Genomic DNA, 112226 nt, shown 5'->3' with positions numbered 1-112226 from the left:
CGGACCAGGACACGCGGGTCGGGAAGGTGCTGATCTGGACGCCCGACAAGGACCTGGCGCAGTGCGTGCGCGGCGACCGCGTGCTGCAGGTGGACCGCCGGGGCAAGAAGATCCGTGACGCCGAGGCCATCCGCCAGAAGTTCGGCGTGGTTCCCGCCCTGATTCCCGACTATCTGGCGCTCGTCGGCGATGCCGCCGATGGCTACCCCGGCATCGAAGGCATCGGCCCCGTCGGCGCCGCCCGGCTGCTGAACGAGTACGGTCCGATCGAGACCTTTCCCAAGAAGGTGCTGGGCGCGCATCTCGCCAATGCGAAATTGTTCAAGCGCCTGGCGACACTGCGGACCGATGCCAAACTGTTCAAGGATGTCGAAGCGTTGCGGTGGCGTGGCCCCACCCCGGCCTTCGCGGCATGGACGGAACGCATGGAATCGCCCAAGCTGCTCGAACGCAGCCTGAAGGCCCAGGCGCTGGCCGCGCAACGCTGAGCAGCGCGGCTGCTACGCTGCCCCCATGCAGACGCGGCATTTCGCCCAGTTGATCCTCCTGTCCGCCCTGTGGGGCGCGTCCTTCCCGTTCCTGCGCGTGGCCAGCCCGGCCTTCGGCCCCTGGGGCCTCGCCGGCATCCGCTGCGCGCTGGCGGCGCTGGTGCTGGCGGTGATCATGCGGATCGTGCGCCAGCGCTGGCCGGACCGCGCCGCCTGGCCGCGGCTGGCCGTCCTGAGCCTGCTCACCATCGCCCTGCCCTTCGTGCTGTTCAACTGGGCCGCGCTGGTGCTGCCCGCCGGTTATTCCGCCATCCTCAATGCGACGGTACCGCTGTTCAGCATGCTGGGCGCCGCGGCGATGGGTGACGAACGCCTGACCTGGCGCCGGCTGGCCGGCTGCGCACTGGGCTTTGCTGGCGTGGCGCTGCTGGTGCGGCTGGGGCCGGTGGCGGTGGACCGGCAGGTCGTGCTCGCGGCCCTCGCCTGCACCGCGGCGGCCGCGAGCTACGGCATCGGCGCGGTGCTGATGAAGCGCGCGACACTGACGCAGCAGCCGCTGGCCGCTTCCGGCGCGGCGCATCTCGCCGCCGCCATCGCGCTCGCGGTGCCCACGGCCGCGACAGTGGAGACGATGCGGCCGACCAGCGCGGCGGTGGCCGCGATCCTCATCCTCGGGATGGTCACGTCCGGCCTGATGTACTGGGTGAGCATGCGCCTGATGCGCGAGATTCCCGCGACAGCCGCGACGTCCTCGGCGCTGATGATCCCGCTGTTCGGGGTGACCTGGGGCCGCCTGTTCCTCGGGGAGCCGGTCACCTCGGGCATGGTTCCGGGCGCACTGCTGGTGCTCGCCGCCACCGCATTGATCACGGGCTTCAACCCGCTGCGCGTCTTCAGACGCGGAGGGTGATCTGCATTTCGTGGAAGACGGGGTTGCGCACCGGTCCCTTGTCCTGCTCGGCGATATCGATCGCCAGCAACTTGGCCTGCACCGAATGGTTGAGATAGGGCACCACGGAACGCGCGCCGCAGCCCCAGCGCCGGCCGGGCGGCTGCCAGAGGCCGGGGGCCTTGTCGGACTGGCGGCTCATGCTGCTCATGGGAACGAGTGTCGCAGAAGACCGCTACTTGTAGAAGACCTCGACCTGCCCCTTGAGCTTGATGAGGAGCGGCTTTCCCTTGCGGTCCAGCGTCTTCCCGGCGGGCACCTTGACCCAGCCCTCGCTGATGCAATATTCCTCGACGTCGGTGCGTTCCTTGCCGTTCAGGCGGATGCCGACCTCGTGTTCGAAGATGGCCGCCACGTAGTGCGGGCTGCGCTCGTCGGCGGACAGGTGGTCGGGCAATTCGGGGCGGGCGGGGCGCGGGGTGGCTTCATCCATGGGGCTGCATTCTGCCTCGGCGGCGGCTCCTAGACGAAAGCGATGGCCAACGCGGCGAAGACAGCCACTCCGAAAGCCACAGGCCAGGCCCAGCGCGGCGCCCCTGCGACCGTCCGCACCGGCAGGGCCTGCGGCGGTGGCTCGGCGGACGCCGCGCCGGTGGCAAGCCGCTGCAGCGCGGCGATCGAATCGAACTCGACGGCCAACGGGAAACTGGCGCGGCGCGGCTTGCCATCCCCGGCTTCCGATGCGGTCCGTCCGAGCGTGGCCTCCTGCTCAGGCGGGGCGCTTTCGGGAGGCGCGACGGAGTCCGGCGCCGCGCTGATCTGCTGGGTGGATTCGTAGGCATCGGGCGCGCGCTTTCGCACCTGGGCCACGGTGGCCTCCGGATCGTCGCCAGCCGCCGGCACCGGCACGGGCTGCGCCGGCGCTTCCGTGAAAGGCAGGCGGCGGCTGATGGTGGCCGCCGGAGAGAACGAGCCGGCGCGCACGGCGCCCGACATGAGATGCGCGGCGCACTGCGCCAGCTCGTGCGCCAGCAGGTCGGCGTCCTGGTACCGGGCACCGGGGTCCTTGCGCAGCGCCCGGGCCACGATGCGGTCCAGCTCCTCCGGCACAGCCGGGTTGCGCTTGCTGGGGGGCACCGGCTGACCGTGGACGATGTCGAACAGCAGCGTGCCCAGGTCGGTGCCGGAGAACGGCGCGCTGCCCGCGACGCATTCGTACAGCACCGAGCCCAGCGAGAAGATGTCGCTGCGCGAGTCGACACCCCGGCCTTCCACCTGCTCCGGCGCCATGTACTTGGGCGATCCCAGCATCACGCCGGTCTGCGTCTTCACTTCCGAAATCTGCATGCGGGCCACGCCGAAATCCATGATCTTGGCGTGCCGCCCGTCCATCACCATGATGTTGGAGGGCTTGATGTCGCGGTGCACGATGCCACGCATGTGCGCCGCGGCAAGCCCCGAGGCCACCTGCGAGATCAGGTCGACGATCACCGGCAGCTGCAAGGTGCCGCTGTTCATCAGTTCACGCAGCTCCTGGCCGCGCAGCATCTCCATGGCAATGTAGAGCCAGTCGCCCTCGCGCCCCATGTCGTAGACCGTGATGACGTTCGGGTGGTTGAGGCCCGCGGCCGCCTTGGCTTCCTGCCGGAAGCGCGCCTCGTGCCCGGCGCGCTCCTCGGCGTCGTCCGACAGCAGCATGGTCTTGACCGCCACCTGCCGCTGCAGCGTCTCGTCCTCGGCTTCGTAGACCACACCCATGGCGCCGCGCCCGATTTCGCCCACCACGCGGTAGCGCCCGAAGTGGCTGAAAGCCGCGCTCAATTGCTTCCCCAGAACTTGAATCGCTCCAGCAGGCTGGGCACCCGGCGCGGCGGCTGGCGCGCGATGAAGATGTGCTTGACGTCGATCTCCTCACCCGGCTTCAGTTGCACGTCCATGCGCAGGGGAGTCATCTTGCCGAGACGCACCTCGATCACGTGTGGGCCGGGTGGAACCGCCAATCGCGTGAGCGGCGGAACCTGGCCTTTCAATTCGCCGTCGACCCAGATCTCGCCGCCAGGCCGGATGTCCAGCCGCAGCACGGCCGGCCGGCGAGCCGCCTCGTCGCGCAGGCGCACCGCCCGCGCCACGGCACCCGCGCACAAAATGGCCACGATGGCGGCGCTGCCCAGGAGCAGCTGCCGGCGATCGGCCGGCGGTTCGGGTTCGGCCGCCTCGGGCGCGTGCAGCCGCTGTTCGCGCTCCTGCGCATCCATGAACTTGCCCGCTGTCCGCAAGGCGCGCCCCAGGTGCGGCGCCGCGGCATGCAACGCCCGGCGGAATTCGCTGGTGGCCAGCAGCGGGTGCTCCGGGGAGAGCCCCGTGATCGCCTGTGCGGTTTCCAGCCCTTCGCCCGTGAGTTGCGCAGCGTCGCGCTTGCGCGTGCGCACCAGCCCATGGTGCAGCCCGATGTCGAGTTCGGGCTCCAGCGCCGCCAGCCGCGCCGCTTCCAGCGCCTGCACCGGGTCGTCCAGGCCGACGATGGCGGCGCCGTCCGGAGCCTGCACCACCACCCGGGCGTCCTCGGGGTAAAGAGGCACCAGCCCGGCCAGCGTCCGCGTCAGCCTGGCGCGCCGGGCGGCTTGCTGTGTCGCGTCGAGCGCGGCGAACCCGCGCATTCGCAGGAACAGCACATTGGCCGGAAACGGGTTGGGACGCACCATCGGCGCATATTCTGCATCGGGCCATCGCCCCCGCCCCGGCTTTCTTCTTAGGGTTGCATCAGCAACCGCATGGTTCGCTGGCCCGCGCGCCGCCCCGGCGGCAAGCCCTTGCGGGTACGTTCCGCCTCGATGGCATCCCGCGTGTTCCGGCCGGCCACGCCGTCCGGCGTCACCAGGGTGTGCCCTCGCTGCAACAGCCAGGCCTGCAGTTCGCGCACTTGCGCGCGGCTGAGGCCGGGGTCGTCGGTGGGCCAGGCGGTGACGATGCCGGGGCCGCCCGCCAGCCGGTTGGCGAGCACCGCCACCTCCATCACGTAGCGGTCCGAGTTGTTGTAGCGCCAGATGGTGTCGAAGTTGCGCGTCACCAGGAAAGCCGGTCCCGGCAAACCCACCGGCAGGAACGGCGTCGCCATGGGATCGCCAGTCGCCTGCAAGGGAACGGCCTCACCGCCCGCGCCGACCGCTTGCCAGCCCTGCGCGGCCCATTCCGACACCTTGCGGTCCCGCCCCTTGACCTTGCCCGTGGCCGCGGCGTATTCGCGCTGTTGCTCCTGCGGGATGCGCACCTCGACGTAGGCCGGCGCACCGGCGATCCAGCCCCCGCGCTTTTGCAGGTGGTTGGCGGTCGAGGCGAAGGCGTCGCGCTCCGAGCCGACGATGTCGGCCACGCCATCGCCATCGAAATCCACGGCGATCTGCTCGAAGGTGTCCGGCACGAATTGCGTCCGCCCGAAGGCGGCGGCCCAGGAGCCCTGGTAGTTGTCGCCGCGCACCTTGCCGTCGCGCAGCAGCCGCACGGCGGCGTAGGCGCGTTCGCGGGAGGCGCAGTTGCCGGTGGTGCAGGGGCGCAGGCAGGCCAGGCTGAGAGCGGCGTCCAGCACGGGGATGCGGCCGGACGACGGACCGTAATTGGTCTCGATGCCATAGATCGCGACCACGACCTCCTTGGGCACGCCCCAGCGCGCCTCGATGCGCTGCAGGGCGTCGGCCTCGCGCACCAGCACTTCGCGGCCCTGGGCCACGCGTTCATCGTCGGTGGTGGCGGCGATGTCGTCCCACCAGAACGTGGGCTCGCCCCTTTGCACCAGCAGCGCCTGGCGCACGCGATCGTCGTACCGGGCCTGGCTGGCGATGCGCGTGAAATCGTCGGCCTTGATGGGCCGCCCGGCTCCGGCGGTCTGCCCGGCCAGGCCCTGCACGCAAGCGGCGAATTGCGCATCGCTCATCGGCTGGTCGAGCGGCCCGGCCTGGCTGATGGACACCTGCAGCGCGATGAGCGCGGCCGCCGCGCACCGCGCGATCACTGTCGGGTTGAACTGCATCGGACGATGCTAAGCGGCCGCACCCCGGGCAGTTGTAGGCGCATCGCCACGAAGGCTGACCGCGTGCCGTTCGGCCAGCGCCCGGAAGTCGCCGGAAACCATGGGCTCGCCCGCAACGCGCTCCCAGTAGCGGGCGGCAAGCGCACGCGCCCTTGGCCACTCCCTCAGCGTCTCCGCCGAGGGCGCCAGCCGGCCGGGCTCAAAGTCGCGCGGCACGATCTCGCCGGCGATGGGAGCGTAGATCATCGGCAGCACGTCATAAGCCGGCGCCAGCCGCCAGCTGCCATTGGGGCCGATCACCAGCGAGATGTTGCCGTAGTGGCGATCCGTGTTGCCGATCTGGACGCCGAACGCCTCCAGGAAGCGCAGGTGCGCCACGTCTTCCTCGATGAGCAACCCGCGCAGCCGGATCCGCTCCGCCGTGGCGGCCCAATTGTCGATCTGGCCGATGTATTCGTTGTCGAAGGACATGAGCGACACCATGCCGATGCGGCCCCGGGGCGTGCGATCGAAGCGTTCCACCTCCAGCAGGGTGCGGCCGCCGTCGCGGAACACGCGTGAGGGCGCGGCGGGAATCCCGCCTTCATTCAGCACCGTGAGCGCCAGGTGCTCGCACACCAGCAGGTCGTCCCAGCGGCGGTCGAACGGCGAGTCGCCGGCCGGCGAGAACTTCACGATCACCGGCTGGCCGTCTTCGCGCACCGCGCAGAACTTGGGCTGCTCGCCGCCCGCCGAAGAGCCGGGCAAGGCGCCCCGCATGGATGCGTCCGCCAGCTTCACGTAGGCGTCCGGCGCGACGCGCGGCTGGGGCGCGGCCCGGTTGAAGCGCTCGAACGCCTGCGCCCCCACGATCAGGTTGCCGGGCAGGTCGTCGCCGACCTGGCACAGCGCCTTCAGCGTGTCGTCGTCGGACCAATGGTCCGGGTTGTCCGCGAGCCGCAAGTCCTGGTGCAGGTGCGCGAACGAGCGCCCCAGAAAACCCTGGGGCCGCATGTCGGCCAGGAACCACGGGAGGCCGTCGTGCAACTGCGTGAGCGGCTCCACGTATTCCTCGATCCAGCAGCGCCCGCCGGCCGTGGGGATCAGCGTGGCGAATTCGCTGACGCCGCCGTCTTCATCGACCCGGATGACGGGAATGGACCCGGTGGTGCCCACGCCGGCCACTGGCCGGGGCATGACGTAGGCCCGGCTGGGCCCGCGCCCGACAGCCAGCACCTCCCCGGCGGCCAGCAGCGGCGCCAGTGCCCGCGAGATCGAAGCCTGGCTGACGCCGCAGGCGCGTTGCAGCTCAGCGCTGGTGGCCGCGCCGGCGGCGCGCAAGCTGGCGCGCAGGGTGTCGTTGAGCGCTGCAGTGACGGCCATGATGAATAGATTTTATCATGGCATCTTCAACTAAAAGAATAGATGATTGAATAGTTTTTCAGGCGCGCGCCCGATGCCCCGGCATCACATGCCGCAACTCCGGGCCGAAGCGGCCGGGCCGTCGCGGCCCCAGCCGCGCGTGTTCGACCGGGACGGTCTCGCCCGTCGCCGGGTCGCGCACGGCGGCCCGCGATGCCATCGCGCGCGCCGCCTCCGCCAGCCGCTGCGCCTCGTGCAGCACGTCGTCCGCCGCCGCCGTCTCACGGTCAAGATGCACGACGCCGATGCCGACGTCGAGCCGCACCTGCACGTTCCGGCCGTCCGCCGCCGTCACCTGCATCGGGCGGCGCAAGCTGGAGGCCACGCGCAGCCCCAGTGTGCGCAATGCCGCCGGTGCATGGATGGTTTCGACCAGCGCCACGAAGCAGCGGTCCCAGTAGCGCCCCACCGGGTTGACCACGCCCACCTGCTTTTGCAGCCGCTGGGCCAGGTGGAGGTAGACCTCGTTCAGGCCGGCCGCGCCGGTCTGCGCCACGATCTTCTCCGGCGCGAAGAGAATGACTGCCAGCACCGCACCGTCGCGCCGCGTGAGCCGCCGCCGCTCCAGCGCGCGCAACAGCTGCTGCACGAATGGCAGGCCGCCGGGCAGCTTGGTCACCGGATCGAACTGCGACTGCACCTGCTCGAAGCCGCGCGTGCGGCGCGCGTGCTGGTTGCGCTTCCAGAGCATGAAACCGATCACGCTGATGCACAGCACGCTGGTCAGGGCGATCAGCGCCTGCCAGGCCGGGCCCAGCCCGGGCAGGCCGAGCGCGACGGCATACAGGCCGCCGACGGCGGGCAGCATGAAGACGCCGCCGATGGCGATGCCCAGGGCCAGCGCGTCGCCGAGCAACCAGGCCCGCACGGCCATCCAGAGCACCATGCCCGAATTCAGCAGCACGAGCGCCGCCGAAGCGGGCAGTTGCTGCTGCAGCGGCAACAGCAGGCACACCAGCGCCGCGACGGGCGCCAGCGCGCCACCACCCAGCAGGCAGATGTCCATCAGGCGGTCGCGGTGGCGGGCCGACAGCCACGCCCGCACCCAGTAGTTGCCGAGGCCCACGCACAACGGGCCGATCAACACCTTGGCGATGTGGGCCGCCTCGGGGTCCATGGCCGGGAAGATCGCTTGTGCCACGCCGCTCAGCAGCAGCACGAAGGCCAGGGTCGCCAGGTTGTAGGCCGTGCCCTGGGCGGTCGCCATGGTGCGCAGGAGGATCCAGTCCGACAGGCAGATCAGCACGACCAGCGTGATGGCGCCGGCGGCACCGCTCCAGATCGCGACTTCCAGCACGCTCATACCGAGTGCTCCCGTGACGTTGAGCCAGCCTACACCATTGCCCCGCATCGCGCGCACCGCAAAACCCCCGGATGCGGCCAGAATCGCGGCACCGCCCGAATTTGATTGCCGCCCCGACTCCATGCACTTCCCCCGCCGCCTCGTGACCCGCGCCGCGCTCGCGGCCTGTGCTGTCGGCAGTCAGGGGGCCTCGGCCCAATGCGCCGGGACGGCTTTGGCGCCAGGCGCCACCGCGGCCGAAATCGTCAGCCTCACCGGCCGCGGCGAGACGCGCCCGCTGGAGGCGCAGCCCTGGTCGGCCGCCTTCCTGGCGCAACGCCTCGCGCCTGGTGCCGACATGCGCACGCTGGCGCTGTCCTCGGCCGCACTGTTGCTGTCCGACCGCACCCAGCTGCGGCTCTCGGCCGGCGCGCAATTGCGGCTGTGCGAGGCGACGCCGGAGCGCACCCTGCTCGAACTCGCGGCGGGCCGCCTCTGGGCACGAACCAAGAAGGCGCCGGCCACGCTGCAGTTGCAGACGCCGGCCGCGCTGGCGGTGGTGCGGGGAACGGACTGGGATGTCGAGGTGGGCCCGCAGGGGCACACGTTGCTCACCGTGCTGTCCGGCAAGGTGGAATTGAGCAACGCCTACGGCAGCGTCGACCTGGGCCCGGCGGAGCAAGGCTTCGTCGAACCCGGCAAGCCGCCCGTGAAGCGCTTGCTGGTCCGCCCCAGGGACCGCGTGCAGTGGGTGATGGCGCACACGGTCGACCCGATGCGGTGGGCCGAATTCCAGCAACCGGCCGTCGACCCGCAACTGGCCGCCGTGCGTGCCGACTTCGCCGCCGGCAACCTGGGCGGGGCGCGCGAGCGCCTGCTGGCGCTGCGCGCCGCCAATGCCGGCGGTGCGGTTGTCGAACTGTTGCTGGCCGACCTGGAGGTGGCCGATTCCCAACTCGACGCCGCGCAGTCCCGCCTGGCCCAAGCCTGGCAACGCCACCGAGACCCGCGCGCCGCCGCAAGGCGCGCCGATCTGCTGATGGCGATGGACCGTGGCGCCCTCGCCCGTGCCTGGCTCGACGAGACCCTGGCCGTCGCACCCACGGCCCCGGAACTGCTGCTGGCCGACGCCGACTGGTACCGGCTCGAAGGGGCCGGCCCGCGGGCGCTGATGCGCTATCGCGAGACGCTCACGCACGCAGCCAGCGACATGCAGAAGGCCGCGGCCCACTGGGGCCTCGGCCGCGCGCTGCAGGAGCGCGGCGATTGGCGGGCGGCGAACGCGTCGCTGGCGCAGGCCGTCTCGCTGGCACCTGGCAACCCCACCTATCGCGGTGAACTGGCCACGGCTGCTTCCGAAAATCTGCGCCTGGCCGAAGCGCGCACGGGCTTCGACGCCGCGCTCGCCATCGCCGGTGACGACTACGTGAGCCTGGCCGGCTCCGGCCTGCTCACCTTGCAGGAAGGCCAGGCCGAGGCCGCGCGCACGCAGTTGCTGAAAGCGCTGGTGATCGAGCCGCGCTACGCCCGCGCGCAGGTGTGGCTGGCCGAAGCGGAGTACACGCTGGGCGAGCGCCCCGCCGCGCTCGATTCGCTGGCCCGCGCGCAACTGGCAGACCCCAACGACCCGGTGCCCTGGCAGGTGCAGGCCATCGTGCTCAACGACAGCGGCGAGCCCACGGAGGCCATCGCCGCGTCGCGCGAGGCGCTGGCGCGCCTGCCCTTCCTCAAGTCGCTCAACCCGTTGACCTCGGACAGCCAGGGCTCGGCCAACCTCGGCAAGGCGCTCGGCGATTTCGGCCTGGAGCACTGGGCCCGCGCCTATGCCAACGCTTCGTACTACCCCTTGTGGGCAGGCAGCCATTTCTTCCTGGCGGACCGCTACGAGAGCGACTTCAACCGCAAGTCGGAACTGTTCCAGGGCTACCTGGCGGATCCCACCGTGTTCGGTGCGAGCGAGAAACGCGCGCCGTTGCTGCTGATGGAAGGCAGCGAATGGGCCGTGGGCGCCAGCGCTGAACGCAATCCATTGCGGCACAACGCCACGGTGGATGCGGGGCACCGGGGCTTCAATGCATCAGCGATCCCCTTCGCCTGGTTGGTGCGCGGCAACAGCGTGCAGATGTGGCCGCGCGAGGGGCCCCCGACATCGCAGTACCGCCTGTCCTCGCCGGCGATCGATCTCGCCATCGGCGCGCGGCCGGTGGAGAGCCTGGGCGTTTTCCTGTTGCACTCCGATTCGGAACTGCGCTCGCGCTTTCCCGCCGCGCTCGATCTCGGGAACGGCATCACCGTCAGCGACACGCTGCGCACCCGGCCCAGGCGCACCGACGCCGGCGCGTCCTGGCGCTGGTCCGCCGACAACCAGACGTGGCTGAAGCTGCACCACGGCGTGACGCGCTCATCGCTCGTGTTGGACGACGCGGCCTTCGGACCGCAGGATTACGACTACGAGAGCAAGGAGCGCGGCGTCTTCCTGCGCCACACGCTGGTGACCGGCCCATGGCGTCTCAGCGGCGGCTGGGAGCAGGTGCGGCGCGACACCGGCTCGGCGATCTCGGACCCGCAAGTCGTCTCACCACGCACGAACACCGAACGCTACGCCATGCCGTGGGTCGCGGCCGAATGGCGCGGCGGCGCCTGGAGCGCGCAGGCGGAGCTGTATCGCCCGGTGTTCACCGCGACCCAGCTCGATCGCTTCACCGACCCCGCCGGCCAGGACTTGTTGGATCCGACCACCGCCAGCGGGGGCCAGCGCCGTCGCACCTTGCCGCGCTTCGGCGTCAGCCACAGCTTCGGCCCGGGCCGCGCGATCCACGCGGCCTACCAGGAGAGCGTGCGCGCGCCCGGCACGCACACCCTGGCGCCGGTGGCCACCGGCGCCATCCCCATCGACAACCAGTACCAGCTGGCCGGCAGCTTCGCGCGCAAGAAGGCGGTGCAGCTGGATTGGGAAGCCACGCCCTCCACCTTCCTCGGCGCGGCCCTGTCGCAGCAAAGCATCTCCAACCCGGTCGACGGCAACACCGGCCGCCTGTTCGCGCAGAACACGGGCGTGCTGTTCGACAACATCGCCACCATTGCACCGGTGGTGCTGAACGCGCAGACCTCGCTGAACACGTACAAGGAGACGCCGATCTTTTCGCAGGGGCGCATCAGGCAGGCGAGTGCCTCGATCAACCAGCTGCTGGGCCCGCGCTGGAGCGTGCTGGGCAGCTACATCCATGCCCGCTCGCGCAACACCGGCGAGACCTTCGCCGGCAATGCACTGCCCGGTTTCCCGCGCAGCACCGTGCTGGCCCAGACCACCTGGCGCCACGCCAACCGCAGTTTCTCGCTGGCCGGCGTCACCTGGCGCGGCACGCACTTCGGCGACGAGGCCAACAGCGTCGTGCGGCCTGCCGGCTGGACGTTGGGCCTCGCCCACGGCTGGGAATCGGACGACCGGCACTGGCGGCTGACAGCCAGCGTGCAGTCCGGGCTACGGGACGGCGAGAAGCCGACGTTGTTCCTGCTGCTGCGCTACCGCCAATGAAGGACGCCTGGCGCGCCTGGTCCTGGCGGCTGGGGCTCACGGTGCTGCTGTGGGCGCTGGTGCAATGGCTGCCGGGATGGGAGGCCTTGCAGCGCCTCGAATACGACACGCTCGCGAGCTTCACCGCGCCGCCGCCGCCGGCCGCGCCCGTGGTGGTGATCGGCATCGACGAGCCCAGCCTCGCGGCGCTGGGCATGGCACCGCCGTTGCCGCGCCAACTGCATGCGCAGGTGGTGGATTCCGTTGCCGCAGCGGGCGCGCGCGCCATCGCGATCGACCTGCTGTTCAGCGCGGCGCAGGACGCGGAGAACGACGCCACGTTGGCGCGCGCGCTGCGAGGCCGGCTGCCGGTGGTGGTGGCCAGCGCGGAAACCGCCGTGCAGAGTTCGCAGGTCGCGCGCTACTCGCAGAAGGTCGAATCGATCTACCCGCAGGCGCGGCACGGCAGCGCCGCCATGCCGCGCGACGAGGACGGCGTGGTCCGCCGCGCGCCGGCCGAAGCCGACGCGTTGTGGCGGGTGCTCGCGGACAGCGCGAGCCAGGCCGTGCGGCCGCCTCCGCCGGGCGCGCTGCTGCGCTACTACGCGCCCGAAGTCCCGATCACCTACGTCCACTATTCACAGGCGCTGGATGCCAGGCGCAGCCTGCGGCCGGACGCCCTGCGCGGTGCTTTGGTCCTGCTGGGGCAGAACACGCCCGTGGGCGGCATCGACCAGATCCAGGTGCCGCTGCGCATCCTCGGGACCGGTGCGATGTCGGGCGTGTTCGTGCATGCGACGGCGTTGATCAACGGCTTGCGCGGCGACTGGATCGTTCCGGCGCATTCGGCTGGGCCCTTGTTGCAGGCCTTGCTGGCCATGGCCGCTGCCGCAGCCCTCACGAGGCGCTGGCGCGGCGGCCGCGCGATGGCACTCACCGTCGCGCTCGCCGCGTTGTCGGTGCTCGCCACCGTCGTGCTTTTCATCGATGGCACCTGGTGGAGCGCACTGCCGGTGCTCGCCGGCCTGGCGATCCACTTCAATGTGGGAGCAGCCGACAGCTACCTGCGCGAACGCCGGCGGCGCGAGCGGCTGCGCCTGGACTTCGCGAGCTACGTGCCCTCCACCGTCGTCGATGCACTGGCCGGCGAGCTGGTGCCGCTGAGGACCACGGGCGAGCGCCGCGTGCTGACCCTGCTGTTCTCGGACCTCGCCGGCTTCACCACCGCCAGCGAACAACTGCCGCCGGAACAGGTCGCCACCGTGCTCAACGCCTACTTCACGCGCATGACCGCCGCCGTGCACCAGCATGGCGGCACGCTGGACAAGTTCATCGGCGACGCGGTCATGGCGTTCTGGAATGCACCGCTGCCGGAACCCGCGCATGCCGAACGGGCGCTGGCTTGCGCGCGCGAGATGCAACGCGAAATGGAAACACTGCGCGCCAGCTGGCAGGGCACGCCATTCGCCGGCATCCGTTTGCGCATCGGGCTGCACACCGGCGAAGCGGCCGTCGGCAACCTCGGCTCGGCGGCGCGCTTCACCTACACCGCGGTGGGCGACACGGTGAACACCGCGGCGCGGCTGGAAGCGGCGAACAAGCAGCTCGGGACGGACATCCTGTTGTCCAAGGCCACGCACGACGCGTTGCCGGAAGCGATGCGCAGGGAACTGCGCCCACTCGGCCCGGCGGAGCTCCCTGGGCGGGCCGCCACCATCGAGGTGTACACGGAGGGCGCTTAGGTCTTCAATCCGCGTCGAACTGGTCCTCGTTGCGGCCGCGGACTCCCGCGTAGAAGCGCTTGATCGCCAGCATGTCCTGCTCGACGTCGCCCGAAGGCACGAAGACCGGCCCCAGGCCGCCGACCTTGCGTGCGTAGTCCAGGTACGCCAGCATGATCGGTACCTGGGCCTGCAGCGCGATGAAATAGAAGCCCGTCCTCCAGTGCCGCGTCTTGCCGCGCGTGCCTTCGGGCGGCACCACGAGTTGCAGCGGGCCTTCCGCCGCGATCAGGGCGGCCGCCGCCGTGGCGACCACGTTGTTGTTCCTGCTGCGGTCCACCGGGATGCCGCCCAGCCAGCGCATCACCGGGCCGAACGGGCCGCGGAACAGGCTCGACTTGCCCATCCAGCGAACGCGCAGCCGCAGGCAGAGGCATACCATCAGCGTGTAGGGCAGGTCCCAGTTGCTGGTGTGCGGCGCGGCGATCAGCACGGACTTCGCGGCCTCGGGTGGCAGATGGCCCAGCACCTGCCAGCCCAGGAGGCGGAGCACCGCGCGGGAGCAGGCGTGCAGCAGGGTGCTGACCAGGGGCGTGTCGAAGAGAGTTCGTTGCATGGGTACTGCTGTTTTGACAGGCCGGGATGGCGCGACGCGGCGGGTCAGCGCCGTTCGCTCCAGCCGCGCAGCGCCGCGAGCCCCGCGCGGTAACCGCGTTCGATCAGCTCGTCGATCTTGTGGAACTGGAGCATCCCGAAGCTTGCGACGTCCGGTTCGATCAGGAGGTCCGCCTCCCGGGTGACCTGGGCCATCCGGCTCGCGCTGCTCACCGTCAGCGTCCGCAGGATCAAGTCTGCCAGCCGCGGCGAGCGCAAGGGCTTCATCCCCGGCACCAGGCGCCGCAAGACGAACTTCCAGGCCGGTGCGAAGCCACCTTCCGGCGCGACCAGTTCATCGTCCGGGGCCACCTTCACCGCGATGACGCGGCCGCCCGCACGGTGTTTCACGAGGTCGGACGGGAGGTTGTTGAGGATCCCGCCATCCACGAGGATGCGCTCGCCGTCGAGGACCGGCACGAGCACCCCGGGGATGGATGAACTGGCGCTGACAGCCAGGCCCAGCGAGCCAGACTCATGGACCACGGCCTGCGCGCTGCACAGGTCGGTGGAGACCGCGAGGTACGGGATCCAGAGATCCTCGATCTGCGTCTCCCCGAAGGAGTGGTGGATCGAGGCGTCGCGCCGCCGGGAAGCCACCATGGCGACGATCGGCAGCGTGTACTCCTGGAACGGGCGCTGCGCGATCACCTCCAGGTTCAACGTGCGCATTTCGTCCGTGGACAATCCCATCGCGAACATGCCCGCCTGGATGGCCCCGAAGCTCGTGCCGCCGATCCAATCGATCGCAATGCCCAGCTCCGCGCAGGCCTTCAGCACGCCGACGTGCGCCAGGCCACGCGCTCCACCGCCCGAAAGCGCCAGGCCGGTCCCTCGGCCCGCCAGCAGGCGGGCGGCGCGGTCCGAGGTCGTGACGTCATGCACGCGCAAGTGGAAATGGCGGTCGAACTCGGCGCCCCTCAGCCACGCGCGGGTGTTCCGCGGCGCCTTCGTTGCGGCCGGATGCGCGATCACGAGGCTCCATGGAAGCCGCTGCGTGTCGTCCTTGGCCCACCGCCGCGCCGCATCCAGGGCGGCCATCGCCTCCGGGGGCGGGTCGGCCAGCCCCTGGGCCACGGGTTCCACGAGCCACACGCAATGGTCGGCCTGCAGCAGGCACTCACGGCGCCAGGCATCGTCCGCGTTCCCGCCGTCGACAACCACCAGCGAATGCGCAGACTGCGCCTCTTCCAGCCACACATCGAAAGGCATCCACACGGGATGCGACTCGGCCGCCTGCGGGTCGATGCGATAGCCGACGGCGCTTTCAAAGTCCGTCCGCGTACGGATGGCGGCGCCGCCGGCGCCTTGCAGCGAAGCGCAAAGCTGGCGGAATGCCTCGTCGAGCATCGGATGGCCGGAGATGCGCAGGACGACCAGCACCCGTGCGGCCACCCGCAAGGAGGGTGCCTTGCCCGCCAGGCGCCGGACCACCGCGGACATGACGTTGCGCGCGAAGCGCGGGTGCTGGTCCGCGAATCGGTCGAACATGGCCCGTGAGATGCGCATCAGGGTCGCCTTGCGCTCGGCCTTGACCGTCGCGGTGCGCGCCTCGCCGGCGATGATGGCCATTTCGCCGACGCTGGCCCCGGGCATCAGCTCCGCGATCTTCCGGGACCCATCGTCCGTCGAGGTGACGACGGCCAGCCGCCCACTGGTCAGGATGTACCAGGCATCCGCCTCTTCCCCCTGGGCAAAAAGTTCTTCGCCACGCTCCAGCACGACCTCGGCCGCGCCGGCGCCGAGCTCCTCGACGAGGAGCGGGTCGCAACCGCGCAGCAGGTCGCGGACGGCCCCCTGGAAAACGGTCGTGCGCAGGTTGCGGGTGGCCAGCCAGACGAGCCTCTCGTCGAACGCCGGGAAGCCGAGTGCGATGTCACGTCGCAGCGCCAGGTCGATCTCCAGCAGCGCGCCGGCCGTCACCGCCACCACATCCGCCGTCGCGACGTGCCCGGTGACGGCCTGGATCTCGCCCAGGACCTTGCCTTCGCCCAGTTGCGCGATGGCTGCATCGGCCGCGGCGCTGCCCGGGAGCCGGACCTCCACGGTGCCGGCGAGGACGAAGCAGATCGAGGCCGTTCGCGTGCCGGCGCGGATGAGGACGTCGCCGGCCGCGAACTCCCGGCGCCCTGCCCGCGCGGCACAATCCGCGATGACTGCTTCCGGGGCGCCCTGCAGGAGCGCCGTGCCTGCGATCCAGTCAGCCGGCGGCGGCAGCTGCACCGGGCTCCTTCACCGTGGCCGCCGCGGCACGCTCCGCCAGAACCCGTGCGAGGTTGAAGAGGATCGCACGCGCCCCTTCGGGGTCGCTGCGGCCGAGATCGTCCATCCAGCGGCGGCGCAGCGCGGCGATGCGGCTCGGGCGCGTCGCCCGCACCGACGCCCAGCGCCGGCCCTCCGTGCGGAAGAAGGCCATCTCGCCGAAGACCTCGCCTTTGCCCAGGGTGGAAACGATCTGGTTGCCGCGGAACACCTCGACCTCGCCATCGAGAACGATGTACAGCTCGCGCTCGGCGTTGCCCTCGCGGGTGATGAGCCGTCCCTCGGGAACATCCATGACGAAGCCGTTGCGCATCAACAGGCGCAGCGTGCCTTCCGGCAGGCCCTCGAGGAAGCCCTGGCCGTCGGGAAATTCGTTCAGGGCGGCGCTGAACTGGTCCCAGACGTCGCGCCCGTCGGTGACGACCTGCTGCACGTCGTCCTGGAACAGGTGCGCGAAGTCGCTCATGTCCACCGGGTCGCGCTTGCCGCGCCCGAAATGCTTCCTCGCCCAGGGCGCCATCGGGGAGCCGACGCGCTTGTAGTGGCTGTCGTCGGACAGCACCGACAGCAGCGGCAGCTCGACGCCTTCCGGCCCCTCGAACGAGCCCGCGCCGTAGGTGCGCGCGCCCAACCGGCGGTAATAGTCCAGGAGGCCGGGGCGGCAGTAGCAGAACGAGATGTCCACGTTGGCCTCGCCGGCGAGGAATTCATAGGTGACACGTGCCATCGACGGCAGCACCAGCGAGCCGCGGCGCTTCGGGTCGATCATGTAGCGCCCGACTTCGGCGGTGCGCAGCCGGCCTTCGGCCGGACCCAGCAGGTGCGGCGAATACTTCTTCGCCTCGGCCTCCGGCATCTGCTTCGGCTCCCAGACGCGCACCCGGACCACCCCCTCGAGGTCGGCGGGCGAGCCCACGTAGAAGTGGTGGCTGTACGGCTTCTCGTCCTCGATGTCCGTCACCATGCGCCGCTCCGAGTCGACGCCGCCCAGCTGGCGATTCAACTCTTCCACGTAGACGCGGTAGCGGAACCGGTAGATCGCGTCGAGTTCCTCCCGGGTGGACGCCCGATGCACCTTCTTCAGGTGCGTGAAAAGCTGGGCGAGCATGACTTCTTCCGGAGTGGACGGCGGACTATACCCCCCGGATGCGGACGCGCTGCTTACACCGCGTCCGCGGCGTCCTCGCCTTCCAGTTGCTGCAGCAGGTACAGGCGCTGGTACAACCCCGCCTCGATCGCCATCAGCTCCGAATGCGTTCCCAGCTCCGCGATGCGCCCATGATTCAGCACCACGATGCGGTCCGCGTCGCGCACCGTGGACAAGCGATGCGCGATCGCGACGATGGTCACCTTGCCGCGCAGGTCGGCCAGCGCGCGCTGCACCACCTGCTCGGTCTCCGAATCGATGTGCGCGGTGGCCTCGTCCAGCAGCAGGATCCGCGGCTCGCCCGCCAGCGCCCGCGCGATCGCCAGCAACTGCTTCTGGCCGACTGACAGGCGCGCCCCGCCCTCACCCAGCGGCGTGCCGTAGCCACGCTCCAGGCGCACGATGAAGTCGTGCGCCTGCGCGGCACGCGCGGCCGCCTCGACCTGCGCATCGGTCAACGGGCGCCCCATGGCGATGTTCTCGCGCGCGCTGGCCGCGAGCAGGAAAGGATCCTGCGGCACCAGCCCCACGCTGGCGCGGAAGTGGTCTTCGCCGATCGCCTCCAGCGGCACGTTGTCGATGCAGATGCTGCCGGGCGGCGCCGGGTAGAAGCGCAGCAGCAGCGACAGCAGCGTCGTCTTGCCGGACCCGGTGTGGCCGACGATGCCGTGGAAGCTGCCCGCCGGGATGCGCAAGGCCAGCCCGTGCAGCACGTCGTGGCCAGGCTGGTAGGCGAACGTCAGGTCCTCGATCTCGATCTCCCCCTGGCGCACCCGGCCGGTCTCGCCGGCCACCGGGGTCTCCGTCTCCTTCAGGAGCGCATGCACACGGGCCGCCCCCACCATCGCCTGCTGCAGTTGCGAGAACTGCATGGTGATCTGGATCAGCGGCTCCACCACACGGGCCATGTAGCTCATGAACGCATACAGGATGCCGACCTCCACGGCGCCCAGCGCGGCGCCATTCCCGCGCGCGCCGAACGCCCAGATGACGGCGGCCAGCAGCAGCACGTTCAGCAAATCCAGCACGGGACGCAGCAGCCAGGCGTTGGCGCGCAGTTCGACCTGGCGCGACGCGAAGTGCGCCTCGTTGAGCGCGGCGAAGCGCTGCTCGAACCGCTCCGCCGCGTTGCTGGCTTGCAGCACCGGCATGCCGGCAATGGATTCCGCCATCTGCGCGTTGAGGTCGCTGCGCAGCTCGCGCGTGCGCGCCACGGCCGGCGCGGAGAGCCGCTGGTACACGTAGACGATCAGGCCGACTGCCGGCGCCAGCGTCGCCACGATCAGCATCAGCCGCCAGTCCAGCCACAACATCGCGACCATGGCGCCGGCCAGCACGATCAGGCTGTCCAGCATCACGAACAGCACCTGCACGTAGAGCGCCTTCACGGCCTCCGTGTCATTCGTCACGCGGCTGACCAGCTGGCCGGTGATGGCATGGTCGAAGAAGCGCATCGGCAGGCGCAGCACGTGCGCGTAGACCTCCTCGCGAACGCGCTGCACCGAGCGCATGGCCAGGCCCGCCAGGCGAACCAGTTGCAGGTAGCGCAACCAGCTTGCCACGTTGCCCGCCACCAGCGCCCCGGCCAGCAAACCGAACATCGCCGGAAGGTCGGCGTTGCGCGGCACCAGGTAGGTGTCGATCAACGCCTTGCCCGCCAGCGGCCCCAGCGCTTCCAGCCCGGCGGCGAGCATCAGGAACGCGATGCCACGCCAAAGGTGGCCGCGCTCCGGCGCGGCCGCGCGCACCAGCAGCGCGGCGGCATCGCCCATTCGACTGCCCTCCGTCCTGCGGACTGCGGGGCTGAGCGCCTTCGGAGCGGCCGGGCGGCGCTCGTTGGCCTGCTTCACCGGATCAGCTCGCATCGAGGCTCGCCTGCAATTGCTGGTAGCGCCATTGGCGCGCGTACCAGCCGTGTCCCGCCGCCAGGTCGGCAGGCCGGCCCTGCTCGACGACATGGCCGTCACGCAGCACGATGGTTTCGTCCGCATCCGCCACCGCGCTCAGGCGGTGGCTGACGATCACGACCGTGCGCCCTCTCCGCGTCTCCCGCAGGTGCGCCAGGATGCGCGCTTCGGTTTCGGTGTCCACCGCCGACAAGGCGTCGTCCAGCAGCAGCAGCGGGGCATCCGCCAGCAAGGCACGCGCGATGGCGACGCGTTGCCGCTGCCCGCCCGAGAGCGTGACGCCGCGTTCACCCACCGGCGTGTCGTAGCCCTGGGGCAGCCGCGCGATGTCGTCGTGCACCGCAGCGAGCCGCGCCACGTGTTCGACTTCCGCGCGGCTGGCCCCGGTCCGGGCCAGCGCGATGTTGTCGGCGACGGAGGCCGAGAACAGGAAGGCCTCCTGCGGCACCCAGGCGATGGCGCCGCGCAGGGCGCCCAGCGTGTAGTCCTGCAGGTCGACATCGTTCCAATGCAGTTCCCCGGATTGCGGCGCGTGGTGCCGAAGCAGCAGACGCAGCAACGTGGACTTGCCCGCGCCCGTGGGTCCGACCAGGCCCAGCGTGCGTCCGGATTCGAGACGCAGCGACACGCCGTCCAGCGCCGGCCGCGGCTGGCCGGGGTAGGCGAAGCGCACGCCCTGCAGCTCGAGCGAGCCCGGCGTGACCGTTTCCACCGTGCCGTGGTCGTTCACGCTCAACGGCATGTCCAGGACCGGCGCCAGCCGGCTCCACGCTGCCTTGCCGCGTTCCAGCAGCGAGAGCACCCAGCCGGCCGCGAACATCGGCCAGATCAACTGGCCCAGGTACAGGCTGAAACTGGTCAGCTGGCCCACGGTGAGTTCGCCCTGCCACACCAGCCAGCTGCCCGCGCCGAGCGCCAGCGCCGTGGCGGCCGACAGCGTGAAGCCCACCGCCGGCTCGTACGCCGCCTCCCAGCGTTGCGCATTCAGGCTCGCCTGCGCCGTCCCGGCGGCCAACTGCCCGAACTGCGCCTCGCTGCGCGCCTGCAGGCCGAGCGCGCGCAGCGTGCGCACGCCGGAGAGCGTCTCCTGCACCTGGTCGTTGAGCGTGCCGAAGCGCTCCAGCGACAGCCGCGATGCTTCGTGCACGTGCCGCGCCACCCACCAGAAAGCCAGCGCCATGAAGGGGAACGGCAGCAGCACCCAGAGGGCGACCCGCCAGTCGACGCCGATGGACATCATGCCCATGACGACGATGAGCGTCAGCGTCCCGTCGAAGCCGGCCAGCACCGCCTCGCCCGCCGCCATCTCCACCGCGTCGATGTCGTTGGTGGCCAGCGCCATCAGGTTGCCGGTGCGCTGGGACTGGTAGAACGCGGGCCCCTGGCGCGCCAGCCGTTGATAGAGCTGCGCGCGCAGTTCCACGCCGAGCCGGTAGGCCGCGGCATAAAGCTGCAGCCGCCACGCGACGCGCAGGAAATAGACGACCACGCCGGCGGCGGCGACCCAGGCGAGCTCCTGCAGGAGCGCAGCACCACTCAACCGGTTCGCCACCAGGCCATCGACCACCCGGCCGATCTGCAACGGGATCCAGGTGATGAGCAGCGCGATGACGGCCAGCATCACGCCGGACGAGGCATAGGCGATCCAGTGGCGCCGCATGAAGCGGCCGATCAGGAGGTAGAGGGACATCGGCAGGGATGAGCTACCGCCGCGGGCGGAAAGATCCTGGTGCGGATGGCATGGGGCGGGACTTTATCCGAGGCCGCCTGGACGGGCAGGTGCCCGGTGCTTTCACACTTCGCGCAGAATGGGTCCGCCGCGATGCGACCGGCGGCACGACGGCACCTCAACCCCATCCGCGACCAAGCCCATGAACATCCTCCTGGCCATCGACGGCTCCGACGCCGCGCTGCATGCCTGCCGGCTGGCGGCGGCATTTGCCGGCCGCTGCAAGACGCCGGCCGTCACGCTGCTGAACGTGCAGCGCCCCCCGCTGCGGCTGTCGCTGCAAGGCGGCGTGCCCTACCAGGTGCTGGAGGATGCATTGCGCGAGGAAGGCACGCGCCAGTTGCAGCCGGCGGTGCGGCTGCTCACGGAGGCCGGGCATGCCGCGACGCAGATCGTGCGGCTCGGTCCGCCCGCCGACACGGTACTCGACACCGCGCGTGAATGCGCCGCGGATGTGCTGGTGCTGGGCAACGGCCGGCACGGGCCGGTGGGTGGCTATGCGCTGGGCTCGGTCGCGCTGCGTGTCGCCCCGGCCGCGCATTGCCCGGCCATCGTCGTCCGGCCCGGCGCACCGGTGCTCTCGGGCGCCGGCGCGACGCTGCGCGTGACAGCGCCGGTGGATGGATCACAGGAAGGATTGCGGGGCCTGGAGCGCCTGGCCGCCTGGTCGGTCGCCGTCGGGCCGATGCTGGTGGACCTGGTGCATTTCGGCCCCGGTCTCAGCCTGGCCGCCGCCGTGCTGCCCCCACATGACGACGTGCTGCGCGAATGGGGCGGGCTTGACACGGACGCTGCGCTGGGCGCCGCGGAGAAGGTGCTGGCCACCGCCGGCATCGCGCACACCACGCACCGATTGCATGGCGCGCCGGAAACCGGCATCGCCGCGTTCGCGCGCGAGCAACGCGCCGACTTCATCTCCATGGCGACGCGGGGCAGGGGCGCGATGCACCACCTCCTGCTGGGTTCGGTCGCGCTCAGGACGGCGCAGGCCAGCGAAGTGCCGGTTGCATTCATGCGGTAGCTGCCGCGCCATCCGTGAAGTCCTCCACACCCGGCGAAAACACGCAGATGCGGGAGTCCACCACTAGTTCACGCTCAGGGCGGATTCATCGCTGGCGCGCCCTGCCGCCCTGTGTCCAGGTCCCCTAGCATTCATGCACCCCACACGGGAAACCATGATGCAAACGCTGAAGATCACCGCCGCCCTCTCCATCGCCCTGCTGCTCGCGGCACCGGTGCATGCGCGCGGCGGCTGGGACGGCAACGGTGTCGCCACCAGCGGTGTCGCGCAAAGCGTGCCCTCGGTCGTGGTTTCCATCGAGCAGCCCGCCAAGCCACAGGCCGGCCAGTAAGCCGGGCGGGCAGGATGCGCGGCGTTCTCGTCGCCCTGGCCTTCTCCTTTCTTGCTCTCCCCACTCTCTCGCAGCCGTTGCCCGGGCTCACGGTCAGTGGCACGTCGTTCCGCCTGATCACGCGCAACCAGCAGCTGTACTCGCCCGATCTCGCCGGCACCATCCTGACCACTGCCTTCGAAGGCCGCTCGGCACGGGTGCGCATCGACGCCGTCGAACGCGACCCCAGCCAGGCCCATGGCGTGGTGTGGCTCCACACCTTCGCGCTGCAGCAGCCGGACGGCACCTGGGCCAACCTTTGCCACGCCGGGCCGGACGGCCGGGCGCAAGGCTTTCCCCTGCCGGGCGCCAGCCGCGCCAACGGCACCTTCTCGTACCAGGAAGGCACCCGCTTCGAGTGGATCTGCACGTCGGGCGCGCAAGGCAAGTGCGTGCGCCATGGCTACTTCCCCTGGGCGCCCGCGCCGGACGGCACGCCGCTGCAGCGGGCGCATGACGCGTGCGTGTTGATGCTGCGGGCGGACTACGGGGCGGTCAACTCGCCGGCGACGCGCGATGGCGTGGCGGTGGGCAGCACGGACCGCTGGGGCTTGCGGGCTGTCGATGTGCCTGCGGGGGAAGATTGGTTCGAGGCTGGCTGGGATGCGGAAGGTGCGGTCTGCGTGCGGCGGCCTCGGCTGCGGGACGGCGTGACGCTGAGCGAACTGGAAGCGAAGGTGCCCCGGTTGAAGGGGCGCACCGGTGCGGTTTGCACGCCGGAGTTCGCGCGAGGATTGGGGGCGCTGGTGTTCAACTGGTCGCAACCGTAGCAAACGCTGGCGGGCGGTCCCGCGTGCCCTCACCCCGGCCCTCTCCCAGAGGGAGAGGGAGGAAGTCAGGAGCCGCGGCGCGAAGCCAGGCCCGCCGCCGCCCGCCGCAACGCTTCGCTCACCGCCTGCGCGCGGATCGGCTTGCTCAGGTAGTCGTCCATCCCCGCCGCCAGGCATTGCTCGCGGTCGCCCTGCATGGCGTTGGCGGTCATGGCGACGATCCAGGGGCGGTCCACCGGCGACGGGTACAGCGCGCAAAGCTGACGCGCCGCGGCCAGGCCGTCGAGCACCGGCATCTGCACGTCCAGGAAGAGCACGTCCAGCGGTTCACCTCGCGCGTTGGCCGCGGCCACCGCATCCAGCGCGGCTTGGCCGTCACCCACCGTCTGCAATTCGTAGCCGAGTCCGTTCAGCAGCAACGCGGCCACGCGCTGGTTCATCACGTTGTCTTCGGCCAGCAGCAGGTGCAGCGGGATCTCGTGGGCCAGCCGCGGCCGCGTGTCGGCCGCCGGCGCGGCGGTCGGCGCCACCGGCGGCGGCGTCGTGGCGAACAGGCCTGACAAGGCTTCGAACAGCGTCTGCGACTTGATCGGCTTGCTGAGGGTCTGCGCCAGCTGCAGCCCCGGTTGCGCCGGCACGGCGCCGACCGAGGTGAGCACCAGCAGTGGCAGCCGCGCCGTTGCCGGCCGCTGCCGCAGTTCGGCGGCCAGTGTGTAGCCGTCCATGTCCGGCATCTGCACGTCGAGGATGGCCGCGTCGAAGGGTTGGCCAGCGTCGATCCACTCCAGCGCCTGGGCGCCGCTCGCGGCCGCCTGCGACTGCATGCCCCAGCGCCGCGTCTGCAGCGTGAGGATGTGGCGGTTCGCCGCGTTGTCGTCGACGATCAGCAGGCGGCGCGCGGCCAGGTTGGCGGGGCGCCGGCTGACGTAACGGTTCGGGCGGCCAGGTGCGGTGATGCACGGCAGTTCGAACTGGAAGTCCGCGCCCTCGCCCGCACGCGACTCGACCCAGATGCGGCCGCCCATCAGCGTCACCAGGCGGCGGCAGATGGCAAGGCCGAGCCCCGTGCCGCCGAACTTGCGCGTGGTGGACGCGTCCACCTGGCTGAACACCTGGAACAGCCGGTTCATCCGGTCGGCCGGAATGCCGATGCCGGTGTCGCGCACCGACGTGTGCAGCAGCGGCTGCCCTTCCGGCCCCTCGCGGCGCGACAGCGTCACCACCACCTCGCCCTGCTGCGTGAACTTGACGGCATTGCTGATCAGGTTGACGAACACCTGGCGCAAGCGGGCGGCGTCGCCCACGATCGCGCGGGGCACTTCGTCGTCGATCCAGTACAGCAGGTCCAGCCCCTTGGCTGCCGCGGCGCCGCTGCTCAGGTCGAGCGCACCTTCGACGCAGTCTGCGAGCTCGAACGGCACGTGCTCCAGCGCGAGATGCCCGGACTCGATCTTCGAGAAGTCGAGGATGTCGTTGATGAGGGTGAGCAACGCGTCGCCGCTGGTGCGGATGGTCTCCGCGAACTCGCGCTGCTGCGGCGTCATCGGGCTGTCGAGCAGCAGGTCGCTCATGCCGATGACCGCGTTCATCGGCGTGCGGATCTCATGGCTCATGTTCGCCAGGAACTCCGCCTTGGCGCGCTCGCCGGCTTCGGCGGCATCCCTGGCGGCGATCAGGGCGGCCTCCGCCGCCTTGCGCGACGTGATGTCGCGCGCGATGCCCAGCATGCCGATGGCGCGGCCCTTTTCGTCGCGCATGCCGACCTTGACCAGCTCGAAGTACTGCATCTCGCCAGTCGCGGCGTCACGCCGCGCGTCCTCGTAGACCAGCGGCTCGGTCGCCTGCATCGCCTGTTCGTCCGATGCGCGGTACCTGGCGCCAACCTCCGGCCCGAAGAGCAGCTCCGGCGTCTTGCCACGGACTTCGTCGCCGGTGAAGCCGTGGTGGCGCTGGTAAGCCGGGTTCGACAGGAGGTACACACCCTTGGCGTCCTGCAGCCAGACCCAGTCCGGGATGTTGTCGATGAGGGTGCTGAGCTGCGCCTCCTTCTCGGCCAGCGTCTCCTGCGCCCGCACGTAGGCCGTCATGTCGGTGAAGGTGCGAACCACGCCGCCATCGGGCAGCGGCCGCGTCAGCACCTCCAGCGTGCGGCCGTCGGTGGTCTTGCGCATGTAGACCTCGGGCCCCTGGATCGCCGGCACCTTGTCGCCCTCGGCCACGTAGCCCCGCGCCACGGCGTCGACGAACTTGAAGTCCTCGCCGAAGTCGCCCCGGTCGATCTGCAGGCGCACCAGCTGCTCCATGGTCGGCTGGCTGGCCATCAGCTCCTCGGAGAAGCCGAGCAGCTCGCCGTAGCGGCGGTTCGACATGATGGCGCGCCCTGCCGCGTTCATCGTGCAGATGCCCTGCGCCATGCTGTCCAGGGTGATCTGCAGGTCCTGCGACTTGCGCGCCAGGGCTTCCTGCACGTTCACGTATTCGGTGACGTCGGAATAGGTGCGCACGACTCCACCATCGGGCAGCGGCTGCGTCGTCACCTCGATGGCCTTGCCGGTCAGCGTGCGGCGCAGGTAGGTGCGCGCGCCGTCCAGCATGTGCCGGATCGAGCCGGCCGTCTCCACCGAAAACCCCTTGTCGTACAGCAACTGGTTGTCCGGGCCGAAATCCCCGCGCTGCTTCTGCTTTCGGATGATGTCGACCATGGCGGGTTCGCCGGCGAGCCAGTCTTCCGGGATGTCCAGCAGTTCCTGGAAGTGCCGGTTGTACAGCACGATGCGGCCGGCAGCGTCCAGCCGCACGATGCCGCGGCCGGCGTTGTCCAGCGTGAGCTGCAGCGACTCCGCGGCGCGCTTGCGCTCGGTGATGTCCTCCACCGTGCCCTCGTGATAGAGCACGCGGCCCTCCGCGTCGCGCACCAGGTGCGCGTTCTCGCTGATCCAGAACGCTTCGCCGGTGTCGTGACGGCGCATCTCCGAGACGAAGTCGCGCACGGAGCCTTGCGCTTCCAGCAAATCGCGGAAGGCCTGCCGGCGATTGGGGTCGGCGTACCAGCCCTGCATCCGCGATCGGGGATGCGCCAGCATCTCGGCCTCGCTCTCGAAGCCGAAGATGCGCACCATCGCCCGGTTCGCCCGGAACTGGCGGCTCTGCGCATCGGTGCGGTAGGCGCCGATGGTCAGCAGTTCGAAGAGCGAGGAGAAGTCGTCGCCGGCGGGCATGGTTGGCGCATCGTAGTACAGCACTGGGGCGCGTGCCGGTACGATGCCGTCATGCTGATCATCCACAATCCCCTGCACAGCCTGCACCGCGGCCGCCAGGAGATGTTCCGCGGCCGGCTCGTCCCCTGCCACGAGCAGCCGGACCGGCTGGAGTTCATCCTGGAGGAACTCCGGGCGCGCCGCCAGCACGAACTGCAGGCCCCGGGCGAAGCGGACATGGCGGTGGTGCGGCGCATCCATACGACGCCTTACCTCGACTTCCTGACGAATGCCTGGAGCGAATGGGTGGCGTTGGACCCGGCGAACGCCGAACTCGACGTGCTGCCATCGATCGCGCCGGTGCGCAGTTTTCGCACGGACGTCCTGCCCACCAATTTTGCCGCGAGAGTGGGACGTTATTCGTTCGACACGGGGTCACCCTTGATGGCCGGGACCTGGGCTGCCGCCCAGTCAGGAGCCGCCTGTGCGATCGACGCAGCGCGCGCTGTCGCCCGTTCCTCCAGCGGCGGGCGCCGCGCCGCGATGGCTCTGACACGCCCGCCGGGGCACCATGCGGGTGCGGATTTCTACGGCGGCTACTGCTTCCTGAACAACTCGGCGATCGCGGCGCAGGCGTTGCTGGACGCGGGGGCGAAGCGCGTCGCCGTGCTGGATGTGGACTACCACCACGGGAACGGGACGCAGAGCATCTTCTATGAGCGGGCCGACGTGCTGACGGTGTCGCTGCACGGGGATCCGATGACGGAGTACCCGTTCTACCTGGGGTATGCGGATGAGACCGGGGCGGGCGCTGGGGCCGGGTGGAACTTGAACCTGCCCATGCCGGGGGGAACGGCCTTTGCCGTGTGGAAGGAAGCGCTGGACGCGGCGTTGCGGCGGATTTCGGAGGGCGGCGCCGAGGCACTGGTGGTGGCACTCGGCCTGGATACGTTCGAGGGCGATCCGATTTCCAGTTTCAAGTTGACGAGTGCGGACTACCTGCGGATGGGCGAGGCGCTGGCAGCTGCAGGGCTGCCCACGGTGTTCGTCACGGAAGGCGGCTATGCTGCACGGGAACTGGGAGTGAATGTGGCGAATGTGCTGGAAGGATTTGAAGCATGCTGAAGCATCTCGTCGTGGCTTCGGCGCTTGCGTTGGCCTGTGGCGTATCCGTCGGTCAACCGGCCGACCCGTCGGCGCTCCTGGCGGAGTTGGCCAAGACCTTGTCCGATGTCCGTGCCAATCCGGCGGCGGCGAGCCGCGCGCGCTGTCCGGCGAACCTGAGCACCTTGGCCGGGCTCCCCGTGGGCCGCGTGATCATCGAGCTCGGCCAACCGCCGCAAAGCTCGAGCGACAACGCCCTGCGCTACCCGATCGCCGGCGGCCAGGCCACTGGAGCACGAGCCGGTGAACTGGCTTTCAAGTTCGACGGCAAAGGCAACGTGAGCGCCGTGGAGTGCCGCCAGGCGAAGTGAACGGCCAGCCAGGTCAGCGCGCCTTCCTCCCCACCTTCGCCTTCGCCGGCGCCGCCAGCGGCAACCGCGTCTCCGCCTTCACCTCCTTCAGCACGACGCTCGACCGCACGTGCGTCACGCCCGGCAACTTGAACGCGGTCTCGTGCAGGAAGGTCTCGTAGGCCTTGATGTCCGGCACCAGCACCTTGATCACGTAATCGGCCTGGCCCGTGGTGGAGTAGCAGCTGACGATCTGCGGGCAGGCAGCCACCTCGCGCTCGAAGCGGCGCACCTCGTCCTCGTTGTGGCGGGTGAGGTTCACCTCGGCGAGGACGCACAGCGTCAGTCCCACCTGCTCGCGGTCGACCAGGGCCGTGTAGCCGCGGATGACACCGCGCGCTTCCAGTTCCTTCACCCGCTTCCAGCAGGGCGTACTGGACAGGCCGGCGGCGGTGGCGAGCTGCTGCACGGTCTGGCGGGAGTCGCGCTGCAGCTCGGTGAGGAGGAGGACGTCGTGGCGGTCGAGGTCGTTCATTCCTGATTTCTACCAGAATCGAGAACATTGTTCTCCCAGAATCGGCTCATCGAGGAGAAAGAGAAACAAATTTCCTCCGGCGGCACCTATCCTTGCCGGCATCTCCTGGATTCCTGCCTCCGCAGGAATCACAGCCCGACAAGGACCCGCTGTGACCGTTGCCGACACCCTCGCCCGCCCCGACTACAAGCTCGCCGACAACCTCTGGGCCCCCGCCGGCGCCGTGTTCCTCACCGGCACGCAGGCCCTCATCCGGCTGATGCTGATGCAGCGCCAGCGCGATGCCGCGGCCGGGCTCGACACGCGCGGTTTCATCAGCGGCTACCGCGGCTCGCCGCTGGGCATGGTGGACCAGCAGGTGTGGAAGGCCGGCAAGAAGTTCGACGAGGCGGGGCTGCGCTTCCTGCCCGCCATCAATGAGGAGCTGGGCGCGACGGCGGTCCTGGGCACGCAGCGCGTGGAAGCCGATCCCGAGAAGACCTGCAAGGGCGTCTTCGCCATGTGGTACGGCAAGGGCCCCGGCGTGGACCGCGCGGGCGACGCGCTCAAGCACGGCAACGCCTACGGCGCGTCGCCGCACGGCGGCGTGCTGATGGTGGCGGGCGACGACCACGGCTGCGTCTCCTCCTCGATGCCGCACCAGAGCGACCAGGCCTTCCAGTCGTGGCATGCACCCATCGTCTCGCCGGCCAGCGTCGCCGAGTACCTGGAGTTCGGCTTGTATGGCTGGGCACTGTCGCGCTTCTCCGGCAACTGGGTGGGCTTCACCGCGCTGTCGGAGATCGTGGAGAGCGGATCGACCGTCGATCTCGACCTGGTGAACGCGCGCGTCGCGGCCTGGCAGGACGCGGCGACCGTGCGCGCGGTCACCGGCTACGAGCCGCCAGCCGGCGGCCTGCACTACCGCTGGCCCGACCTGCCGTCGCTTTCCATCGAGCAGCGCCTGCATGCCAAGCTGGACGCGGTCCGTGCCTTCGCTCGCGTGAACAGCATCGACCGCCACATCGTGACCAGCGACAGTGCCACGGTGGGGATCGTCACCGCCGGCAAGGCGCATTACGACTTCATGGAGGTGCTGCGGCGCCTGAACATCTCGCCCGATTCGCTGGCGGCGCATGGCGTACGCATCTACAAGCTGGGGCTGACCTTCCCGATCGAGCCGACGCGCATGCAGGAATTCGCACGCGGGCTCAAGGAGATCCTGGTCATCGAGGAGAAGGGCCCGGTGGTCGAGGAGCAACTGCGCTCCATGTTCTACAACGCCCCGGTGCGGCCGGCCGTCGTCGGCAAGCGCGACGTGAAGGGAGCGCCCCTGGTGTCCGAACTCGGGGAGCTGCGGCCTTCGCGCCTGATCTCCATCGTCGCCAACTGGCTGGTCGGCCACTTCGCCGACCTGGACCGCCGCAGTTTCGTGCGCGACTTCACGCCGCCCGAGCTGCTGGCCAACGAAAGTGACAGCGTCAAGCGCGTGCCCTACTTCTGCGCCGGCTGCCCGCACAACACCTCGACCAAGGTGCCGGAAGGCTCGCACGCGCAGGCCGGCATCGGCTGCCACTTCATGGCGAGCTGGATGGACCGCGACACCGAAGGCCTGATCCAGATGGGTGGCGAAGGCGTCGACTGGGTGTCGCACGCGATGTTCACCAAGATCCCGCACGTGTTCCAGAACCTGGGGGACGGCACCTATTACCACTCGGGCTACCTCGCGATCCGCCAGGCCGTGGCGGCCAAGGCCACGCTCACCTACAAGATCCTCTTCAACGACGCCGTGGCCATGACCGGCGGCCAGCCGGTCGACGGAATCATCAGCGTGGACGGCATCGCGCGCCAGGTCGAAGCCGAAGGCGTGAAGCAGGTCGTGGTGCTGTCCGACGACATCCGCAAGTACGACGCGATCCACGATCGCTTCCCAGCGGGCACCGAATTCCATGACCGCGCCGAGCTCGACGCGGTACAACGGCGACTCCGCGAGATGCCGGGCGTGACAGTGCTGATCTACGAACAGACCTGCGCCGCCGAGAAGCGCCGCCGGCGCAAGAAGGGCGAGCTGATCGACCCGGACAAGCGCCTCTTCATCAACGACCGGGTGTGCGAAGGCTGCGGCGACTGCAGCGTGCAGAGCAACTGCGTGGCCGTGCTGCCCACCGAAACGCCGCTGGGCCGCAAGCGCAAGATCGACCAGAGCAGCTGCAACAAGGACTATTCCTGCGCGAAGGGCTTCTGCCCCAGCTTCGTGGGCGTTTCCGGCGGCAAGCTGCGCAAGAAGACGGGGGCCCTCACTCCCTCTCCCCTCCGGGGAGAGGGCAGGGGTGAGGGGCGCTCGCGCGGCGACGACTTCGCCGACCGCGTCAACGCCCTCCCCCGCCCCACCCCCCACACCTGGACCGCCCCCTATGACCTGCTCGTCACCGGCGTCGGCGGCACCGGCGTCGTGACCGTGGGCGCCCTGATCGCCATGGCCGCGCACCTGGAAGGCAAGAGTGCCAGCGTGCTCGACTTCATGGGCTTCGCGCAGAAGGGCGGCTCGGTGCTCAGTTTCGTGCGGCTGGCCGACGTGCCCGCCCGCCTGAACCAGGTGCGCATCGACACCCAGCAGGCCGATGCCATCCTGGCCTGCGACCTCGTGGTGGGCGCTTCGGCCGACGCCCTGGTGACGGTGCGCCATGGCCGCACGCGCATCCTGGCCAACACGCACGAAGTGCCGGTGGCCGAGAGCCTGCGCAATCCGGATGCGTCGCTCAAGGTGCCGCAGCTGCTGGAGAAGCTGCGCTTCGCCGCGGGCGCCGAGCGCGTCGAGACGCTGGACGCGCAGGCCCTGGCCGAGAGCTTCCTGGGTGACTCGATCTTCTCCAACATCGTCGCGCTGGGCTCGGCCTGGCAGCGCGGCCTGGTGCCGCTCAGCCTGGAGGCCCTGCTGCGCGCCATCGAGCTGAACGGCGTTGTGGTGGAGACCAACAAGCTCGCCTTCTCGCTGGGGCGCTTGTCGGCGGCGCTTCCGGAGGCGATTGCGGAGTTCCTGGCGGAGACTCCCGCGAAGACCACCGCAACCGAGTCCCTGGATGGGCTCGTCGCGCGCGGGGTCGCGCATCTCACCGGCTACCAGGACGCCGGCTACGCGCAGCAATTCGCCCGCTTCATCGCGCAGGTGCGGGAACGTGAAGCCGCATTGGGCGCGGACGCCACCCTGCCCTTCACCCGCGCGGTCGCGCAGAGCCTGCTGAAGCTCATGGCTTACAAGGACGAGTACGAAGTCGCGCGCCTGTACACCGACGGCGAGTTCCAGCGCACGTTGAAGCAGCAGTTCGAAGGCGACATCGCGCTGGAGTTCTACATGGCGCCGCCGGTGCTGAGCCGCGCGAAGCATGGCGAGGCGCCGCGCAAGGTGCGCCTGGGCGGCTGGATGCTGCCGGCGATGAAGCTGCTGGCGCAAGGCCGCCGGCTGCGCGGCACGGCGCTGGACTTCTTCGGGCGCACGGCGGAGCGGCGGATGGAACGCGAACTGGTCGCGCAGTACCGCCAGCGCATCGAGTTGCTGCTGCCTTCACTCACCGCGGAACGCCTGAAAGCCGCGACGGACATCGCCGCGCTGCCGCTGTCGATGCGCGGCTTCGGCCATGTGAAGCTCGCGAACGTGGCGGTCGCGCGGGCACGGGAGGCGGAGCTGCTGCACCGCTTCGATCCGGCGACGTATCCGCGGCCGGCGGTGACTCGCGAGGCGGGGCAGATTCGCGGGATCCGTGTGACCACGGCCGCTTAACCCCTCCCCGGACCTCCTCCCTCTCCCTCCGGGAGAGGGCCGGGGTGAGGGCGCAGCCGTTCGCGGAGACAATGGCGAGTCAAGGAGACCCGCTCATGCTCGAACTGCGCCCCATCTGCGAACACTGCGCCCGCGACCTGCCGCCGGCGTCGCCCGACGCCCGCATCTGCAGCTTCGAATGCACCTTCTGCGCTTCGTGCGTCGAAAGCGTGTTGGGCAACGTGTGCCCCAACTGCGGTGGCGGATTCGTGCCTCGGCCCATCCGGCCGGCACGGGATTGGACCGGGGCATTCCTCGGCAAGTATCCGGCCACCGACACTCGCAAGCACAAGCCGGTGCAGGCTGAGAAGTTCGGAGAGCTGGTGGCACGCGTCGGCGGCGTCCCGCCCGCCGAACGATGACCGTCAAAGCTGGACCATGAACATGCAACAACCCATCGACCTGCACGAGAAACTCGCCTCCTTCGGCGCTGTGTGCGTCTCGGCCCCGGCCAGATGCATGTGGTGCCGCGCGGCATGCAGCACCGGCCGCGCGCTGTGGAGGAAGCGCACCTGCTGCTGATCGAGCCGACCGGGACGCCGAACAGCGGTGATGTGGCGACGGCGGCGCCGCGGCGCGTGATCTGAGGCGCTGCGCCTAGGCCAGCTGCTTCATCCAGCGGGCCGCCGTCTCCAGCAGCTCCTCACGCACCTGCGCGTCGTTGCGGCCGGAACGCACCAGCACGTGAAACGAGTGATCCGCGGCATCCACGACGTGCAGGGTGGGCCAGGCGCCGAGCGTCGCCACCGTGTCGCGCACCAACCCCAGGTCGGCGAGTTCATCGCGCGTGCCCTGCAGGAACAGCATGGGCAGTTCCACATTCGCGAGATGCTTCGCCCGCTCGACACCGGGCTTCCCCGCCGGGTGCAGCGGGAAGCCGACGAACACCAGGCCGCGCACGCCTGCGAGCGCATCGGCGGCCTGTGCCTGAGACGTCATTCGCGCGCCGAAGGACTTGCCGCCGGCGAAGAGCGGCACTCCCGGCAGCCGGCGCGCCGCTTCCGCGGCCGCGGCACGCACGGCGGCCTGCGCAACGACAGGCGGATCGGTGCGCTTGGAGCCCTGCTCCATGAAGGGAAACTGGAAGCGCAGGCAGGCAATGCCTCGCTCGGCAAAGCCCTCGGCCATGGACTGCATGAAGGTGTGGCGCATGCCCGCGCCCGCTCCGTGCGCGAACACATAGCAGGCCCAAGGGGATGCGGGCGCATCGAGCACGCCCGAGACTTCAACGCCATCTGAAACGGCGATCTTCATTTCGCCCGCCCCGCTCATGCGACGCGCCCCAGCCAGACGAGAAAATCGGCCGTCACTTCGTCGCGGTTGATTTCGTTGAGCACCTCATGGCGCGCGCCCGGATACATGCGCGTCGTCACGTCACGCAAGCCCGCCGCGCGCAGGCGCTCCACCAGCGGGTGGAACCACTCCAGCTTGTTGTTGACGGGGTCCTGGTCTCCCGTGAACAGGTACACCGGCAGTTCGGGACGCAGCGCGCCGAAGGCGCCAGGCAATGCCGTGCGCGCGCACGCCTCGACCATCGACGCGCGCGACGCCTTCGTCAGCGAGAAGCCGCACAGCGGATCGGCGATGTACTTGTCCACCTCGGCGTCGTCCCGGCTCAACCAGTCGAAGGGCGTGCGCGCCGGCGCGGTGCCCGCATAGTCCTCCAGCTTGCGTTGCGGGCCGCGCACGGCCATCAACAAGTCGGTCGCGGCTGTGCCGGACAAGGCCAGCGCGGCGATGCGGGCGGAGTGGTCCAGTGCGTACACCTGCGCCGCGAAGGAACCCATGCTGTGGCCGAACAGGGTGATGGCCAAGCCCGGGTGCTGCACGCTCGCGAACTCGGTCACGCTGAGCATGTCGCGCACGATGTCGGGGAAACCGGCCGCGCCGAAGTTGCCGCGCTGGCTCTCGACCCGCGCCGCTTCGCCATGGCCCCGATGGTTGTTCGCATAGACGGCGAAGCCGGCGGCAGTGAGTGCTTCCGCCAGGCGCCCGTAGCGTGCCGCATGCTCGCCCATGCCGTGCGCGACCTGCACCACGCCGCGCACGGAGGCCTCCGGCAACCAGCTCAACACCGGGATGGGCTGGCCGTCTGCGGCCGGGATTTCGACCTGACGGAAGCCCTTGCTCATTCCGCCGTGATGCCCGCGGCCTTGATCGTCTTCGCCCAGAACTCGGTCTCCTGCTTCACCTGCGCATCGAGGTCGGAAGCACCGCGGTAGCGGATGTCGATGCCCGCCGTGGTGGCACGCGTGCGGGTTTCCGGCTGCTCCATCGCCTGCTTGATGGCCGCCGACAGCCTGGCCACCACGTCGGGCGGCGTGCCCGCGGGCGCGAAGATGCTCACCCAGGCTTCGAGCTCGAAGCCGGGCAGTCCGGCCTCGGCGGTGGTCGGCACGTCGGGCATCGCCGGATGGCGCGTCTTCGCGGCGACCGCCAGGCCTTTCAGCTTGCCGGCCTGCACGTGGCCCATCACCGAAGGCGGCGTGGTGATGAACAGCTGCACCTGGCCGGTGAGCACGTCCTGGATGGCCGGGCCGGAGCCGCGATAGGGGATGTGGACGATGCGCGTGCCGGTCTGCATCTTGAACATCTCGGTGCCGATGTGCGAGAGCGAACCGCTGCCCTGCGAGGCATAGCTCAGCTTGCCGGGATTGGTCTTGGTGTACGCGATGAAATCCTTCAGGTTCTGCGCCGGCACGGAAGGGTGCACCGCGATCACGTTGGTGGCGACGGTGATCATGGCCACCGGCACGAAATCCTTCTGCGCCCACGGCAGCTTCGGCGAAAGCGAGGGGTTGCCCACGTGGTACGCCGAATACGAAACCAGCAGCGTGTAGCCGTCCGCCGGAGCCCGCGCGACATGGCTGTACGCCACGTTGCCGCTGCCGCCGGCGCGGTTGTCGATGACGACGCTGCCGTTCAGCGCGCGGCCGAGCGGGTCGCTCAGCAGTCGCGCCGAGCCATCGACCAGGCCGCCCGGCGGATTCGGCACCACCAGCGTGATGGGGCGCGCAGGAAAGCCCTGCGCCGCGGCGGTGCCGCAGCTTGCGGCGAGTGCCAGGGCCAGCCAGGCGCGGCGGGATGTCGTGTGGGTCATGGGGCGTCTCCTTTGGCGATTGTCGCGCGTGTCAGTCGACCTGGGCACCCGAACGCTTGACCAGCTCCGCCCACTTGTCGATTTCGGCCTTGTTGAACGGTGCCAGTTCTTCGCTGCGCAACGCACGCTGCTCGATGCCCTGCTCACGCAGCTTGGCCATCACGTCGGGCTGTACCAGCGCCGCTGCGGACGCGGTGCGCAGTCGCGCCAGCGCCGCCGGAGGTGTGGCCGCCGGCGCATAGAGCATGAACCAGGCGACCAGGTCGAAGTCCTTCACGCCTTGCTCCAGCAGCGTCGGTACGTCGGACGCGGCGGCGCTGCGCTGCGCGCTGCTGGCACCCAGCGCGCGCAGCTTGCCCGCCTTGATCTGCGGCACGGTCGCGGCCGGGTGATAGAACATGAAGTCCACCTGCTTGCCCATCACGGCGGTCAGGGCCATCGCGCCCTCCTTGAACGGCGCGTGGACCATCTTGCCGCCGAGGCGCTGCGCCAGCATCTCACCGGCCAGATGACCCGAGGTGCCGTTGCCGGCGGAAGCGAAGGAGATCCCTTCGGGCCGCGCCGCCAGCGCGGCCAGGTCCTTGAGCGTCTTCGCCGGCGAGTCCGCGGCGACCACCAGCAAGGTCGGCGTGAACCCCACCAGCGCCAGCGGCGCGAAATCCTTCATCGGGTCATAGGGCAGCTTGCGAAACAACGAGGCGTTGATCGCATGCGTGCCCACGGTGCCCATGACGATGGTGCGGCCGTCGGGTGCCGACTTGGCCACTAGGTCGGATCCGGTGGAGCCGCCGGCACCGGCGCGGTTTTCGACGACGACGGTCTGCGCCAGCTGCTTCGCCAATGCTTCCGCGAACACGCGGCTCACGATGTCGGTGGTGGTGCCGGCGCCGAAGGGGACGACGAGCCTGACGGTGCCGTCCTGGGCCGGCGCGAGCGCCGGCCAGGCCAACGCGGCCAGCAGCAAGGTGCGACGGAGCAGGTGCGTCATTGGTATTCGCCTCGCAGCATCTGTGCGGCCTTGACCATGGACGCCAACTTCCCCTGCGCCACTTCACGCGGCAGGTACTTCATGCCGCAGTCCGGCGCCAGGATCACCTGCTCCGGCTTCACGTGCTTCAGCGCCTTGCGGATGCGTCCGGCCACCACCTCGGGCGTCTCGATGTTCATGTCCGAAAGATCCAGGCAGCCCACCATGATCTGCTTGCCGCCCAGCTCCTCCAGCACCTTCGTGTCCAGGTTCGACTGCGCCGTCTCGATGGAGACCTGCCCGCACTTGCAACCCGCCAGCTCCGGCAGGAAGGAATAGCCGCTGGGCCGCGCGTGGATGACGGCGGCGTAGCCGAAGCAGATGTGCACGGCGGTCGTGCCTTGCACGCCTTCGAGCGCGCGGTTCAGCGCGGCCAGGCCGTACTGGCGCGCCTTCTCGGGACGCGCCTGCATGTAGGGCTCGTCGATCTGCACCACGTCGGCACCGGCCGCGAACAAGTCCTTGATCTCGGCATTGACGGCCTCCGCGTAGTCCATCGCGGCTTCTTCTTCGCTCTTGTAGAAGTCGTTCTGCGCCTGCTGCAGCATGGTGAACGGGCCGGGCACCGTGATCTTGGTCATGCGCTTCGTATGCCGCTTGAGGAACAGCAGGTCTTCCACTTCCACAGCATGCTTGCGGCGGATCTTCCCACTGATGCGCGGCACCGGGTTCGGGTGACCCGAGCGGTCGAGCGCGGTGCCGGGGTTGTCCAGGTCCACGCCTTCGAGCGCGGTGGCGAAGCGGTTTGAATAGCTCTCGCGGCGGATCTCGCCGTCGGACACGATGTCGAGGCCGGCTTCCTCCTGCGCGCGGATGGCCAGCAGGGTCGCGTCGTCCTGCGCCTGCGCGAGGTAAGGCTCCTGCAGGCGCCAGAGCTCCTTCGCGCGCACGCGCGGCGGGAAACGCCCGGCCAGCTTGGCGCGGTCGATCAGCCATTCGGGCTGCGGGAAGCTGCCGACGATGGTGGTGGGGAACAGCATGTTGTCGATCCTTCTTGAATTGGCGTCATCCCGCGGACGCGGGGATCCAGAGCTTCCGTCGTGGAAGCCCTGGATTCCCGCCTTCGCGGGAATGACGGGGATGCGGTTTTCAGGTGCCAAGGTAGGCTTTGCGAATTTCAGGGCGCTGCATCAGTTCATCCGGCGCGCCTTCGGCGACGATGCGGCCCAGCTCCAGCACGAGCGCGCGATGCGACACGCGCATCGCCATCGCCACGTTCTGCTCGACGAGCACGATGGTCATGCCCGCCGCGCTGATCTTGCGGATGGCATCGAACATGTCCGCCGTGACCAGCGGCGACAGGCCGAGCGAGGGCTCGTCCAGCAGCAGCAGGCGCGGCCGCGCCATCAGCGCGCGGCCGATCGCCACCATCTGCTGCTGCCCCCCGGAGAGTTCGCCGGCCGGTTCCGGCAATTTGGCTTTCAATGCGGGGAACAGCGTCAGCACTTCCTCCAGCGTCTCGCGGCGTTTCGCCTTGGCTGCGGGGAGGTAGCTGCCGACATCGAGGTTGTCGGCCACGGTCATGCCCGTGAACAGCCGCCGGCCTTCGGGCACCAGCGCGATCCCAGCTTCGCAGAAGCGGTGCGGCGCGAGCCGGGTGATCTCCTGGCCGTTCATGGCGATGCGGCCCGACTTCGGCGGCAGGATGCCGGCGATCGTGTTGACGAGCGTGGTCTTGCCAGCCCCGTTGGGACCGACGACGCAGAGCAGTTCGCCGGTGGCGACGCGCAGCGACACGTCCCAGATCGCGCCGGCTTCGCCATACGCCACGGCCAGTTGGTCGACCTCAAGCATGTGCCAACCCCAGATAGGCCTCGACCACGGCCGGCCGCTGCATCACTTCCTGGGGGGCGCCTTCGGCCAGCAGCAGGCCCTGGTCGAAGACGACGATGCGGTCGGTCAGCGCCATCACGGCGTCCATCACGTGTTCCACGAAGACGATGGTGGTGCCCTGGTCGCGGATGCGCTTGATCAGCTGCACGGCGGACTGGATCTCGGTGGGTGTCAGGCCGCACAGCACTTCGTCGAGCAGCACCAGGCGCGGCCGCGAGGCCAGCGCGCGCGCCAGCTCCAGGAACTTGCGCTGGTGCAGATTGAGATCGCCGGGCAGGCTGTCGGCCTTGCTTTCCAGGTGCGCGAACGCCAGCCACTGGCGCGCTTCGTTGCGGCCGGCCTCCATCGTCGGCAGGCCCTTTCCCGCATACATCGCGGCAATGGCGACGTTGTCCAGCACGCTCATCTGCGTGAATGGCCTGGGGATCTGATACGTGCGCGCGATGCCCGCCTGGGCGATGCGGTGGGCCGGCAAGCCGGCGATGTTCTTGCCATCCAGCCACACCTCGCCGCCGTCCGGCAGGAAGTGCCCGCTCACCACGTTGATGAAGGTGGACTTGCCGGAGCCGTTGGGTCCGAGCAGCCCGAGGATCTCGCCCTGGCGGACTTCGAGGGTGACGTTGTTGAGGGCTTTCAATCCCCTGAAGGATTTCGACAGGCCTTTGACAGTCAGCAGAATGGGGGCCTCGGGCGAGCCACCACCCCCGCCCTCCCCCAAAGGGGGAGGGAGTTCTTTGACTTCCTCCTCCCCCCTCTGGGGGGAGGCCGGGAGGGGGGCGCGCACGGCACGTCGCCGCCACAACTTCCCCATCACCCCCTGCGGCATGAACAAAATCCCCGCTACCAGGATCGCCCCGATCAACCCCTTTCCCATCACCGCGTACTGGCTCCCCGTGAACGCGAACAGCAGACACGTGATCGCCACCGCCCCCGCCGCCGGCCCGGCCCAGTGCCGCGACCCCCCCAGGATGCTCATGAGCACCACCGTCAGCGGCACGGTGATGTTGAAGATCTCCGGCGTGGTGATGTACGACACGAACAGCGCATGAATGCCGCCCGCCCAACCCGCCAGTGCGCACGACAGCGCGAGCGCGCCGAGCTTCCAGCGGAAGGTCGGCACGCCCATCACCTCGGCCGCATCCTCGTCGTCATGGATGGCGAAGAGGCCAGCGCCGAAGCGCGAATGCCACACGGCCCACGACACCAGCATCGTCACCACGGCAGCCACCACCATCATCAGGAACAGGCTCGACGTCGCGCTCGGGCCGAGCGAGGGCACTGGCACCGCATTCAGGTACACGCCCTGCCCGCCATCCAGCGGCGAGTTGCCGATGATCGTGGCCAGCACGAAGGTGACCGCCAGCGTGAGCAGGGCAAACAACTCGCCGCGGACGCCACGGACCCGAAAGGCGACCGAGCCCACGGCGACCCCGATCACCGCTGCAACCAGCGCAGCAACGGGAAGCGTCCACAGGAAAGGCCAGTTGAACTTGGCCGCCAGCGTCGCCGACGTGTACACGCCCGCGCCGAAGAACGCGCCATGCCCGAACGAGAAGTAGCCCGCGTAACCCGAGAGCAGGTTCCACGAGGTCGCCAGCACGATCCAGAACAGCGCCAGGTACAGGAACGACTCGTAGAACGCCGGCGGTTTCAGGAACGGCAGCATGCACAGCAGCACACCGGCGCCGAGGACAGCCAGGGGGGCGGCGCGCAGCTTCACCGCACGCGTCCCGGCCTGAGCAGCAAGATGAGGATCAGCAGCGCGAACGACACCAGCGGCGCCCACGACGGCGAGGTCACGGCCATCGTCACCGCCTCGCTGACACCGATGATCACGCCGGCCACAAGAGGACCGAGCGCGCTGCCCAAGCCACCGAGCATCACGGCCGCGAACACCACACCGACCCAGGCGTACATCTGCGAAGGACTGATGCTGCTCGAAAGGGCGATGCAGACACCGGCGATGCCGGCCAGCGCCGAGCAGGTGCCCGCCAGGAGGAAGCTGTTGCGCCGCTGGTTGATGCCGAAGGCGGCGGCGATGGGCGCGTCTTCCGCCGACGCGCGCAGCGCCTTGCCCAGGTCGGTGTGCCGCAGCACCCACCAGGCTGCGCCCGTCACCAGCAGTGCCACCACCAGCGTCATCAACTCGGGGATGGGGACGTAGAGCGGCCCGAGCTTGAACTTCATGGTGGCGTAGGCCGACTCCAGCTTGCGCGGATCGGCCGTCCAGATCGTCTGCATGACGGATTCGGCGATGCCCATGCAGCCGAAGGTGAGCAGCAGCGAGCTGAAGGGCGTGAGCTTGAACCGCTCGGTCAACCAGTGCAATCCTGCTCCCAACGCGAACATCAAGGGGACGATCACCGCCAACGTGAGCAGCGGATCCCAATGCGCCACCACCGCCAATTGCAGGCAAAGGTAGGCCGAGAGGAACGCGAAGGCGAAGTGCGTGAGGTTGATGGTACGCAGCAGTCCCCAGCTGAGGCCCAGCCCGAGCCCCAGCAGGCCGTACAGCGCGCCGACAAAAAACCCGGACAGCACTGACTGCCCGAGCAAGGTCCAGCTCGGAAAACTCATCGCGAGTGGGGCCTAGTTCGCCGCCATGCGGACGCCGGGCGTCGCGATCTCGCGCGGCCACACCACGACCCACTTGCCGTTCTGGATCTGCTTGATGCGCATCAGGTCGTCGCCGTAGTTCGACGGCCCGTCGAAGCGCAGCGCGCCCTGGATCGTGTTCACCTTGTTCTTCTTCAGGTAATCGGCGATCTTCTTGTCGTCCAGGCTCTTGGTGGCGGTGACCCCCGCCTCCAGGATCTGCCAGGCGGTCCAGGAGGCCCCGGCCTGCACCTCCACCGAGGTATCGGGGAAGTTCGCCCTGGCGGCGCGGGCGCGGTAGGTGGTGATGAACTTCTCCGCGCCGGGCCGGGTGTTGAAGGGCGGCTGGTCCTCGAAGATGGTGACGGACAGCGCGTTCTTCGCATCCGGCGAGGCCACCAGCGGCCCCGGCGCCGGATACATGTAGAAGTGCTGCGGCGGCACATAGTCGATCTTCTTCATGGCGTCGAGCAGCAGGTTGCCGTCCAGGCCGATCGCGCCGACGAACACGAAGTCCGGCTTGGCATCCTTGACGCGCGCGGCGATGGGCCCGAACTCGCGGTTGCCGAATTCCCATTCGAGGAACAGCACCTCCGTCAGGCCCTTCTTCTTGATGGTCTCGCGCGCGCCCATCGACATGAAGTGGATCGAGGGGAACTTGCTGGTGACCACCGCCACGGTTTTCGGCGGCTTGGGCCCGGCAGCCAGTGCCTCGAACAGGGTGTTGTTGACCGTGACACCGGGGTCGGAGCCCAACGACCAGGCGGGGAACTGCATGTCGTACTTGGCCAGCGAGGGCACGCCCAGCGTGTGGTGCACCAGCACCTTGTTGTAGCGCTGGGCCACGCCCATGGCCGAGAGGATGGCGCCGGTGGCATAGGGGCCCATCAGGAGGTCGACCTTGTCCGCGGTGATCAGTTGCTCGTACAGCGTGCGCGCCAGGTCGGGCTTGGACTGGTCGTCCTTCACGATCCATTCCACCTTGCGTCCCAGCAAGCCGCCGCGCTCGTTGAGCTGCTCGACGTAGATTTCGCCCACGAGCTTGTGCACCTGCGCGGTGGCCGAGAGGGGGCCGGTGAGCGCCAGCGTGCTGCCGATGCGGATGGGTGCGCCCTGGGCAAAAGCTGCGAGAGGCGAAGCGCCCAACGCCGCGGAGGCCGCGCCGGCCAGCAGGGTGCGGCGGGGGATGGATGGGATCGTGCTCATGGCGTTGTCTCCTTCTCTTGGTTTAAGTCTTCGCGTCGGCAAGCATCGCATCGATGTCGCCGTTGTGCTCACCCAGGACCGGCGGCGGCCGCACCTGCAGCGAACGCTCGCCGTCGAACGTGACCGGCGGGCGCACCGTGCGGAACTCGCCCATGGTCGGGTGCTGTGCCGACACCAGCAGTTGCAGATGCTTCGCCTGCGGGTCTTCCAGCGCTTCGCTGGTGTCGTACATGGGCGCGTGCGGCACGTCCTCGGCCAGCAGCCGGTTGCACCATTGCTCGCGCGTGCGCGTGCGGAAGATGCCGCCCAGCAGCTCGATCAGGCCGTCCTGGTTCTGGATGCGCACCTCGCGGGTGGCGAAGCGCGGGTCCTGGAAGATCTCGGGCCGCTCGATGGCGTTGGCCAGGCCTTGCCAGAACTTCTCGGGCGAGGACATGTGCAGCGCGACCCATTTGCCGTCGGAACACTCGAGCACATAGGACTGCGACACGCTGGGCCGGCTGTAGGGGCCCATCACTTCACCGGCCGAGTAGTAGTGCGTGAAGGCGTCCAGGTTCCAGTGCGACATGGCTTCCAGCATCGACACTTCGACCTTGCGGCCGGTGCCGGTGCGGGCCCTCTCGTGCAACGCGCCCAGCACACCGTAGGCCGCGTAGAAGCCGGTGACCGCATCGGCGATGGCGGGCCCCACGACGCGCGGGTTCGCCGGATTCACCAGCAGCTTGAGGTAACCGCTGGCCGCCTGCGCCACCGTGTCGTAGCTGGGGCGCGCCGCCGAGGGACCGTCGGGGCCGAAGCCGCTGATCGAGCAGTAGATGAGGCGCGGGTTGAGCTCGCGCAAATCCTTCTCGCCCACACCGAGTTGCTCCGCCACGCCGGGGCGGAAGTTCTGGATGTACACGTCCGCCGTCTTCACCAGCTCGTACAGACGTTCGCGGTCGGCGGGCTGCTTGGTGTTGAGCGTGATGCTGCGCTTGTTGCGGTTGTAGGTCTGGAAGTGCGGGCTGTAGAGGCCGCCCTTGAACGCGCGAAACGGGTCGCCGGTTCCTGGCTGCTCGATCTTGATGACGTCCGCGCCCAGGTCGCCCAGCAGCATGCCGCAGGCGGGGCCGGTGATGAACGTGCCCTGTTCCAGCACGCGCACGTCTTGCAGGACCGAACTCATCGCGCCGAGGCTTTCGGCGCCGGGCCTTCGTAGACCAGCTCGCGCGTGGCCTGGTACGACAGGGCGAAGCCGCTGGGATTCACAGCTTCCTCGCACAGGTGCGCGATCAGGCCCGCGGTGCGCGCCAGGATCGGCACGCCGCGCAAACCGCGCAAGGGGAAGTTGGTGCCCAGGAGCACCGCGGGAATCGCCGCCGAGACATTGAGCTTCAGTTCCTTGCCCACGACTTCCGGGATGACGGCCTCGACCGCCTCCGCGATCTCCACGAAGCGCTGGCCGGCACCCGCTTCCTTGGAGACGGCGAACAAGCGCACTACGCGCGGGTCGCGGTCCTTGTGCAGCGGGTGTCCGTAGCCGGGCACCGGCTGGCCAGCCGCACGCCAGCGCCCGATCACTTCCTTGGCCGCGGCCCGCAAGTCGCCCGTCGGACCCGCCTGCTGGTCAACCTCGCTGAACATCCGCCCAGCCGTCTCCGAAGCACCCAGGATCACGCTGCCGCAACCCAGGATGCCCGCCGCCACCGCGCCTTGCAGCGCATCTGGTGCCGCCGCGTAGGTCATGCGGCTGGCCTGCACGCTCGGCACCATGCCGTGTTCGGCGATGGCGACGAGCGTCGCGTCCAGCACCATCCGGTCGGCGTTCGAAGGCCGCTGGCCGGTGACCAGCAGGCTGAAGTAGTCCGTGAAGGAGATCTTGCCGATCAGGTCATGGCACAAGTCTTCACCGCGCACGGTGATGCTGTGCTCGTCGGACGTGCAGATCGCGGTGCGTGGCACCGTCGATTTGCCGATCTTGTTGATGGAGCCGGTGGAGGCGGAGCTCATTCAGGCACCCTGGGGGATCAGCCGGAAGTCATAGTGCGCGGCGTGGTACGGCTTGTCCATCTGCTTGCCATCCGGCGCCTTGCCGGGCGGGCACTTCTCGAACTCCACGATCAGGCTCTCGCGCACACCGAACACCGCATCGGAATCCAGGTACGGGCTGTCCTTGACGAACAGGTGCGTCGTAACCGGGGTGTGCCCGGGCGCCGACACCATCATGTGGATGTGGCCGGGGCGATTCGGGTGGCGGCCCATCTTGCCCAGCATCACGCCCACCGGGCCGTCGGTGGGCACGGGGTAGTAGGTCGGCCGGATCGACCAGAACCAGTAGCGGCCCTCTTTGTCGGTGCGGATGCGAGCGCGCGCCCGCATGCCGGCGTCGGCCATCTGCATGTCGTAGATGCCGTCGCCGTCGCCCGACCAGACGTCGAGCAACGCGTTCTCCAGGGGCTTGCCCTCCAGGTCGGTCACCCGGCCGCTGTAGAAAGCGGGCTCGCCGGGGATGCCCTGCGCGATGTCGCTGCCGAGCGCGACGTCCGGCGCGCCTTCCCAGTAGAAGGGGCCTTGCACGGTGGCATCGGTCGGGGGCGTGGCGCCGGTCCGGTTGCCGAGGGCACGCGCATGTTCCAGCGCCACCACCAGCATCGACAGGCCCAGCGTGTCGGAGAGCAGGATGAATTCCTGCCGCTTCTCGTCGCAGGCCTTGCCGCAGGCGGTGAGGAATTCGATGGCCTGGAACCACTCGGGCCCCTTCAGGTCGACGTCGCGCGCGAAGTCATGCAGGTGGCGCACCAGCGAGGTCATGACCTGCTTGAAGCGCGGGTCCTGGCAGTCGGCCAGGCGGGCGATGACGGCGTCGGTGAGGCTTTTGGTGTCGTATTCGAGTTGGGCCATGGCGGGGGTCCTGATGCAACTGGCGGGACTCTATCGATTGACAGGAGCCCGCAGAAGTGAAGAATTTCGATGGTTCGCATCGATACCATCGATCATTCACACTGGTTAACCCTAGACTGGGCCCCCATGGAACTGCGCCACCTGCGCTACTTCGTCGCGCTGGCCGACACGCTCAACTTCACGCGCGCGGCCGAGCGGGTGCACGTGACGCAGTCGACGCTCTCGCACCAGATCCGCCAGCTCGAAGACGAGATCGGCCGCGCCCTGTTCGACCGCATCGGCAAGCGCGTGCTGCTCACCGACGCCGGCGAGACCTTCCTGGGCTACGCGGCCAAGGCGCTGCGCGAGGTCGACCAGGGCCTGGGCGACCTGCTGCGCGCGCCCGACGAACTGTCGGGCCAGGTGCGCATCGGCTCCACCGGCACCTTCAACATCGGCTTCGTGCCGGAGTGCATGGCGACGTTCCTGCACAAGCACCCGACGGTGAAGGTCACGGTCGACGAACTGGCGGCCGATACCATCGCGCAGCGCCTCCTCGACGGTACGCTGGACATCGGCATCTCGTACGCGCCGCCCGATGCCAGCCACCTGTGGTTCGAGCCGCTCTACACCGAGGAGATGGTGCTGGTGGTGGGCCTGCAGCACCCGCTGGCGCAGCGCAAGCGCGTGCGCATGGTGGAGTTGCATCGCCAGCGCATGGTGCTGCTGCCCGAGAGCTTTGCCACGCGCGGCATGCTGGACGAGTGCTTTCGCGCCTGCGGCGCCGAGCCCATGCTGGCGGCGGAGATGAACACCATCGCGCCGATGATCGCGCTGGTGGCGCGTACTGCATTGGCCACCGTCGTTTCCGCCCAGGCAGTGCCGCCGCGCGAAGACATCCGCGTGATCCCGCTGGAGAGCCCGACACCGGTGCGCACGCCGGGGATCCTGTGGAAGCGCGGGGGCAAGCAGACGGCGGCGGTACGCTCGTTCGCGAACGGGATCCGGAAGCTGGCGCTGGGGATCAGTTTGCGGCCGGAGGGGTGAGTGGCGGAGAATGGTGGCGACATGACGGCCACCGCCCCCATCACCGACGACAATCCATCGGTCGAAGAGATGGAAGGTCGCGTCGCGCGCTTCCTGAACTTGAAGCCGACCGACGACTACATCGACTCCGCGATCCCGGGCTGTGAGCGAACCACGCTTCGCGTCCTGGGCCAGCAACCCGGCGCGCCACTGGCGGCGGAGGGTTTCCACATGAGCCTCGTGCACTGCGAGCCAGGAAAAGCCGCGCCGCTGCACAACCACCTGACGCAGGAAGTCTTCGTCGCGCTCACGGGGCGGTGGGAAGTGTTCTGGGGACCTGAAGGAAGCCGGAGCATCGTTCTGGAGCAGTGGGACACGATCAGCATCCAGCCCGGTGTGTCGAGGGGGTTCCGGAATGTCAGTGCCGAACCCGCCTACCTGATGGGCATGGCCAGCGGCAAAGACCCGGGCATGATCAACTGGCCGGAGCCGGTACGCGCCGCGGCACGCGCCGTGGGCGTCGAACTTCCGTAGTCTCTAACGCCGCGCCCGGCGGAAGGCGCAGTCCGCCGCATGGTCATCCACGATCCCCACCGCCTGCAGCCAGGCATAGACGATCGTCGGCCCGACGAACTTGAAGCCGCGGCGCTTCAGCTCGTTGGAGATGGTGGCGGACAGCTCGGTCTGCGCGGGCAACGTCTTGCCGTCGCCGCGAATCACCTTCCCCTGGGTGAACGACCAGCAGAACGCCCCGAAGTCCTCGCCGTTCTTCATCATGTCGCAGTAGATTCTGGCGCCCGCGATGGTCGCCTCGATCTTCGCGCGCGAGCGGATGATGCCTTCGTTCGCCAGCAGGCGCTCGATGTCGCGCTCCCCGAATTTCGCCACCTTCGCCGGCTCGAAGCCGGCGAAGGCCTTTCGAAAGGCATCGCGCTTGCGCAGCACCACCAGCCACGACAGCCCGGCCTGGAAGCCTTCCAGCATCAGCGTTTCCCACAACTCACGAGCATCGCGCACAGGCACGCCCCACTCGGTGTCGTGGTACGCCTGCATCAATGGATCGCTTTGCGCCCAGGCGCAGCGCCGGACTTCCTTCGGCATCGACAAGCTAGGCCTGGATGTACTTCGCGAACACGTCGCTGAAATCGCGCTTCATGTAGCTCACCAGCATCGCCTGGTTCACGCCTTTCAGCAGCTCGTTGTACTGCGCGGTCACCGCCTCGCCCGAGCTGGCCGAGGTGATCTTGTACATGGAGGCCGTGGCATCGAGCGCGCGGATGGCGTTCTCGCGGCACACCGCGTCGGTGTATTGCCGCTTGCTGATGGTGATGAGCGCCTTGTAGATGTCCTTCAGCTGTTCGATGAAGTTCTTGCGCACGTCGATGCTGAAGACCACGCCGCCGATGCTGAACTTCAGCTCGATGTCCATGTCGATCGTGCCGGCCGTCTCGATCTGCACGCCGGCGATCTGCTGGCTGGCGTATTCGTAGCGCTTGATCGACCGCTTCGACGACACGGCGGAGTCGCCGTCGACGTGGATCAGCGCGAGGTTGGTGAAGCAGTATTCGTCCTTCTTCGACTTGATCAGGAAGAAGATCTTCTCCCCGTCCTCATGGAACAGGTAGTCGTCGGCATCGACCTTGCCGAAGTCCTTGGGCTCGATGATGGAACCGATGTCGCTCAGGCCGAGCGCTTCGGAGGCGAGTTTCTTGAACATGTTGGCTCCTGGAAATGGGTCGAAAGCGGTGGAGCCTATCAATATTCCGTGACGGTGCTTGAGAAGAACTTCGCGAAAAAGGCGTGACGTCTGCACCAGCCGGCACCGGACATGTAACCGGATGCGTCCCTGCTACACCGGGCGAGCGGCAGCCAGGCCTCGCAACACCGCTTCCGTCTGCTCCCACCCGATGCATCCATCGGTGATCGACACGCCGCGTTGCAGCGGCACGCCCGGCTGCAGGTCCTGCCGGCCCGGGTTCAGGTGGCTCTCCACCATCAACCCCAGGATGCGCTGCTCGCCCGCGGCGATCTGGCGGGCCAGGTCCTGCGCCACCTCCACCTGCCGCTCGTACTTCTTCGCCGAATTCGCATGCGAGCAATCGACCATCACGCGCTCCGACACGCCGGACTTGCGCAGGATGGCGCATGCCGCGTCGATGTCCGCTTTCGAGTAGTTGGGCCCGCGCGAACCGCCGCGCAGGATGATGTGGCAGTCGTCATTGCCCGAGGTCTCGAAGATCGCGACCTGCCCCATCTTCGTCATGCCCATGAAGGCATGGGGCGCGCGGCAGGAGATCAAGGCATCGGCCGCCATCTGCACGCCGCCGTCGGTGCCGTTCTTGAAGCCGACGGGGCAACTCAGGCCGGAAGCCAGTTGGCGGTGCGACGGGCTCTCTGTCGTGCGCGCACCGATGGCGCCCCAGCTGATCAGGTCGGCGATGTATTGCGGGCTGAGCAGGTCCAGGAACTCGGTGCCGGCCGGCAGGCCCATCTGCGCGATGGCCAGCAGCAGCTCGCGCGCCTTGCGCAGGCCCTCGTTGATGCGGAAGCTGCCGTCCAGGTGCGGGTCGTTGATGTAGCCCTTCCAGCCGACCGTGGTGCGCGGCTTCTCGAAGTACACGCGCATCACGATCAGCAGCTGGTCCTTCACTTCCTCGCGCAGCGCCAGCAAGCGTTGCGCGTATTCGAGCGCCTGTTCGCTGTCGTGGATCGAGCACGGGCCCACCACCACCAGCAGCCGGGGATCGGTGCCGTGCACGACATTCGCGACTTCGGTCCGGCTGGCCTCGATGAAGCGCTGCACCGCGGCATCGGCCGGCAGCTCGTACTGCAGCAGCGCGGGCGAGATGATGGGCCGGACCTCGCGGATGCGCACGTCGTCCAGGCGCGTGGCCTGGGGGAATTCCTCGTTGGGCTCGGGGTAGCGCCCGGTCGGCGTGCTGGTCACTCGGTTCTCCACTGGCAATCTCAAAGAGGGAAGTCTAGGGCACGGCTCCCTATACTTCCGCCAGCATGAAACTCGTCACCTGGAACGCCCAATGGTGCTGCGGCAACGACGGCATCGTCGATCCCCGGCGCATCGTCAAGGTGGCCCGGAAGCTGGGCGATTTCGACGTGCTGTGCCTGCAGGAGATCGCGGTGAACTACCCGAAGCTCGAAGGCAACGCCGGTCATGACCAGCCCGCATGGCTGCGCGGTCTTCTGCCGGGCTTCGAACTGTTCTTCGGCGCCGCCGTGCAGGAATGGGGGGCGGACGGCGCGCACCGGCAGTTCGGCAATTGCATCGCGACCCGGCTGCCGGTGGCCCACGTGCAGCACCATGCCCTGCCGTACCCGCCGGATGACGGCGTCCGCAGCATGCCGCGCATGTGCACCGTCGTCACGCTGATCGATCCCGGCCTGGGGGCCGTGCGGGTGATGACGACACACCTGGAGTACTACTCGAAGAAGCAGCGCATGGCCCAGGCGCGCGCGCTGCGTGACCTCCACCTGCAATACTGCGCGCATGCGGCGATGCCCCCGCAACCCAGCGACGACGGCTCGCCTTTCCAGACCAAGCTGCACACGGACCTGGCCATCCTTTGCGGCGACTTCAACTTCGAGGCACATGAGCCGGAGTACGCGGAGATCACCCGGCCTTCCGAGGGCGGGTCCTTGCACGATGCATGGCGCGTCCTGCACGCGGACGCGCCGCACGCGCCCACTTTCCGCCTCCACGACCGCCGCTATGGGCCAGAGCCGATCGCCTGCGATTTCATTTTCGCGAGTGACCGGTTGAAGGACCGGCTGCAGTGGCTGGAGGTCGATGGCCGCACGCAGGCTTCCGACCACCAGCCGGTTCTGGTCGAGTTGGGCTGACGGCCCCGCGCGGCCCAGGAAAACCCGCTGGCAGGGCAAAGCACATTCGCCTAAACCGTCGCCATGGCCAACATCACCGAAATCGAACCCGGCTTCTACCGTCTTCCGCTGCCGACGGCTCTGACCGATTCCATGCACGGCGAGATGCTCGCCTTCGAGCTCAACACCGTGCGCGTGCGTGACGCCGACGGCCAGCAGGGTGTGGGCTACACCTTCACCTGCGGACGCAACGGCGCCGCGATCGATGCCGTGCTGCGCCGCGACTTCCCCGAGGTGGCGCTCGGCCAGGACGCGGACCGCATCGAGTTCCTGTGGAACCGCCTCTGGTGGGCTTCCCATTACGGCGGGCGGGGCGGGCCGACGGTGCTGGCCTTGTCAGCGCTGGACATGGCGCTCTGGGACCTGAAAGCCAGGCGCCTGCGCGAACCGCTGTGGAAGCTGCTGGGCGGCCATGCGCCGCGCGTGCGCTGCTACGCGGGCGGCATCGATCTGCAGCTGCCCCTGGACGCCCTGCTGCGCCAGACCGATGCCAACCTGGAGCGGGGCTTCCGTGCGATCAAGATGAAGGTGGGGCGCGAGCTGCTCGCCGAGGACGTGGAGCGCGTCGCCGCGATGCGCAAGCACCTGGGCGCGGGCTTTCCGCTGATGGCCGACGCCAACATGAAGTGGACCGCCGACCAGGCGATCCGCGCCGCCCGTGCCTTCCAGCCCTACGACCTCACCTGGCTGGAGGAGCCGGTCATTCCGGACGACGTCGCCGGGCAGGCGCGCGTGGTGCGCGAGGCCGGCATCCCCATCGCATCGGGGGAGAACCTGCGCACGCTCTGGGAGTTCAAGCAGCTCATCGCGGAAGGCGGCGTCACGTTCCCGGAGCCGGACGTCACCAACTGCGGGGGTATCACCAGCTTCCTCAAGATCGCCCACCTGGCCGAGGCATTCAACTTGCCGGTCACTTCGCATGGCGCACACGATGTCACCGTGCACCTGCTGGCGGCGGTGCCCAACGGAACGTTCCTGGAGGCACACGGTTTCGGGCTGGATGCGTACGTCGCAGAGCCACTGCGCATCGAGGAAGGCTTCGCGCTCGCCCCGGACCGGCCGGGGCATGGCATCGAGTTGGATTGGCAGCGGCTGGAGCGGATCCGGGCCTGATCCGGGCCCACGAACCTGCTATTTGCCGAGCAGCCCCGCGATCGAGCCGCCGGCGGCTTCGAGTTCGCGCCGCGCACCCTCCGCATCCACGCCCAGCTTCGCCATCACGATGGCGGCCTTCACGTGGCCGCCGGAAGCATCCAGCAGGCGCGCGGCCTCCTCGCGCGACACGGCCAGCGTGTCGACCAGGATGCGCTCGCCGCGGTCCTGCAACTTCTGGCAGGTCACCTGCAGGTCCACCATCAGGTTGCCGAACACCTTGCCGGTTTTCACCATGGCCGCGGTGCTGATGGTGTTGAGCACCAGCTTGGTCGCGGTGCCGGCCTTCATGCGCGTGGAGCCGGTGATCACCTCCGGCCCCACCAGCGGCGCGATCACGACGTCATGCGCTTCGCGCAACTGCGCGCTGGGATGGCTGCACAGCAGGAAGCCCGTGCGCGCGCCGCGTTCCCGGGCTCGCGCCAGCGCCCCATGCACGAAGGGCGTGGTGCCCGACGCAGCGATGCCCAGCACGAAATCATTCGGCCCGACGGCTTTCTCGTCCATCGCGGCGGCGCCATGCTCGGGGTGGTCCTCCGCGCCTTCCTGGGCGCGCAGCAGGGCTTCGAAGCCGCCGGCCATGACGCCCTGCACCAGTTCGGGCTCGGTGCGGTACGTTGGCGGCATTTCGGAGGCGTCCAGCACACCGAGCCGGCCGGAGGTGCCGGCACCCACGTAGAACAAGCGGCCGCCCTGCTCGAAGCATTCGACGACCAGGTCGATGGCGCAGGCGATCGCCTCGCGCTCTTTGCCGACGGCGGTGGCAACCAGGCGGTCCTCCGCATTGATGAGATCGACCACGGCCAGCGTGTCGAGCTGGTCGATGGCGGTGCTGCGCGGGTTGCGCTGCTCGGTCAGGCGCGGGTCGGGGGTGGTCACGTTCGAATGATCGCGGCGTCAATGCTAGAGTTCCCTCCCATCCTGCGCCCGCGCCGGGGGCGGGTTTGTAGGACCGGCTCCTGTTCCTGGGCCGAACCTCATGCATTTCGTCACCCTGCTGGCCCTGGCGGCATTCTTCAGCGGCGCCGCGCTCCGCATCTGCGACGGCCTCATCCCCCGCCTCGCCGCCGACTTCGGCCTCACGACCGGCCAGGCGGGCAGCGTCGTCATCACCTTCTCGATCGCCTACGGGTTGATGCAGCTGGTCTTCGGCCCCTTCGCGGACCGCTTCGGCAAGGCCCGCATGGTCACGGTGGCCGTGGGGGGCTGCTCGGTGCTGGCCCTGGTCTCCGCGGCCGCACCGAACTTCGACACCTTGCTCATCGCGCGCGTGGCGTGGGGCATGGCCGCCGCCGGCATCATCCCGCTGGCGATGGCATGGATCGGCGATGCCGTGCCCTTCGAAGAACGCCAGCCGACGCTGGCCCGCTTCCTCACGGGCACGCTCTCCGGGATGATGGCCGGCCAGCTGGCGGGCGGCCTGTTCGCCGATTCCGCCTGGGGCTGGCGCGGTGCCTTTGCCGCGCTTGCCGCGGGTTTCGCCGTCGTCACCGTCCTGCTGGTGGTGCGCATGCGCGCCGCGAGCGTGGTGGCGGCACCTGCACCCGCGACGGGCTTCCTCGACGGCTTGCGCCGGGTCGCATCCACGCCTTGGGCGTGGCGCGTGCTGGCGGCCGCGCTGGCCGAAGGCATCCTGCTGCTGGGGCCGGTGGCTTACCTGCCGGCCTTTCTGCACCAGCGTTTCGGCCTTTCACTCTCGGCCGTCACCGCCATGCTGGCGCTCAATGCCGTGGGGGGCCTGGTGTATGCCATGTCGGCCCGCAAGATCGTGGCGCGCATGGGGCAGTTGCGCATGGTGCTGGTGGGTGGCTGGGTGATGGGCCTCGGGTACCTGGCCTATCTCTTCTCACCCTGGGCCTGGACGGCCGGGCCGGTGGCCCTGCTCGTGGGTTTTGGCACCTACCTGTTCCACAACACCCTGCAGACGCATGCCACGCAGATGGTTCCTGAGGTGCGGGGCAGTGCCGTGGCGGTGTTCGCGTTCTGCCTGTTCACCGGGCAGGCGATCGGCGTGACGCTGTGCGGCTACGCCTATGACCACGGCGGCGCCGCGTGGATGCTGTTGCCGACGGCGCTGGGGTTGCCGGCGGTGGGGTGGGGGTTTGCGCGGGCGTTGCGGCGGCATCAGCGGACGGCAGATTGAGAATCTGCGTCCGCTCACCCTGCTCTACTCGACGTTGATCCCCTTCGTCACCGTCCCCCACATGGCCCGCTCCCGGCTCGCCTGGGTGGCCATGGTCTCGGCCGAACCGGGCCAGCGGTCGTACCCGTGCTCGTTCCACAACACCTTCAAGTCGTCGCTGGCCAGCGCCTTGCGCGCCGCCTCGGCGTAGCGCGCGGCCAGCGCGGGCGGCAGTTTGGGCGGCGCGTAAAGGCCGAACCAGCCCACCACCTCGAAATTCGGCAGGCCGGCCTCGCGCATCGTGGGCACGTCCGGCAGCGACGGGTTGCGCTCGCGCGACGTCACGGCCAACGCCCGCACGCGGCCCGACGCGACGTAGCTGCGCGCCGTACTGACGATGTCGAACATCATGCCGATCTGCCCGCCGATCACGTCGGTCATCGCCGGCGCATTGCCCTTGTAGGGCACGTGCATCAACTGGGTCTGGCTCTGCGCCGCCATCAGTTCGCCACTGAGGTGATTCGAGGCGCCAGTGCCCGCCGATCCGTAGCCCAGCTTGCCCGGGTTGGCCTCCGCGTAGGCCAGTAGGTCGGCGACGTTCTTGAACGGCAAGTCCTTGTTCACCACCAGCACGTTGGCATAGCTGACCAGCGGCGCGACGGGGGTGAGTTCGGTCGCCGGGTCGAACGGCATCTTCTTGTAGATGTTCGGGCTGATGGTGATGGTGGGGCTGGCCGCGAAGAACAGCGTGAGTCCGTCGGGCGCGCTCTTGGCCACCGAGGCGCCGGCGACGTTGCCCGAGGCGCCTGGACGGTTCTCCACGATCACCTGCGTGCCGAGTTCGCGCGCGAACACCGGGGCGAAGAGGCGCGCGGTGGTGTCCACCGGGCCGCCGGCGGCGTAGCCGACGATCAGGCGAACCGGCGTGCTGACCTGGGCGGCAGCGTGCGCTGCCACAAGCATCAGCGCACCAGCGATCGCGGCGCGACGTGTCAGAGTGGGGTGAGTGGTTTTCATTGCGACAACCTGATGTTGGCATCCTTGATGATGCGGGCGTAGATCGCGTAGTCATCGTTCATGATCTTCGCGAACTCCGCCGGCTTGTTGCCGGCGGTCCACAGACCCAGCGCCTCGATCTTGGCGACCACATCGGGCATCTTCAGGATGCGGTTGACCTCGTCGGAGAGCTTCTGCACCACGGGCGCAGGCGTGGCCGCGGGCGCCAGCACGCCGAACCAGCCGTAGGGCTCGAACGACTTGTAGCCCAGTTCCTGGAACGTGGGCACGTCGGGGAGGCCGGGCATGCGCTGGGTGCCGGTGACGGCCAGCGGCCGGATCGATTTCAGGTGCGGCCGCGCCGAGGCGCTGTCGATGAAGGCGGAGGCGAGCTGGCCGCCCACCAGGTTGACCACCAGCGGCGCGGCACCCTGAAAGGGCACATGCGTCAGGTCGATGCCCGCTTGCAGGTTCAGCAGCGAACCCTGGATGTGCGACGAGGTGCCGGCGCCGTAGCTGCCGAAGGCGTACTTTCCGGGACTGGCCTTCACCAGGGCGACGAAGTCCTTGAGGTTCTTCGCGGGCGAATCCAGCGGCACCGCCAGCATGCTGGGGCTGCGCGCGATCATGCTCACCGGCGCCAGGTCCTTCATGGGGTCGTAGGGCAACTTGTCCATCAACGGCGGCTGCTGGATCAAGGCCGTGATCGCGACCAGCAAGGTGTGGCCATCGGCCGGCGCCTTCGCGACGAAGTTGTTGCCAATGGTGCCGGAGGCACCCGGCTTGTTCTCCACAACCACCGGCTGGCTCCAGGCCTCCTGCAACTTCTGAGCGAGGGTGCGAGCCAGCGTGTCCGTGGCGCCGCCGGCCGGGTACGGCACGACCAGCTTGACCGGCTGGCTGGGGTACGGGGCGTTCTGCGCCAGGACGGGCGCGCAGAGCAGCGTGGCGGCGGCGCCCAGGCACAGGCGCCGCATCAGGGATGGCTTTCTCATGGGTCGGTCTCCGTTGGTGTTGTCAGTGGATCGGTGCCGCGGCCTGGCCGGCATGCAGGCGCAGCAGTTCGCGCTTGAGCACCTTGCCGTTGCCGGTCATGGGCAGCTCGGGCACCACGTGCACCTGGGCGGGTTGCTTGTAGGGCGCCAGGTTGGCACGCAGGTGCGCTTGCAAGGCATCGGCATCGAGCGTGGCGCCAGAGCGCAATTGCACGAAAGCCAGCACTTCCTCGTTGCCGTCCGCTGCGGGCCGGCCCGCGACGGCGGCGCGTTGCACGGACGGGAAGGCGTTGAGCACGGCCTCCACTTCGCCGGGGTACACATTGAAGCCCGAGCGGATGATCATTTCCTTCAGCCGGTCGACGACGAAGAGCGCACCGTCCTCGCCCCGCTCGCCGATGTCGCCGCTGGCGTACCAGCCGCCTGCGCGCATCACGGCACTGGTGGCTTCGGCATCGTGGAAGTAGCCAGGCATGAGGCCGCGGCCGCGCAGCCAGATCTCCCCGCGGTGGCCGGGCGGGAGCTCGCTGCCTGTTGCCGGGTCGGTGATGCGGAACTCGGCGCCTTCCAGCAGGTGGCCCGCCGCGGTGTCGTCGCGCTGTTCGTTCAGGCGGGTCACGCACACCGAGCCGGCGTACTCGGACAAACCGTAGCCGTGGTGCAGCGGCAGGCCGAACGCGGCCTCGACCCGGCGCTTCAGCGTCCTGTCCAGCGGGCCGGCGCCGGCATAGAGATAACGCAGCTGCGGTGCGGGCGGCAAGGCGATGCCGCGCTCTTCCATATAGCCGGCCAGCCGTGCGAACAATGTGGGCGGGCCCTGCAACTGGGAGACCTGGTGATGGGCCAGCGCATCCAGCACGTCGGCCGGATCGAAGCGGCTGCGCATCACCAGGCTGGCGCCGGCGTGCAGGCTCGCCACCAGGACCGTTCCCAGCCCGAAGATGTGCGTCATCGGCAGGCAGGCATACGAGCGGTCGGTCGGGCCCAAGGCGCGCGAAGCGGCCGACACACGTCCGAAATGCGTGACGCCATCGTGCGTCATCAACACGCCCTTGGGCGTGCCGGTGGTGCCGGAGGTGAAGATGATGGCGGCGACGGTGTCGGCCAGCGGATCGCCCTCGGGCCGCGCATCCTTGCGCGGCGAGGTGCGCTGCAGGCCGGCCACCTGCGAGTCGCGGGCGCCCAGCCGCCGGGCATGGGCTGACGCAGCCTCCGAGACCCCGGACGTGAAGTAGCAGACCCTGGCATCGGCCTTTGCAGCGAACGCATCCACCTCGCCGGGCGCCATGCGCGCATTCACGCCGCACGACCACGCCCCGACCCGGCTCACCGCCAGGATCAGCGCGACGTGCTGCGGGCAGTTCTCGGCCACGATCAGCACGCGGTCGCCCCGGCCCACGCCATCCGCCCGCAGCTCGGCTTCGGCGCGGGTGACCAACTCGCCCAGCTGGGCGAAGGACCATGACGCATCCGGCAGGTGGATGAACACGCGGGCCGGCTCGCGCGCCAGCCAGTCGTCGAACAGGGTGTGGATGCGCGTGCTGACCATGCTCAGGTTCCTGCGCGGGCCCCCGCGGAACCGGCTTTGCCGGGCCGCTGGGGGCGCCCCCTTGAGGGGGAGGCGCCGTAGGCGCTTCGGGGGTGGTTCATCTCTCCCGGACCAGGTTGCGCGCGATCACGATCTGCTGGATCTGGCTGGTGCCCTCGTAAAGGCGGAACAGCCGCACGTCGCGGTAGAAGCGCTCGATGCCGTAATCGCTGACGTAGCCGGCGCCGCCGAAGATCTGCACCGCGCGGTCGGCCACGCGGCCGCACATCTCGGAGGCGAACAGCTTGCAGCACGAGGCTTCGGTCGCCACGTTCAGCCCCTCGTCGCGCTTGCGCGCCGCATCGATCACCATGCAGCGCGCCGCGTAGATCTCGGCCTGGCTGTCGGCCAGCATCGCCTGCACCAGCTGGAACTGCGCGATCGGCTCGCCGAACTGCTTGCGCTCCACGGCGTAGTTCAATGCATCGCGCTGCATGCGCTCGGCCACGCCCACGCAGATGGCGGCAATGTGGATGCGGCCCTTCTCCAGCACCTTCATCGCGGTCTTGAACCCATGTCCCTCGCGGCCGCCGATCAGCTGCGAAGCCGGCACGCGGCAGTTCTCGAAAATCACGTCGGCGGTGTGGGCGCCGCGCTGGCCCATCTTCTTGTCCCTCTTGCCGATGGTGATGCCGGGCGTGTCCGCCTCGACGATGAACGCCGACACGCCGCCCGCGCCCTTGTCCTCGGGGTTGGTCCGCGCCATCAGGGTGAAAATGCCCGCCTGCGGCGCATTGGTGATGAAGCGCTTGGTGCCGTTGACGACGTAGTGGTCGCCCTCGCGGATGGCGGTGGTGCGCAGTGAGGCGGCGTCCGAGCCGGCCTCGGGCTCCGTCAGCGCGAATGACGCGATCAGCTCGCCGGTTGCCAGGCGTGGCAGGTACTTCTGCTTCTGCACCTCGGTACCGTCGAACAGGATGCCCTGCGAGCCGATGCCCACGGTGGTGCCGAAGAGCGAGCGAAAGCACGGCGACGTCTGGCCCATGGCCAGCATCACCATGACCTCTTCTTCCATCGTGACGCCCAGGCCGCCGTACTCCTCCGGCACCGTCAGGCCGAACAGGCCCAGTGCCTTCATCTCCCCCACGAGGTCCTCAGGGATCTCGTCGGTCTCGGCGACGAGGGCCTCGCTGGGGACCAGGCGCTCGCGGACGAAGCGGTTGACGGCGTCGAGCAGCTGAGCGAGGGTTTCGGGGTCGCGGATCACAGCGCGTCCCCTGTCCCCAGGATCGCGGTGGCCTGGCTCGACAACATCCCGCCATTGCCGTGTGCAATGGCGGTCTTCGCGCCGCGCACCTGCCGCTCTCCGCAGTCGCCGCGCAATTGCCGCACCGCCTCGATGAGCGCGAAGATGCCGTACATCCCGGGGTGCGTGCACGACAGGCCGCCGCCATTGGTGTTGACCGCCAGCTTGCCGCCCGGCGCGATCGCGCCATCGGCGACGAAGCGGCCGCCCTCGCCTTTCGGGCAAAAGCCCAGGTCTTCCAGGAACAGGATGGTGTTGATGGTGAATGCGTCGTACAGCGCCACCACGTCCATGTCCTTCGGCGCCAGGCCGGCCATCGCGAAGGCTTCGCGCCCCGATTGGCTGGCGGCGGTGACCGTGAGATCCGGCATCGACGAGATCTGGCGGTTCCACACCGCCGTGGCGTTGCCCAGCACATAGACGGGCTTCTTCGGCAGCGTCTTCGCCCGTTCCGCGCTCACCAGCACGTAGGCGCCGCCGCCGTCGGTGACCAGGCAGCAATCGCGCACCGACAGCGGATCGGACACCATGCGTGAGGCCAGCACGTCCTCGCGTGTCAGCGGATCGCGCATGAACGCCTCCGGGTTCAGCCGCGCCCAGGCCCGGGCCGCCACCGCCACGTCTGCCAGTTGCTCGCGCGTGGTGCCGAACTCGTGCATGTGGCGCGAGGCCGCGAGGGCGTAAGCCGACACCGGGAACATCGGTTCGTACGGATGCTCGTAAGGCTGCGGGTCCAGGTGGCGCCGCGCCTGGCCGATCTCGCGCCGGCCGAGCGTGGAGCTGCGCTGCGCGCTGCCGTAGCAAACCAGCACCGCGCTGCACTGGCCCGAACGGATGGCCTGCATCGCGGGCAGCAGATGGGCGATGAAGCTGCTGCCGCCCAGCATGGTGCCGTCGATGTAGCGCGGGTTCAGCCCGAGGTACTCGATCACCGGCATGGCCCACATCGCCGCCGAGGCGCTCGCGGTGCAGAGGCCGTCGATGTCGCTCATCTCCAGGCCCGCATCGGCGACGGCCGCGCGCGCCGAACGCGCCAGCAGCTCCATGTCGTTGAAGCCCGGCGTCTCCCCGCAGCCGAACGTGGCCACACCGGCGATGGCCGCGCTGCCGCGCAAATCCTTCAGCGCGTTCATGCCGCGCCTCCTTCGAGCGGGTCGAACAGCACCAGGCCGCGGCCGTCCTTGACCTGCACGCGCGCCTTCACGCGCTGGCCGATCTTCACGGTGTCGGGCGCGAGGTTGTCGACGCGGCTCATCATGCGCACGCCTTCGTCCAGGTCGATCAACGACACGTTGATGTCGCCGCCTTCGGCGGGCTTGCGCCGCACGGTGGTCACGGCGTACACCGTGCCCGTGCCGGCTGGTGCCGACCACTCCAACGCTGCGCTGCCGCAATGCGGACAGCTCTCGCGCGGGAAATACACATGCTTCGCGCAGGCCATGCAGCGCTGGATCAGGAAGCGGCCGGCGTCGAGCTCGAGCTGGTGGAAGGCCTGCACGCCTTGGGGTTCGGTCATGGCGTGCCCCTCAGACCGGATCCCAGGAGAACACGTCCCCGGATCGATCCAGCGCGAAGAAGCTCGCCTTGAGCGCGGGCAAGGCATGCGCCGCGACGCTCTGCGGCGTCCAGCCTTCGCTGCGCTGCACGGAGCGGATCGGGCGCGGCTGGCTCATCAGGAAAATCTCGTTGTTGCGCACGGCGAACACCTGGCCATTGACGTCCGCGGCCGCATCGCTGGCCAGGCACACGGCCAGCGGCGCGATCTTGGCCGGCGTCATCTGCTTCATGCGGTCCACGCGCGCTTGTTCGGCTGGCGTTTCCGTCGGGATCGAGCCGATCATGCGGCTCCAGGCGAAGGGCGCGATGCAGTTGGAGCGCACGTTGAACTTGTTCATGTCGAGGGCGATCGACTTGGACAGCGCCGTGATGCCCAGCTTGGCCGCCGAGTAGTTGGCCTGGCCGAAGTTGCCAACCAGCCCCGAAGTCGAGGTCATGTGCACGAAGGCGCCGCTTTCCTGCTCCTTGAAGTGCGGCGCGACGGCGCGGCTCACGTAGAAGGTGCCGTACAGGTGCACCTTGATCACGCTGTCCCATTCCTCCGCGCTCATCTTGTGGAAGAAGCGATCGCGCAGGATGCCGGCGTTGTTGATGACAACGTCCACGCGGCCGAATGCTTCGACGGCCGTGCTGACGATCCGGGCCGCGCCCGCCTGGTCCGACACGCTGTCGGTGTTGGCCACGGCCTCGCCGCCCAGCGCCTTGATCTCGTTGACGACGGCCTGCGCGGGGCCCGCATCCTGGCCCTCGCCGGCAACCGAAGCGCCGATGTCGTTGACGACGACCTTCGCGCCTTCGCGCGCCATGGCCAGCGCGATGTCGCGGCCGATGCCGCCGCCGGCGCCGGTGACGATGACAGATTTGCCCATCAGCATGGGGGTGGGGGTGATCATTTCGCTTCTCCTTGTCGGGTGGGCCACTGGAAACCCAGCGGCTGCTTGTCCAAAAATCGTTGCACCGCTTCGCGGTGCGGCGTGGTCTGGAAGCAGAGCGCCTGCGCGTTGGCCTCGGCCTCGAAAGCGGCTTCCATGGCGCCGGCATCCAGTGCGAAGCGCTTGACCAGGCCGACGGCCAGGGGGGACGCGCCGGCAAAACTCTCGGCCAGCGCCAGCGCGCGCGGCAACAGCGCACTGGCCTCGTGCTGCTCCATGGCGATGCCGAGCGCAAGCGCTTCGGCCGCGCCCACTTCACGCGCGGACAAGAACAATTCGCGCGCCCGCTGCGCACCGACGGTCCGCGGCAGGGTGTAGGTCGCACCGCAATCGGGCACCAGGCCCATGCGCATGAAGACCATGCAGAATTTGGCGCGCGGCGTCACCAGCACGAAGTCGGCGGTGAGCGCCAGGCTGAAGCCGGCGCCGTAGGCCGCGCCATCCACCGCCGCGATCACCGGTTTGTCCAGGCTCAGCAGGTCGCGGAAGATCGCGTTCGCGGCGTGCATGCGTGCGCGCAAGCCGTCGCTCTGCAGCTGGCCGGCCGCCGCGATCGCGCGCAGGTCGCCGCCCGCGCAAAAGGCACCGTTCGCTCCGTGCAGGACGACGGCGCGGATGCCGGCATCCGCCTGGATCTGCTCGATCGCGCGCCCCAGGCCCTCTTTCAAGGGTGCCGTCAACGCATTGCGGGTGGCGGGGTCGTCGAGGGTGACGACAGCGGTGCTGCCCTGGCGCTCGAACCGGACCCCGGGATGGACGTTGTTCATGGGTTCACCTTTCCGGCGGCTGCGTGCCGCTCCGCTTCCTGCAGTTCGCGCCAGAGGATCTTGCCGGTGCCCGATTTGGGCAGGCTGTCCACGAACTGGACGACGCGCGGCGCCTTGTAGACCGCCATGCGTTCGCGCGCCCAGGCGATGACCTGCTGCTCATCCACCTCGCCCCGGTAGCCGGGCTTGAGCACGACCACCGCCTTGACGGTCTCGCCGCGCTTGCCGTCCGGCATCGCCACGACACAGGCTTCATGGATCGCGGGATGGTCATACATCGCGCTCTCCACTTCCGCCGGCCACACCTTGTAGCCGGACGCATTGATCATCCGCTTGAGCCGGTCGCGCAGGAAGAAGTAGCCCTCGTCGTCGACCTGGGCCAGGTCGCCGGTGCGGAAGAAGCGTTTGCCGTCGATCTCGAGGAAAGACTCGCGGTCGGCTTCGGGGTTGTTCCAGTACCCGCTCATGACCTGCGGGCCGTGCGTCACCAGCTCGCCGACTTCCCCTTGCGGCAATTCCTTCAGCGTGATCGGATCGACGATGCGCGAGTCCACGCCTTGCGTGGGCATGCCCAGGCACTGCCGCTTGCCGCGTGCGAGCGGGTTGGCGTGCAGGAACGCCGCCGTCTCGCTGAGCCCATAGGCTTCGTTGTAGGAAAGACCGTAGCGCTCGAGCAGCATCGCCGACACGGCTTCCGGCATCGCCGCACCGCCTCCGGAGAGCAGCGCGAGGCTGGAGAGGTCACGCTGCTGCGTGTCGGGATGCGAGAACAGGTCCAGCACCATGGCCGGCGGCGCGGTCCAGACGGTCACGCGGTGCTGCTCGATCAGCCGCGCCGCGGTGGCGGCGTCCCAGCGCGCCATCATCACCGCCGTGCCGCCGAGCACGATGGGCATGTTCATGCCGTTCTGCAGGCCGAGCATGTGGAACAGCGGCGCGACGGCCAGCACGACCGATTCGGCGTTCAGCCCCTTCCACACCTGCGAGGACGCGAGCGCCGCGACCATCGTCGCGTGCGTGTGCATGCAGCCTTTGGGGTGGCCGGTGGTGCCCGAGGTGTAAGGCAGGACGGCGAGGTCCTCGGACCGCGGGACTTCAGCGGGCGGCGCGAGTCCCGCGGCAACGGCCTCGTCGAACGTGGGTCCGGTGCCGGCGCCGATCACGATCCCGCTTTCGAACAATCCGGCCGGCACGTTCGCCAGCAGTTCCTCGGCGACGAAGGCCACCCGGGCACCGCTGTCCTGCGCGTAGTGGCGGATCTCGCCCGACTTGCTCATCGGGTTGACCGGCACCACGACGGCGCCGGCACGCAGGATGGCCTGGAAGGCCACCACGAATTGCGGGGAGTTCTGGCTGGCGAGCAGCACGCGGTCGCCACTTGCCACGCCCAGCCGTTGCTGCAGATGGCCCGCAACGGCGTCGACCGATTGCTTCAGCGAGGCATACGTCATCACCGCATCGCCATGGATGATGGCCGGCTTGTCCGGGTAGCGGCGCGCCGCGGTGTCCAGGTACTCGGGCAGCGTCGCACGGGGCACGACCAAGTCTCGCGCCACGCCCTTGGGCCAGAAGCGGAAGTGGGCCGCGCCGTCGCGTGCAGTCATTTCTTGTCCAGCGACCGGGCGATGATTTCCTTCATCACCTCGTTGGCGCCGCCGTAGATGCGGCCGACCCGCACGTCGGCGTACAGCCGGGCGATCGGGTATTCGTTCATGAATCCGTAGCCGCCGTGCAGCTGCAGGCATTCGTCGACGATGCGGCAGCAGGTGTCGGTGGTCCACCACTTGGCCATGGCTGCCGTGGGAACGTCGAGCTCGCCACGCATCAGGCGCGCGATGCAGTCGTCGACGAACGCCTGGGCCACACGCACCTGGGTCTCGCACTCCGCCAGCTTGAACCGCGTGTTCTGCAGCGCCATCAGCGGCTGCCCGAACACGTTGCGCTCGCGCACATAGGCGACCGTCTCGTCGACGGCCCGCCGCATGCTCGCCACCGCGCCGACGGCGATCAGCATCCGTTCCCGCGGCAGCTGCTGCATCAGTTGCGAAAAGCCCTTGCCCTCCTCGCCCAGCAGGTTGCCGGCGGGGACACGCACGTCGTCGAAGAACAGCTCGGTGGTGTCCTGCGTCTTCTGGCCCATCTTGTCGAGCAGCGGACCCCGGCGGAATCCCGCGGCCTCGTTGGTTTCGACCATCAGCAGCGAGATGCCCTTGGCACCGGCATCGGCGCCGGTTTTCACCGCCACGCAAATCAGCCCGGCGTGCAGGCCGTTGGTGATGAAGGTCTTGGCGCCGTTGATGCGCCAATGGTCGCCTTCCAGCCGGGCGGTGGCCTTGATGCGTTGCAGGTCGGTGCCGGCGCCGGGCTCGGTCATCGCGATGGCCGCGACCAGCTCGCCGGTGGCCATGCGGGGCAGCCAGCGCTTCTTCTGCGCCTCGGTGCCATAAGCCAGGATGTAGTGGGCGACGATGCCGCTGTGCACGTTGTTGCTGAAGGCCTGCGCCATGCCGTAGAACTGCTCTTCGCAGATCACCGCCTCGTGCAGGAAGCTGCCGCCGCTACCGCCGTATTCCTCCGGGATGCTGGCGCACAGCAGGCCCGCGGCACCGGCCTGGGTCCAGACGGCACGGTCGGCGTGGTGCTGCGCGCGCCAGCGCGCCTCGTTCGGGACGCATTCGCGCGCAAAGAAGCGCCGCGCGGTGTCGCGCAGCATCTCGAGCTCCGGGTTCATCCAGGGGCGGGTCATGGAGGCCATGCGACAAGCGCCTCGCCGGTGAGCTTGGCGACGCCCTGCTGGTTGCGGGTTGCCAGCCGCACGCGCACCAGGCGCTCGCCTTCGTGCTCGAAGACCTCCACCGCTTCGCCGGTGCAGGTGATGCGCTCGCCCACCTGGGTGATCGCGGCGAAACGCACGTCGATCGACCGGATCGCCGTTTGGGGAACCCAGTTCGTGAGCAGGCGGGCCAGCCAGGCGGTGGACAGCATGCCATGCGCGAAGACGTCCGGCAGGCCCGCCGACTTCGCGAAATCGATGTCGACGTGGATCGGGTTGTGGTCGCCCGAGGCGCCGCAGTACAACGCGAGGTCCAGCCGGGTGATCGGCGGGAGTTCCAGTGGCGGCAAAGCATCGCCGACCCTCACTGTCATTGCGGGCTCGACCCGCAATCCAGGACTTCCTGGATCCCGGATCGAGTCCGGGATGACAACTTTATTGTGCTCAGTCATTCTGCATCACCGTCACGCAGCGCAGTTCGGCCACGAGCTCATCGCGCTGGTTCGTCACGCGCGTCTTGCGCACCACGAACTCCAGCGCACCGTTCTTCTTGTCGTAGATGTCTTCAATGCGCTGCGCGAAGGTCAGCGTGTCGCCTGCATAGGCCATGGCGTGGTAGCGGAACCCTTGCTCGCCGTGCAGCAGGCGCCGGTAGTCCAGGCCCAGCAGCTCGCGGATCGCGGCCGGGTTGGGCGACTCCATCTCCAGGCAGAAGAAGAACGTCGGCGGCACCGGCAGGCCGGGATGCCCGGCCGCGCGCGCCGCCTCTTCGTCGAGGTACTGGGGATCCGTCTGCCCCGTCGCCTTGGCAAACAGGCGCAGCCGGCCCTTCTCCACCGCCACCGGGAACGGCGGCACCGTGTGGCCGATGTAGCTGCGAGCTATCATTGAACCGCTTGATAGAGGGTCACGACACAGGCGCCGCCCAGCCCCAGGTTGTGCTGCAGCGCGAGCCGCGCGCCTTCCACCTGTCGCTGATCGGCCTGGCCCCGCAGTTGCCAAACCAGTTCCGAGCACTGCGCGAGGCCGGTGGCGCCCAGCGGATGCCCCTTGGAGAGCAAGCCGCCCGACGGGTTGGTCACCACGCGGCCGCCATAGGTGTTCTCGCCTTCGACAATGAAACGCTCGGCCGTGCCTTCGGGCGTGAGCCCCAGCGCTTCGTAGGTGATCAGCTCGTTGGCGGTGAAGCAGTCGTGCAGTTCCACCACGTCCAGCTCCTCGGGGCCGATGCCGGCGGCTTCGTACACCTGCTTCGCCGCGTTGGCGGTCATGTCATAGCCCACCAGCTTGCGCATGTCCGCGCTGCCGAAGGTGGCGGGCGTGTCGGTCGTCATGGCCTGCGCGGCGATCACCACGCGCATGTCCAGGCCGTGCTTCTTCGCGAACTCGGCGGAACACACGATGGCCGCCGCGGCGCCGCAGGTGGGCGGGCAGCACTGGAAGCGGGTGAGCGGGTCGAACACCGGCGCGGAGTTCATCACCTCGTCCAGCGTGAGGGTCTGGCGGAACACGGCCAGCGGATTGCGCGCGGCATGCTGGCGCGCCTTGACGGAGATGCGGCCGAAGGTGTCGCGGCGAATGCCGTACTGCGCCATGTAGTCCCTTCCGGCGCCCCCGAAGAACTGGGCCGCGCGCGGCGCTTCGCGGTCATAGCCCTGCTTTTCGGTCATCGCTTCCGCGAACTTCGCCAGCGGCGAAGGCCGGTCTTCATAGTGGCCCTTCAGCGCGCCTGGCTGCATCTGTTCGAAGCCCAGCGCGATTGCGCACTCGACCACGCCGCTTTCTACGGCCTGCCGGGCCAGGAACAGCGCGCTGGAACCGGTGGAGCAGTTGTTGTTGAGGTTGAAGACCGGGATGCCGGTGAGGCCGACACCGTAGATGGCGGCCTGGCCGGCGGTCGAATCGCCGTAGACATAGCCGACGTAGGCTTGCTCCACCAGCGCGTAGTCGACGCCCGCGTCGTCCAGCGCCAGCCGGGCGGCACGCGCGCCCATGACGGTGTAGGGGTCGCTCTGGCCCGGCTTGGTGAACGGGATCATGCCCACGCCGACCACATGGACGGGGCGCTGCATCTTGCTCATGGAAACTCCTTCGGTGACTTGTCGAAGAGTGTGGACGGGAGCCACAACGGGATCAATCGCGAAATGGCCCAAACCGATTGGCGGAATCGCTCATGCGGCGTCGCGATAGCGAAACGTCCCCATCGCCTGCGCGGCCACGTCCCCGCTGGCGTCAACGATGCTCGCCTCGCAGAAGCAAACCGACCGGCCGCCGCCGGTCACGCGGCCGGTGGCAACGAGCTTGCCCGTGCTGGGTCCCATGAAGGCGATGTGCATGTCGACGGTGACGACTTCACGCTCGTAGTTCACGCGGGAGAGCGCGGCATGCGCCATCGCGCAGTCGAGCAAGGTCATGACGACCCCGCCATGGCCGCGGCCGTGATTGTTGAGCAGCTCCTCGCGCAGTTCCAGCGAGAACACCGCTTCTCCCGCCGCGGCACGCTCGCGCACGACACCCATGTGCTCGGTGAACGGCACATAGCGGTCCGGTCCTCTGCGCGGCCGTGCTGCCGGCTCCTTGGCCACCGCTTGCGTCATGCCTTCTCCCGGCGGGAGGCGGCCGCCGCCGCCGTGAAATCGCGCGGCCCGCTCAGGGCCAACCCACCGTCGACGGGAATGATCGCGCCGGTGATGTAGGAACCCCAGTCACTCGCGAGCAGCATCGCCATGCGGGCGATGTCCTCGATCTTGCCCAGGCGCTTGAGCGGCACGCGCTCCGCCATCGCCTTCAGGTTGTCCTCGCCCGGTGCCAGCCGCTTCAGGCCTTCCGTGTCGGCGATCGGTCCCGGCACGATCGAATTGATGCGGATGCCCTGCGCGCCCCATTCGAGCGCCAGCACCTGCGTGAGCATGTCCACCCCCGCCTTCGCCGCGCACACGTGGGCCTGGAACGGCGTGGGGATGAAGGATTGGCCGGCCGAGATCTGGATCACGCAGGCGCCGGGCTTGCGCAGGTGCGCATGCGCCAGCCGCGCCACGTTGAAGCTGCCCAGCAGGTCGATGTCCACCACCGTCTTGAAGGCATTGGGCGACATGTCGAGTGCGCTCGCGAGGAAATTCCCCGCGGCGCCCGACACCAGCACGTCGATGGGACCGAAGTTCTCTTCGGCTTGCGCGAATGCGGCCTGCACCGCCTCAGGATGGCGCACGTCGGCCGCGATGCCGATGGCCTGCGCGCCCAGCGCCTGCAGTTGCGCCGCGGCGCTGACCACCTTGTCGGCCGACCGGCTCATCACCGTGACCTTGGCGCCCGCGCGGGCGAACGCCTGCGCGATCCCGAAGTTGATGCCGCTGGAGCCGCCGGCCACGAACAGGTGGCGGCCCTTGAATTGCGAGGTGTCCACCGTGCTACTCCGGCTTGAAGCCGATGTCGGCCAGCATCTTCGCGTCCCGCTGGTATTGCGCCTTGGCGTAGGCGAGGTATTCGTCGCCGCCGATCACGTTGGGCTGCATGTCGAACAACTCGACTTGGCGCAGGTAAGCCGGGTCGGCCGATGCCTTGCGGAACGCGGCCGCGAGGCGCGCGGCGATCTTCGGGTCCAGGTTCTTGGGCGCCACCAGGCCGACGGGCGACTCGATCACGAGGTCGTAGCCCAGCTCCTTGACCGTCGGTGCGCCGTAGGTTTTCAGCCTTTCGCTGGTGAAGGTGGCCAGCAGGCGGACCTTGCCGCCCTGGACCTGCGGACCGAAGCCCGGGTCACCGTACACGTCCAGGTGCCGGCCGATGACGGCGGTGAAGGCCTCGCTGCCGCCCTTGAACGGCACCATGTTGAAAGTTGTGCCAGCCAGCTTGGCCAGCCGCTCGCCGTAGATGCGGTTGATGCTGATCGCGCCGACATTGCCCCAGCTGATCGTCCCGGGGCGCTTCTTCGCGTCGGCCAGCAGCTCGGGCAGCGTCTTCCACGGCGTATCCGCCGCGACGACGATGCCGGTCGTGAGGCCGGCCAGGCCGATGAGGTAGGTGAAGTCCTTCAGCGGGTCCCAGGTCACCTTGGTCACGAGCGGCGCGCGGATCACCGAGTTGTGCATGACCGAGATGGTGTAGCCGTCGGCCTCGTTCATCGTCGCCAGGCTGGCGGTGCCCATGACGCCGCCGGCGCCGGGCTTGTGCATCAGCACGACGGGCTGGCCCAGGTCCTTGGCCGCCGCTTCCCCCAATGTGCGAAAGATCGGATCGAACGATCCGCCCGGGGGGAACGGCAGGATGAGCTGGATCGGCTTGCTCGGAAAGGGCTCGGCGGCGAAGGCGGGCAAGGCGCCGCAGGCGGCCAGCGCGAGCACCCCGGCCAGGGCGGAGCGGCGTGTCGGGAGTTGTCGGGGACCGGTCATGGGTTGTCTCCTGTTTGGATGTTCAACTGGGCAAGGGCAGGTAGCGGAAGGTGCCTTGTGCCTGCGCGATGGTTCGTCCGGCGGCGTCGGTGACCGCGGCACGGCACCACGCCACGCTCTCATCGTGTGTGACCACTTCGCCGTCGGCGGTGAGCCGGCCGCGGCCGGGTTCGAGAAAGCTGGTGGCGAGGTCCAGCGTCACCGCAGTGCGAGTGAACGCGACCTGCGAGACGGCAGCACTGGCCATCACGACGTCCAGCAGCGTGATGACCACGCCGCCATGGACGCCGCCGATCACGTTGCCGATCTCGGGCCGCTCGTCGATGACGAGCCGCGCCCGCCCGCCTTCCGAGAATTCGCGCTGCACGTCCAGCAACTGCATGAACGGCACCTGGCCGAATACGGTGCGCGGGTCGGCGGCGGTCACGGGCTTCATGCCGCGACTCGCTCGCGCAGCACGTTCTTGAGCACCTTGCCGGCCGCCGACAACGGCAGCTCCGGCGCGAAGGTGATGGCGCGCGGGCACTTGTAGCCGGCCAGGCGCTCGCGGCACCAGGCGCGCAACTCATCGGTCATGCGCCCGCAGTCGCCGTCCACGCCCGCGCGCAGCACGACGACCGCATGGACGGCTTCGCCCCATTGCGCATCCGGGATGCCGATCACAGCCGCTTGCTCCACGGCCGCGTGGCTGCGCAGGGCCGCTTCCACTTCGGCGCAGTAGACGTTCTCGCCGCCGCTGATGATCATGTCCTTCAGACGGTCGACGATGAACAGGTAGCCGTCGGCGTCCATGTGGCCCAGGTCGCCCGTGTGCAGCCAGCCGCCCTCGAGCGCGGCGGCGCTGGCCTCCGGCTGGCCCCAGTAGCCCTGCATCACCATGGGCCCACGTACCAGGATCTCGCCGACTTCGCCGCGCGGCAGCTCGCGGCTGTCCGGGCCCACGACGATGATCTCGGCGCCCAGGCCGGCACGCCCGACGGAGTTCAGTCGTCCTGTCGCCCGCGCTTCCGGCCGGTGATTGGCCGGCAGGTTGATGCAGACGGCACCGGCGGTTTCGGTCAGGCCGTAGGCCTGGAAGAACTCGGCCTCGGGCCAGGCGGCGAGCGCCCGGTCCAGCAGGTCGGGCGGCATCGGCGCCGCGCCGAACGCGATGCGCGTCAGGCTCTGGACGCGCGCCGGAGCAAACCCGGGGTCGTCGAGCAGCGACTGCAGCATGCTGGGCACGACCACGATGTCGGCGATGCGGTGCTCCTCGATCGCGGCCAGCACGGCGGGGGTGCGGAACTGCGCCATCGTGACGCAGCCACCGCCCACGAGCGTCTGCCCCACGAGCCGGCCGAGCCCGGCGACGTGGAACAGCGGCGCGACCAAGAGCGAGACTGCATCCGGCGAGTTGTTCAATTCCGCGCCACGCGTCATCGACGCAGACCACAGGTTCGCGTGGCTGAGCATCACGCCCTTGGAACGCCCGGTGGTGCCGCCGGTGTAGAGGATGGCCGCGAGCGCGTCGCCGCCGGTGCGCGTGTCCGGCAGCGGGGCCTGGGCTTGGGCTTCCTGCGCGAGTTGATCGAGCGTCAGGCGTGCCGTGGCCGCCAGCGGGACGGCGTGCCAGAGCGATGCGTCCACGAGCAACAGCGAGGACCCGCTGTCTTCAAGCGCATGCGCCAACTCAGGCGCGCTCCAGCGCGTGTTCAGCGGACAAGCCGCAGCGCCCAGCCACCAGCAGGCAAAGATCGCCTGCACCATCTGGTCGCTGTTGGGCGAGAGGATGGCAACGCGTTCTCCGCGGCGAACGCCTCGCAGCGAGAGGACTCCGGCCCGGCGCGCCACGGCATCCAGCAGCTCTTCAAACGTGGTGTTCCGCTCCGCCGTTCCGGCGAGGTGCGCCAGCGCGGCTTTGCCGGGATGGCGCTGCAGCGAGCGATGAAGGCCCTGGGTCAGGTACATGGCGCGCAGTTTGCGGCGCGATGTGCCTCGCTCCAATGGCCGGAAAGGTCAAAGCGATTGGCTGATTTGTCGTTGCCGGCTCACCCCGGGGCCCGCGACGACATCTCTTCGGCGGAACTGCGGTACTCCCCCGGCGCCACCCCCGTCCAGTTCTTGAACGCGCGATGGAAGGTGCTGGCCTCCGAGAAGCCCACGCGGTTGGCGATCTCGATGAGCGGCAGGCGGGTCTGCGCGAGGTACTCGATGGCGGTGTCCCGCCGCAACTCGTCCTTGATCTGCTGGAAGCCGCGGCCTTCCTCGCGCAGGCGGCGGCGCAACGTCTGCGGTGTCACCGCCAGTGCCTCACCGACCTCCTCCAGCGACGGCAATTCCCCGCCGAGACGGCGCCGGAGCAGCCGGCGGATGCGGTCGCTGAGGCTGCTCGTGTCGCGATAGCGGACGATCAGGTTGGCCGGCGCCCCCGCCAGGAACTCGCGCAGGCTCTGCCGCGTCTGCACCACCGGCAGCTCGAGCCAGTTCGCGTCGAACGTCATGCCCACGTGGGGCTGGTTCTGCCGGATCGGCGCCTGGTAGACGCGCGAGGTCTCGCTCGATTGCATGCCGGCCGTGTAGTCGATGCCCAGCAGCGGAACGCGGCGCGCCACCAGCCACGAGGCCGACCCGAAGGTGAACAGCATGAAGGCTTTGATCGCATAGTCCAGCCGCGCGTCACCGGGGCGCCGCAGCACGAAGTGGATTTGCGCCACGCCATCTCGAACCGACAGGCGCCCGACGAAATCGTCGATCAGCAGGCCGTAGAGGGAGAAGCCCATGCGCAGCGCCTCGCCGAGCGTCGCGCAGCGCACCAGTTGCTGCATGGCCAGGCCGAAGCTGCCGGGCCGCAGCGGGCGGTCCGCCAGGCCCCACAGTTCGTCCCGCAGCTGGCGGCGCAGGACGCGGATCAGGCTGGCGTACTGTTGTTGCGAGACACGCGCCAGCGGCGATTCCAGCAGGGCGAGCGCGATGCCGGCGCGTGCCAGGATGGGCGCCACGTCCAGCCCCCGCAGACGGGCGCCGAGCAGGATGTTGTGCACCTGCTGGATGGCGACCGTGTGGTGGCTGGGTTCCGCCATCTCAGCCAATCGCGCCTTCGGAGCGGAGCGTGGCGATCTCGTCCGCCGTGAAGCCCGCGCCCTGCAGGATTTCCTGCGTGTGCTCACCGGGCTGCGGCGCCTGGCCCGGCGGATCCTTGCTGAATCCGCGCGAGATGAAGTGCGGATGGGCCAGGGCTTCCTCCAGCCGCAGAACCGGCGTGACGCAGGCCTGGGAGCCCGCGAACAGCGCCGCCCAGTGCGCCATGGGCCGGGCGGCGAAGATCGCGCGCAGTTCCTCGCGCACACGCTCCTCGGTTTGACGGTCGCCGGTGCGGTGCAACTGCGCCAGGTCCGCCCGCTCCAGCCGCTCGCACAGGGCTTCCCAGAACTTGTGCTCCAGCGCGCCCACGGCGACGTGCCGGCCGTCGGCGGTCGCGTAGAAGCCGTAGCAGGCCAGCGCACCCGTCAAGGTGCCCTGGCCCAAAGGCTGGGCGTGGCCGGACTCGCGCACCGCGGCGAGCGGCAACACGGCCTGGGCCAGCACGCCGTCGGCAATGCCGATGTCCAGGTGCCGGCCCTGCCCGCTGCGCGTGGCCGCGAACAGCGCGGCCAGCATCTCCCGGACCGCGGTCATGGAACCCCCCAGCAGATCGGCGAGCGGCAGGTTCGACAGGGCGGGCCCGTGCGCGTTGCCGACCTGGTCGGCCACACCGGCGAGCGCGGCGTAGTTGATGTCGTGCCCCGGCGCCTGCGCCAGCGGGCCGGTCAGGCCGAAGCCGCTGATGCTGCAGTACACGATGCGCGGATTCACCGCACGCACCGCGTCGTACCCGGCGCCCAGGCGCTGCATGACGCCGGGGCGGAACCCCTCGACGAGCACGTCGGCGTCGCGGCACAACCGCAGCAGGGTGGCCAGCCCCTGCGGCTTCTTCAGGTCGATGCGGATCGCGCGCTTGTGGCGATTGACCAGATGACGCACGCCGGCATTGGCGTAGTCGCCGGCGCCGGTGTCTTCGACCTTGATCACGTCGGCGCCCAGGTCGGCGAGCTGCTGCGCGGCGAACGGGCCGGGCAGGAGGCGCGTCAGGTCGAGGATGCGGACGCCCGCCAACGGGGCCGCACGCGATGTGGATTGCTCTTGCGTCATGAAGGTGCCGGGTTCAGGCAGGGTGCAGGATGGCGTTCGCGCGCTGCAGGACGGGCGCGTCGACCATGGTGCCATCCAGGCGGAAGGCGCCGGTGCCATGGACGCGGCTGGCTGCCAGCACGCGCTGGGCCCATTCGCGCTCGCCGGCGGTCGGGCCCAGGGCTTCGTTCACGATGGCGACCTGGCCGGGGTGGATGCAGAGCTTGGCGCGAAAGCCGCAGCGGCGGCTGCGCCGCGTGTCCGCCACGAGACGCGCGGCGTCGTCCAGGGCCACCGTCACGCCGTCGACCGGCGCCGGCAGGCCGGCGCGGCGCGAAGCCAGCACCAAAGCCAGGCGCACCGGATCCAGTTCACGTTCGTCTTCACTGCATTGCATGCCCAGCTCGGCCTGGAAGTCGAGGTGCCCGAAGGCGATGCGCAGCACGCCGCGGGCGCGCGCCAGGATCTCCAGCGCGTGCAGGCCCTGGGCGGATTCGATCAGGGGCACGACAGGCGCCACCGCGCTGCGCGCCACGCGCTCGATGGCGGTCGCGGTCTCCGCCTTGGGCAGCATCACCGCGGCGGGCGGCGCCGGCGCCAGCTGTCGCAGCAGGGCATGGTCGTCCTCGTGGGCATCCGTGGCTGCCGCATTGATCCGCAGCAGCATGCGAGCGCGTTGCTCGCCCGTGAGCGACGGCCACTCGCGCAGGAGGGATCGGCGGGCGTCGGCCTTTTGCGCTGTCGCGACGGCGTCCTCGAGGTCGAGGATCACCGCATGCGCACCACTGGCCAGCGCCTTCGGCAGGCGATCCAGACGGTCGGCGGGGACGAACAGGAAGCTGCGCGCGGCGGCGAGAGGCGAAGGGGTGCTGCTCATGCGCCCTCACCCCGGCCCTCTCCCGCAGGCGGGAGAGGGAGTAGTGCGTCGACCCGTGGCCAATGCGCGACCTGCCACAAGCGCTGCACAGCCGCACGCATCTCGGCTTCAGTCGCGCCGCCGCTGAATGCCGCCAGCTGCAATGCCTTCGCGGTGATCTCGTCACGGCTGAGCGTGTTGCCCGGGTCGCCCTTGGGTTCGTCCACGCGGCCGCGCAGCGTGCGTCCGTCCACCGTGTGAACCGTGACCTTCCCGATCCAGCGGCGTGGGTAGGCGCCATCGACTTCGGGGTCCCGTTCCATCTCGATGCGGTCGCGCAACGCGACGATCGCATCATCCCGGAAGTGCTCCTCGAACTCGGGCAGGCCCGCGTGGCGGTAGTGCGCCACCAGCGCGAGCACGGTGCCCATGGAGAACTTGCTCTGGTGCACAGTGACGGGGTCGACGACAGGCCCCAGCACGTCGATGGCGCCCTGGTGGACGTGCGTGACGATGCGGGCGATGTCGGCCGGCTTCAACGCATGTTCGATCATCACCGCGGCCAGCGCGTCGGCGGCTGGATGCGTGTGACGGCAGGACGCGTGGTACTTGAACGATGTTTCGGCCGTGGCCCAGCGCGTGCCCAGGCCGTCGGTGAGCTTGCGCGCATCAGCATCACTCGACATCCCCGCGGCCATGCCCTGCGGGCCGTCGAAGATCCGGTCGGCACCGGTGAAACCATCCTTGGCGAGATACGCCGACAGCAACCCGGCGGCGGCAGCGTGCGCGGTGTGCAGCTGCTTGGAGTCCGCGCCCGTGCGCAGGAACTCCCACAGCCCGGCAGACTGCGTGCCGGCGGAGCCGAACGCGTGGCGCATCTGTTGCGCATCCAGGCCCAGCAAGTTGCCCACGGCGGCGGCCGCCGCCAGCGTGCCGGCGGTGCCGGTCGTGTGGAAGACCTTGTAGTGCGACCGGCCCAGGAACTCGCCGACGCGGATGCCGGTTTCGTAGCCGGCGACGCAGGCGGCCAGCAACTGCCGGCCACTGGCCCCCAACGCCTGCGCCACGGCCAGCGCGGGCGAAAAGACCACCGTGGCCGGATGGAAGACCGAGCCGTTGTGCACGTCGTCCTGCTCGGCCACGTGCGAAGCGGCCGCATTCGCCATCGCCGCGAAGTAGGGACTGCTCCTGCGCCGCGTGGTGATCACTTCGGCGGCGCCCTGCTGCGGACCCATCGCCTGGGCGAAACTGGAGATGGCGGTGACCGGGCGCGAACCGTGGCCCGCGACGGCGGAGGCGAACCAGTCGACCAGCAGGTCCTCGGTCTTGCGGACCACCTCGCCGGGAATGTGTTCGAAACGCAGGCCGGCGGCGAAGCCGGCCAGGTCGGCACCTGCATTCATGATGGCTGCTCCAGTTCGATGCCGAGTTCTTGCAGGATCGCCTGCGTGTGTTCGCCGACCGCCGGCACGGCATCCATGCGGTAGTCGAAGGCGCTGTTGCGCCCCGGCGGCAACAACGCCGGGATGGGCCCGGCGGGCGTTTCGACTTCGCGCCAGCGCGCGCGCGCCTTCAGTTGCGGATGGGCCCACAGGCCCGCCATGTCGTTCATGCGCGCGTTGGCGACCTGAGCTTCGTCGAGGCGGCGCTCGACTTCAGGGGTGGCCAGCGTACCGAAGACTTGGAGAATCTCCGCCTGCAGCGCCGCCCGGTTCTCGTTCCGGCGCGCGTTGGACTGGAAGCGAGGATCGCTGGCCAGCTGCGCGTCGCCCAGCACCTTGTCGCAGAAGGCCGCCCATTCCCGCTCGTTCTGCACACCCAGGATCACGGCCCCGTCGCGCGTGGCGAACGGCCCATACGGATAGATGCTGGCATGCGATGCGCCGGTGCGCGGCGGCGGCGGCGCGCCGTCGTACGCGTAGTAGAGCGGAAAGCTCATCCACTCGCCGAGCGACTCGAGCATGGAGACATCGATGTGGCTGCCTTCGCCCGTGCGCGCGCGCTGCATCAGCGCGGCCAGGACGGAGCTGTAGGCATACATGCCCGCGGCGATGTCCGCCATCGAGTTGCCGGCCTTGGAAGGCGTGTCCGGCGTGCCGGTCACGGACAGCACGCCGGCCTCGGCCTGGATCAGCAGGTCGTAGGCCTTCTTGTCGCGGTAGGGACCATCGTCGCCGTAGCCGGAGATGTCGCAGACGATGAGCCGCGGATGCACTTCGCGCAGCGCCTCGTACGACAGCCCCATGCGGGCCGCGGCACCCGGCGCCAGGTTCTGCACCAGCACATCGGCTTTCGCCACCAGCGCCTTCAGCGCGACGAGCGAGGCTTCATCCTTCAGATCGAGGGCCAGGCTCTCCTTGGAGCGGTTGGTCCAGACGAAATGCGAGGACAGGCCGCGCGCCCGGGTGTCGTAGGCCCGGGCAAAGTCGCCGGCGCCCGGGCGCTCGACCTTGATGACGCGCGCGCCCAGGTCGGCCAGCTGGCGGGTGCAGAAGGGCGCGGCGATCGCGTGTTCCAGCGACACCACGGTGATTCCGTCGAGGGGGCGGGTCATGATCAAAAGGACCGCGGCAGCCCGAGCACGTGCTCGGCCACATAGGAAAGGATGAGGTTGGTCGAGATCGGCGCCACCTGGTACAGGCGCGTCTCGCGGAACTTGCGCTCCACATCGTATTCGCAGGCGAAGCCGAAGCCGCCATGGAACTGGATGCAGGCGTTGGCCGCCTCCCAGCTCGCCTTGGCTGCCAGGTACTTGGCCATGTTGGCCTGCGCGCCGCAGGGTTCATGCGCGTCGAAGCGCCGGCAGGCCTCCCAGCGCATCAGGTTCGCTGCCTCGATCTCGATGTGCGCTTCTGCTATGGGAAACTGCACACCCTGGTTCTGGCCGATGGGCCGGCCGAACACCACCCGGTCCTTCACGTAGTTCGTCACCCGGTCGATGAACCAGTAGCCGTCGCCGATGCATTCGGCGGCGATCAGCGTGCGCTCCGCGTTCAGCCCGTCCAGGATGTACTTGAAGCCCTGGCCTTCCTCGCCGATCAGGTTCTCCGCCGGAATCTCCAGGTTCTCGAAGAACAGCTCGTTGGTCTCGTGGTTGACCATGTTGGGGATGGGCCGCACCGTCATGCCCGACTGCTCGGCCTCGCGCAGGTCCACCATGAAGATCGACATGCCCTCGGACTTCTTCTTCACGTCGGCCAGTGCCGTGGTGCGCGCGAGCAGGATCATGAAGTCCGAATGCTGGATGCGCGAGATCCAGACCTTCTGGCCATTGACGACGTAGCGGTCGCCCTTCTTCACGGCCGTGGTCTTGATCTTCGTGGTGTCGGTGCCGGTGCTGGGCTCCGTCACGCCCATGGACTGCAGCCGCCATTCGCCGGTGGCGATCTTCGGCAGGAACTTGTGCTTCTGGGCCGGCGAACCATGGCGCAGCAGCGTGCCCATGTTGTACATCTGGCCGTGGCAGGCGCCGGAGTTGCCGCCCGAGCGGTTGATCTCCTCCATGATCACGGAAGCCTCGGCCAGGCCCAGGCCCGAACCGCCGTACTCCTGCGGGATCAGCGCGGCCAGCCAGCCGGCCTTCGTCAAGGCATCGACGAAGGCTTCGGGGTAGCCGCGCACCTCGTCGACCTTGCGGTGGTACTCATCGGGGAACTCGGCGCAAAGGGCACGCACCGCATCGCGGATGTCCTGATACTTGTCGTTTTCGTGTTTCATTCTTCGATCTCCGCACTGGCCTTCATCGTCAGCCAGCCTTCATGGTCCTGGGCCCAGAGCTGCACACCCATGCCATCGCGCAGGCCGTTCACGCGCAGGGGCCGGCCGTCGAACGTGGGCCGCAAGGCCTTGAATTCGAAGCGGCGGACGCGCGCGGCAGGCGCCTGCCGCCGCAACAGGTCCAGCAGCAAGGTCGCGATCAGGGGGCCATGGACGACCAGGCCCGGGTAACCCTCGACCTCGGTCACGTACGAACGGTCGTAGTGGATGCGATGGCCGTTGAAGGTCAGCGCGGAATAGCGGAACAGGAGCACTTCGTCGGGCGTCAGTTGGCGCTGCCAGGCGGCGGCGGAGGGCGCGGCCACGGGTGCGGGCGGCGCCTCACCGGGCTGCGGGGCCGCGCGGTAGACGATGTCATGCTCTTCGGTCAGCGCCAGTCCCGCGGCGTTGTGGACCTCGTGGCGCACCGTGACGAAGACCAGTTCCCCGCTGCGCCCGCTCTTGTGCGCGACCGAGGCGATGCACGAGATGCGGCGCACGGCATCGCCCACGCGCAGCGGGTTCGCGGCTTCCCACTGCAACCTGCCGCCAGCCCACATGCGCCTCGGCAAGGGTACGGGCGGCAGGAACCCGCCGCGCTTCGCATGGCCGTCCGGTCCGATTTCGCTGGCGGCGTGCACCGGCAGGAAGTAGAGCCAATGCCACAGCGGCGGCAGCTCCGTGCCGGCGCGCGGCGGCGCGTCCTCCCGGTCCAGGGTAGCGGCCAATGCGCGCACGGGCGCGGCCGTGATGTCGTCGGTGACCGTCTCGGTGCGGCCGATCCAGTCCTGCAAGGCGGCCAGAGAGGTATCGCTCATGGGCGTATCGTCGCGCGATCGGGCCTGCGGCACAATGCGCCAATGCAAAAGTCAGCCTTCGGAATCGCCGAAGGCTGCACCGGCCCGCCATGCACTTCGACCTGATCGACCTGCGCCTGTTCGTGCTCACCGCCGAGGAGCGCAACCTCACCCGCGCCGCGGCGCGCCAGCACTTGTCGCTGGCGGCGGCGAGTGCGCGCATCAAGGCGCTGGAAACCCAGGCGGGGCTGCCGCTGCTCTACCGTGAGGCGCGCGGCGTGCGCCTGACGCCGCCCGGTGAGGCCTTCCTGCACCACGCCCGCGAGGTGCTGCGCCAGGCCGACCAGTTGCGGCGCGACCTGCACGACTACGGCGGCGGATTGCGCGGACACGTCCGCGTGTTCGCCAACACGACGGCGGTGACCGATTTCCTGCCCGAGATCCTGCCCGGCTTCCTGGCGGCGAATCCGCGCGTCAACGTCGACCTTCAGGAAAAACCGAACGCCGACATTCCGCGCGGCGTGCTCGACGGCCGGGCCGATCTCGGCATCGTCGCCGGCGCCATCGACACGCTGGGCCTGCAATCCATCCACTTCAGCACCGACCGGCTGGTGCTGGTCACGGCCCGCGGCCACCGTTTCGCGCGCCGCAAGCGCGTCGCCCTGGCGGACACGCTGGACGAGGACATCGTCGGCATGCACCACGGCAGCACGCTGCAGAGCTTCCTGGAGCAGCGCGCGGAGCAGCTGGGCCGGCCCATGAAGCTGCGCATCCAGCTGTCGAGCTTCGACGCGATGTGCCGGATGGTCGGCAGCGGGGTCGGCGTCGCGATCGTTCCCGAGAGCGCGGCGCGGCGCAACCTCGAGCCGCTGAAGCTGGCGCAGATCGAACTGACCGACGCGTGGCGGGTGCGTGAGCGCCATATCGTGGTGCGGGAGCTGGAAACCCTGCCGGCGTATGCGCGGTCCCTCGTCGACTTGCTGCTTTCTCATTTCAAGGCGACGCCGTGACGGGATCTTTGCACTGTTAACATCTGCGGGAGATGCCATCGAGAAAGCCGCCGACGAAGAGCTACCACCACGGCAACCTGCGCGAGGAGCTCGTCTCGGAGGGACTGGCGATCGTGGAAAGCGAGGGCCTGGCGGCGCTCACCATGCGCGAGATCGCACGGCGGATCGGCGTCACGCAGACGGCGCCCCTGCACCACTTCGAAGGCAAGACGGGCCTGCTGGCGGCGATCGCGGCGCTGGGCTTCCGCATGCTGTTCGAACAGCGCATGGCCGCGCTGAAGGACATGCGCACCCCGCACGACCGGCTGATGGCGGTCCTGCTGGCCTATGTGGCCTTCGCGCGGGCGCACCCCGCCCTCTTCCACCTGATGCACGGCCCGGAGATTCCGGACAAGGCAGCCCACCCCGAACTGAACGACGCCGCGATCCGCTCGTACAGCCTGCTCGAGACGGCGGTGGCTGACTTCCTGTTGGAAAGCGACGGTTCGATGGACCGGCGGCGCGAGGCGACGCTGGCCGCCTGGACGGCTTGCCATGGGCTGGCCCACATCATGACCAGCCCGCAGAACACGCCGAGCTACGTGCTGCGCAAGGACCCCGAAGGCGTTTCCCGCCAGATCTTCCAGATCTTCCTGAACGGGATGGTGCATTAGTTGTCATCCCGGACTCGATCCGGGATCCACCGTGGCGCGGCATCGCTCCTCCATGGATTGCGGGTCGAGCCCGCAATGACACCCATGGCTTCAAGCCAGCGCGGCGGCCTGCCGCCGGTGCTGGTGGTGCTCGTTGAGGGCGGCGACCGCATCGGCCTCACTCATGAAGACCGCCAGGCCTTCGGCCGCGAAGGCCGCGCGCACGCGCGCGTGCGGGGAGCTGAAGGCGGCCGGCTTGGGCTGCGCCCGCAGCGCACTGGCCGTGTCGGCGGCGAAGCGCTCCACGTCGTAGCCCGCGCCCGCCACCGCCAGCAGGCTGAGGGCCAGGGCGTCGCAGCCCGGGTCACCCAGCACGGTGGCGACGGAGCGGCCGAGCATCGCGCTGTCGGCCAGCAGCATCGCCGTGAGGTCCACGGGGTTGCGGCTGCGCGAGAACGCCGGCAGCAGCACGTCCAGCTGCGCGCGCGTGGCGGCGTTGAAGTCGGCCAGGCGCAGCCCCTGGGCATCGCACGCATCGGCCGCCAGCACGCAGGAGGCACCGCTGTTGCTGACCAGACCGACGCGCAGCGGAGCCGCACTCGTGGTGCCTTCGAGCAGGTACAGCGGCACGCTGGCACTGAGCTCGGTCAGGCTGGACGCGACGCGGCAGCCCTGCGCCGCGAACAATTGCGCGAGCGCGGGGTCGGTCATGCCGGCCGAGCCGGTGTGGAAAGCCGCCATGCGCGCGCCCCCGGCGGTGCGGGCCGAAGCGAGCACGAGCACCGGCACGCCACGCGCGCGCGCCGCCGCCAGCGCGCCCGAGAGCTTGCGCGGGTCACGCACTTCCTCCAGGTACAGCAGCACGATGCGGACCTGCGGGTCATCGACGACGCAGGCCACGAGTTCGCTCACCTCGACGTCCGCCTGGTTGCCCGTGGCGCAGACGTAGCGCACACCGATGCCGTTCTCGCGCAGCAGCGAGTACGCCGACGCGCCGATCGCGCCGCTTTGCGAAATGATGGCGGCCGGCCCATCCTGCGGAGCGTATTCCTGGTAGATCGAGGCGAAGGTGAGGACCGCGCCGCAGCCGAAGTTGGCGGTGCCTATGGTGTTGGGCCCGAGCAGCCGCAAGCCCCCGGCGCGGGCCTCCTCGGCGAGCTGCGCCTGCGCGCGCACGCCGTCCCTGCCCATCTCGCCGAAGCCGGAGGAGAACAGGACGGCGCCGCGCGCGCCGACGCGAACGCAGGCGCGGATCTGCTCCAGCGCCGACGTGGCCGGCACCGACAGGATCACGGAGTCCGGGGCTTGCGGCAGGTCGTCGAGCGAGCGGTAGGAACGGATGCCCTGCACCGGATCGCCGCGCTGGCTGACCGGGTAGAGCTCGCCCGCGAAGCCATGGCTGCGCATGTAGCCGATGGGGCGGCCCCCGATCTTGTTGACGTCGTTGGAGGCGCCGACGATCGCGACGCTGCTCGGCCGCAGCAGGGCATCGATGCTGTTCATGCGGCCTCTTTGGCGGCCAGGGCCACCAGCATTTCCCGCAGGGCCGGCTTGAGCAGTTTGCCGGTCGCGGCGGCGGGCAAGCGATCCATCACATGCCAGCGGCGCGGAATCTTGTAGGGGGACAGCCGGCCGCGCAGGAACTGCTCGAGCGCTCGCGTGTCGATGCGAGCACCCGCCTGCGGCTCGATGAAGGCAACGATCTCCTCGTCGCCGGCCACGGCATGGCCCAACACCGCGCATTGCGCGACGCCCGCATGGGCGGCGATGGCCGCTTCCACTTCGGCGGGGTACACATTGAAGCCGCCGCGGATGATCATCTCCTTGATGCGGCCGACGATCGTCAGGTCTCCCTCGGGCCCGAAGCGGCCGACATCACCGGTGTGCAGCCACCCGTCCGCGTCGATCGCGGCGCGCGTCTGGTCCGGGTCACGGAAGTAGCCCTTCATCACATTGGGCCCGCGAATGCAGACCTCGCCAGGTTCGCCCGGCGGCAACACCTGGCCCGCGCCGTCGCGAACCACCACCTCGATGCCGGGGATCGGCCAGCCGGCGGTGATTTCCGACGGCGGCGGATGCCCGAAGGTGCGGGTGGCGGCGGGGGCGGATTCGGTCAGGCCATAGCCATGGTGCAGGCGGATCCCCAGCAAGCGTTCGGCCTGCGCCTTCCTGGTGGCGTCGATCTGCGAGCCACCGATGTAGGCCATGCGCAGCCGGTTCGGCGTGAGCGCTTCACCGCTGCGCTCCGCCCACTCGATGAGGCGCGCATACATGGCGGGCACACCCTGGAAGACGGTCATGCCCCGGTGCCGCAGGGCGTCGGCCAGCTGCTCGGCACTGAAGCGCGTGCACAGCAGCAGTGACGCGCCCACGCGCAGCGCGCAAAGCAGCGCGGAGATCAGGCCGAACGAATGCGAGATCGGCAACGCATGGAAGATGCGGTCGCCCGGCAGCAGCACCTGCTGCGCCAGCGAGGCCTGCGAGACGAAGTCCAGGTTGGCATGCGTGAGCATCACGCCCTTGGGCTTGCCGGTGCTGCCGGAGGTGTAGATCATCACGGCGACGTCATGCGCCGAGCCATCGTCGCTTCCGTCTGGCTGCACGCCGTCTTCGCGCAAGGCGATCGAGCCACGCGAAAGCCCATCGCCCTCGCCTCCCGCCGCGCCGAAGCGACCCGCGTGCGCGGTGGCTTCGGCAGATTCGCCCGAGAAGTAACACAGGCGTGGCGCACAGTGCGCGCAGATGCCATCGATCTCCACGGCCGACATGCGTGCGTTCAGTGGCACGGCCCAGGCGCCCAGCCGCATCACCGCCAGCAGCACCACGATCATGTCGACGCTGTTTTCTCCCACCAGCACCGCGCGCTGCCCGGCGGCCAGCCCGGCGGCCGCGAGGGAGCCGGCGCACCGCGTGATGCGATCAGCGAGTTCGCGGTAGCTGACCTGCTCGTCCTGCGTCAGCAAGGCCGGCACGTCGGCCCGGGCCGGATCGGCGGCGATCGCGGTCACGTAGTGATCGACGCGCATCGTCTACTCCAGCGCCTTGTCTTTTTCGTCTTTTCTGCGGATGGCTTCGCGCATGGCGGCCCATTGCTCGTCGGTGAGGTCGGCCAAGTCGGTGAAGGAGGCACCGTTCTGGTAGTGGCCGGCACCGTCGATCGCGATGGTTTCGCCGGTGAGCCACTCCACCCCATCCGCCATGAGGAAGACGGCGAGGTTCTGCAGTTCGCTCATGCGCCCGACCCGGTTCATCGGATTGCGCACGACGCCGTCCTTCCACTCCTGGGTGGGACTGAGGCGCTTGTTGGCACCCTCCGTCGGGAAGATGCCGGGCGCGATCGCGTTCAGGCGGATGCCGTAGGGGCCCCACTCGACCGCGAGTGACTTGGTCATGACATCGACGCCCGCCTTGGACATCGCCGAGGGCACCACGAAGGGCGCGCCGGTGCGCACCCAGGTGACCACGATGGAGATCACCGAGCCCGGATGCTTGCCAGCGATCCAGCGCTTGCCCACTGCCTGGGTGACGTAGAAGGTGCCGTGCAGGACGATGTTGGCGACTGCATCGAAGCCGCGCGGCGACAAGTCCTGCGTGCGGCTCACGAAATTCCCCGCGGCGTTGTTGACCAGGCCATCGAGCGCTCCGCCGTCGGCCCAGATCGCATCGACCATCGCCTGCACTTCGGCGGCGTCGCGGATGTCGAGGGCGAAGGTCTTGACGCTGCCGCCGTGCGCCGCCACCAGCTCCGCCGCGGCCTCATCGAGCACCGCTTGGCGGCGGCCACAGATGTACAGGTGCGCCCCCAACGCCAGGTAGCGTTCCGCGATCTCGCGCCCCAGGCCCGAACCGCCGCCGGTCACCAGGATGCGCTTGCAAGCCAGCAGGCCGTCCTTGAACATGCTTGTCTCCAATTAACTGACCAACGTTAAGATCAAATCGCGAAACTCTAGGGTATCCCCTGAGTCCGACGGCTTGAATCATAACTGATCATCGTTAAGATACAAGTAACGCGGCACCTGTTCCCGCCGCCCAACCCGGAGATTGCCGATGAATGCCAACCTGATCCCCATCGCGCGCCGGCGGCTCCTGGGCGCCGCCGTGCTTGGCGCCTCGCTGCCTGCCTGGGCGCAGGGCGCCTTGCCGGGCAAGCCGATCCACCTGGTCGTTCCGTATCCCGCGGGCGGGACCACCGACCTCCAGGCCCGTGCCATCGCGCAGAAGCTGCAGGAGCTGAGCGGCGCCACCGTGCTCGTGGAGAACCGCGCGGGCGCGGGCGGCAACATCGGTGTCGACTGGGTGCTGAAGGCGGCGCGCGACGGCACCACCATCGGCATCACCGCGATGAACTCGTTCGCGATCAACCCCTTGCTGACCAAGCGGCTGCCGTATGACGTGACCCGCGACGTCCAGCCGATCACGCTGGTGGGCAGCGTGCCGAACATCGTCGTGGTGAATCCCGACGTGCCCGTGCGCGACCTGAAGGGCCTGGCCGACATGGCCCGGGCGGGCGACGTGACCTATGCGACGCCGGGCGCCGGCACCTCGGTGCATCTCGCGGCCGAGATGATGACGGACGCGATGAAAGTGAAGATGCGCCACGTCCCGTATCGCGGGGACGCGCCGGCGCTGCAAGACGTGATGGGCGGCCGGGTCCCGGTGATGCTGGCCAACCTGCCGGGCGTGATCGAGTTCGTGCGCGCGGGCAAATTGCGCGCCCTGGCGGTCACGTCAGCGAGGCGTTCGCCGCTGCTGCCCGATGTGCCGACCATGGGCGAGTCCGGTGTGCCGGGGTTCGATGTGAAGGCCTTCTTCGCACTCTTCACCGCGCGCGGCGTCCCGGGCGACGTCGTCTCCGCGCTGAACCGTGAGCTTGCCCGGGCGATCAATCACGTGCAGGTGCGCCAGCAGTTTTCCAAGCTCGGCATCGACACGGCGTCGTCTTCGGTCGAGGCGCTCACCGCCCTGATCTATCTCGAATCGCGCAAATGGGCGCCGATCGTCGCGAAGACGGGCGCGACCTGGGACTAGGGTCTTGGACCGAAGCCGCCGGCCGCCCAGGCCGTGGCGCTCGCGCGCGTCAGCTTGAACGACGGCGGGACACGGACTTCAGCCAGCAAGCTGCCCGCTGAGTCGAAAGCGCTCAGCTTGGCCGACGGGTTCTCGTCGTCCGGCTCGATGTCGAGAGCCACCTCGACCCGGTTGCCTTCGTGGTCGATGGCGATGCGCTGGTGCAGTGCGGCATGCAACTGCTGCTGGTGGCGGCGCACGAACTCGGTGGCCGTCTTCACCAGCGTGTGGAAGGCGGGAGCATCCAGCGGCTTCGGGTTCTTCTTGTCCCGTCCCATGGTCCAGGGCCCCACCAGCGCCGGCTCCACCTGGCCATCGGGCGTCATCGCGACGGCCCAGCCATCGTCGTCCTCGTTCTTCTGCACGCTGGCGGTCCAGCCGTCGTCGCGCCAAAGGCGGGGTTCGTGCACGGGTTCGGGGCTGGGTTCGGCGTCGGTCATCGCTGGCTGGCGGATAGCATGGGGACGCGATTGTAGGTGGCCCCGGCCGGTCGGAACCCCGATGGTTTCGCCGCGGCGTCAATAATCGGGGAACATCGCCGCCAACCTGTCCTGGAGTTCCCATGTCCGCCTCGCGACCCACCACCATCGGCAAGTACCGCATCCTCAAGGAACTCGGCCGGGGCGCCAGCAGCACCGTCTACCTTGGGGAGGACGAGTTCAACCAGCGCCACGTGGCCATCAAGCAGATCCACGCCCACCTGCTGAGGAACCCAGAGACCTCGGAGTCGTACCGCAAGGGCCTGCTCCGCGAGGCCAAGATCGCCGGCCGGCTGCGCCACCCGCACGTCGTGCAACTGCTCGACGTCGACGGTGATGCCAATCCGCCCTACCTGGTGCTGGAATACGTGTCCGGCAGCACCCTCTCCGTCTACACCAAGGCCGACCAGCTGCTGCCCGTCTCGCAGGTGCTGGACATCGTCTACAAGTGCTGCAGCGCACTGGACCACGCCCACCTGCGCGGCCTCGTGCACCGCGACGTCAAGCCGGCCAACGTGATGTTGCAGCTCGATGGCAGCATCAAGGTGGCGGACTTCGGCACCGCGTTCTCCACCACCGGCGAGGGCACGACCCAGAAGGGCCTGGCGGGCTCGCCGTTGTACATCGCGCCGGAGCTGATCCGGGGCGAAGCGCCCACCCACAAGAGCGACATGTTCTCGCTGGGGGTGATGCTGTACGAGCTGCTCACCGGCCGCCAGCCCTTCCTGGCCGACACCGAGTTCGCCGTGCTCTACAAGATCGGCAACGAGGAGCCCCCGCCGCCGAGCTCGCTGCGCACGGACCTGCCGGAAGCGCTGGACCACCTGATCGCCCGGGCCATCGCCAAGAAGCCGGAGGACCGCCCGGCGGAATGGCCCGAGTTCGCCGATGCCGTGCTGAACGTCAGCAAGAACCTGCCGAAGTCACCTTCGAAGGACCGTGCCTCCGAGCGCTACGTGCAGATGCGCGTCCTGCCGTTCTTCGCCGGCTTCACCGACGCCGCGCTGTGGGAGACGCTGCGTCTCGGCCGGCTGCGCGAGTTCGCCGCCGGCGCGACGCTGATGGAGGAGGACACCAAGGGCGAATCGTTCCTGGTGCTGCTGGAAGGCCGCGTCAAGATCCAGCGTCAGGGCGCGCACCTGATGACGGTGGAGTCGGGCACGACGCTCGGCGAGATGTGCCTGCTGCAACCGGACAACCCGGTGCGCTCCGCCACAGCCATCGCCGAGACCGCGGGCGTCGCGGTGGAGATCCGGGGCGATGCGCTGAAGCGGGCCTCGGACGACCTGCAGATGCTGTTCGACAAGGCCTTCATCCGCCTGATGGTGAACCGGCTGATCGCCGCCAACAAGCAGCTGCAGACGTGGGCGGGGCTGGACGTTTTCGTGGGCGGGAGCACCTGAGGCTCCGGCCCGGCCCTCGTCTACTGCCGCCGCGGATTGTTCGGCCGTGCGTCCGCGCGATTGCGGACACCGTCGCCGTCGCGGTCGCGGTCCATCCGGTTCGGAATGCCATCGCCGTCCCGGTCGCGCATCCCGCGCCCGTCGCGCCAGCCATGCCCCTCGATGACGAGGGGTGCCGAAATGCCGACCGACCCGTAGTAGGGGTTCCCCCAGCCCGAACCGTAGCTGTAGCCCACGTAGCTGGCGTCCGTGGCGCAGCCGCCCAGGGCCATGGCGGCGAAGAGTGGGAGCACGAACTTTCTCATGGCGTCTCCTTCAGAGCATGTGTCTCCCTGCATCCTGCTGGCTGGCCGGACGCGCGCAGCAAGTGCGAACCCCGTCCATCTGTAGGACCCTGCGCAAGCGCTGCCACAGGAGTACACTTTTTGCGCATGACCCACCCGACCCTGGAACTGGCGATCGCCAAGCTCGCGACCTGGCAGACCGCGCAGGCCGAACTCTCGCTGATCGAGACCGCGCTGGGCGAGGCGATGGTGGAGTACGCGCAGACCCTGGGCGAGCCCCCGCGCCAGCAGATCATCGAGGCCGAACGCAAACGCGAGCAGGTGCGCCGGCTGTTCGACGAAGCGACGGAAGCGCTGGACGCGCTCAGCATCGCCCGGACAGGGCACACCAATTTCGGCACCCTCGGCTAGCCCCAACTTTCAGACCAGGCCAGAGATTCCCTGCTCGCGGTAGTACCGCAGCGCCCCGGCATGAAAAGGAACGACCTGGTTGTGGACCGCGTTGGCCGCACGCGTGGGAGCCGCACTGGATGCGATCACCCGCGGATCCGCGAGGCCCAGCACCGTCCGGGTGATCCAGTACGCATGCGCCTCCGGCAACGCCTGGTGCGCCACCACGAAGTTCCATGCGGCGATGCTGGCGAGCGGCTGCGTCTGCCCGCGGTAGGTGCCGGCCGGCACGGTGGCCGCGCTGAGGAAGGGAAAGGTCCGCAGCATCACGGCCGATTCGGACGCCGTGAGACCGAACACGGCAGCGTCGGCCTGGTTGGCGATCTCCTGGATGGGTGGGATGGGCACGGAAGCACCTTGCCACAGCGCGTCGATGCGCCCTGCGAGCACATCCTGCGACAGCGCGGCCGGCGTGCCGGCGACCAGCGTGGCGTTGAGGCCCAGGCCGGCCATCAAACCCTTGAAGTAGCTCTCCGCCGGACCACCAGCCGGCCCGACACCCACGCGCTTGCCGGCGAGCCCGCCCACGCTGTCGATCTTGGCACTGCGCAGCGCGACCAGCTGGAACGACGTCTCGTACATGGGGAACAGCGCGCGGATGTTGCCGTGCTTGCGGCCCTGGGCCCAGGCGCCGCTGCCGGTGACGCCCTCGAAGGCGGTGCCGAGGAACACGGTGCCCAGCCGTTGGGGCTCGGCGTCCACCTTGCGCACGTTCTCGATCGAACCACTGGATTCCAGCGCGCGGCTCGCCACGCCCTGGCCGGCCAGGACGCGAGCCAGCCCCTGCGCGTAGGGCAGGAAGGCGCCGCCGGCCCCCGCCGAATAGATGTCCACCTCGGCCAGCGTGTCCGGTTTGCGGGCGGCCGTGCCGCACGCGGGCAGCAGGGCGGCGGCACCGGCTGCCAGCAGCCATCGTCTTTCGGGGTTCATCAGGTCCTCCAGGTTGATCGTCCTCTTCATGCCAGGTCCATGGCGCGCAGGCGCAGCAATTCGCCCGCGAGTTCGCGCAGATGGCGCTGGAGCCGCTCGCTGCCGGCATGCAGTACCAGCGTCTCTTCGTCCATGTAAAGCTTGCGATTCACTTCGAGCTGGATGCTGTGCCGTCGGGCGGCCGGATGGCCATGGCGGCGCACGAGGTCCACGCCCTTGTACGGGTGATTGAGCCATACCGTATAGCCGCGCCCGCGCAACCACTCGGCCACCAGTGCGGCAAGCTTCGGGCTCGCGGTGGTCCCGTCGCGGTCACCCAGGACGAAATCCGCGTGCACCAGCCCCGGGTGCTCGGTCGCGTGGCTGGCCGCGATGGCCGGCATCGAATGGCAGTTCACGTGGAGGCTGAAGCCGTGGCGCGCGTGCGCACCGGCGATCGCCTCCGCGACGGCCGCATGGTACGGCCGCCAGCAACGCTCGATGCGCGCGCTGACTTCGGCGGCGGAGAGCTTGCGCGCGTAGAGGGGCAAGCCGTCGTCGGTCAGCTTCCAGACCAGGCCCTTGCCCAGGCGGACCTTGGCCAGCGCGGTGGGGTCCGATTCCACTAGTCCGCGCCAGGGGCCTTCGATCATCGAGAGATCGATCTCGCCTTCGTGGCGGTTGACGTCGAGATAGCTGCGCGGGAACAGCGCTTCCACCCAGCTGATGCCGAGCGCCGGCGCAAAATCGAACAGCTTCTCGACATGCGTGTCTTCCGCGCGCCGCAATGCAGCCAAGTCGCAAGCGTGATCGAAATCGGCGGGATAGCAGGTGCCGCTGTGCGGTGAATCGAACACCAGCGCGGTGGTCCCGGCGCTGGTGCGGATCAGCGAGCGGGCGGTTTCTTCGCGCTCCGGATGAAGCGCCCGGTGGCGAATCAGTTCCAAGACGGTACTCAAGCCTCAATCCAGCGTGATCTTCGCGAACTGGCTGATGCGGCGCATCTTGTCGATCTCCTTGCGCAACTGGTGGCCGAAGTCTTCCGGCAGGCTGCCCGAAGGAAACAGGCCCTGCCCGGCCAGGCGCTCCGCCACCGCGGGCTCCTTGATCGCCCGGGCCACGGCTTCCTGCACGCGCTTCACCGTGGCGGTGGCCGTCCCGGCCGGCGCCAGCAGCCCGAACCACGAAGGATCGTTGTTGGAGAAGAGGCTCGCCTCGGCATAGGTCGGCACGGCCGGCATGAAGGGCAGGCGCGTGCTCCACGAGACGGCCAGCGCCCGCAGCTTGCCCGACTGGATATGCGGCAGGGACGACGCCACCTGGTCGAAATAGACCTGCACCTGCCCCGCGAGCAGGTCGGTCAGTGCCGGGCCGGCGCCGCGATAGGGGATGTGCAGCATGAAGGTCTTGGTCGTGCTCTTGAACAGCTCGGCCCACATATGGCCGATGGTGCCGTTGCCGGGCGACGCATAGGTCACCTTGCCCGGGTTGGCCTTGAGCAGGGCGATGAACTCCGAGATGCTCTCGGCCCTCACCGAGGGGTGCACCACCAGCACACCCGGCGCCTTGACGATCTCGGTGACCGGCGCGAAGTCCTTCAAGGGGTCGTAGGGCAGCTTCTTGTACACCGCTGGGTTCACGCCGTGCGTCGACAAGGTGGCCAAGCCCAGGGTGTTGCCGTCCGGCGCGGCCTTGGCCAGTTCGGCCATGCCCACTGAACCTCCCGCCCCACTGCGGTTGTCCACGATGATGGCCTGCCCCAGGAGACGCCCCAGCGGCTCCGCCAGGGCGCGGGCCGTGATGTCGGTGGCACCGCCCGGCGGAAAGGGAACGACCAGGCGCAAGGGCCGGGCCTGCGCCCAGGCCGGCGCGGCCAGCGCGCTGGCGGCCGCGAGAACATGGAATTGACGTCGCTTCATGCTGGAACCTCATGAGACATGTGTGGAATGAAGCCATTCTTCCCTGGACAGACCCTGGCGCACAAACGAAATCCAGGCAACACTTGATTCCATCTAGGAATATCACAATCTCTCATGCGCAGACTCCAACCCCCCATCCACTTGCTGCAGGCATTCGTCACCACCACCCGCTTCGGCAGCATCTCGCGCGCCGCCGAAGCGCTGCACCTGACGCAGAGCGCGGTCAGCAAGCAGGTGCAGGAACTGGAACGCCATCTCGGCGTCGCGCTGTTCGAGCGCGTGCGCCAGCGCATCTCACTGACACCCGCCGGCGCCCGCTATGAAGCCTCCGTGCGGCCGCTGCTCAGCCAGCTCGAAAGCGCCACGCTGGAGGCGATGGCCAGCCACGACGGCGGCGGCATGCTGCACCTGTCGGCCCTGCCCACCTTCAGCGCCAAGGCGCTGATCCCGCGCTTGCCGTCGTTCCAGAAGCTGCACCCGCAGATCGCCCTGCACTTCGTGCCCTACACGCAGGGCTACGACTTCAGCCGGAAGGACCTCGACTGCTCGATCCTGTATGGTGTCGGCCATTGGCCGGGCGCGACGGCCACCTACCTGGCAGGCCGCGAAGTCACGCTCATCGCGCCGCCGGCCCCGCTGCTCGCACGCAAGCTGCGCAAGCCGCAGGACGTGGCCAGCCAGGTCCTGCTGCATCACACCACGGTGCCCAACGCCTGGGATGAATGGTGCGGCGCGCACGGCGTGCGCGGCGTCAACACGTTCGCGGGGCCGCAACTCGACCAGTACCACGGGCTGATCCGTGCGGTAGCCGCCGGCATGGGGCTGGCGCTGGTACCGAGCTGCCTGGTGCAGGACGACGTCGCGAGCGGCGTGATCGGTGCGCCCATGCCGGACAGCTACCGCTCGGAGTTCGGCTACTGGGTCTGCCACCCGGAGGCGCGCGCGAGTTTCGATCCGCTGGTGAAGTTCAAGGACTGGCTGATCGCGCAGTTCAACCTCGTCACGCCGTGAAGCGCGCGCCACGGTGGCGGCGGGCGCGGCGCGCCAGCATCGCCAGCACGGACAGGAGGAAGAAGGCGCCGGGGCGGAGGTGAAGGGGTTGTTGCATGCCGCAAGCGTCGCGGCCCGCCGAGATGCCTTGTCGAAGCCGCCGGGAAGCGTGCGTGAAGTCCGTGTGAAGCCCGGCACTCTGCTATACCGTCGTCCATGGATTCCCTGGCAGCCGCTTTCTGGGGCGGCTTCTTCACCGTGGCCGCCTTCATGCTGGCTGCCGCCATCGGCGCGGCGGCCCGTGGCTTCTGGCGCGTCGCCGCGGTCGGCGCCACCTATTCGCTGGTGCCGTCGCTGTTCGTCTGCTCCTACATCGGGCTGATTCCCATCGACGACCCCGAGACCCAGGCGCGTTTCCTCGCGCATCTCACGGTGCTGGGTTCCGTGGGCCTCACCTCGCAACTGCTGCTGGTGTTGCGCGGCTACCGCAAGCCGACCACCGACCAGCGGCTCTGGCTGCTGTTGCTGCTGCTGGGTGGCGCGATCCTGGTCGCGTCCTGGACGCTGCCGCCCATCTGGGGGCTGTGGCTCGCCAGCGCCTATGGGTTCTCCCATGGCCTGACGCTGATCGCACTGGCGCTGTTGAAGGCGAGGCGCGGCAACGGCGTCGCGTGGATCTCGGTGGCCGGCGTCACGCTCGCGCTGGTGAGCCTGAGCTCCCTGGTCTGGATCGTCACCCACGGTGGGGTCTCGGTGGCGGTGCATGGACTGGCGGCCACGTCGTCGATGGGCTACGTCGCCATCATGGGCTGGGCCATGTGGATGCGTTACGCCCACGCCCTGGAACTCAAGCAGGTGCTCGCGCAAGGCCCCAGCTACGACCCGGTGACGCGCCTGCCGTCGCACGCGCACGCCGGCAAGCTGGTGGGCTCCTTCCTGCGCAGCGGCAGCACCCAGCCGCTGGGCGTGATCGCGGTGTCGTTGGCGAACGTTGCCGCGCTGGAAAACCTGCATGGCCGCGCCGCCTACAACCACGCGCTGTTCGTCTCGGCGGGCCGCCTGCGGCGCAGCGCGCCCATGGGTGCACAGCTGGGCCGCCTGGGCGACGACGGCTTCCTGGTCCTGATGCGGACGAAGGACGCCCAGTTGCTCAAGCACGTGGGCGCCAAGGTGCTGCGGGCGCTCGCCCAGCCCATCCACGTCGGCGCGGACCTGGACGGCGACGACGTGCAGGCGGTGCCCACCGAGTGGACGGCGGACGTCGGCATCGGCATCACGCTGCGCCGCGATTCGGACACCGCCGGCAGCGCGGTCGCCACGGCGCGGGCGATGTCGCGCGCGGCCTTCGCGTCCGCGGGTCGCATCGCGTATTCCGAAAGCAGGGAGGCCCCGGTACAGGAGGTCGAAGTGGTGGGGAGGTAGCTAGACAGCTTGCGCGTCTCATGGGATCGGGGCCGGCGCCGATTCTGACGCGAGAAGGGCGCCTACTTGTCGTCGCGCGGGGTCCGTGCGGAGCCGCGCGATGCGCCAGCGGCCGGTGGCCTGATTTCGGCGATGAGGTCACGCATCTCCTTCCAGGATTCGCGCTGCGGCGGGCGCTGGCGCTGGTGGCGGATGATCAGCACGCCGATGCCGGCAAACAGGAGACCGGCCCCGCTGAACATCCCGGCCACGCCGAACAGTTCGGCCGGAGAGTGAATCTTGGCCCGGCCCGGCGCGCCGGGCAGGTAGATCACCTTCAGCGGTTCGCCCTGGTGGTAGCAGGGCCACATGCAACCTCCGGTGTCCGGCACCGACCAACCGCGGGTGAGCGTGTACCGCACTTCGTCGACGTGGTACTGAACGACTGCGGTGTGTCTCGTTTCGGGTTTGCCTTTCTGGTCGCGCGAAGACTTCTGCTCCACGCGCAAGACAATGGCCTCGGTGGACGTGCCGTTGCGCGCCAGGTGAATCTCGTCCTGCGCGAGCCAGATGCCGAGCGCGAGGGTGCCGATGCCGACGAACACGAACACCCAGGCCAGGAAGGATTCGCCCTCGTCCTGCTGGGTTCCGAGTCGCAGCATCGCCAGCTGCCTGATCATCATCGCCCGCGCCGAGTCGGTGGCGGCGCCGCACGAGCGGCAGACATAGAGGGTCGGCTTGCGCAGGGTCGGTCGAGCGGCGGCAGCGCGGCATTCGGGGCAGGCCGCGGGAAACGCAAGACTGAACGCGAGCTGCGCGAGGTAAGTGCCGCCTAGGATCAGGCCGAAGAACCAGAACGGCACCAGGTAGATCGGCGAGTCCGTCTTGCCGAAGAAGAGCAGTGTGAAAACCGTCCCGCCGCCGAAGAAGCCGACGAAGCTGGCGCCGACCCGGGCATAGAGGTGCGAGGTCAAACGAAGCGCCATCGTCCGACCCCCTGCGTTCGACTGGATGGGACCTCCATCGTACAGGCGCGCAATCGCGAAGACAACGGCGCCTACGTCCACACCGGCGCCTGCGCATTGCGCAGGGCCGCGATGATGCTGGCGGCGACGGGATGGATGCCGGGGCCGACCTTCGGGAAGGTCTCCACCTGGCAAGTTCCGTAGCGGCTGGTGACGCGCAGCGCCAGCCGGTAGGGCATCGCCGGGTCGGGGTGCGACACTTCGACGCGGGTCTGGTCCAGCCCGGCGCCCGCGAACGCCAGCGTGACGGCGACGTTCACGCTGTTGGGGAAGCGCCGCGCGGCTTCTCGCACCGTGCCGCTGAAGATGACACCTGGAGGGCCTCCGCCCGGCGGCAGGTCGATCTGCAGGTGCAGCACCGCTTCGGGATCGACGCAAGCCGCTGCGACGCCGTCGAGGCCAGCCGTCGCGCCGTGCAGCAGGCGCAGCCGGTGGCTGGTGCGCTGCGCGGTCTCTTCGACCTTCGCGAGCAGTTGCGGATCGGCCAGCGCCACGGCGCTGACCGTCCAGACATCGGCCCTGGCGAGCGCATTGCAGGCATGCAGGGCGAACGCCGCTGGGCCCGCCGTGTCGACGATCAGGGCGTAGACGCCCGAGAAGAACGCGGCGGCGTCCGTCGTCGAGCGCACGCCCTCGATTTGCCGCGGCTGCCGCGTGAGCACCGCCTCCAGCTGCCAGCCGGGAAGCTCCCCCGCGCGCCATGCTTCGATCACCGGCAGCGCGATGCGGCCAGCTCCGATGAGGGCGAAGCGACGGTCAGGCATCGAGCACCACGTCGCTGCAAGGGATGGCGAGGCAGCCGAGACAAGTGCCCTCTTCCGCAAGGTCCACCTCGGCCAGGTGCCGCACGCGGCCAGACCGCACGCGCAGCAGGCAGCTTTCGCACTGGCCGACGCGGCAGCCGCTGGGCAACTCCAGGCCCTGGTCCAGGCCCAATTGCAGCAGGGTGCCGGACGCGCCAGTCCAGGTGAGTTCGCGGCCGCTGCGTTCGAAACGCACGCGGAACGTTCCTTCGTCCGCCGGGCCGACGTACGCCACGCCCTGGAAGCTCTCGCGGAAAATGGCGAAGCGGTGCACGCCCCGCGCCACCAGGCCCTCTGTCAGGCTGCGCAACATCGCGTCCGGGCCACAGAGATAGAACCGCGCGTGCGCGTCGATCAGGTGCTGCGCCATCGCCGCGGCCGTGAGGCGGCCCGCGGTGCGGCTGTACACGTCGATCACCTGCATGCCGGGAATGCGCGGTGCCAGTTCGGCGATGCGTGGTGCGAACGCGCGGCTGGCGGCGTCGCGGTTGCAGTGGTAGAGCGTGATGGGCGGCACCTCTGGTGGCGCCTCGGCGGCCAGCGTCTCCAGCAAACCGAGAAATGGCGTGATGCCGATGCCCGCCGCCACCAGGACCACCGGAGCGCGCCCGGCGCGCGGCAGCAGGAACTGGCCGCGCGGGCTTTGCAACCAGACCCTGCACTCGTCTCCGATCTCGTGCAGTGCTTGGGACACGCCCGCGGAACCACTCGCGCGCTTGACCGCGATGCGGTATTCCGTGCGGCCCTCCAAGCGTGCCGGCCCGATCAGCGAATAGCTGCGTTCCAACCGTCCCGGCACGCCGGGCAGTTCCAAAGCCAAGGGTACGTACTGGCCCGGATGAAAGTCCGGCAGCACACTGCCGTCTTCCGCGGTCAACGCCAGTTCCACGACCTCGGGTGGGTGCTCGCCTGGCACAACGGTCACGCGCTGCGCGCGAAATGCCTTGAACCCTTGCCAGCCCTGGCCTTGCGTGCCGGCTTCGCGTGAAATCTCGCAGGGAAACGCCCGCAGCGCGATGGACCCCGCGACTTCATCCAGTTGCTCCGCGCCGACCAGCCCGTTGTAGTGGCTGCTGTCCGCGCCCGTGATCGCCACCGCCGGCAGGCCCAGGTCATCGCAGGCCTGCCACCAGCCGTAGCTCGCCATCACCACGTCGGGCTGCACCGCCTGGTCGATGCTCGCGCGGAAGCGCACGCTGCCCGTGCGCGTGGCGATGCGGAACCAGTCGCCCGGCGCGATGCCGCGAGCCGCCGCCAGCGTGGGGTGCAGGTGCGCCAGCGGCTCCGGCAGGCGCCGGCGCAAGGACGCCAGCGCGTGGTGCTGCGAGTGGCAGAAGTAGCCGCTCTTGGCGCAGGTGAGCGTGAGTGGGAAGCGCTCCAGCTCCGCGTCGTCCAGCGCGACGGACCGGCGCGGCTCGATCTCCCGCGGCACGGCCGGATAGCCGTGAAGGTGCAGCCGCTCCGAATAGAACTCGATGCGACGGGTCGGCGTGGCGAAGCCGCGGACGCCCCCTTCGGTCTGGTCCTGGTACTTGCGAGGCCTCTGTTGCACGGGACGCCGGATACCCTCGGGGTGCCTGCGCAATTCGTCCACCGTCAAACCGATGGGCGCCAGCTGGTGGTTCCATGCCGCTTCGATGTCCCCGTCGAAGAAATGGCGCGCGAGGCCCAGCTGCACCGCCAGGTCGAACACGATCTGCAGGTCGGAGCGCGCGAAGTCATCCGCCGCCTGCGGAATGATCTGCTGGCGTAGCTGGATGAGGTCTTCCGCCGGAGCGTTGATCTCGAAGCCGATCCGCAGGCCCTCGCGCTCCCACGGCGTGTTCACCGGCAGCAGGTAGTCGGCATAGCGGGCAGTCGGCGTTTCGAACAGGTCGCAGTGCACCTGGAATTCCAGCGACTGCAACGCGCGGATCGAGCGGCGTGTCGGCCTGCGAGAGCAGCACGTTGGCGCCGAAGCCGAACAGCGCGCGGATTCGATACGGCTGCGCGTCGACGATCGCGCGATAGACGTCGCGCCCCAGCGCCCAGCCGTGCGCCGCTGGACCCAGGGGCCGCTCCTTCAGACCGAGCGCCAGTTCGCATTGGCCCGGCGGCATCAGCGAGCGGTCGCTGGCCTTGTTCACGCCTTGCCGCGCCAACTCGAGATTGCCGCCGGGCGTGTCGATGCCGCCCGTCAGCGCGAACAGCAGCGCGATGGCGCGATCCGCCTGCGTCGCGTTGACATGCTGCGCGATGCCGGTCCAGCAGAAGTAGCTCGTGCTGGCCGCGCCGGCGATCGCTGCGGCGGCAGCCTCGACATGCGCGGCGGCGATACCGGTGAGTTCCTCCACTCGCTGCGGCGTGTAGGGGGCGCAAGCCTCAGCGTAGTGATCGAAGGCGGGCCGGCATCGCACGCCATCCACTTCGAAGCTGCCGCGCAAGGCCAGGCCGGCGGCGAGCTCGGGCGCCATCGCCACGCGCGTGTCGACTTCCACCACCTGCGTCGATCGCGTGTTCCACGCCATGAAGCAGCCGCCGGAGCGAAGGAACTCCCCCGTGTCGTCGCGCACCAGCAGCGGCGCATTGCTCCAGCGGCGCACGAAGCCTTCGTCGAAGCGCCCCCGCTCGATCAAGCAGCGGGCCAATCCGAGCGCGAGTGCCGCGTCGGTACCGGGCTTCACCTGCAGCCACCAGTCCGCACCCCTCGCGTACCGCGTCGGCGCGGGGTCGATCACGAGCAAGCGCGCGCCCCGCGCGCGGGCCGCGCTGATGCCATTGGCCTGCGCCAGCCAGGCATTCGCGGGATTGAATCCCCACAAGACGATCAGGTCCGAATGGGCGTAGTCCGGCATGCCCAGCGCGCTGCCGGTCGTGAACTGGTGCGAGACGTCGCGGTACCAGTTGCAGATCTCGACGCCGGTGATGAAGTTCGGGCTGCCGAAAGCAAAGATCAGACGCTCGATCCATTCGAGGCTGTCAGAGATCGGCGTGGCGCCGGGCGATGCGCTGGAGAAGGCGACTGCCTCGGCCCCGCTCTCTGCCTTGATCTGGTTCAGCCGCCACGCGATGTCCGCCATCGCTTCGTCCCACGCCACCTCGACCCAGCCCGGGTCCTCGTCCGTCTTCGGCCGCGTGCGCTTGAGCGGTCTGCGCAAGCGCTGCGCGTGGTAGACCAGCTCTGGCGCGGCTCTCCCCTTGGGGCACAAGGCCTGCCCCGTGGGATGTTCCGGGAACGGCTCGACGCCGACCAGCCGGTCACCTTCGGTGACGTACCACGCGCCGCAACGCGAACGGCACAGCGTGCAGAAGCCGGCCTTGCGTTGCTGCGCCATGGCCGCGGGGCTTCAGGGCAGCGGCAAGGCCGAGAAATCCCCGTGGTGCAATGTCCGTTTCTCCAGCCGGGTGATGCGGAATTTCGCGCCGCAAGCCGGGTCGAGGCAGGCAATCTCGGAGTCGGTGGTCATCCAGTCGTTGGGATGGGTGGGCCGCTGCTTGGCGGGGATGAAGGGCAGCACCGCCATCATCGCGTAGAGCGAAAACGAGGGCCGGTCGGGCGGGAAGATCAGCCGCCCGCCGATCACCTCGAACCAGTCGCCGGCCTTGACGTGGCTGACGAAGGGTTTGCCGGGCGTCTCCAGCACCTCGACCCGCAGGTCGTAGAGCACGAACTCGTCGTTGCGCTTGTCGTCGCTCATGTCATCTCCTCGCGGTGGCCAGCGGCGGCGTCATGTCGATGTGCGCCGGCGCGCCGCGCGTGTTCTGGTTGGTGTGCATGATGCCGGCGTGCGCACCGCCCTTGACGCGCTCGGCGTCGTAGCAGTCGCCCTGGGGCCCGGGCGCCTGCGCGACCAGGGCCGCGATCTGCCGGCGGTCGTCGTCATCGAGATGGGTGCGGAAGATCGCCAGGTTCTGGTCAAGGTGCGACGCGTCGCGCGCTCCCACGAGCGCCACCGATGCCTGTGGCTTGTCCAGCACATAGCGCGCCGCGACGGCCGCAATGCTGGTGCCGTGCTTGCGTGCGATCCCGTCCAGCGTGCGCAGCATCGCCTGGTACGCCTCCCAGCCGCCGAAGTCCTCGATGATCAGCCGGTACTTGACCAGCGACCGGTTCGGGTATTCGCCTTGCGGTTCCGGCTGGCCCAGCCATTTGTCGGAGAGGAAGCCCCCCGCAACCGTGCCATAGCAAAGCAGGTGGATGCCGTGAGCCTGGCACAGGTCGACCATGCCGTTCTCGGGCCGGTGGTCGAGCACGGAGTACTGCAGCTGGTTGGAGAGCAGCTTCACGCCCGCGTCCAGGATCTCGCGCAGCCTGGGCACGTTGAAATTGGTCGTGCCGAGGTGGGCGATCTTGCCGGCGCGCTGGAACTCCTGCAGCCACAGCATGGCTTGCGCACAGCCGGGCACGTCGTAGTCCCACCAGTGGAATTGCACCAGGTCCAGCTGCTCCACGCCCAGCCGCTCCAGGGAGGTGTCGACCGCCTTCCCGACGTCCGCGCGGGTCAGGCGCGGGATCAGGTCCTGGTCCGGGGTGTACTTGGTCGAGACCCGCAGCTGCCGCCCCAGCCCGGGGTACTTGCGGCGGAACGCGCCGATGGTGTCCTCGACGCCGACGTAGTGATCCGCGCAATCGAAAGCGTTGATGCCCGCTTCGACGAAGCGGCGCATGTCCTCCACCGCGTCGTCCTGCGCGTAGGGCTTGCCGTGCTTGGCGGCCAGTTGCCAGTTGCCCTTGGCCACCCGCGACACCGTGTAGCCGGGCGCCAGGGTGATGGTTTCGATGGCCATGGCTTGCCCGATCAGAAACCGGCCTTCGTGCCGAGCGCGTTCATCTGCTCGAGCGAGATGACCTTCTCGGTCACGATCTCGCTGCCGTTCAGCTTCCAGGTCAGCATCGGGCCGGTGACGTCGCCGTTGCGGTCGAAGCGGAAGGCGCCGGTCGCGCCGACATAGCGGATCTTGCGTCCGGCCTTGAGCGCATCCAGGCCCTTCTTCAGGCCTTCGACGCCGGCCTGCACTTCGACACCGGTCGGATCCTGCACCGCGCGCAGCGCGTCACGGATCGACACGCCGTCGAGCTTGGCCGCCGCCTGCATCGCCAGCAGCGTGATGGCCGTGGCGTCGTACATGGTGTGCAGGCCGGGCCCGACCGCCGGGCGGCCGTACGCCTCCTGGAAGTCCTTGTTGAAAGCATCGGCCGATGGCCCGGAGGCCTGGCCGTTGTCGACGCCGACCGCCTTGCCCAGGAAGCGTTCACCGACGTTCTTGATCACGTCGGGCGAACGCATGGTGTTGTGCAGGATGACGTTCTGCGTGCCGCCCAGCGAGAACCAGTCGCGCAGGATGGTGGTGCCGTCGGCGGACAGGCCGATCAGGATCAGCGAATCGGGGTTGAGCGCCAGCGCCTTCTGCACTTCCGCGCGGTAGGAAGGCTGGTTCTCCGCGTAGGGCACGACACCGGCGACCTTGCCGCCCAGCTTCTCCAACGCCGTCTTCGCGTCCGGCGCCGTGCCGTTGCCGAAGTCGTTGTTGATGTACATGATGACGGTGTTCTTGTAGCCCTTGTCCATCGCCGCCTGCGCATGCGCGAGCGCCATCGAGCGCGCCGTCGGGATGGTGCGGAAGAAGTAGCCGCCTGTCTTGCCCTCTTCCGCCATCCTGGTCAACGCCGGCGTGACCGCGCAGCAGGCCACCGTGGGGATCTTGTTCGGCACGGAGACCGAGTTCACGACCTGCAGCGCCGTGCCGCTGCCCACCAGGCCCACGATGGCCTGGACCTTGGAGACATCGACCAGGTAGCGCGCCGCGTCGAGGCCCACCGAGGGTTGGCTGGTGTCGTCACGCACCACGAACTCGACCTGGCAGCCCTTGACGCCGCCCGCCTTGTTGACCTGGTCGACGGCCAGCTTGCCGGCATCGGCGATCACCTTGCCGATCGTGCCTTGCGCACCCGTGAGCGCGAGCACGCCGCCCAGCTTCACCGGTTCGGCGCAGCTCCCCTGCGCCAGGGCGGGCGCGGACCAGGCCGCAGCCGCCAGCAACATCGCGCCACCTACCGCTGTCTTCACGTTCTTCATGATCCGCTCTCCTTCAAGGATAAAAAGTTCGAACACTCAACCGCCCTGCTTCGCTCCCATGATCCCGCGGGGGCGAAGCAACAAAGTCAACACCAGGATCAGCCCGACCAGGATGGCCTGCACGGCCCCGCCCTGCGCCTGCAGCTTGGCCGGCAGCACGCTCACGATGGCGGCGCCGGAGAAGGTCCACACGCCCCAGATGACGAAGCTGCCGACGATCGCGCCCAGGTTGCTGCCGCTGCCCCCGACGATCAGCATGGCCCAGATCTGGAAGGTCATGATCGGTAGAAACTCCGAGGGGCTCGTCGTCCCGACAAACCCGGCATAGAGCGCCCCCGACAAGCCCATCAGCACGGCCCCGAGCACGAACGCCTCCATGCGGAAGCGGACCACGTTCTTGCCGAGGGCGGCGCAGACTTCCTCGTCCTCCCGCAGGGCGCGCTGCACACGGCCCCAGGGCGAATGCAGCAATGCCTGCAGGCCGAAGTAGACGATGGCCAGCAGCACCAGCACCATCACCATCCAGGCGATGGTGTAGTTCGGCTGGCCGAGCGCATCGAAGGGCCGGGGGATGCCCACCAGGCCGCGCGAGCCGCCCGTGAGCGGGTCGAGGTTGTTCACGATCACCTGGATCGACGAGGCGATGCCGAAGGTGGTGATGGCCAAGTAGTCGGTCCGCAGCTTGAGCGTGGCCAGGCCGACCAGCAGCGCAACGAGCGCCGTCACGACCAGCGCTCCGACAACACCCAGCGCGAAGGGCAGGTTCAGCTTCACCAGCAGTTGCTGGCTGGCCGGCATCGTGAGAACGGCCAGCGTGTAGCCGCCCACGGCCACGAAACCGACCACGCCCGCGTTGAACTGGCCGGAGACGCCCCATTGCAGGTTCAGCCCCAGCGTCGCGATCGCGAAGATCGCGGCGACGGTGATGAAGAAGAAAAGGTAGCTGGTCATCGGTGGCTCAGTGCTTCGCCGCGAACAGGCCCGCCGGGCGGAAGTAGAGCACTAGCAGCAGCAACACGAAGGGCACCAGCGGCCGGTAGCTCGTCGGCATCACCAGCGTGAGCAGGCTCTCCGCCAGGCTGATCGCCAGCGCGCCCACGACGGCGCCCGTGACGCTGCCCACGCCGCCGAGGATGGCGGCGGTGAACAGCGGCAGCAGCAGGTTCAGTCCCATCTCCGGGCGCACCTGCACCGTCATGCCGTAGAACACGCCGGCCAGCGCCGCGAGCGCTGTCGAAACGATCCAGGTCAGGCGCACGATCGCCACCGGGTCGATGCCGGCGACGCTCGCCAGCATCGGGTTCTCCGCCACCGACCGCATGGCGACGCCGTAGCGCGTGCGTTGCAGGAACCAGGCGAGCGCCCCCAGCACGACGAGCGTGACCACGAACACCAGCACCTGGTCCGGCAGCACCCGCACGTTGCCAGGCAGCAGCAGCGCCATCTGGATCTCGTTGCTGTAGTTGAACGGGTCGGGGCCAAAGAGCAGGTGCAGCACGCTGCGCAGCACGAGCGCCAGGCCGAAGGAGGCGAAGACCAGGGTCAGCGGATCGGCACCGCGCCGCCGCAGCCTTTGATAGACCAGCCGATCGAGCAAGAGCGAAACGGCGATGGCGATGATCATGCCGGCCAGCAACGCCACCCCCATGCCCGCGCCGAAGGAGAACGGACCCAGCGGCACCTTGGGCGCACCGATGGACAGCAGCAGGAACAGCGCCGCATAGGCGCCGACCGCCAGCAGGTCGCCATGCGAGAAGTTGGCGAAGCGCAGGATGGCCAGGCTGAACGTCACGCCGATGGCGCCGAGCGCGACGATGGCGCCGTTCAGGAATCCGTCGGCGATGGCCTGGGCGATCATGCGCGGCCTTCCGTGGCGGCAGCGCTCTCGCCCGCCAGCTTGCCGAGGTACGCGTGGGCCAGCGTTTGGTCGGCGGCCAGGTCGGCGGCCGTGCCGGCGCGCGCCACCAGGCCGTTCACCAGCACGACGCCGCGGTCGGCGATCCGCAGGCCGGCGCGCACGTTCTGCTCCACCATCAGCACGGCCACGCCGCTGTCGGCGATGCGGCGGACCTGGGCGAACACCTCGTTCACCATCAGCGGTGACAAGCCCGCGCTGGGCTCGTCGAGCAGCAGCAGCCGAGGCGACGTCATCAAGGCACGCGCAATGGCGAGCATCTGGCGCTGGCCGCCCGACAGCGCACGGCCCGGTTGCTTGCGATGCTTCTCCAGATCCGGGAAGCGGGCGAACGCATGGTCGACCCGTTGTCTCAGGTCTTGCTTGAGCAGGTAGCCGCCGGCGCGCAGGTTGTCCTCCACGCTGAGCGTGGTGAAGACGTTCGCGTTCTGCGGCACGTAGCCCACGCCCGCCGCGCTGAGCTTGTGGGCCGGCGTGCTCGTGATGTCGCGGCCTTCAAGCATCACATGGCCGGCGAAAGTGGACACGACACCGGCGAGCGCCTTCACGAGGGTGGATTTGCCGGCGCCGTTGGGGCCCAGGACGACGACGACCTGGCCCAGGTCGACATCGACGCTGACGCCGTGAACGATCGGGAGGCCCGGAACGTAGCCCGCCACGACGTTGCGCGCCTCCAGCAGGCTCATGGAGCATCCCCAAGATACGCATCGATCACCCGCGCATCCGCCCGCACTTCCTGCGGCGTTCCCTGCATCACCACCCGCCCCTGCGCCATCACGACCACGGGGTTGCACAGCTGCATCACCATGTCCATGTTGTGCTCGATCAGCAGGAAGGTGACGCCGCGCCGGTGCAGGTCCTGGATGCGCGCCACCAGGCTTTCCAGCAGCACCGGATTGACACCGGCGGCCGGTTCGTCCAGCAGGATCAGCGCAGGATCCACCATCAGGATGCGCGCCAGCTCCAGCAGCTTCTGCTGGCCTCCGGAAAGCACGCCGGCCTTCTGCTCGGCCAGGGCCGAGAGCCCGACGAAGTCCAGCAGTTCGCGCGCCTTGGCCAGGTGGGCGGCGTCCTGCGCCCGCAGCCGGCCGCGCGCCAGCCAGCTGTTCCAGAACTTCTCGCCGCTCTGGCCCGTCGGCGCCAGCAACATGTTTTCGGTGACGGTCAGGGTGGCCAGCGGCCGCGGGATCTGGAAGGTGCGGCCCAGGCCGCGATGGAACACCTGGTCGGCCCGCAGGCCGTCGATCCGCTCGCCGCGCAGGCGGATCTCGCCGGCGTCGGGGCGGGCGCTGCCCGCGATGGTGTTGAACAGCGTGGTCTTGCCTGCGCCGTTGGGCCCGATCAGTCCGGTGATGGAACCCGCCGCCACCTGCAGGCTGACGCCGTCGACGGCGCGCAGGGCGCCGAACGTGCGAACCACCTGGTCGAGCTGCAACACGGGCGCGGTTTCCTTGTTGTCCGGATCAAACCGAATTCAGTATGTTTTTATACCGATCTGCCGGCGATTGTTGGCGCCGGCCCCCGCACTGTCAAGCGAAATCGGGCCCCCTCTCAGGCGTCAGGCGCGCTTGCGAACCGCCGGCTTCCTGCGGGGTGCGGCCACCGACGCGGCGAGTGCCGGGTCCGCGCCCGCCAGCCGCTGCAGCACCGGCCGGCGGCGCAGGCGCTGCCCGGTGGCGCGCTCCCAGGCCGCCTCCAGCAGGCCGATGCGCTCGGTGGTGGCGCGATCGATCAGCTCGGGGTCGCCGCTCTCGATGGCGGCCAGCGAGCTGGCCAGGGTCCGTGTCGACAGCGTGACGTCCGGCAGCTCCCGCACCGCCAGCATGCGCACCGGCTCCATGCGCCGCACCAGGATCTCCATCATCTGCACGAGCACGCTGTTCTGCGTGGCCCGCGCGACGGCGATGTTGAAACGGGTGCTGGCGATGGTCATCAGCTGCACGCCTTCCTCGGTGATGCGGCGCTTGCGGTAGCGCAGGTCGGTCTGCTCGCTCAGGCGCACGGCGTCTCGCATGCTCTCGAAATCCGCCGGTGTGGCGTAGGCCGCGGCTAAGCGCGCGACGTGCGGCTCGATCAGCCGCCGCGCCTCCATGACGCCCGCGATGTCCTGCATGGGCAGTTCCGGCAGAGGCAGGCCGCACAGCTCCGGCGGGATGGCCTCGCTGGTGACGAAGATGCCGCCCGACGAGCCCGGCAGCACGCGCACGATGCCCGCCTGCGCCAGCAGCTTGATCGCCTCGCGCAAGGTGGGCCGGCTCACGCCGAGCTGTTCGGAGAGATTCTGTTCGGAAGGCAGCCTTTCACCGACGCGCACGTCGCCCGCTCGCACCGCTTCGGAAATCCGGAAGGCGACGATCTCGCAGGGGCGCACCAGCTGGACCGGCTGGAAGACGAAACGGGTGGGTTGGATGCGCGGCATGGGGAATCCGAAGCGCGAATCCTAACCTCGGCCGGCCGGGCCGGCTCTTCCACTGTAGGCAACAGCTCACCCAGGCTCCAGCCACCGTCCGGCACCTCGGCAACGGCCATCGATCTACTGTGGGATCAACAACCCAAGGAGAACCCCATGCCCGTCATCGCCTGGCTGCTCGGTGTGCCGCTGATCGTGATCATCGCTTTCATGCTGCTCTTTTGAGCGCACACCGGCAAGAAACGAAGAAGCCCCGCAAGGGGCTTCTTTCATTGGGGCCGCGCCCTCATGTCAAGGCGCCGTCCACCCGCCTCCGAGCGCGCGGTACAGCGTCACCTGGTTTTGCAGCGTGGCCAGCTGTGCCTGGATCAGCGACTGCTGCGCCGTGAAGAGCGAACGCTGCGCATCCAGCAGCTCGAGATAGTTCGCGACACCGTTGCGATAGCGCAGCTCCGACAGCCGATAGCGTGCCGATTCCGCGTCGACCACGTTGCGCTGCGACTGCAGCTGGTCGCCGTAGTACGCGCGGCCGGCCAGCGCGTCGGACACGTCGCGGAAGGCCGACTGGATCGAGCGTTCGTACTGCGCGATGGCGATGTCGCGTCCCGCTTCGGCCGAGGCGAGCCCCGCTCGATTGCGGCCCGCGTCGAAGATCGGCGCCAGCAGGCTGGGCGCCACGGTCACGCCCCAGGAGCCGCTCTTGAAAAGTCCCTCCAGCTCACTGCTGACGGTGCCGAGGCCGGCGGTCAGCGAGATGCGCGGGAAGAACGCCGCGCGCGCCGCGCCGATGTTGGCGTTGGCAGCCATCAGCTGCTGCTCGGCCTGCCGCACATCCGGCCGGCGCAGCAGCGCTTCGGAAGGCGTCCCCGCGGGCAGGTCCGGCAGGCGGACCGCGGCGATGTCGGCATCGGTGCGCAGGTCCGGCGGCAGCGGCTCGCCGACCAGCAAGGTGAGCGCATTCAGGTCGAGCGCGCGCTGCCGCTGTTGCTGTGCGAGTGCCACCCGCGCCGTTTCCGCGAGCGACTGCGCCTGGCGGAAGTCCAGCTCCGACGAGGCACCGGCTTCGAAGCGCATGCGCGTGAGCCGCAGCGATTCGTCCCGCGTCTGCAGCGTCTGGCGCGTCAACGCGAGCTGCGCCTCGTCGGCCACCAGGTTCAGCCAGGTGTTGCCGATGTTGGCGACCAGACTCACCTGCACGGCCTTGCGCCCCTCTTCGGTCGCGAGGAATTGCGCCAGGGCCGCCTCGCTCAGGCTGGCGATGCGGCCGAAGAGGTCGAGCTCCCAGGCCGAGAAAGCGATGCCCACGGTGTAGCTTTGCGTCGTGCCGCCGCTGGCGTTGGGCGCGCGGGATCCGCTGGCAGTCACGCCCACCGTCGGGAGCTGGTCCGCCCGGCGAATGTCGTACTGGGCGCGCGCCTGCTCGATGTTGAGCACGGCCACGCGCAGGTCGCGGTTGGCGCGCAGGGCCCGGGTGATCAGCGCGCGCAGCTGCGGGTCGCCGAAGAAGTTCTGCCACTCCAGATCCGCGGCGGCAGTGCCTGCCGCCGCGCCCGGATGCGGGAACGCGCCGGCGACCGGCGCGGCGGGACGATCGTACTTGGGCATCTGCGAGCATGCGGCCAGCGCCAGCAGCGCGGCCACCGCGGCGATGCGTTTCACCTGGAACTTCATACCTGGTCTCCCGCCGTCGCGCCCTTGGGCAGCTCCGGCTCCATCTCGTGCGCATAGAGCTTGCGCTGACGCTCGCTGTCCTTGAAAAAGCCGCGCACGACCACGAAGAACACCGGCACGAAGAACACCGCCAGTGCCGTCCCCGTCAGCATGCCGCCCAGCACGCCGGTGCCGATGGCGCGCTGGCTGGCGGAGCCGGCGCCGGTGGCCAGTGCCAGCGGCAGCACGCCGAGGCCGAACGCCAGAGAGGTCATCACGATCGGGCGGAAGCGCAGGTGCGCCGCGGCCAGCGCCGCCTCGATCACGCCCTTGCCCTGCGCCTGCAGGTCCTTCGCGAACTCGATGATCAGGATGGCGTTCTTGGCCGAGATGCCGATGATCGTGATCAGCCCGACCTGGAAGTACACGTCGTTCGAGTAGCCGCGCAACCAGGTCGCGACGAGCACCCCCAGCACGCCCAGCGGCACGACCAGGATCACCGCGAGCGGGATCGACCAGCTCTCGTACAACGCCGCCAGGCAGAGGAACACCGCCAGGATGGCGAAGCCATAGAGGATCATGGCCTGCGCGCCGGCGAGCTTCTCTTCACGCGACTGGCCCGTCCACTCATAGCCGAAGCCTTGGGGCAGTTGCGCGGCCAGGCGCTCCATCTCCGCCATCGCGGCGCCGGTGCTGTAGCCCGGCGCGGGCGCGCCGGAGATCCGCATCGCCGGGTAGCCGTTGTAGCGCACGGTCTGCATCGGGCCCGTGATCCAGCGGGTGGTGGCGAAGGCCGACAGGGGCACGGCCTTCCCGGTGGCACTGATGGCGTTCAGCTCCAGCAGGTCGTCGGGCTGCATGCGCGCGGGCGCATCGGCCTGCACGATCACGCGCTGCAGGCGCCCGCGATTCGGGAAGTCGTTGACGTAGCTGGAACCCAGCGCGGTCGACAGTGCCGCATTGATCGCGTCGAAGGAAACGCCCAGGGCACTGGCCTTGTCGCGGTCGATGTCCAGCTGCAACTGCGACGCATCCTCCAGGCCGTCCGGCCGGACCTGGGTGAGCACCTTGCTCTGCGCGGCCAGGCCCAGCAACTGGTTGCGGGCCGCCGTCAAAGCCTGGTGCCCGGCGCCGCCCCGGTCCTGCAGGCGGAAGGTGATGCCGGACGCCGTGCCCAGCTCCGGAATCGGCGGCGGGCTCAGCGGGAAGATGAAGGCATCCCGGATGCCCGAGAGGCCGCCGAACGCCCGGCCAGCCAGCGCCTGCGCCGACTGGCTGGGCTCGGGGCGCAAGTCCCAGTCCTTCAGTGTGGTGAAAGCCAGTGCCGCGTTCTGCCCCTGCCCGGAGAACGAGAAGCCCAGCACGCTGACCATGCTCTGCACTTCGGGCTGCTTCAGGATGAACTCTTCCACCTGCGTCATCACCGCACTGGTGCGCTGCTGCGTCGCGCCCGGCGGCAACTGCACGTTGACCAGCATGTTGCCCTGGTCTTCCGCCGGCAGGAACGAGGTGGGCAACCGCGTGTAGAGCAGGGCCACCACGCCGATGATGGCGCCGTAGATGACGAGATAGCGCGCCGCCTTCTTGAGGATGCGCGCGACGAGGCCCTCATAGCCCTTGGCCGTGCGCGCGAACAGCCGGTTGAACCAGCCGTAGAAGCCGCGCTTCTCGTGGTGGTGCCCCGCTTCCACGGGCTTGAGCAGGGTCGCGCACAGCGCGGGCGTGAGCGACAGCGCCATGAAGGCCGAGAAGCCGATGGACGCGACCATCACCGCCGCGAACTGCCGGTAGATGTTGCCGGTGGACCCTGCGAAAAAGGCGAGCGGCACGAACACGGACACCAGCACCACCGTCACACCGATGATCGCGCCCTGGATCTGCCCCATCGCCTTGCGCGTTGCCGCGCGCGGCTCCAGGCCCTCCTCGCTCATGATGCGTTCGACGTTCTCCACCACCACGATCGCGTCGTCCACCACGATGCCGATCACCAGCACCATGCCGAACATGGTCAGCACGTTGATCGAGAAGCCCAGTGCCAGCAGCGTGGCGAAGGTGCCCAGCAGCGCGATCGGCACCACCAGCGTCGGGATGATGGTGTAGCGCCAGTTCTGCAGGAACAGGAACATCACCAGGAACACCAGCGCCACGGCTTCCAGCAGCGTCACCACCACCTGCGTGATCGAGATGCGGATGAAGCGTGAGCTGTCGTACGGGATGTCCCACTTGGTGCCGCTCGGGAAGAACGCCGCCAGCTCGCCCATGCGCTTCTTGATGGCGTCGGCGGTGGCGAGCGCGTTGCCGGTGGGCGAGAGCTGCACGCCGATGCCGGTGGAGGGCTTGCCGTTCAGGCGCGCCGAAGTGGCGTAGTTCTGTGCGCCCAATTCGATGCGGGCGACGTCCTTGAGGCGCACCGCCGAGCCGTCGGCGTTGGCGCGCAACACGATGTTGCCGAACTGTTCGACCGAGTTGAGCTGGCCGCTGACCACCACGGTGGCTGCGATGCCCTGCCCGGAGATGTTCGGCAGCTCGCCAATCGAGCCGGAAGACACTTGGGCGTTCTGCGCACGGATGGCCGCCGTCACTTCCGCCGCGGCCATGTTGAAGCTCACCAGCTTGGCCGGGTCGATCCAGATGCGCATGGCGTGTTCGGTCCCGAACAGCTGCGCCTGGCCGACGCCGGGGATGCGCTGGATTTCCGGCAGCACGGCGCGGGAGGCATAGTCGCCCAGCCGCACCGGCGTCATCGCCGGATCGTCGGACGAGAGGATGGTGAACAGCAGGAAGTTGGAGCGCGATTTCTCGACCCGCACGCCCTGCTGCGTCACCGCCGACGGCAGGCGCGGGGAGGCGCGGGACAGCCGGTTCTGCACGTCGACCTGCGCGAGGTCCGGATTGGTGCCCGGCTGGAAGCTCAGCGTGATCTGCCCGCTGCCGTTGGCCTGCGTGACCGACTCCATGTAGATGAGGCCGGGTGACCCGTTCATCTCCTGCTCGATCACGCTGATGACGCTTTCCTCCAGCGTCTTGGCGGAAGCGCCCGGGTAGTTCGCGGAGACCACGATGGCGGGCGGCGCCACCGGCGGGTACTGGGAGATCGGCAATTGCGTGATCGCGACGCTGCCCATCACGATGATGAACAGTGCGATCACCCACGCGAAGATGGGGCGGTCGATGAAGAACTTGGCCATGTGCCGCGGTCCCTACGACTTGGCCGCCGAGGCCGGCGCGGAGGCCGGCCTGGCAGCACCCGAAGCCGACCACGGCACCGGCTTCACCGGCGCGTTGGGCCGCAGCTTCTGGAAGCCGTCCACCATCACCTGCTCACCGGCTTTCAATCCTTCGAGCACCACCCATTGCGTGCCCTGGTTGCCACCCAGCTTGACCGGGCGCGGCGCGACCTTGCCGTCGGCGCCGACCACCATCACCGTGTCGCCGGTGCTGGTGCGCGACACGGCCTGCTGCGGCAGCAGCACCGCGTTGCTGGCCTTGGCGACTTCGAGCCGAACCCGCACGTAGAGGCCGGGCAGCAGCACGCCGTTGACGTTGGGCACCTCGGCGCGCAGCGTCACCTGGCCGCTGCTCGGGTCGACCGTGAGATCGGAGAACAGCAGCTTGCCCGGCTGCGGGTATTCGCTGCCGTCCTCCAGCAGCACGCGCACCTGCGCGGCCTCGCCGCCGCCCGTGGCGCGCTTCAGGCGCCCTTCGGCCATGGCGCGGCGCAGCGCCAGCGCCTCGGAGGCGGACTGCGTGAAGTTGACGTAGAGCGGATGGATCTGCTGCACGATCGCCAGCGGCGTGGCCTCGCCCTGCCCGACCAGCGCGCCTTTGGTCACCAGGGCGCGGCCGATGCGCCCGGAGATCGGGGCGGTGACCGACGCATAGCTGAGGTTGATGCCCGCCGTCTGCACGGCCGCGCGGCCGGCAGCCACTTCGGCCTCCGCCTGCTTCTGCGCGGCGACCGCGTTGGCGTATTCCTGCTTGCTGATGGCGTTGGCTTCGACCAGCGGCTTGTAGCGCTCCGCGGTGGCTGTGGCCAGGCCCAGGTTGGCCTCGGCGCGCGCCAGCGTGGCCCGCGCGGCGGCTTGCGCGGCGGCGTAGGGCGCCGGATCGATGCGGAACAGCGGCTGGCCCGCCTTCACGTCGGAGCCCTCGCGGAACAGCCGCTCCTGCACGATGCCGGCGGCACGCGCGCGCACCTGGGCCACGCGCGATGCTTCCAGCCGGCCGGGCAGTTCGGTGGTGACGCCGACCTCGCCCGTGGCCACCGTGACGACGCCCACTTCGGGCGGCGGCGGCGCGGCGGCGCCTGCTGCCGGGGTACTGCTGCCCTTGCCGCAGGCGGTCAGGCCGATGCCGGCAGCGAGCACGAGGAAAACAGGGAGGATGCGTGGCAAGCGAACAGCCATGGGTTGCCTTCTGCGGAGGGACAGCATTCGGGAAACCGGCTAGTATATACATTCAATGTTGAATGTATACGCCGATTGCTGAATGGCCCGACGCACCAAAGAGGAAGCCCTCGCGACTCGCAGCGCCCTGCTGGACGCCGCCGAGCGCGTGTTCCAGGCCCAGGGCGTGGCCGGCACGTCGCTGAACGACATCGCCGTGGCGGCGGGGACCACGCGCGGCGCCATCTACTGGCACTTCAAGGACAAGGCCGACCTGTTCAACGCGATGATGGACCGGGTGACGTTGCCTCTGCAGGAAGCGCAAGCCCAGCTGGCCGATGCCACGGCCGGCGACCCTCTGCCGGCGCTCCGGGCGGCCATCCGGCTGGCATTCGGGAAGACCGTGCACGACCCACTGACGCGCCGGGCCTTCGAGGTGGCCACGCACAAGGTCGAATACGTGGACAGCCTCTGCGCGGTGCGCGCGCGTCACTTGCAGGTGCGCCAGGCCTGGGTGCTGCAGTTCCGCGCCGCGCTGCTGAAGAGCGCCCAGGTGCGCGGGGTGAAGCTTGCGATGCCTGCCGCGGCGGCGGCACAGGGCTTGCAGGCGTTGGCCGACGGCTTGATCCAGAACTGGCTGCTGGACCCGGCGGCTTTCGATCTCGAGGGGGTCGGCGGCAAGGTGGTGGATGCGTACCTTGGGGGGCTGGGGCTGGGGTAAGCTGAGCGAACAACCCCGGCGCACCGACAAGGTCTGACATGCCAGTCCATTGGAAGGCTCTCCTGGCGGTTTCCGCCACGCTCCTCTGCGCAAACGCCAATGCTGATGCGTGGAGTCTTTTCGGCCGCCACGGAGAGTGCGCCCCGATCTCGTCCCTCAAGCGCAAGCTCCAGGATTTGCCCGGCATCCAGACGCCCGATGAGTTTTCGGCCTACCTGCAGTCGAAGCGCCTGCAATTCACTCGCCAGAACCTTCATGCGGGTGCCGCCGGGGCAGTGGAGTTCCAGGTTCCGGAGGCGGGGCTGTCCCTCGTCTTCGTGCCTCACCGAGTGTGCGCCAACCAGAACGGCCGCGGCGTGCGCGCCCCCTAGCGCCGCGCGAACATCGGCTGGTCGAAATGCGCCACCCGGGTTGCGCGCGCGCCGATACAGACTTCTCGAAACTGGTAGAGCACGGCCCCGGTGGGTGCGGCGATCCAGTGGTCGCCAACCGGCATGCGCAGGATCGGCCGCTGCGCATCGTCGCCAGGGTCCAGCAATGGCGCGTCGGCGCGCATGAACTCCCCGACCGGGATGCGGTGGATGCTCGCGACTTCCGCATCGCACGCCGTCAGGGCCCGGGCCTCGCCAGCCCACACCACCACCGGAGAGATCACGAAGCCCGAGCGGCTGGCGTAGTCGTCGAGCCGGCCGAGCACGGCGGAGGGTGGCAGTTCCAACCCGACCTCCTCCGCCAGCTCGCGCAAGGCGGCCTGTTCCACGGTTTCGTTGCCATCCATCCGGCCGCCGGGCAAGGCCCATTGCCCCGCGTGGTTGCGCAGGGCGGCGGACCGGCGGGTGAGGAGCAGCGCCGCCTCCACGCTCCAGGCCGACGGGACCGGCAGGCCGTTCACGCCGGCACCGAAGCCCTCCTCCACGACGGTGATCGCCACTGCGGCGCGCT

General features: G+C 69.0%; 105 protein-coding genes (2 of these 105 only partly in view). 26 read left to right on the top strand and 79 right to left on the bottom strand.

Annotation, left to right across the window (positions count from 1 at the left end):
• Positions 1–488, top strand: partial view of a 5'-3' exonuclease gene (locus tag FN976_RS00830; protein ID WP_145889998.1) — the 3' portion only. 349 nt of this gene lie to the left of the window's left edge; only the last 488 of its 837 coding nucleotides appear in the window; the start codon falls outside the window, past its left edge; its stop codon occupies positions 486–488.
• A gap of 25 nt (positions 489–513) precedes the next feature.
• Positions 514–1398 (top strand): DMT family transporter, encoded by an 885-nt coding sequence (locus FN976_RS00825; RefSeq protein ID WP_145889996.1) that lies wholly within the window; start codon positions 514–516, stop codon positions 1396–1398.
• On the opposite strand, the gene FN976_RS00820 is transcribed toward FN976_RS00825, so the two are convergent.
• The 7 genes from FN976_RS00820 to FN976_RS00790 are packed head-to-tail and all read right to left on the bottom strand — an operon-like array spanning position 1382 to position 8105.
• On the bottom strand, positions 1382–1588 hold the full coding sequence (locus FN976_RS00820; protein ID WP_145889993.1) for a hypothetical protein: 207 nt from the start codon (positions 1586–1588) through the stop codon (positions 1382–1384). The genes FN976_RS00825 and FN976_RS00820 overlap by 17 nt on opposite strands.
• A 24-nt stretch (positions 1589–1612) precedes the next feature.
• Positions 1613–1870 carry a DUF3297 family protein gene (locus FN976_RS00815; RefSeq protein WP_145889991.1) on the bottom strand — a complete coding sequence of 86 codons (258 nt, stop codon included), beginning with the start codon at positions 1868–1870 and terminating at the stop codon, positions 1613–1615.
• A 29-nt stretch (positions 1871–1899) separates the two neighbouring features.
• Complete coding sequence (locus FN976_RS00810; protein ID WP_145889989.1) at positions 1900–3198, bottom strand: serine/threonine-protein kinase; 1299 nt, start codon at positions 3196–3198, stop codon at positions 1900–1902.
• Positions 3195–4079, bottom strand: coding sequence for a peptidase associated/transthyretin-like domain-containing protein (locus FN976_RS00805; protein ID WP_145889987.1), 885 nt, complete (start codon positions 4077–4079; stop codon positions 3195–3197). The genes FN976_RS00810 and FN976_RS00805 overlap by 4 nt, the downstream gene beginning before the upstream one ends.
• Positions 4080–4126: 47 nt before the next feature.
• Positions 4127–5401: a lytic murein transglycosylase gene (locus tag FN976_RS00800; protein WP_145889985.1), complete on the bottom strand. Its 1275-nt coding sequence runs from the start codon at positions 5399–5401 to the stop codon at positions 4127–4129.
• Between the two features lie 9 nt (positions 5402–5410).
• Entirely contained in the window at positions 5411–6763 is a 1353-nt protein-coding gene (yjjJ, locus tag FN976_RS00795; RefSeq protein ID WP_145889983.1) for a type II toxin-antitoxin system HipA family toxin YjjJ, read from the bottom strand.
• Positions 6764–6821: 58 nt separating this feature from the next.
• Positions 6822–8105 carry a diguanylate cyclase domain-containing protein gene (locus FN976_RS00790; RefSeq protein WP_145889981.1) on the bottom strand — a complete coding sequence of 428 codons (1284 nt, stop codon included), beginning with the start codon at positions 8103–8105 and terminating at the stop codon, positions 6822–6824.
• 121 nt (positions 8106–8226) lie between these two features.
• On the opposite strand from FN976_RS00790, the gene FN976_RS00785 reads away from it, so the two are divergent.
• The gene (locus tag FN976_RS00785) at positions 8227–11619 is read left to right on the top strand and encodes a FecR domain-containing protein (RefSeq protein WP_186510702.1); all 3393 of its coding nucleotides are present in this window, start codon (positions 8227–8229) and stop codon (positions 11617–11619) included.
• A complete protein-coding gene (locus FN976_RS28725) occupies positions 11616–13340 on the top strand; it encodes an adenylate/guanylate cyclase domain-containing protein (RefSeq protein ID WP_186510701.1) in 1725 nt (574 codons plus the stop codon). The genes FN976_RS00785 and FN976_RS28725 overlap by 4 nt, the downstream gene beginning before the upstream one ends.
• Positions 13341–13344: 4 nt before the next feature.
• Here the strand turns inward: FN976_RS28725 and FN976_RS00775 are convergent, their stop codons facing one another.
• The 5 genes from FN976_RS00775 to FN976_RS00755 form a co-directional block, all read right to left on the bottom strand.
• Positions 13345–13935 carry a lysophospholipid acyltransferase family protein gene (locus tag FN976_RS00775; protein ID WP_145889975.1) on the bottom strand — a complete coding sequence of 197 codons (591 nt, stop codon included), beginning with the start codon at positions 13933–13935 and terminating at the stop codon, positions 13345–13347.
• Between the two features lie 44 nt (positions 13936–13979).
• Positions 13980–16196, bottom strand: coding sequence for a cyclic nucleotide-binding and patatin-like phospholipase domain-containing protein (locus FN976_RS00770; protein ID WP_145889973.1), 2217 nt, complete (start codon positions 16194–16196; stop codon positions 13980–13982).
• The gene (locus FN976_RS00765; protein ID WP_145889970.1) at positions 16174–17343 is read right to left on the bottom strand and encodes a cyclic nucleotide-binding domain-containing protein; all 1170 of its coding nucleotides are present in this window, start codon (positions 17341–17343) and stop codon (positions 16174–16176) included. Before FN976_RS00765 ends, FN976_RS00770 begins: the two co-directional genes overlap by 23 nt.
• A 53-nt stretch (positions 17344–17396) precedes the next feature.
• Complete coding sequence (locus FN976_RS00760) at positions 17397–19154, bottom strand: ABC transporter ATP-binding protein (RefSeq protein ID WP_145890046.1); 1758 nt, start codon at positions 19152–19154, stop codon at positions 17397–17399.
• 82 nt (positions 19155–19236) lie between these two features.
• A complete protein-coding gene (locus tag FN976_RS00755; RefSeq protein ID WP_145889968.1) occupies positions 19237–20979 on the bottom strand; it encodes an ABC transporter transmembrane domain-containing protein in 1743 nt (580 codons plus the stop codon).
• A 181-nt stretch (positions 20980–21160) separates the two neighbouring features.
• Between FN976_RS00755 and FN976_RS00750 the strand changes: the two genes are divergently transcribed.
• The 3 genes from FN976_RS00750 to FN976_RS00745 all read left to right on the top strand — a co-directional run bounded on the left by FN976_RS00750 (position 21161) and on the right by FN976_RS00745 (position 23179).
• Complete coding sequence (locus FN976_RS00750; RefSeq protein WP_186510700.1) at positions 21161–22039, top strand: universal stress protein; 879 nt, start codon at positions 21161–21163, stop codon at positions 22037–22039.
• 154 nt (positions 22040–22193) lie between these two features.
• On the top strand, positions 22194–22370 hold the full coding sequence (locus FN976_RS28720) for a hypothetical protein (RefSeq protein WP_186510699.1): 177 nt from the start codon (positions 22194–22196) through the stop codon (positions 22368–22370).
• Positions 22371–22384: 14 nt separating this feature from the next.
• Positions 22385–23179: an ADYC domain-containing protein gene (locus FN976_RS00745; protein ID WP_145889964.1), complete on the top strand. Its 795-nt coding sequence runs from the start codon at positions 22385–22387 to the stop codon at positions 23177–23179.
• A 65-nt stretch (positions 23180–23244) separates the two neighbouring features.
• Here FN976_RS00745 and FN976_RS00740 read toward each other — a convergent pair whose 3' ends face one another.
• Positions 23245–26397 carry a PAS domain-containing hybrid sensor histidine kinase/response regulator gene (locus tag FN976_RS00740; protein WP_145889962.1) on the bottom strand — a complete coding sequence of 1051 codons (3153 nt, stop codon included), beginning with the start codon at positions 26395–26397 and terminating at the stop codon, positions 23245–23247.
• A gap of 51 nt (positions 26398–26448) precedes the next feature.
• On the opposite strand from FN976_RS00740, the gene FN976_RS00735 reads away from it, so the two are divergent.
• Together FN976_RS00735 and FN976_RS00730 are read left to right on the top strand one after the other, a co-directional pair.
• The gene (locus tag FN976_RS00735) at positions 26449–27501 is read left to right on the top strand and encodes a histone deacetylase family protein (RefSeq protein ID WP_145889960.1); all 1053 of its coding nucleotides are present in this window, start codon (positions 26449–26451) and stop codon (positions 27499–27501) included.
• Positions 27495–27851, top strand: coding sequence for a hypothetical protein (locus tag FN976_RS00730; RefSeq protein WP_145889958.1), 357 nt, complete (start codon positions 27495–27497; stop codon positions 27849–27851). Before FN976_RS00735 ends, FN976_RS00730 begins: the two co-directional genes overlap by 7 nt.
• A 13-nt stretch (positions 27852–27864) precedes the next feature.
• Here the strand turns inward: FN976_RS00730 and FN976_RS00725 are convergent, their stop codons facing one another.
• Complete coding sequence (locus FN976_RS00725; protein WP_145889956.1) at positions 27865–28365, bottom strand: Lrp/AsnC family transcriptional regulator; 501 nt, start codon at positions 28363–28365, stop codon at positions 27865–27867.
• Between the two features lie 127 nt (positions 28366–28492).
• Here FN976_RS00725 and FN976_RS00720 point away from each other — a divergent pair, with 127 nt between their 5' ends.
• From FN976_RS00720 to FN976_RS00710, 3 genes are all read left to right on the top strand, one after another.
• On the top strand, positions 28493–32122 hold the full coding sequence (locus FN976_RS00720) for an indolepyruvate ferredoxin oxidoreductase family protein (RefSeq protein WP_432417836.1): 3630 nt from the start codon (positions 28493–28495) through the stop codon (positions 32120–32122).
• A 95-nt stretch (positions 32123–32217) separates the two neighbouring features.
• The gene (locus tag FN976_RS00715; RefSeq protein ID WP_145889952.1) at positions 32218–32523 is read left to right on the top strand and encodes a DUF1272 domain-containing protein; all 306 of its coding nucleotides are present in this window, start codon (positions 32218–32220) and stop codon (positions 32521–32523) included.
• Positions 32524–32595: 72 nt separating this feature from the next.
• The gene (locus tag FN976_RS00710; RefSeq protein ID WP_255440017.1) at positions 32596–32748 is read left to right on the top strand and encodes a cupin domain-containing protein; all 153 of its coding nucleotides are present in this window, start codon (positions 32596–32598) and stop codon (positions 32746–32748) included.
• Positions 32749–32758: 10 nt separating this feature from the next.
• Here FN976_RS00710 and FN976_RS00705 read toward each other — a convergent pair whose 3' ends face one another.
• The 12 genes from FN976_RS00705 to FN976_RS00650 all read right to left on the bottom strand — a co-directional run bounded on the left by FN976_RS00705 (position 32759) and on the right by FN976_RS00650 (position 44802).
• The gene (locus FN976_RS00705) at positions 32759–33415 is read right to left on the bottom strand and encodes an alpha/beta hydrolase family protein (protein ID WP_255440016.1); all 657 of its coding nucleotides are present in this window, start codon (positions 33413–33415) and stop codon (positions 32759–32761) included.
• A 14-nt stretch (positions 33416–33429) separates the two neighbouring features.
• On the bottom strand, positions 33430–34293 hold the full coding sequence (locus tag FN976_RS00700; RefSeq protein WP_145889948.1) for an alpha/beta fold hydrolase: 864 nt from the start codon (positions 34291–34293) through the stop codon (positions 33430–33432).
• The gene (locus FN976_RS00695) at positions 34290–35261 is read right to left on the bottom strand and encodes a Bug family tripartite tricarboxylate transporter substrate binding protein (RefSeq protein WP_145889946.1); all 972 of its coding nucleotides are present in this window, start codon (positions 35259–35261) and stop codon (positions 34290–34292) included. Before FN976_RS00695 ends, FN976_RS00700 begins: the two co-directional genes overlap by 4 nt.
• Positions 35262–35292: 31 nt before the next feature.
• Positions 35293–36249, bottom strand: a complete 957-nt coding sequence (locus FN976_RS00690; RefSeq protein ID WP_145889944.1) for a Bug family tripartite tricarboxylate transporter substrate binding protein — start codon at positions 36247–36249, stop codon at positions 35293–35295.
• A complete protein-coding gene (locus FN976_RS00685; protein WP_145889941.1) occupies positions 36246–37268 on the bottom strand; it encodes a uroporphyrinogen decarboxylase family protein in 1023 nt (340 codons plus the stop codon). The genes FN976_RS00690 and FN976_RS00685 overlap by 4 nt, the downstream gene beginning before the upstream one ends.
• Positions 37269–37377: 109 nt before the next feature.
• Positions 37378–38082 (bottom strand): ABC transporter ATP-binding protein, encoded by a 705-nt coding sequence (locus FN976_RS00680; protein WP_145889940.1) that lies wholly within the window; start codon positions 38080–38082, stop codon positions 37378–37380.
• Positions 38075–39841 (bottom strand): branched-chain amino acid ABC transporter ATP-binding protein/permease, encoded by a 1767-nt coding sequence (locus FN976_RS00675; protein WP_255440015.1) that lies wholly within the window; start codon positions 39839–39841, stop codon positions 38075–38077. The genes FN976_RS00680 and FN976_RS00675 overlap by 8 nt, the downstream gene beginning before the upstream one ends.
• On the bottom strand, positions 39838–40698 hold the full coding sequence (locus tag FN976_RS00670; protein ID WP_145889938.1) for a branched-chain amino acid ABC transporter permease: 861 nt from the start codon (positions 40696–40698) through the stop codon (positions 39838–39840). Before FN976_RS00670 ends, FN976_RS00675 begins: the two co-directional genes overlap by 4 nt.
• Before the next feature lie 12 nt (positions 40699–40710).
• Positions 40711–41922 (bottom strand): amino acid ABC transporter substrate-binding protein, encoded by a 1212-nt coding sequence (locus FN976_RS00665; RefSeq protein ID WP_145889935.1) that lies wholly within the window; start codon positions 41920–41922, stop codon positions 40711–40713.
• 22 nt (positions 41923–41944) lie between these two features.
• On the bottom strand, positions 41945–43087 hold the full coding sequence (locus tag FN976_RS00660) for a CaiB/BaiF CoA transferase family protein (protein ID WP_145889934.1): 1143 nt from the start codon (positions 43085–43087) through the stop codon (positions 41945–41947).
• The gene (locus tag FN976_RS00655; protein ID WP_145889932.1) at positions 43084–43911 is read right to left on the bottom strand and encodes a citryl-CoA lyase; all 828 of its coding nucleotides are present in this window, start codon (positions 43909–43911) and stop codon (positions 43084–43086) included. The genes FN976_RS00660 and FN976_RS00655 overlap by 4 nt, the downstream gene beginning before the upstream one ends.
• Positions 43912–44802, bottom strand: coding sequence for a dioxygenase family protein (locus FN976_RS00650; RefSeq protein ID WP_145889930.1), 891 nt, complete (start codon positions 44800–44802; stop codon positions 43912–43914).
• 126 nt (positions 44803–44928) lie between these two features.
• Between FN976_RS00650 and FN976_RS00645 the strand changes: the two genes are divergently transcribed.
• Together FN976_RS00645 and FN976_RS00640 are read left to right on the top strand one after the other, a co-directional pair.
• Complete coding sequence (locus FN976_RS00645; RefSeq protein ID WP_145889928.1) at positions 44929–45828, top strand: LysR substrate-binding domain-containing protein; 900 nt, start codon at positions 44929–44931, stop codon at positions 45826–45828.
• Positions 45829–45849: 21 nt separating this feature from the next.
• Positions 45850–46341 (top strand): cupin domain-containing protein, encoded by a 492-nt coding sequence (locus FN976_RS00640; protein WP_145889926.1) that lies wholly within the window; start codon positions 45850–45852, stop codon positions 46339–46341.
• 3 nt (positions 46342–46344) lie between these two features.
• Here the strand turns inward: FN976_RS00640 and FN976_RS00635 are convergent, their stop codons facing one another.
• The 3 genes from FN976_RS00635 to FN976_RS00625 all read right to left on the bottom strand — a co-directional run bounded on the left by FN976_RS00635 (position 46345) and on the right by FN976_RS00625 (position 48754).
• The gene (locus tag FN976_RS00635; RefSeq protein ID WP_145889924.1) at positions 46345–46908 is read right to left on the bottom strand and encodes a DNA-3-methyladenine glycosylase I; all 564 of its coding nucleotides are present in this window, start codon (positions 46906–46908) and stop codon (positions 46345–46347) included.
• 7 nt (positions 46909–46915) lie between these two features.
• Positions 46916–47524, bottom strand: coding sequence for a PH domain-containing protein (locus FN976_RS00630; protein ID WP_145889922.1), 609 nt, complete (start codon positions 47522–47524; stop codon positions 46916–46918).
• Between the two features lie 132 nt (positions 47525–47656).
• A complete protein-coding gene (locus FN976_RS00625) occupies positions 47657–48754 on the bottom strand; it encodes a 3-deoxy-7-phosphoheptulonate synthase (protein WP_145889919.1) in 1098 nt (365 codons plus the stop codon).
• Between the two features lie 65 nt (positions 48755–48819).
• Here FN976_RS00625 and FN976_RS00620 point away from each other — a divergent pair, with 65 nt between their 5' ends.
• On the top strand, positions 48820–49665 hold the full coding sequence (locus tag FN976_RS00620; protein ID WP_145889917.1) for an endonuclease/exonuclease/phosphatase family protein: 846 nt from the start codon (positions 48820–48822) through the stop codon (positions 49663–49665).
• Between the two features lie 63 nt (positions 49666–49728).
• Positions 49729–50817, top strand: a complete 1089-nt coding sequence (locus FN976_RS00615) for a mandelate racemase/muconate lactonizing enzyme family protein (RefSeq protein ID WP_145889915.1) — start codon at positions 49729–49731, stop codon at positions 50815–50817.
• Between the two features lie 18 nt (positions 50818–50835).
• On the opposite strand, the gene murQ is transcribed toward FN976_RS00615, so the two are convergent.
• Positions 50836–51735, bottom strand: coding sequence for an N-acetylmuramic acid 6-phosphate etherase (murQ, locus tag FN976_RS00610; RefSeq protein ID WP_145889913.1), 900 nt, complete (start codon positions 51733–51735; stop codon positions 50836–50838).
• A gap of 100 nt (positions 51736–51835) precedes the next feature.
• Between murQ and FN976_RS00605 the strand changes: the two genes are divergently transcribed.
• Complete coding sequence (locus FN976_RS00605; protein ID WP_145889911.1) at positions 51836–52999, top strand: MFS transporter; 1164 nt, start codon at positions 51836–51838, stop codon at positions 52997–52999.
• A 24-nt stretch (positions 53000–53023) separates the two neighbouring features.
• Here FN976_RS00605 and FN976_RS00600 read toward each other — a convergent pair whose 3' ends face one another.
• From FN976_RS00600 to FN976_RS00480, 25 genes are all read right to left on the bottom strand, one after another.
• Positions 53024–53995, bottom strand: coding sequence for a Bug family tripartite tricarboxylate transporter substrate binding protein (locus tag FN976_RS00600; protein WP_145889909.1), 972 nt, complete (start codon positions 53993–53995; stop codon positions 53024–53026).
• Positions 53992–54969 carry a Bug family tripartite tricarboxylate transporter substrate binding protein gene (locus tag FN976_RS00595; RefSeq protein WP_145889907.1) on the bottom strand — a complete coding sequence of 326 codons (978 nt, stop codon included), beginning with the start codon at positions 54967–54969 and terminating at the stop codon, positions 53992–53994. Before FN976_RS00595 ends, FN976_RS00600 begins: the two co-directional genes overlap by 4 nt.
• 22 nt (positions 54970–54991) lie before the next feature.
• Positions 54992–56518 (bottom strand): class I adenylate-forming enzyme family protein, encoded by a 1527-nt coding sequence (locus FN976_RS00590; protein ID WP_145889905.1) that lies wholly within the window; start codon positions 56516–56518, stop codon positions 54992–54994.
• Between the two features lie 97 nt (positions 56519–56615).
• Positions 56616–57764, bottom strand: coding sequence for an acyl-CoA dehydrogenase family protein (locus tag FN976_RS00585; protein ID WP_145889903.1), 1149 nt, complete (start codon positions 57762–57764; stop codon positions 56616–56618).
• On the bottom strand, positions 57761–58936 hold the full coding sequence (locus tag FN976_RS00580; protein WP_145889902.1) for a thiolase family protein: 1176 nt from the start codon (positions 58934–58936) through the stop codon (positions 57761–57763). The genes FN976_RS00585 and FN976_RS00580 overlap by 4 nt, the downstream gene beginning before the upstream one ends.
• A complete protein-coding gene (locus tag FN976_RS00575; RefSeq protein WP_145889900.1) occupies positions 58933–59319 on the bottom strand; it encodes a Zn-ribbon domain-containing OB-fold protein in 387 nt (128 codons plus the stop codon). Before FN976_RS00575 ends, FN976_RS00580 begins: the two co-directional genes overlap by 4 nt.
• A gap of 10 nt (positions 59320–59329) precedes the next feature.
• On the bottom strand, positions 59330–60235 hold the full coding sequence (locus FN976_RS00570) for an SDR family NAD(P)-dependent oxidoreductase (RefSeq protein ID WP_145890042.1): 906 nt from the start codon (positions 60233–60235) through the stop codon (positions 59330–59332).
• A gap of 14 nt (positions 60236–60249) precedes the next feature.
• Entirely contained in the window at positions 60250–61059 is an 810-nt protein-coding gene (locus tag FN976_RS00565) for an enoyl-CoA hydratase/isomerase family protein (RefSeq protein ID WP_145889898.1), read from the bottom strand.
• The gene (locus FN976_RS00560; protein WP_145889897.1) at positions 61056–62663 is read right to left on the bottom strand and encodes an AMP-binding protein; all 1608 of its coding nucleotides are present in this window, start codon (positions 62661–62663) and stop codon (positions 61056–61058) included. Before FN976_RS00560 ends, FN976_RS00565 begins: the two co-directional genes overlap by 4 nt.
• On the bottom strand, positions 62660–63814 hold the full coding sequence (locus FN976_RS00555) for an acyl-CoA dehydrogenase family protein (RefSeq protein WP_145889895.1): 1155 nt from the start codon (positions 63812–63814) through the stop codon (positions 62660–62662). The genes FN976_RS00560 and FN976_RS00555 overlap by 4 nt, the downstream gene beginning before the upstream one ends.
• Positions 63802–64206 (bottom strand): MaoC family dehydratase, encoded by a 405-nt coding sequence (locus tag FN976_RS00550; RefSeq protein ID WP_145889893.1) that lies wholly within the window; start codon positions 64204–64206, stop codon positions 63802–63804. Before FN976_RS00550 ends, FN976_RS00555 begins: the two co-directional genes overlap by 13 nt.
• 70 nt (positions 64207–64276) lie before the next feature.
• Complete coding sequence (locus FN976_RS00545; RefSeq protein WP_145889891.1) at positions 64277–64720, bottom strand: MaoC family dehydratase N-terminal domain-containing protein; 444 nt, start codon at positions 64718–64720, stop codon at positions 64277–64279.
• On the bottom strand, positions 64717–65904 hold the full coding sequence (locus FN976_RS00540) for a lipid-transfer protein (RefSeq protein ID WP_186510703.1): 1188 nt from the start codon (positions 65902–65904) through the stop codon (positions 64717–64719). Before FN976_RS00540 ends, FN976_RS00545 begins: the two co-directional genes overlap by 4 nt.
• 99 nt (positions 65905–66003) lie before the next feature.
• Positions 66004–66429, bottom strand: a complete 426-nt coding sequence (locus tag FN976_RS00535) for a PaaI family thioesterase (RefSeq protein WP_145889886.1) — start codon at positions 66427–66429, stop codon at positions 66004–66006.
• On the bottom strand, positions 66426–67235 hold the full coding sequence (locus FN976_RS00530) for an SDR family oxidoreductase (RefSeq protein ID WP_145889884.1): 810 nt from the start codon (positions 67233–67235) through the stop codon (positions 66426–66428). The genes FN976_RS00535 and FN976_RS00530 overlap by 4 nt, the downstream gene beginning before the upstream one ends.
• A gap of 4 nt (positions 67236–67239) precedes the next feature.
• Positions 67240–68220 carry a tripartite tricarboxylate transporter substrate binding protein gene (locus FN976_RS00525; protein ID WP_145889883.1) on the bottom strand — a complete coding sequence of 327 codons (981 nt, stop codon included), beginning with the start codon at positions 68218–68220 and terminating at the stop codon, positions 67240–67242.
• A gap of 22 nt (positions 68221–68242) precedes the next feature.
• A complete protein-coding gene (locus tag FN976_RS00520; protein WP_145889881.1) occupies positions 68243–68656 on the bottom strand; it encodes a PaaI family thioesterase in 414 nt (137 codons plus the stop codon).
• Positions 68653–70167: a class I adenylate-forming enzyme family protein gene (locus FN976_RS00515; protein WP_145889879.1), complete on the bottom strand. Its 1515-nt coding sequence runs from the start codon at positions 70165–70167 to the stop codon at positions 68653–68655. Before FN976_RS00515 ends, FN976_RS00520 begins: the two co-directional genes overlap by 4 nt.
• Before the next feature lie 80 nt (positions 70168–70247).
• The gene (locus tag FN976_RS00510) at positions 70248–71279 is read right to left on the bottom strand and encodes an AraC family transcriptional regulator (protein WP_145889877.1); all 1032 of its coding nucleotides are present in this window, start codon (positions 71277–71279) and stop codon (positions 70248–70250) included.
• A gap of 1 nt (position 71280) precedes the next feature.
• Entirely contained in the window at positions 71281–72387 is a 1107-nt protein-coding gene (locus tag FN976_RS00505; RefSeq protein WP_145889874.1) for a CaiB/BaiF CoA transferase family protein, read from the bottom strand.
• Between the two features lie 13 nt (positions 72388–72400).
• The gene (locus FN976_RS00500; RefSeq protein WP_145889872.1) at positions 72401–73243 is read right to left on the bottom strand and encodes an HpcH/HpaI aldolase/citrate lyase family protein; all 843 of its coding nucleotides are present in this window, start codon (positions 73241–73243) and stop codon (positions 72401–72403) included.
• Positions 73240–74625 carry an MmgE/PrpD family protein gene (locus tag FN976_RS00495; RefSeq protein ID WP_145889870.1) on the bottom strand — a complete coding sequence of 462 codons (1386 nt, stop codon included), beginning with the start codon at positions 74623–74625 and terminating at the stop codon, positions 73240–73242. Before FN976_RS00495 ends, FN976_RS00500 begins: the two co-directional genes overlap by 4 nt.
• Entirely contained in the window at positions 74622–75776 is a 1155-nt protein-coding gene (locus FN976_RS00490; protein ID WP_145889868.1) for a CaiB/BaiF CoA transferase family protein, read from the bottom strand. Before FN976_RS00490 ends, FN976_RS00495 begins: the two co-directional genes overlap by 4 nt.
• A 2-nt stretch (positions 75777–75778) precedes the next feature.
• Complete coding sequence (locus FN976_RS00485) at positions 75779–76939, bottom strand: acyl-CoA dehydrogenase family protein (RefSeq protein WP_145889866.1); 1161 nt, start codon at positions 76937–76939, stop codon at positions 75779–75781.
• Positions 76936–77796 (bottom strand): HTD2 family dehydratase, encoded by an 861-nt coding sequence (locus tag FN976_RS00480; RefSeq protein ID WP_145889864.1) that lies wholly within the window; start codon positions 77794–77796, stop codon positions 76936–76938. Before FN976_RS00480 ends, FN976_RS00485 begins: the two co-directional genes overlap by 4 nt.
• An 89-nt stretch (positions 77797–77885) precedes the next feature.
• Between FN976_RS00480 and FN976_RS00475 the strand changes: the two genes are divergently transcribed.
• Together FN976_RS00475 and FN976_RS00470 are read left to right on the top strand one after the other, a co-directional pair.
• Complete coding sequence (locus FN976_RS00475) at positions 77886–78785, top strand: LysR family transcriptional regulator (protein WP_145889862.1); 900 nt, start codon at positions 77886–77888, stop codon at positions 78783–78785.
• A gap of 32 nt (positions 78786–78817) precedes the next feature.
• Positions 78818–79438: a TetR/AcrR family transcriptional regulator gene (locus FN976_RS00470; protein WP_145889860.1), complete on the top strand. Its 621-nt coding sequence runs from the start codon at positions 78818–78820 to the stop codon at positions 79436–79438.
• A 90-nt stretch (positions 79439–79528) separates the two neighbouring features.
• Here FN976_RS00470 and FN976_RS00465 read toward each other — a convergent pair whose 3' ends face one another.
• Genes FN976_RS00465 through FN976_RS00455 form a run of 3 tightly spaced genes read right to left on the bottom strand, consistent with a single transcriptional unit; the run spans position 79529 to position 83316 of the window.
• Positions 79529–80920 (bottom strand): CoA-binding protein, encoded by a 1392-nt coding sequence (locus tag FN976_RS00465; RefSeq protein ID WP_145889858.1) that lies wholly within the window; start codon positions 80918–80920, stop codon positions 79529–79531.
• Positions 80917–82443, bottom strand: a complete 1527-nt coding sequence (locus FN976_RS00460; protein WP_145889856.1) for a class I adenylate-forming enzyme family protein — start codon at positions 82441–82443, stop codon at positions 80917–80919. The genes FN976_RS00465 and FN976_RS00460 overlap by 4 nt, the downstream gene beginning before the upstream one ends.
• A 3-nt stretch (positions 82444–82446) precedes the next feature.
• Complete coding sequence (locus FN976_RS00455) at positions 82447–83316, bottom strand: SDR family oxidoreductase (protein ID WP_145889854.1); 870 nt, start codon at positions 83314–83316, stop codon at positions 82447–82449.
• A 148-nt stretch (positions 83317–83464) separates the two neighbouring features.
• On the opposite strand from FN976_RS00455, the gene FN976_RS00450 reads away from it, so the two are divergent.
• Positions 83465–84445: a Bug family tripartite tricarboxylate transporter substrate binding protein gene (locus FN976_RS00450; protein ID WP_145889852.1), complete on the top strand. Its 981-nt coding sequence runs from the start codon at positions 83465–83467 to the stop codon at positions 84443–84445.
• On the opposite strand, the gene FN976_RS00445 is transcribed toward FN976_RS00450, so the two are convergent.
• Positions 84442–84924, bottom strand: coding sequence for a hypothetical protein (locus FN976_RS00445; RefSeq protein WP_145889849.1), 483 nt, complete (start codon positions 84922–84924; stop codon positions 84442–84444). The two genes, FN976_RS00450 and FN976_RS00445, sit on opposite strands and share 4 nt — an antisense overlap.
• 122 nt (positions 84925–85046) lie before the next feature.
• On the opposite strand from FN976_RS00445, the gene FN976_RS00440 reads away from it, so the two are divergent.
• Positions 85047–86366 carry a protein kinase domain-containing protein gene (locus FN976_RS00440; RefSeq protein ID WP_145889847.1) on the top strand — a complete coding sequence of 440 codons (1320 nt, stop codon included), beginning with the start codon at positions 85047–85049 and terminating at the stop codon, positions 86364–86366.
• Between the two features lie 20 nt (positions 86367–86386).
• Here FN976_RS00440 and FN976_RS29325 read toward each other — a convergent pair whose 3' ends face one another.
• Positions 86387–86671: a thrombospondin type 3 repeat-containing protein gene (locus tag FN976_RS29325; protein ID WP_145889845.1), complete on the bottom strand. Its 285-nt coding sequence runs from the start codon at positions 86669–86671 to the stop codon at positions 86387–86389.
• A 126-nt stretch (positions 86672–86797) separates the two neighbouring features.
• Here FN976_RS29325 and FN976_RS00430 point away from each other — a divergent pair, with 126 nt between their 5' ends.
• Positions 86798–87061 (top strand): hypothetical protein, encoded by a 264-nt coding sequence (locus FN976_RS00430; RefSeq protein ID WP_145889843.1) that lies wholly within the window; start codon positions 86798–86800, stop codon positions 87059–87061.
• 9 nt (positions 87062–87070) lie between these two features.
• On the opposite strand, the gene FN976_RS00425 is transcribed toward FN976_RS00430, so the two are convergent.
• Genes FN976_RS00425 through FN976_RS00415 form a run of 3 tightly spaced genes read right to left on the bottom strand, consistent with a single transcriptional unit; the run spans position 87071 to position 89928 of the window.
• Positions 87071–88060, bottom strand: coding sequence for a TAXI family TRAP transporter solute-binding subunit (locus FN976_RS00425; protein WP_145889841.1), 990 nt, complete (start codon positions 88058–88060; stop codon positions 87071–87073).
• The gene (locus FN976_RS00420) at positions 88057–88947 is read right to left on the bottom strand and encodes an N-formylglutamate amidohydrolase (protein ID WP_145890040.1); all 891 of its coding nucleotides are present in this window, start codon (positions 88945–88947) and stop codon (positions 88057–88059) included. The genes FN976_RS00425 and FN976_RS00420 overlap by 4 nt, the downstream gene beginning before the upstream one ends.
• Before the next feature lie 24 nt (positions 88948–88971).
• The gene (locus tag FN976_RS00415) at positions 88972–89928 is read right to left on the bottom strand and encodes a tripartite tricarboxylate transporter substrate binding protein BugE (protein WP_145889839.1); all 957 of its coding nucleotides are present in this window, start codon (positions 89926–89928) and stop codon (positions 88972–88974) included.
• 114 nt (positions 89929–90042) lie between these two features.
• Between FN976_RS00415 and FN976_RS00410 the strand changes: the two genes are divergently transcribed.
• Positions 90043–90939, top strand: coding sequence for a LysR substrate-binding domain-containing protein (locus tag FN976_RS00410; protein WP_145889836.1), 897 nt, complete (start codon positions 90043–90045; stop codon positions 90937–90939).
• Between the two features lie 195 nt (positions 90940–91134).
• On the top strand, positions 91135–92340 hold the full coding sequence (locus tag FN976_RS00405) for a GGDEF domain-containing protein (RefSeq protein WP_145889834.1): 1206 nt from the start codon (positions 91135–91137) through the stop codon (positions 92338–92340).
• Between the two features lie 62 nt (positions 92341–92402).
• On the opposite strand, the gene FN976_RS00400 is transcribed toward FN976_RS00405, so the two are convergent.
• The 15 genes from FN976_RS00400 to FN976_RS00335 form a co-directional block, all read right to left on the bottom strand.
• Complete coding sequence (locus tag FN976_RS00400) at positions 92403–93305, bottom strand: DUF3592 domain-containing protein (protein ID WP_145889832.1); 903 nt, start codon at positions 93303–93305, stop codon at positions 92403–92405.
• A 71-nt stretch (positions 93306–93376) separates the two neighbouring features.
• Positions 93377–94108 carry an aspartate dehydrogenase domain-containing protein gene (locus FN976_RS00395; RefSeq protein ID WP_145889830.1) on the bottom strand — a complete coding sequence of 244 codons (732 nt, stop codon included), beginning with the start codon at positions 94106–94108 and terminating at the stop codon, positions 93377–93379.
• Positions 94101–95579 (bottom strand): molybdopterin dinucleotide binding domain-containing protein, encoded by a 1479-nt coding sequence (locus FN976_RS29320; RefSeq protein ID WP_255440021.1) that lies wholly within the window; start codon positions 95577–95579, stop codon positions 94101–94103. Before FN976_RS29320 ends, FN976_RS00395 begins: the two co-directional genes overlap by 8 nt.
• A 286-nt stretch (positions 95580–95865) precedes the next feature.
• A complete protein-coding gene (locus FN976_RS29315; RefSeq protein WP_255440014.1) occupies positions 95866–97461 on the bottom strand; it encodes a molybdopterin-dependent oxidoreductase in 1596 nt (531 codons plus the stop codon).
• A gap of 12 nt (positions 97462–97473) precedes the next feature.
• Positions 97474–97824, bottom strand: a complete 351-nt coding sequence (locus FN976_RS00385; protein WP_145889828.1) for a TIGR04076 family protein — start codon at positions 97822–97824, stop codon at positions 97474–97476.
• A 1-nt stretch (position 97825) separates the two neighbouring features.
• Positions 97826–98914 (bottom strand): aldo/keto reductase, encoded by a 1089-nt coding sequence (locus tag FN976_RS00380; RefSeq protein WP_145889826.1) that lies wholly within the window; start codon positions 98912–98914, stop codon positions 97826–97828.
• A gap of 11 nt (positions 98915–98925) precedes the next feature.
• On the bottom strand, positions 98926–100203 hold the full coding sequence (locus FN976_RS00375) for an ABC transporter substrate-binding protein (RefSeq protein WP_145889824.1): 1278 nt from the start codon (positions 100201–100203) through the stop codon (positions 98926–98928).
• A 36-nt stretch (positions 100204–100239) separates the two neighbouring features.
• Entirely contained in the window at positions 100240–101154 is a 915-nt protein-coding gene (locus FN976_RS00370; protein WP_145889822.1) for a branched-chain amino acid ABC transporter permease, read from the bottom strand.
• Positions 101155–101161: 7 nt separating this feature from the next.
• The gene (locus tag FN976_RS00365) at positions 101162–102061 is read right to left on the bottom strand and encodes a branched-chain amino acid ABC transporter permease (RefSeq protein ID WP_145889820.1); all 900 of its coding nucleotides are present in this window, start codon (positions 102059–102061) and stop codon (positions 101162–101164) included.
• Complete coding sequence (locus FN976_RS00360; protein WP_145889818.1) at positions 102058–102804, bottom strand: ABC transporter ATP-binding protein; 747 nt, start codon at positions 102802–102804, stop codon at positions 102058–102060. The genes FN976_RS00365 and FN976_RS00360 overlap by 4 nt, the downstream gene beginning before the upstream one ends.
• On the bottom strand, positions 102801–103556 hold the full coding sequence (locus tag FN976_RS00355) for an ABC transporter ATP-binding protein (protein ID WP_255440013.1): 756 nt from the start codon (positions 103554–103556) through the stop codon (positions 102801–102803). Before FN976_RS00355 ends, FN976_RS00360 begins: the two co-directional genes overlap by 4 nt.
• 120 nt (positions 103557–103676) lie before the next feature.
• Positions 103677–104537 (bottom strand): FadR/GntR family transcriptional regulator, encoded by an 861-nt coding sequence (locus FN976_RS00350; RefSeq protein WP_145889814.1) that lies wholly within the window; start codon positions 104535–104537, stop codon positions 103677–103679.
• A gap of 282 nt (positions 104538–104819) precedes the next feature.
• A complete protein-coding gene (locus FN976_RS00345; RefSeq protein ID WP_284699193.1) occupies positions 104820–106199 on the bottom strand; it encodes an efflux transporter outer membrane subunit in 1380 nt (459 codons plus the stop codon).
• The gene (locus tag FN976_RS00340; RefSeq protein ID WP_145889812.1) at positions 106196–109366 is read right to left on the bottom strand and encodes an efflux RND transporter permease subunit; all 3171 of its coding nucleotides are present in this window, start codon (positions 109364–109366) and stop codon (positions 106196–106198) included. Before FN976_RS00340 ends, FN976_RS00345 begins: the two co-directional genes overlap by 4 nt.
• A 12-nt stretch (positions 109367–109378) precedes the next feature.
• The gene (locus tag FN976_RS00335) at positions 109379–110584 is read right to left on the bottom strand and encodes an efflux RND transporter periplasmic adaptor subunit (protein WP_145889810.1); all 1206 of its coding nucleotides are present in this window, start codon (positions 110582–110584) and stop codon (positions 109379–109381) included.
• An 82-nt stretch (positions 110585–110666) separates the two neighbouring features.
• Here FN976_RS00335 and FN976_RS00330 point away from each other — a divergent pair, with 82 nt between their 5' ends.
• Entirely contained in the window at positions 110667–111284 is a 618-nt protein-coding gene (locus tag FN976_RS00330; RefSeq protein ID WP_145889808.1) for a TetR family transcriptional regulator, read from the top strand.
• A gap of 38 nt (positions 111285–111322) precedes the next feature.
• Positions 111323–111655, top strand: a complete 333-nt coding sequence (locus FN976_RS00325; RefSeq protein ID WP_145889806.1) for a hypothetical protein — start codon at positions 111323–111325, stop codon at positions 111653–111655.
• Here the strand turns inward: FN976_RS00325 and FN976_RS00320 are convergent.
• Positions 111652–112226 carry the 3' portion of an NUDIX hydrolase gene (locus tag FN976_RS00320; protein WP_145889804.1) on the bottom strand. 85 nt of this gene lie beyond the right edge of the window, so 575 of the gene's 660 nt are visible here — the last part of the coding sequence; its start codon lies beyond the right edge, outside the window; its stop codon occupies positions 111652–111654. The genes FN976_RS00325 and FN976_RS00320 overlap by 4 nt on opposite strands.

Source organism: Caenimonas sedimenti (genome assembly GCF_007833165.1).
GTDB lineage: Bacteria > Pseudomonadota > Gammaproteobacteria > Burkholderiales > Burkholderiaceae_C > Ramlibacter > Ramlibacter sedimenti.
The sequence above is the reverse complement of the archived record's forward strand: the minus strand, read 5'-3'. Positions and strand labels throughout refer to the sequence as shown.

Coding starts and splice junctions, on each gene's coding strand:
- FN976_RS00615 (WP_145889915.1), top strand. CDS start 49,729: ATGGCCAACATCACCGAAATCGAACCCGGCTTCTACCGTCTTCCGCTG.
- yjjJ (WP_145889983.1), bottom strand. CDS start 6,763: ATGGCCGTCACTGCAGCGCTCAACGACACCCTGCGCGCCAGCTTGCGC.
- FN976_RS00605 (WP_145889911.1), top strand. CDS start 51,836: ATGCATTTCGTCACCCTGCTGGCCCTGGCGGCATTCTTCAGCGGCGCC.
- FN976_RS00395 (WP_145889830.1), bottom strand. CDS start 94,108: ATGCCTGACCGTCGCTTCGCCCTCATCGGAGCTGGCCGCATCGCGCTG.
- FN976_RS00440 (WP_145889847.1), top strand. CDS start 85,047: ATGTCCGCCTCGCGACCCACCACCATCGGCAAGTACCGCATCCTCAAG.
- FN976_RS00765 (WP_145889970.1), bottom strand. CDS start 17,343: ATGCTCGCCCAGCTTTTCACGCACCTGAAGAAGGTGCATCGGGCGTCC.
- FN976_RS00755 (WP_145889968.1), bottom strand. CDS start 20,979: ATGTCCCTCTACCTCCTGATCGGCCGCTTCATGCGGCGCCACTGGATC.
- FN976_RS29315 (WP_255440014.1), bottom strand. CDS start 97,461: ATGGCGCAGCAACGCAAGGCCGGCTTCTGCACGCTGTGCCGTTCGCGT.
- FN976_RS00470 (WP_145889860.1), top strand. CDS start 78,818: ATGCCATCGAGAAAGCCGCCGACGAAGAGCTACCACCACGGCAACCTG.
- FN976_RS00505 (WP_145889874.1), bottom strand. CDS start 72,387: ATGACGCAAGAGCAATCCACATCGCGTGCGGCCCCGTTGGCGGGCGTC.
- FN976_RS00715 (WP_145889952.1), top strand. CDS start 32,218: ATGCTCGAACTGCGCCCCATCTGCGAACACTGCGCCCGCGACCTGCCG.
- FN976_RS00360 (WP_145889818.1), bottom strand. CDS start 102,804: ATGAGCCTGCTGGAGGCGCGCAACGTCGTGGCGGGCTACGTTCCGGGC.
- FN976_RS00340 (WP_145889812.1), bottom strand. CDS start 109,366: ATGGCCAAGTTCTTCATCGACCGCCCCATCTTCGCGTGGGTGATCGCA.
- FN976_RS00515 (WP_145889879.1), bottom strand. CDS start 70,167: ATGTACCTGACCCAGGGCCTTCATCGCTCGCTGCAGCGCCATCCCGGC.
- FN976_RS00725 (WP_145889956.1), bottom strand. CDS start 28,365: ATGAACGACCTCGACCGCCACGACGTCCTCCTCCTCACCGAGCTGCAG.
- FN976_RS00825 (WP_145889996.1), top strand. CDS start 514: ATGCAGACGCGGCATTTCGCCCAGTTGATCCTCCTGTCCGCCCTGTGG.
- FN976_RS00385 (WP_145889828.1), bottom strand. CDS start 97,824: ATGAGCGACGACAAGCGCAACGACGAGTTCGTGCTCTACGACCTGCGG.
- FN976_RS00705 (WP_255440016.1), bottom strand. CDS start 33,415: ATGAAGATCGCCGTTTCAGATGGCGTTGAAGTCTCGGGCGTGCTCGAT.
- FN976_RS00345 (WP_284699193.1), bottom strand. CDS start 106,199: ATGAAGTTCCAGGTGAAACGCATCGCCGCGGTGGCCGCGCTGCTGGCG.
- FN976_RS00730 (WP_145889958.1), top strand. CDS start 27,495: ATGCTGAAGCATCTCGTCGTGGCTTCGGCGCTTGCGTTGGCCTGTGGC.
- FN976_RS00450 (WP_145889852.1), top strand. CDS start 83,465: ATGAATGCCAACCTGATCCCCATCGCGCGCCGGCGGCTCCTGGGCGCC.
- FN976_RS00485 (WP_145889866.1), bottom strand. CDS start 76,939: ATGAAACACGAAAACGACAAGTATCAGGACATCCGCGATGCGGTGCGT.
- FN976_RS00535 (WP_145889886.1), bottom strand. CDS start 66,429: ATGACGCAAGCGGTGGCCAAGGAGCCGGCAGCACGGCCGCGCAGAGGA.
- FN976_RS00565 (WP_145889898.1), bottom strand. CDS start 61,059: ATGAACAACGTCCATCCCGGGGTCCGGTTCGAGCGCCAGGGCAGCACC.
- FN976_RS00540 (WP_186510703.1), bottom strand. CDS start 65,904: ATGCAGCGCCCCGTCCATGTGGTCGGCGTGGGCATGATCCCGTTCACC.
- FN976_RS00330 (WP_145889808.1), top strand. CDS start 110,667: ATGGCCCGACGCACCAAAGAGGAAGCCCTCGCGACTCGCAGCGCCCTG.
- FN976_RS00600 (WP_145889909.1), bottom strand. CDS start 53,995: ATGAAAACCACTCACCCCACTCTGACACGTCGCGCCGCGATCGCTGGT.
- FN976_RS00520 (WP_145889881.1), bottom strand. CDS start 68,656: ATGAAGCCCGTGACCGCCGCCGACCCGCGCACCGTATTCGGCCAGGTG.
- FN976_RS00380 (WP_145889826.1), bottom strand. CDS start 98,914: ATGGCCATCGAAACCATCACCCTGGCGCCCGGCTACACGGTGTCGCGG.
- FN976_RS00455 (WP_145889854.1), bottom strand. CDS start 83,316: ATGTTCAAGGACGGCCTGCTGGCTTGCAAGCGCATCCTGGTGACCGGC.
- FN976_RS00375 (WP_145889824.1), bottom strand. CDS start 100,203: ATGAAGAACGTGAAGACAGCGGTAGGTGGCGCGATGTTGCTGGCGGCT.
- FN976_RS00570 (WP_145890042.1), bottom strand. CDS start 60,235: ATGCTGATGGGCAAATCTGTCATCGTCACCGGCGCCGGCGGCGGCATC.
- FN976_RS00800 (WP_145889985.1), bottom strand. CDS start 5,401: ATGCAGTTCAACCCGACAGTGATCGCGCGGTGCGCGGCGGCCGCGCTC.
- FN976_RS00670 (WP_145889938.1), bottom strand. CDS start 40,698: ATGAGTTTTCCGAGCTGGACCTTGCTCGGGCAGTCAGTGCTGTCCGGG.
- FN976_RS00560 (WP_145889897.1), bottom strand. CDS start 62,663: ATGACTGCACGCGACGGCGCGGCCCACTTCCGCTTCTGGCCCAAGGGC.
- FN976_RS00740 (WP_145889962.1), bottom strand. CDS start 26,397: ATGCCCGCCGGCGACGACTTCTCCTCGCTCTTCGAACTGCTGACCATC.
- FN976_RS00465 (WP_145889858.1), bottom strand. CDS start 80,920: ATGAACAGCATCGATGCCCTGCTGCGGCCGAGCAGCGTCGCGATCGTC.
- FN976_RS00665 (WP_145889935.1), bottom strand. CDS start 41,922: ATGAGCACGATCCCATCCATCCCCCGCCGCACCCTGCTGGCCGGCGCG.
- FN976_RS00410 (WP_145889836.1), top strand. CDS start 90,043: ATGCGCAGACTCCAACCCCCCATCCACTTGCTGCAGGCATTCGTCACC.
- FN976_RS00695 (WP_145889946.1), bottom strand. CDS start 35,261: ATGACCCACACGACATCCCGCCGCGCCTGGCTGGCCCTGGCACTCGCC.
- FN976_RS29325 (WP_145889845.1), bottom strand. CDS start 86,671: ATGAGAAAGTTCGTGCTCCCACTCTTCGCCGCCATGGCCCTGGGCGGC.
- FN976_RS00525 (WP_145889883.1), bottom strand. CDS start 68,220: ATGACCGGTCCCCGACAACTCCCGACACGCCGCTCCGCCCTGGCCGGG.
- FN976_RS00510 (WP_145889877.1), bottom strand. CDS start 71,279: ATGGCGGAACCCAGCCACCACACGGTCGCCATCCAGCAGGTGCACAAC.
- FN976_RS00640 (WP_145889926.1), top strand. CDS start 45,850: ATGACGGCCACCGCCCCCATCACCGACGACAATCCATCGGTCGAAGAG.
- FN976_RS00580 (WP_145889902.1), bottom strand. CDS start 58,936: ATGAACGCGCTGAAGGATTTGCGCGGCAGCGCGGCCATCGCCGGTGTG.
- FN976_RS00415 (WP_145889839.1), bottom strand. CDS start 89,928: ATGAAGCGACGTCAATTCCATGTTCTCGCGGCCGCCAGCGCGCTGGCC.
- FN976_RS00475 (WP_145889862.1), top strand. CDS start 77,886: ATGCACTTCGACCTGATCGACCTGCGCCTGTTCGTGCTCACCGCCGAG.
- FN976_RS00405 (WP_145889834.1), top strand. CDS start 91,135: ATGGATTCCCTGGCAGCCGCTTTCTGGGGCGGCTTCTTCACCGTGGCC.
- FN976_RS00745 (WP_145889964.1), top strand. CDS start 22,385: ATGCGCGGCGTTCTCGTCGCCCTGGCCTTCTCCTTTCTTGCTCTCCCC.
- FN976_RS00785 (WP_186510702.1), top strand. CDS start 8,227: ATGCACTTCCCCCGCCGCCTCGTGACCCGCGCCGCGCTCGCGGCCTGT.
- FN976_RS00335 (WP_145889810.1), bottom strand. CDS start 110,584: ATGGCTGTTCGCTTGCCACGCATCCTCCCTGTTTTCCTCGTGCTCGCT.
- FN976_RS00550 (WP_145889893.1), bottom strand. CDS start 64,206: ATGACAGTGAGGGTCGGCGATGCTTTGCCGCCACTGGAACTCCCGCCG.
- FN976_RS00445 (WP_145889849.1), bottom strand. CDS start 84,924: ATGACCGACGCCGAACCCAGCCCCGAACCCGTGCACGAACCCCGCCTT.
- FN976_RS00350 (WP_145889814.1), bottom strand. CDS start 104,537: ATGCCGCGCATCCAACCCACCCGTTTCGTCTTCCAGCCGGTCCAGCTG.
- FN976_RS00575 (WP_145889900.1), bottom strand. CDS start 59,319: ATGACCGAACCCCAAGGCGTGCAGGCCTTCCACCAGCTCGAGCTCGAC.
- FN976_RS00645 (WP_145889928.1), top strand. CDS start 44,929: ATGGAACTGCGCCACCTGCGCTACTTCGTCGCGCTGGCCGACACGCTC.
- FN976_RS28720 (WP_186510699.1), top strand. CDS start 22,194: ATGATGCAAACGCTGAAGATCACCGCCGCCCTCTCCATCGCCCTGCTG.
- FN976_RS00430 (WP_145889843.1), top strand. CDS start 86,798: ATGACCCACCCGACCCTGGAACTGGCGATCGCCAAGCTCGCGACCTGG.
- FN976_RS00635 (WP_145889924.1), bottom strand. CDS start 46,908: ATGCCGAAGGAAGTCCGGCGCTGCGCCTGGGCGCAAAGCGATCCATTG.
- FN976_RS00815 (WP_145889991.1), bottom strand. CDS start 1,870: ATGGATGAAGCCACCCCGCGCCCCGCCCGCCCCGAATTGCCCGACCAC.
- FN976_RS00425 (WP_145889841.1), bottom strand. CDS start 88,060: ATGAAGAGGACGATCAACCTGGAGGACCTGATGAACCCCGAAAGACGA.
- FN976_RS00750 (WP_186510700.1), top strand. CDS start 21,161: ATGAACATCCTCCTGGCCATCGACGGCTCCGACGCCGCGCTGCATGCC.
- FN976_RS00480 (WP_145889864.1), bottom strand. CDS start 77,796: ATGAGCGATACCTCTCTGGCCGCCTTGCAGGACTGGATCGGCCGCACC.
- FN976_RS00820 (WP_145889993.1), bottom strand. CDS start 1,588: ATGAGCAGCATGAGCCGCCAGTCCGACAAGGCCCCCGGCCTCTGGCAG.
- FN976_RS00595 (WP_145889907.1), bottom strand. CDS start 54,969: ATGAGAAAGCCATCCCTGATGCGGCGCCTGTGCCTGGGCGCCGCCGCC.
- FN976_RS00370 (WP_145889822.1), bottom strand. CDS start 101,154: ATGACCAGCTACCTTTTCTTCTTCATCACCGTCGCCGCGATCTTCGCG.
- FN976_RS00685 (WP_145889941.1), bottom strand. CDS start 37,268: ATGCTGTTCCCCACCACCATCGTCGGCAGCTTCCCGCAGCCCGAATGG.
- FN976_RS00545 (WP_145889891.1), bottom strand. CDS start 64,720: ATGATAGCTCGCAGCTACATCGGCCACACGGTGCCGCCGTTCCCGGTG.
- FN976_RS00400 (WP_145889832.1), bottom strand. CDS start 93,305: ATGGCGCTTCGTTTGACCTCGCACCTCTATGCCCGGGTCGGCGCCAGC.
- FN976_RS00660 (WP_145889934.1), bottom strand. CDS start 43,087: ATGAGTTCGGTCCTGCAAGACGTGCGCGTGCTGGAACAGGGCACGTTC.
- FN976_RS00790 (WP_145889981.1), bottom strand. CDS start 8,105: ATGAGCGTGCTGGAAGTCGCGATCTGGAGCGGTGCCGCCGGCGCCATC.
- FN976_RS00620 (WP_145889917.1), top strand. CDS start 48,820: ATGAAACTCGTCACCTGGAACGCCCAATGGTGCTGCGGCAACGACGGC.
- FN976_RS00650 (WP_145889930.1), bottom strand. CDS start 44,802: ATGGCCCAACTCGAATACGACACCAAAAGCCTCACCGACGCCGTCATC.
- FN976_RS00680 (WP_145889940.1), bottom strand. CDS start 38,082: ATGCTTGAGGTCGACCAACTGGCCGTGGCGTATGGCGAAGCCGGCGCG.
- FN976_RS28725 (WP_186510701.1), top strand. CDS start 11,616: ATGAAGGACGCCTGGCGCGCCTGGTCCTGGCGGCTGGGGCTCACGGTG.
- FN976_RS00760 (WP_145890046.1), bottom strand. CDS start 19,154: ATGGGCGATGCCGCCGCGCTGCTGGTGCGCGCGGCCGCGCCGGAGCGC.
- FN976_RS00460 (WP_145889856.1), bottom strand. CDS start 82,443: ATGCGCGTCGATCACTACGTGACCGCGATCGCCGCCGATCCGGCCCGG.
- FN976_RS00655 (WP_145889932.1), bottom strand. CDS start 43,911: ATGAGCTCCGCCTCCACCGGCTCCATCAACAAGATCGGCAAATCGACG.
- FN976_RS00805 (WP_145889987.1), bottom strand. CDS start 4,079: ATGGTGCGTCCCAACCCGTTTCCGGCCAATGTGCTGTTCCTGCGAATG.
- FN976_RS00500 (WP_145889872.1), bottom strand. CDS start 73,243: ATGAGCAGCACCCCTTCGCCTCTCGCCGCCGCGCGCAGCTTCCTGTTC.
- FN976_RS00495 (WP_145889870.1), bottom strand. CDS start 74,625: ATGAATGCAGGTGCCGACCTGGCCGGCTTCGCCGCCGGCCTGCGTTTC.
- FN976_RS00325 (WP_145889806.1), top strand. CDS start 111,323: ATGCCAGTCCATTGGAAGGCTCTCCTGGCGGTTTCCGCCACGCTCCTC.
- FN976_RS00630 (WP_145889922.1), bottom strand. CDS start 47,524: ATGTTCAAGAAACTCGCCTCCGAAGCGCTCGGCCTGAGCGACATCGGT.
- FN976_RS00490 (WP_145889868.1), bottom strand. CDS start 75,776: ATGACCCGCCCCCTCGACGGAATCACCGTGGTGTCGCTGGAACACGCG.
- FN976_RS00590 (WP_145889905.1), bottom strand. CDS start 56,518: ATGGTCAGCACGCGCATCCACACCCTGTTCGACGACTGGCTGGCGCGC.
- FN976_RS00555 (WP_145889895.1), bottom strand. CDS start 63,814: ATGGCCTCCATGACCCGCCCCTGGATGAACCCGGAGCTCGAGATGCTG.
- FN976_RS00700 (WP_145889948.1), bottom strand. CDS start 34,293: ATGAGCAAGGGCTTCCGTCAGGTCGAAATCCCGGCCGCAGACGGCCAG.
- FN976_RS00690 (WP_145889944.1), bottom strand. CDS start 36,249: ATGACGCACCTGCTCCGTCGCACCTTGCTGCTGGCCGCGTTGGCCTGG.
- FN976_RS00775 (WP_145889975.1), bottom strand. CDS start 13,935: ATGCAACGAACTCTCTTCGACACGCCCCTGGTCAGCACCCTGCTGCAC.
- FN976_RS00735 (WP_145889960.1), top strand. CDS start 26,449: ATGCTGATCATCCACAATCCCCTGCACAGCCTGCACCGCGGCCGCCAG.
- FN976_RS00365 (WP_145889820.1), bottom strand. CDS start 102,061: ATGATCGCCCAGGCCATCGCCGACGGATTCCTGAACGGCGCCATCGTC.